83 protein-coding genes, 1 rRNA gene, 3 pseudogenes and 1 riboswitch are annotated in these 89,814 nt (G+C 44.5%); of the genes and pseudogenes, 13 read left to right on the plus strand and 74 right to left on the minus strand.

Translation table 11 applies throughout. The features are described from left to right. From GVJ38_RS06225 to pth, 13 genes are all read right to left on the minus strand, one after another. A 16S ribosomal RNA gene (locus tag GVJ38_RS06225) occupies positions 1-227 on the minus strand; the annotation flags it as partial. A 566-nt stretch (positions 228-793) separates the two neighbouring features. Next, positions 794-2,287, minus strand: coding sequence for a lysine--tRNA ligase (lysS, locus tag GVJ38_RS06230; protein ID WP_159722317.1), 1,494 nt, complete (start codon positions 2,285-2,287; stop codon positions 794-796). Positions 2,288-2,376: 89 nt separating this feature from the next. After that, positions 2,377-3,372, minus strand: a complete 996-nt coding sequence (gene dusB / locus GVJ38_RS06235; RefSeq protein ID WP_159722396.1) for a tRNA dihydrouridine synthase DusB — start codon at positions 3,370-3,372, stop codon at positions 2,377-2,379. Positions 3,373-3,384: 12 nt separating this feature from the next. Next, the gene (hslO, locus tag GVJ38_RS06240) at positions 3,385-4,272 is read right to left on the minus strand and encodes an Hsp33 family molecular chaperone HslO (protein ID WP_159722318.1); all 888 of its coding nucleotides are present in this window, start codon (positions 4,270-4,272) and stop codon (positions 3,385-3,387) included. A gap of 255 nt (positions 4,273-4,527) precedes the next feature. Then, positions 4,528-6,660 carry an ATP-dependent zinc metalloprotease FtsH gene (ftsH, locus tag GVJ38_RS06245; RefSeq protein ID WP_235032836.1) on the minus strand — a complete coding sequence of 711 codons (2,133 nt, stop codon included), beginning with the start codon at positions 6,658-6,660 and terminating at the stop codon, positions 4,528-4,530. Between the two features lie 72 nt (positions 6,661-6,732). Beyond that, entirely contained in the window at positions 6,733-7,278 is a 546-nt protein-coding gene (hpt, locus tag GVJ38_RS06250) for a hypoxanthine phosphoribosyltransferase (RefSeq protein ID WP_159722319.1), read from the minus strand. Between the two features lie 14 nt (positions 7,279-7,292). Continuing rightward, the gene (gene tilS / locus GVJ38_RS06255; protein ID WP_159722320.1) at positions 7,293-8,615 is read right to left on the minus strand and encodes a tRNA lysidine(34) synthetase TilS; all 1,323 of its coding nucleotides are present in this window, start codon (positions 8,613-8,615) and stop codon (positions 7,293-7,295) included. A 198-nt stretch (positions 8,616-8,813) separates the two neighbouring features. Further along, entirely contained in the window at positions 8,814-9,317 is a 504-nt protein-coding gene (locus GVJ38_RS06260) for a S1 domain-containing RNA-binding protein (protein ID WP_159722321.1), read from the minus strand. Between the two features lie 43 nt (positions 9,318-9,360). Further along, positions 9,361-9,792, minus strand: coding sequence for an FtsB family cell division protein (locus tag GVJ38_RS06265; protein WP_159722322.1), 432 nt, complete (start codon positions 9,790-9,792; stop codon positions 9,361-9,363). Between the two features lie 79 nt (positions 9,793-9,871). Next, positions 9,872-10,138 (minus strand): RNA-binding S4 domain-containing protein, encoded by a 267-nt coding sequence (locus GVJ38_RS06270; protein WP_159722323.1) that lies wholly within the window; start codon positions 10,136-10,138, stop codon positions 9,872-9,874. A gap of 1 nt (position 10,139) precedes the next feature. Then, complete coding sequence (locus GVJ38_RS06275; protein WP_200849463.1) at positions 10,140-11,720, minus strand: putative polysaccharide biosynthesis protein; 1,581 nt, start codon at positions 11,718-11,720, stop codon at positions 10,140-10,142. An 11-nt stretch (positions 11,721-11,731) separates the two neighbouring features. Then, positions 11,732-15,244 (minus strand): transcription-repair coupling factor, encoded by a 3,513-nt coding sequence (mfd, locus tag GVJ38_RS06280; protein WP_159722324.1) that lies wholly within the window; start codon positions 15,242-15,244, stop codon positions 11,732-11,734. 18 nt (positions 15,245-15,262) lie between these two features. Then, positions 15,263-15,820 (minus strand): aminoacyl-tRNA hydrolase, encoded by a 558-nt coding sequence (pth, locus tag GVJ38_RS06285; protein ID WP_159722325.1) that lies wholly within the window; start codon positions 15,818-15,820, stop codon positions 15,263-15,265. Positions 15,821-16,129: 309 nt separating this feature from the next. On the opposite strand from pth, the gene GVJ38_RS06290 reads away from it, so the two are divergent. Both GVJ38_RS06290 and GVJ38_RS06295 read left to right on the plus strand, forming a co-directional pair. Beyond that, positions 16,130-17,101, plus strand: coding sequence for an L-lactate dehydrogenase (locus tag GVJ38_RS06290; RefSeq protein ID WP_159722326.1), 972 nt, complete (start codon positions 16,130-16,132; stop codon positions 17,099-17,101). 168 nt (positions 17,102-17,269) lie between these two features. Continuing rightward, positions 17,270-18,676: a L,D-transpeptidase family protein gene (locus GVJ38_RS06295; protein WP_159722327.1), complete on the plus strand. Its 1,407-nt coding sequence runs from the start codon at positions 17,270-17,272 to the stop codon at positions 18,674-18,676. A 151-nt stretch (positions 18,677-18,827) separates the two neighbouring features. Here GVJ38_RS06295 and GVJ38_RS06300 read toward each other — a convergent pair whose 3' ends face one another. From GVJ38_RS06300 to rsgA, 8 genes and pseudogenes are all read right to left on the minus strand, one after another. Beyond that, positions 18,828-19,556, minus strand: coding sequence for a YebC/PmpR family DNA-binding transcriptional regulator (locus tag GVJ38_RS06300; protein ID WP_159722328.1), 729 nt, complete (start codon positions 19,554-19,556; stop codon positions 18,828-18,830). A 77-nt stretch (positions 19,557-19,633) separates the two neighbouring features. Continuing rightward, complete coding sequence (locus GVJ38_RS06305) at positions 19,634-20,140, minus strand: VanZ family protein (protein WP_159722329.1); 507 nt, start codon at positions 20,138-20,140, stop codon at positions 19,634-19,636. Positions 20,141-20,257: 117 nt separating this feature from the next. Beyond that, positions 20,258-20,629: pseudogene (locus GVJ38_RS14285) on the minus strand (C40 family peptidase); the annotation flags it as partial. Between the two features lie 787 nt (positions 20,630-21,416). After that, positions 21,417-21,941, minus strand: a complete 525-nt coding sequence (gene mreD / locus GVJ38_RS06315; RefSeq protein ID WP_159722330.1) for a rod shape-determining protein MreD — start codon at positions 21,939-21,941, stop codon at positions 21,417-21,419. Further along, on the minus strand, positions 21,938-22,798 hold the full coding sequence (gene mreC, locus GVJ38_RS06320; protein ID WP_159722331.1) for a rod shape-determining protein MreC: 861 nt from the start codon (positions 22,796-22,798) through the stop codon (positions 21,938-21,940). Before mreC ends, mreD begins: the two co-directional genes overlap by 4 nt. 192 nt (positions 22,799-22,990) lie before the next feature. Beyond that, positions 22,991-23,635: a thiamine diphosphokinase gene (locus GVJ38_RS06325; protein ID WP_159722332.1), complete on the minus strand. Its 645-nt coding sequence runs from the start codon at positions 23,633-23,635 to the stop codon at positions 22,991-22,993. Next, entirely contained in the window at positions 23,635-24,285 is a 651-nt protein-coding gene (gene rpe / locus GVJ38_RS06330) for a ribulose-phosphate 3-epimerase (protein WP_159722333.1), read from the minus strand. The genes GVJ38_RS06325 and rpe overlap by 1 nt, the downstream gene beginning before the upstream one ends. 7 nt (positions 24,286-24,292) lie before the next feature. Then, entirely contained in the window at positions 24,293-25,171 is an 879-nt protein-coding gene (rsgA, locus tag GVJ38_RS06335; RefSeq protein ID WP_159722334.1) for a ribosome small subunit-dependent GTPase A, read from the minus strand. 552 nt (positions 25,172-25,723) lie between these two features. Here rsgA and GVJ38_RS06340 point away from each other — a divergent pair. Continuing rightward, on the plus strand, positions 25,724-25,930 hold the full coding sequence (locus GVJ38_RS06340) for a hypothetical protein (protein ID WP_159722335.1): 207 nt from the start codon (positions 25,724-25,726) through the stop codon (positions 25,928-25,930). Positions 25,931-25,943: 13 nt separating this feature from the next. After that, a complete protein-coding gene (locus GVJ38_RS06345; RefSeq protein ID WP_159722336.1) occupies positions 25,944-26,156 on the plus strand; it encodes a DUF2922 domain-containing protein in 213 nt (70 codons plus the stop codon). 87 nt (positions 26,157-26,243) lie between these two features. Here the strand turns inward: GVJ38_RS06345 and pknB are convergent, their stop codons facing one another. The 12 genes from pknB to GVJ38_RS06405 form a co-directional block, all read right to left on the minus strand. After that, on the minus strand, positions 26,244-28,454 hold the full coding sequence (gene pknB, locus GVJ38_RS06350) for a Stk1 family PASTA domain-containing Ser/Thr kinase (protein WP_159722337.1): 2,211 nt from the start codon (positions 28,452-28,454) through the stop codon (positions 26,244-26,246). Further along, positions 28,451-29,194, minus strand: coding sequence for a Stp1/IreP family PP2C-type Ser/Thr phosphatase (locus GVJ38_RS06355; protein ID WP_159722338.1), 744 nt, complete (start codon positions 29,192-29,194; stop codon positions 28,451-28,453). Before GVJ38_RS06355 ends, pknB begins: the two co-directional genes overlap by 4 nt. Then, entirely contained in the window at positions 29,195-30,547 is a 1,353-nt protein-coding gene (rsmB, locus tag GVJ38_RS06360; protein ID WP_159722339.1) for a 16S rRNA (cytosine(967)-C(5))-methyltransferase RsmB, read from the minus strand. Next, complete coding sequence (fmt, locus tag GVJ38_RS06365; protein WP_159722340.1) at positions 30,547-31,488, minus strand: methionyl-tRNA formyltransferase; 942 nt, start codon at positions 31,486-31,488, stop codon at positions 30,547-30,549. Before fmt ends, rsmB begins: the two co-directional genes overlap by 1 nt. After that, complete coding sequence (gene def, locus GVJ38_RS06370) at positions 31,481-31,972, minus strand: peptide deformylase (protein WP_159722341.1); 492 nt, start codon at positions 31,970-31,972, stop codon at positions 31,481-31,483. The genes fmt and def overlap by 8 nt, the downstream gene beginning before the upstream one ends. Positions 31,973-32,077: 105 nt before the next feature. After that, entirely contained in the window at positions 32,078-34,474 is a 2,397-nt protein-coding gene (gene priA, locus GVJ38_RS06375) for a primosomal protein N' (RefSeq protein ID WP_159722342.1), read from the minus strand. Positions 34,475-34,923: 449 nt separating this feature from the next. Beyond that, on the minus strand, positions 34,924-35,229 hold the full coding sequence (gene rpoZ, locus GVJ38_RS06380) for a DNA-directed RNA polymerase subunit omega (protein WP_159722343.1): 306 nt from the start codon (positions 35,227-35,229) through the stop codon (positions 34,924-34,926). Positions 35,230-35,233: 4 nt separating this feature from the next. Beyond that, complete coding sequence (gene gmk / locus GVJ38_RS06385) at positions 35,234-35,848, minus strand: guanylate kinase (protein WP_159722344.1); 615 nt, start codon at positions 35,846-35,848, stop codon at positions 35,234-35,236. Between the two features lie 128 nt (positions 35,849-35,976). Beyond that, positions 35,977-36,855 carry a YicC/YloC family endoribonuclease gene (locus GVJ38_RS06390; protein ID WP_159722345.1) on the minus strand — a complete coding sequence of 293 codons (879 nt, stop codon included), beginning with the start codon at positions 36,853-36,855 and terminating at the stop codon, positions 35,977-35,979. Between the two features lie 12 nt (positions 36,856-36,867). Beyond that, positions 36,868-37,089, minus strand: a complete 222-nt coding sequence (locus GVJ38_RS06395) for a YdbC family protein (protein ID WP_159722346.1) — start codon at positions 37,087-37,089, stop codon at positions 36,868-36,870. Positions 37,090-37,091: 2 nt separating this feature from the next. After that, positions 37,092-38,684: a patatin-like phospholipase family protein gene (locus tag GVJ38_RS06400; protein WP_159722347.1), complete on the minus strand. Its 1,593-nt coding sequence runs from the start codon at positions 38,682-38,684 to the stop codon at positions 37,092-37,094. Between the two features lie 109 nt (positions 38,685-38,793). Next, complete coding sequence (locus GVJ38_RS06405) at positions 38,794-39,513, minus strand: class A sortase (RefSeq protein WP_159722348.1); 720 nt, start codon at positions 39,511-39,513, stop codon at positions 38,794-38,796. Between the two features lie 293 nt (positions 39,514-39,806). Here GVJ38_RS06405 and GVJ38_RS06410 point away from each other — a divergent pair, with 293 nt between their 5' ends. Further along, complete coding sequence (locus GVJ38_RS06410) at positions 39,807-40,571, plus strand: hypothetical protein (RefSeq protein WP_159722349.1); 765 nt, start codon at positions 39,807-39,809, stop codon at positions 40,569-40,571. 41 nt (positions 40,572-40,612) lie between these two features. Here GVJ38_RS06410 and thiT read toward each other — a convergent pair whose 3' ends face one another. The 3 genes from thiT to GVJ38_RS06425 form a co-directional block, all read right to left on the minus strand. Beyond that, complete coding sequence (gene thiT, locus GVJ38_RS06415) at positions 40,613-41,203, minus strand: energy-coupled thiamine transporter ThiT (RefSeq protein ID WP_159722350.1); 591 nt, start codon at positions 41,201-41,203, stop codon at positions 40,613-40,615. 57 nt (positions 41,204-41,260) lie between these two features. Continuing rightward, a riboswitch (TPP riboswitch) is annotated at positions 41,261-41,360 on the minus strand. Positions 41,361-41,497: 137 nt separating this feature from the next. Then, the gene (locus GVJ38_RS06420; RefSeq protein WP_159722351.1) at positions 41,498-41,872 is read right to left on the minus strand and encodes a hypothetical protein; all 375 of its coding nucleotides are present in this window, start codon (positions 41,870-41,872) and stop codon (positions 41,498-41,500) included. Between the two features lie 283 nt (positions 41,873-42,155). Then, the gene (locus GVJ38_RS06425; RefSeq protein WP_159722352.1) at positions 42,156-42,614 is read right to left on the minus strand and encodes a low molecular weight protein-tyrosine-phosphatase; all 459 of its coding nucleotides are present in this window, start codon (positions 42,612-42,614) and stop codon (positions 42,156-42,158) included. A 78-nt stretch (positions 42,615-42,692) separates the two neighbouring features. Here GVJ38_RS06425 and GVJ38_RS06430 point away from each other — a divergent pair, with 78 nt between their 5' ends. Next, positions 42,693-43,652 carry a 2-hydroxyacid dehydrogenase family protein gene (locus tag GVJ38_RS06430; protein ID WP_159722399.1) on the plus strand — a complete coding sequence of 320 codons (960 nt, stop codon included), beginning with the start codon at positions 42,693-42,695 and terminating at the stop codon, positions 43,650-43,652. Here the strand turns inward: GVJ38_RS06430 and GVJ38_RS06435 are convergent. From GVJ38_RS06435 to GVJ38_RS06475, 9 genes are all read right to left on the minus strand, one after another. Continuing rightward, positions 43,649-44,215: a TetR/AcrR family transcriptional regulator gene (locus tag GVJ38_RS06435; protein ID WP_159722353.1), complete on the minus strand. Its 567-nt coding sequence runs from the start codon at positions 44,213-44,215 to the stop codon at positions 43,649-43,651. The genes GVJ38_RS06430 and GVJ38_RS06435 overlap by 4 nt on opposite strands. Before the next feature lie 3 nt (positions 44,216-44,218). Next, the gene (gene ruvB, locus GVJ38_RS06440) at positions 44,219-45,223 is read right to left on the minus strand and encodes a Holliday junction branch migration DNA helicase RuvB (protein WP_159722354.1); all 1,005 of its coding nucleotides are present in this window, start codon (positions 45,221-45,223) and stop codon (positions 44,219-44,221) included. 9 nt (positions 45,224-45,232) lie between these two features. Then, positions 45,233-45,832, minus strand: coding sequence for a Holliday junction branch migration protein RuvA (gene ruvA, locus GVJ38_RS06445; RefSeq protein ID WP_159722355.1), 600 nt, complete (start codon positions 45,830-45,832; stop codon positions 45,233-45,235). 243 nt (positions 45,833-46,075) lie between these two features. Continuing rightward, entirely contained in the window at positions 46,076-46,504 is a 429-nt protein-coding gene (gene msrB / locus GVJ38_RS06450; protein ID WP_159722356.1) for a peptide-methionine (R)-S-oxide reductase MsrB, read from the minus strand. Between the two features lie 57 nt (positions 46,505-46,561). Continuing rightward, complete coding sequence (locus GVJ38_RS06455; protein WP_159722357.1) at positions 46,562-47,113, minus strand: Maf family protein; 552 nt, start codon at positions 47,111-47,113, stop codon at positions 46,562-46,564. Between the two features lie 19 nt (positions 47,114-47,132). Next, positions 47,133-49,169: a DNA mismatch repair endonuclease MutL gene (gene mutL, locus GVJ38_RS06460; protein WP_159722358.1), complete on the minus strand. Its 2,037-nt coding sequence runs from the start codon at positions 49,167-49,169 to the stop codon at positions 47,133-47,135. A gap of 88 nt (positions 49,170-49,257) precedes the next feature. Continuing rightward, positions 49,258-51,822 (minus strand): DNA mismatch repair protein MutS, encoded by a 2,565-nt coding sequence (mutS, locus tag GVJ38_RS06465; RefSeq protein WP_159722359.1) that lies wholly within the window; start codon positions 51,820-51,822, stop codon positions 49,258-49,260. Then, positions 51,806-52,174: a YlbF family regulator gene (locus GVJ38_RS06470; RefSeq protein ID WP_235032837.1), complete on the minus strand. Its 369-nt coding sequence runs from the start codon at positions 52,172-52,174 to the stop codon at positions 51,806-51,808. Before GVJ38_RS06470 ends, mutS begins: the two co-directional genes overlap by 17 nt. Before the next feature lie 9 nt (positions 52,175-52,183). Next, complete coding sequence (locus GVJ38_RS06475; RefSeq protein ID WP_159722361.1) at positions 52,184-52,978, minus strand: TIGR00282 family metallophosphoesterase; 795 nt, start codon at positions 52,976-52,978, stop codon at positions 52,184-52,186. 494 nt (positions 52,979-53,472) lie between these two features. Between GVJ38_RS06475 and brnQ the strand changes: the two genes are divergently transcribed. Next, positions 53,473-54,843 (plus strand): branched-chain amino acid transport system II carrier protein, encoded by a 1,371-nt coding sequence (gene brnQ, locus GVJ38_RS06480; protein ID WP_159722362.1) that lies wholly within the window; start codon positions 53,473-53,475, stop codon positions 54,841-54,843. A 77-nt stretch (positions 54,844-54,920) separates the two neighbouring features. On the opposite strand, the gene GVJ38_RS06485 is transcribed toward brnQ, so the two are convergent. Beyond that, positions 54,921-55,700: an HAD family hydrolase gene (locus tag GVJ38_RS06485; RefSeq protein WP_159722363.1), complete on the minus strand. Its 780-nt coding sequence runs from the start codon at positions 55,698-55,700 to the stop codon at positions 54,921-54,923. A gap of 17 nt (positions 55,701-55,717) precedes the next feature. Then, positions 55,718-56,333 (minus strand): annotated as a pseudogene (locus GVJ38_RS06490) (DNA alkylation repair protein). 309 nt (positions 56,334-56,642) lie between these two features. On the opposite strand from GVJ38_RS06490, the gene rpsD reads away from it, so the two are divergent. The 3 genes from rpsD to GVJ38_RS06505 all read left to right on the plus strand — a co-directional run bounded on the left by rpsD (position 56,643) and on the right by GVJ38_RS06505 (position 58,628). Then, on the plus strand, positions 56,643-57,254 hold the full coding sequence (gene rpsD / locus GVJ38_RS06495; RefSeq protein ID WP_159722364.1) for a 30S ribosomal protein S4: 612 nt from the start codon (positions 56,643-56,645) through the stop codon (positions 57,252-57,254). Between the two features lie 106 nt (positions 57,255-57,360). Then, positions 57,361-57,984, plus strand: a complete 624-nt coding sequence (locus GVJ38_RS06500; protein ID WP_159722365.1) for a CPBP family intramembrane glutamic endopeptidase — start codon at positions 57,361-57,363, stop codon at positions 57,982-57,984. A 134-nt stretch (positions 57,985-58,118) separates the two neighbouring features. Further along, the gene (locus tag GVJ38_RS06505) at positions 58,119-58,628 is read left to right on the plus strand and encodes a biotin transporter BioY (protein ID WP_200849464.1); all 510 of its coding nucleotides are present in this window, start codon (positions 58,119-58,121) and stop codon (positions 58,626-58,628) included. A 122-nt stretch (positions 58,629-58,750) separates the two neighbouring features. On the opposite strand, the gene xylB is transcribed toward GVJ38_RS06505, so the two are convergent. From xylB to GVJ38_RS06565, 12 genes are all read right to left on the minus strand, one after another. Next, a complete protein-coding gene (gene xylB, locus GVJ38_RS06510) occupies positions 58,751-60,226 on the minus strand; it encodes a xylulokinase (protein WP_159722367.1) in 1,476 nt (491 codons plus the stop codon). Between the two features lie 10 nt (positions 60,227-60,236). Then, positions 60,237-61,199, minus strand: coding sequence for an aldose epimerase family protein (locus tag GVJ38_RS06515; RefSeq protein WP_159722368.1), 963 nt, complete (start codon positions 61,197-61,199; stop codon positions 60,237-60,239). Between the two features lie 70 nt (positions 61,200-61,269). Further along, a complete protein-coding gene (locus GVJ38_RS06520; RefSeq protein ID WP_159722369.1) occupies positions 61,270-61,785 on the minus strand; it encodes a D-lyxose/D-mannose family sugar isomerase in 516 nt (171 codons plus the stop codon). An 18-nt stretch (positions 61,786-61,803) separates the two neighbouring features. Next, positions 61,804-62,901 carry a PTS fructose transporter subunit IIC gene (locus tag GVJ38_RS06525; RefSeq protein ID WP_159722370.1) on the minus strand — a complete coding sequence of 366 codons (1,098 nt, stop codon included), beginning with the start codon at positions 62,899-62,901 and terminating at the stop codon, positions 61,804-61,806. 18 nt (positions 62,902-62,919) lie between these two features. Then, a complete protein-coding gene (locus GVJ38_RS06530) occupies positions 62,920-63,228 on the minus strand; it encodes a PTS fructose transporter subunit IIB (protein WP_159722371.1) in 309 nt (102 codons plus the stop codon). 73 nt (positions 63,229-63,301) lie between these two features. Then, positions 63,302-64,204, minus strand: coding sequence for a ketose-bisphosphate aldolase (locus tag GVJ38_RS06535; RefSeq protein ID WP_159722372.1), 903 nt, complete (start codon positions 64,202-64,204; stop codon positions 63,302-63,304). 22 nt (positions 64,205-64,226) lie between these two features. Continuing rightward, positions 64,227-64,694: a PTS sugar transporter subunit IIA gene (locus tag GVJ38_RS06540; protein ID WP_159722373.1), complete on the minus strand. Its 468-nt coding sequence runs from the start codon at positions 64,692-64,694 to the stop codon at positions 64,227-64,229. Between the two features lie 3 nt (positions 64,695-64,697). Beyond that, positions 64,698-66,167 carry a BglG family transcription antiterminator gene (locus GVJ38_RS06545; protein ID WP_159722374.1) on the minus strand — a complete coding sequence of 490 codons (1,470 nt, stop codon included), beginning with the start codon at positions 66,165-66,167 and terminating at the stop codon, positions 64,698-64,700. A 310-nt stretch (positions 66,168-66,477) separates the two neighbouring features. Continuing rightward, complete coding sequence (locus GVJ38_RS06550; protein ID WP_159722375.1) at positions 66,478-67,467, minus strand: aldo/keto reductase; 990 nt, start codon at positions 67,465-67,467, stop codon at positions 66,478-66,480. A gap of 335 nt (positions 67,468-67,802) precedes the next feature. After that, positions 67,803-68,414, minus strand: coding sequence for a DUF1054 domain-containing protein (locus GVJ38_RS06555; RefSeq protein WP_159722376.1), 612 nt, complete (start codon positions 68,412-68,414; stop codon positions 67,803-67,805). Between the two features lie 237 nt (positions 68,415-68,651). Beyond that, a complete protein-coding gene (locus tag GVJ38_RS06560) occupies positions 68,652-69,287 on the minus strand; it encodes a TVP38/TMEM64 family protein (RefSeq protein ID WP_235032838.1) in 636 nt (211 codons plus the stop codon). 66 nt (positions 69,288-69,353) lie between these two features. Next, complete coding sequence (locus GVJ38_RS06565; RefSeq protein ID WP_159722377.1) at positions 69,354-70,226, minus strand: alpha/beta hydrolase fold domain-containing protein; 873 nt, start codon at positions 70,224-70,226, stop codon at positions 69,354-69,356. Positions 70,227-70,329: 103 nt separating this feature from the next. On the opposite strand from GVJ38_RS06565, the gene GVJ38_RS06570 reads away from it, so the two are divergent. After that, a complete protein-coding gene (locus GVJ38_RS06570; RefSeq protein WP_159722378.1) occupies positions 70,330-71,322 on the plus strand; it encodes an acyltransferase family protein in 993 nt (330 codons plus the stop codon). A gap of 52 nt (positions 71,323-71,374) precedes the next feature. Here GVJ38_RS06570 and GVJ38_RS06575 read toward each other — a convergent pair whose 3' ends face one another. The 14 genes and pseudogenes from GVJ38_RS06575 to GVJ38_RS06640 form a co-directional block, all read right to left on the minus strand. Further along, complete coding sequence (locus GVJ38_RS06575; RefSeq protein ID WP_159722379.1) at positions 71,375-72,565, minus strand: iron-containing alcohol dehydrogenase; 1,191 nt, start codon at positions 72,563-72,565, stop codon at positions 71,375-71,377. Between the two features lie 185 nt (positions 72,566-72,750). Then, positions 72,751-73,455, minus strand: a complete 705-nt coding sequence (gene deoD / locus GVJ38_RS06580) for a purine-nucleoside phosphorylase (protein ID WP_159722380.1) — start codon at positions 73,453-73,455, stop codon at positions 72,751-72,753. A 34-nt stretch (positions 73,456-73,489) separates the two neighbouring features. Continuing rightward, positions 73,490-74,308, minus strand: coding sequence for a purine-nucleoside phosphorylase (locus GVJ38_RS06585; protein ID WP_159722381.1), 819 nt, complete (start codon positions 74,306-74,308; stop codon positions 73,490-73,492). A 9-nt stretch (positions 74,309-74,317) separates the two neighbouring features. Further along, complete coding sequence (gene deoB / locus GVJ38_RS06590; RefSeq protein WP_159722382.1) at positions 74,318-75,484, minus strand: phosphopentomutase; 1,167 nt, start codon at positions 75,482-75,484, stop codon at positions 74,318-74,320. A 98-nt stretch (positions 75,485-75,582) separates the two neighbouring features. After that, positions 75,583-76,536, minus strand: coding sequence for an ABC transporter permease (locus GVJ38_RS06595; RefSeq protein ID WP_159722383.1), 954 nt, complete (start codon positions 76,534-76,536; stop codon positions 75,583-75,585). Next, positions 76,536-77,666 carry an ABC transporter permease gene (locus GVJ38_RS06600; RefSeq protein ID WP_159722384.1) on the minus strand — a complete coding sequence of 377 codons (1,131 nt, stop codon included), beginning with the start codon at positions 77,664-77,666 and terminating at the stop codon, positions 76,536-76,538. The genes GVJ38_RS06595 and GVJ38_RS06600 overlap by 1 nt, the downstream gene beginning before the upstream one ends. Continuing rightward, on the minus strand, positions 77,659-79,221 hold the full coding sequence (locus GVJ38_RS06605; RefSeq protein ID WP_159722385.1) for an ABC transporter ATP-binding protein: 1,563 nt from the start codon (positions 79,219-79,221) through the stop codon (positions 77,659-77,661). Before GVJ38_RS06605 ends, GVJ38_RS06600 begins: the two co-directional genes overlap by 8 nt. Before the next feature lie 213 nt (positions 79,222-79,434). Next, positions 79,435-80,529, minus strand: a complete 1,095-nt coding sequence (locus tag GVJ38_RS06610) for a BMP family lipoprotein (RefSeq protein ID WP_159722386.1) — start codon at positions 80,527-80,529, stop codon at positions 79,435-79,437. A gap of 65 nt (positions 80,530-80,594) precedes the next feature. After that, a complete protein-coding gene (locus tag GVJ38_RS06615) occupies positions 80,595-80,990 on the minus strand; it encodes a cytidine deaminase (RefSeq protein ID WP_159722387.1) in 396 nt (131 codons plus the stop codon). Beyond that, positions 80,990-81,652: a deoxyribose-phosphate aldolase gene (deoC, locus tag GVJ38_RS06620; RefSeq protein WP_159722388.1), complete on the minus strand. Its 663-nt coding sequence runs from the start codon at positions 81,650-81,652 to the stop codon at positions 80,990-80,992. Before deoC ends, GVJ38_RS06615 begins: the two co-directional genes overlap by 1 nt. A 21-nt stretch (positions 81,653-81,673) precedes the next feature. Further along, a complete protein-coding gene (locus GVJ38_RS06625; RefSeq protein ID WP_159722389.1) occupies positions 81,674-82,975 on the minus strand; it encodes a pyrimidine-nucleoside phosphorylase in 1,302 nt (433 codons plus the stop codon). Positions 82,976-83,113: 138 nt separating this feature from the next. Beyond that, positions 83,114-84,136, minus strand: a pseudogene (locus GVJ38_RS06630) (LacI family DNA-binding transcriptional regulator); the annotation flags it as partial. 263 nt (positions 84,137-84,399) lie between these two features. Then, positions 84,400-84,999, minus strand: a complete 600-nt coding sequence (locus tag GVJ38_RS06635) for a class I SAM-dependent methyltransferase (RefSeq protein WP_159722391.1) — start codon at positions 84,997-84,999, stop codon at positions 84,400-84,402. Position 85,000: 1 nt separating this feature from the next. Beyond that, entirely contained in the window at positions 85,001-85,576 is a 576-nt protein-coding gene (locus GVJ38_RS06640; RefSeq protein WP_159722392.1) for an SGNH/GDSL hydrolase family protein, read from the minus strand. A 209-nt stretch (positions 85,577-85,785) separates the two neighbouring features. Here GVJ38_RS06640 and coaA point away from each other — a divergent pair, with 209 nt between their 5' ends. Both coaA and guaA read left to right on the plus strand, forming a co-directional pair. Continuing rightward, positions 85,786-86,709 carry a type I pantothenate kinase gene (coaA, locus tag GVJ38_RS06645; protein ID WP_159722393.1) on the plus strand — a complete coding sequence of 308 codons (924 nt, stop codon included), beginning with the start codon at positions 85,786-85,788 and terminating at the stop codon, positions 86,707-86,709. A 56-nt stretch (positions 86,710-86,765) separates the two neighbouring features. Next, the gene (gene guaA, locus GVJ38_RS06650; protein WP_159722394.1) at positions 86,766-88,334 is read left to right on the plus strand and encodes a glutamine-hydrolyzing GMP synthase; all 1,569 of its coding nucleotides are present in this window, start codon (positions 86,766-86,768) and stop codon (positions 88,332-88,334) included. Between the two features lie 203 nt (positions 88,335-88,537). Here the strand turns inward: guaA and GVJ38_RS06655 are convergent, their stop codons facing one another. Next, positions 88,538-89,683, minus strand: coding sequence for a SpaA isopeptide-forming pilin-related protein (locus GVJ38_RS06655; protein ID WP_159722395.1), 1,146 nt, complete (start codon positions 89,681-89,683; stop codon positions 88,538-88,540). Between the last annotated feature and the right edge of the window lie 131 nt (positions 89,684-89,814).

Raw genomic sequence — 89,814 nt, forward strand, 5'->3', positions numbered from 1 at the left:
AGCGCCTTTCAAATTCTTATCATGCGATAAAAATTGTTATACGGTATTAGCACCTGTTTCCAAGTGTTATCCCCTTCTTAAGGGCAGGTTACCCACGTGTTACTCACCCGTTCGCCACTCCTTTTCTCTCGGTGAACCGAAGTTCGATGAAAGAAAAAGCGTTCGACTTGCATGTATTAGGCACGCCGCCAGCGTTCGTCCTGAGCCAGGATCAAACTCTCATATATAAGTTCAACACGATACGTTTGTATCGATGTTGAACTATAGTCAAATTTTCTAAAAGAACAATTTGACGTCATTTGAATTTGTTAAGCTCAAATAAAATTGATTCGCTAGCATAAATTGCTTGCTTGTATGTTGTTTCTATAAATATAGAAACGCCCTACACATTTGGTTCGTCTTATTTCGTTCAGTTTTCAAAGGTCTACATGGTGTTTCGTGTTGCATCAGCAACTTTTACATCTTATCAGCTTTCCAGCTGAAAGTCAACAACTTTTTTAAATTATTTTTTTGAAGTTGTTTGAAGTGCTTGATGCGACTTTGTTAGAATACCTAATCTCAAGCTATTTGTCAATAACTTTTTTTAAGTTTTTCGAGCGAGATATTTGACTTCCTCGTTTCGAACAATAATTAATATACCAACTTAATTCGGATTGGTCAACGATTAATTGTACTTTTTTGCCACCTTTTTTTATACCCGATTGTTATCGCGTAACAGTTTTGAAACATTCGTTAAAATCACAAAAAAGACGGATAATTTTGCAAGATACACAAAATCATCCGTCTTTATTTTTTAGCGCATCGTTGGAAAAAGCAAAACATCACGAATCGATTGGACGTCTGTCAGTAACATGACGAGACGATCGATCCCAATTCCTAATCCACCAGTTGGCGGCATTCCATATTCTAACGCTTCTAAGAAATCTTCATCTACGCCATGGGCCTCATCGTTTCCTTGTTCGCGTTCTTTTTCTTGCGCTTCAAACCGTTCCCGCTGATCGATCGGGTCATTTAATTCGGTAAAGGCATTGGCAAACTCACGCCCCACGATAAATAACTCAAAGCGATCCGTAAAGCGATCATCTTGCGCATTTTTCTTAGCCAGTGGTGAAACTTCCACAGGATGACCATAAATGAAGGTCGGTTGTTGCAATGTTTCTTCAACAAAGGTTTCGAAAAATTCGTTGATGATGTGGCCGACTTCCATATTATCGTTGATTTCTACGTGGTGTTCAGCTGCTAATGCGCGCGCTTGTTCCAGCGTCATAGCTGGCCAAAAATCAACACCGGTTTTTTCTTTGATCGCATCGACCATATGCACGCGTTTAAAATCAGATTTCAAATCAATCGTTTGACCATCATAGGTGATCGTATTTTCGCCTAAAACTTTAGCTGCCACGTCGCGGATGATGCCTTCTGTCAAATTCATCACGTCTTCATAATCGAAGTAAGCGGTATAGACTTCCATCATCGTAAATTCTGGATTGTGGGTCGTATCGATCCCTTCGTTTCGGAAGACACGGCCGATCTCGTAAACTTTTTCCATCCCGCCAACAATCAAACGTTTCAAATGCAATTCCAACGCGATCCGTAAATACAGATCCATATCCAACGCATTGTGGTGCGTGATGAACGGACGAGCCGCAGCTCCACCTGCTTCGTTGTGTAACACAGGTGTCTCGACTTCGATGTACCCTAAGCCATCCAAATAACGACGGATCTCACTGATAATCTCACTGCGTTTCACAAAACGGTCGAAGCTATCACGATTTGAGATCAGATCTAAATACCGTTGACGATAGCGTTGTTCTACGTTCGTCAAACCATGATACTTTTCTGGTAATGGTCGCAATGATTTTGTCAATAGCGTGATCTTTTGAGCTTTGATGGACACTTCACCGGTATCAGTCTTCATGATTTCACCAGTCACGCCAAAGAAATCGCCTAGGTCAGCATGTTTAAAAATCGCGTAAGGCTCTTCACCGACTTCATCTTTTCTGACATAGATCTGGATCTGACCTTCGCGATCTTGTAAATGGGCAAAGCCAACTTTTCCTTTGCCGCGCTTGGTCATCATCCGACCAGCAACACTAGCCGTCAAGCCTTTTTCTTTTAAGTCTTCTTTTGTGTCTGCATCAAATTTTTCATGGAGCTCTTTTGAATTTGCTGTCCGTTCAAACCGCTCGCCAAATGGATCTTGGCCTTGCTCGCGGATATTTTCCATTTTTTCACGACGGACACGCATTTGATCGTTCATTTCCGTCTGATAATTTTGTTCTTCTGTCACGAAGATTCCTCCTTCATTCTTGCTATTCTTTCTTATAATGCCAATGAATACATAAAAAAGCAAGCCGAATTCAGGATTCGGCTTGAAATCTAGCGAACTTTTTGGCGTTCCGTTTTTTCGACGAAAGCATCCAATAAGTCATTGATGACGTGTTGTTCTTCGGTCTCATTGATAGCGACTTTGACTTTGGCCGCCCGCGGAATGCCTTTTAAATAATAGCTGGCATGTTGCCGGAACTCACGGCACGCGATTTTTTCACCTTTTAGATCAACGAGCCGTTGCAAATGCACTTTGGCCGTGGCGATTTTTTCCCGTGGGGTTGGTTCAGCGATCAATTCACCGGTCTCCAAGTAATGTTGCGTACGATGGATCATCCACGGATTACCAAGCGCAGCGCGACCGATCATCACCCCATCAGCGCCGACTTCTTCGATCATACGCTTCGCATCTTCTGGTGTTCTGACATCGCCATTACCCATGAACGGGATTGTCAAGTGATCAGCGACTTGTTTCAACACACCCCAGTCGGCTTCCCCTTCATACATTTGCACTCGTGTCCGACCGTGCATCGCTAGAGCAGCTGCGCCCGCACTTTGAGCTGCCAGTGCATTTTCCACAGCAAAGATATGCTCACTGTCCCAACCGATCCGCATTTTGACGGTGACAGGAATGTCGACGCTAGACGCCACTGCGTACACCATCTCATAGACTTTATCGGGATCTAACAACCACTTAGCTCCCGCATCGGTTTTAACGACTTTATTTACCGGACAGCCCATGTTGATGTCCACGATGTCCGCTTCCGTATTTTCTTGAACGAAGCGCGCTGCTTCTACTAAAGAATCTTTATTACCACCAAAGATCTGCACGCTTAACGGATGTTCCCGTTCATCGATGTAGAGCATCTCTAACGTCTTTTTATTTCGAAAATGAATCCCTTGGTCACTAATCATCTCACAGACGACCAGCCCGGCACCAAATTCTTTGACCGTTACGCGAAACGCGGCATTTGTGATCCCAGCCATCGGCGCCACCACGACCCGATTGGGGATCTCGACATCGCCGATCTTCCACGTCCCATTCAATGGTTTTGTCATTTAACTCTCTCCTAACGCTTCTTGTTTCAATGCAGCGAGGTCTGCTTCACTGTATTCGTATTTATTGTTGCAAAACGTACAAACTGCTTCAGCACCGTGATTTTCATCGATCAATGTCTGGATCTCTTCCGCACCTAGCGCGATGATCGCTTCGGCAAATTTTTCTTTCGAGCAATCACATTTAAATTGCACCGGCATTTTCTCGAGCCAGTCGATCTCGGTCGTTCCTAACAAGCCCGTCAAAATTTCTTCGGGGGTCTTGCCTTCATCTAACAGACTGGAAATGCGTGCGGTTTGCGTTACTTGCTGCTCGATTTTGTCGATCACTTCGTCACTTGCACCAGGCATGATTTGGATCATGAAACCACCCGCTGTTTTGATCGTGTCATCGGTGTTCACTAAAACGGAAACCCCGACTGCAGAAGGCACTTGCTCAGAGACTGCCAAATAATAAGTGAAATCTTCGCCGATCTCACCAGAAACGATCGGTGTTTGACCAGAAAAAGGTTCTTTTAAACCTAAGTCTTTGATCACAGTGAAATTACCTTGCGTCCCAACTGCACCCCGGACATCCAATTTACCTTGAGAATTTAACGGCAAGCTCAAATGTGGATTTTGGATATAGCCTTTGACATCACCGCGTCCATTACTGTCGACGACGATCGCGCCAGCTGGTCCATCCCCTAATACTTTCACCGTTAATTTGTCATCACCTTTTAACGTCGCGCCTAACATCAACCCGCCAATCATCGTACGACCTAACGCTGCTGAAGACGTGTTCCAAAGCTCATGACGACGTTGCGCTTCGGCGATCGTTGCAGTGGCATCCACCGCATAAGCCCGCACAAAACCGTCATAAGCCAATGATTTTACTAAATAATCGCTCATGCTTGTACTCCTCGTCATTAAAATCAAGTTGATCATTCAGCCATTGACTGCTTTTGATCAACTGTTACTCGTGATTGCATCATACTAGGAGTTTTGAAAATTTTCAACTGCTCCGTTCCGGTTTAAGAAAAGTTCAAGGTGCCCGTAGCTTTGTACGCAGTTGTAACGCAGCCTTCAAGTGACCGAGCACCATCTTAAAACGAAAAGAGGGCAAGATCAATCCGCGTTGATCTTACCCTCTTACTTCAATCGATTTTATGCTTGATGATCCGAATCCGAATCATGTGGTTCCGCATCTTTCGGTTTGACATCCGTTGAATCCGCAGCGTTTGGCGCTGGAGCTTTTTCAGCTGAGTCTTGGCCTTTCGTTGCTGAATCGCTAGTTGATTTATCATCTTCTGCTTGTTTTTCAGCATCTTTGACTTCCAAGGCGCGTTTGGCTTCTTCAAATGTCTGTGCTTGTGATTTTTCACTTGGATACAAGCTGTCGTTTTCCGGCATCTTGCCATCTTCAAACAATGACTTGATCGCTTTGGCATCCAATGTTTCGTATTCCAATAATTTTTCAGCGATCAATTTATGCTGGTCACGATGAGATTCGATGATCTCGCGAGCTTTTTCGTGGGCTTGCATCAAGATCTTGCGCACTTCTTGGTCGATCTCAAAGGCAACTTGTTCAGAATAAGCTTTTGTTTGGCCGTAGTCACGACCGACAAAAACTTGATGGTTGCCTTCATATTGAACCGGACCAAGTTTTTCACTCATCCCATATTCCGTGACCATGCTACGAGCTAATTGTGTCGCTTGTTCAAAGTCATTGGAAGCCCCAGTTGATTGAACATTGAAGATGATCTCTTCAGCTGTCCGCCCCCCTAAGAGCCCAACGATTTGTTCGAACATATCGTCTTTGGTCATCAACATCTGATCTTCTTTTGGTAAGGCAATCATGTAACCACCGGCGCGTCCTCGCGGAATGATCGTTACTTTGTGAACGACCCGTGCACGGTTCAAGACCATTCCAATGATCGTATGGCCGGCTTCGTGGTAGGCGACCATTTTACGTTCGCGTTCGGAGATGACCCGATCTTTTTTCGCTGGTCCGGCGATCACGCGATCTTCGGCTTCATCCACATCAGAAGCGTCGATTTTTTTCTTGTTCCGACGCGCAGCTACTAAAGCGGCTTCGTTCAAGACGTTTTCTAAGTCAGCACCGGCAAAACCTGGTGTTTGTTGCGCTACGACTTTCAAATCAACATCATCTGCTAACGGTTTGTTCCGTGCGTGGACGCGTAAGATCGCTTCCCGACCTTTGACATCTGGCCGACCGACTAAGATCTGACGGTCAAAACGTCCCGGACGCAAGAGAGCTGGATCTAAAACATCTGAACGGTTGGTTGCGGCAATGACGATGACGCCTTCATTCCCATCAAATCCATCCATTTCAACAAGCAACTGGTTCAAGGTTTGTTCACGTTCATCGTGACCGCCGCCCATCCCAGCGCCCCGTTGCCGACCGACTGCATCGATTTCATCGATGAAGATGATCGCAGGTGCATTTTTCTTCGCTGTTTCAAATAAATCCCGAACTCGGCTGGCACCGACCCCGACGAACATTTCGACAAAGTCTGAACCTGAGATCGAGTAAAACGGTACGCCAGCTTCACCAGCAACTGCTTTAGCCAGCAATGTTTTACCAGTTCCGGGAGGTCCTTCTAGTAAGACCCCAGCTGGGATTCGAGCGCCCAGCTCCACAAAACGCCGTGGATCTTTCAGAAATTCCACGACTTCCACTAATTCTTGTTTTTCTTCTTCGGCTCCCGCGACATCAGAGAAACGGACGCGGTTGGCTTTTTTGTCGGCTTCTTTGGCTTTGGATTTCCCAAAGTTCATGACCCGACCGTTGCCGCCACCGCCGCCACCTTGTTGGCCCATGATCATGTAAAAGAAGAAGACCATGATCAAGATCGGCAAGAAGCTGACTAGTAAAGTGATCCACATGCCGCTGCTAGATTCTTCTTGGACATCTGCTTTGACTTTGTGGTCTTTGGCTAGATCGCTGACTTCTTTTAACGAAGAGTCATTCGGCAAGACGATCGTTGAAAAGTGTGTCGTCGTCGTGTCGGTCGATCCGATGATGCTCAAGCCGCCAGCGTTTGAAACTTCTTGTTTTTCTTTGTACTGCCCGGTGATCTTGTAGACCCCGTTGGATGGCTGGATCTTGAAGTTTTTGATTTTTCCGTCCTTCATCTGTTGGGTGAAGGTACTATACTCGATGTCCGGCGATTGCGATTTGTTATCTCCAAATAGGAAATAAACGACCATCACCAACGCCAAGATCACGAGGATATAATAGAGGGCATTTTTGACCCCCTTATTATTTTTGTTCATAGGCGTCCTCCTTGGATCGTTTTTGTTTTATTCTGACCAATTAATTATAACACAATGTTTTTCCAACCAGCATTAATTTGATTGATAAACTTCTGGTTTTAACACGCCGACATACGGCAAATTGCGATAAGCTTCCGCATAATCCAATCCGTAGCCGACGACAAATTCATTCGGCACATTGAATCCGACATAATCGGCAGTGATATCGACCACGCGGCCTTCTGGTTTGTCTAGAAGCGTCACGATCTTCACCGAATTAGCTTTACGGTATTTGAATAGATCAACTAAATAGCCTAATGTCCGACCACTGTCGATGATATCTTCGACGATCAATAAATCGCGGCCTTCCACGTTGGTGTCAAGATCTTTTAAAATCTTGACCTCACCAGATGAGACCATTTGATTGCCATAGCTTGAGACATCCATGAAATCTAATTCGAGATACGTATCGATCTCGCGGACAATGTCAGCCATAAAGGGGATGGCTCCTTTTAAGATCCCGACTACTAATGGATTTTTATCAGCGTATTCTTTCGTCAATTCGGCACCTAGTTCAGCGGAACGTTTTTGAATCTCTTCTCGCGTAATCAAAACTTTTTCAATATCTTTTTCTAGCATAAAAGGGGCTCCTTTCAATTCTTTCCCTGAGCGTTATATTCAAGTATGTAGTGTATTCTATCAGTTTCATTCCTAATACTCAAATAAGAATTCACTAAAGGTAATAGCGCTAAAACGCGATCGTTCGCATCGGTCACTACCCAGAGCTGCTCGCGTTTTTTTTGCGGGATTTTTTGGTCGATCAAATAGCGGCGGACCTTTTTAAAAAGTGTCGGACTCAACTGGATGCGATCCCCGGGTCTACGCCGCCGAACAACTAGCGGCAAGGCTGTCGTCAAAGGTAATTCCAGCTGATACTGAGCTGACGTTTTCCCCGTGCTTTGGCGCAAACAAACCGTTTCCGTCTCACTCAAAGCAACTGCTTCTTCTGCTGTAAGAGTAATTTGCGACACATTTTTTACCGGTTTTGTTTTCATCAATCCTAATTGTTCATAGCTTCGGAAAAATTGCCAACCACCTTCAAGATCGATCGTCCACTGGGATTTGGTTTTAGTCATCAAGGTCAACACTTGTTGCAATTGTTTTTGACTGATCGCCACTTCGCACTGCTGACAAAAAAATTGCAAGAAGTAATAGCGCGTACTGGCATTTTCCGGCAAAAGTGTGCGGGCAAATTGCCAACCGGTCGAAGTTTCCGTCACTTGGTCCAAGCGATTGGCTAATAATTCTTTCAGCGCATCATCTGCTGAAAACAACTGCTGACTGAATTGCGCAAAATGTTGTAGCACTTGGGGATTTTCTTGTTTTAATTTCGGCAGAACATGATGCCGCAGCCGGTTGCGCAAATACGCGTCAGAAAAATTGCTCGCGTCTTCTAAATACTGAAGCTGGTGCTGCTGGGCGTACCGATACAACGCGGCTTTTTCAAACGTCACTAACGGCCGCACTAGCTGACCTGTAGCAAACGGCTGAACTTTTTTGATTCCGGCATGAGTCGCTAAACTGCCACCTCGCACTAGTCGCATCAGCATCGTCTCCGCTTGATCATCCCCATGATGGGCCGTGAACAATAGCTCATAGCCCGCTTCTTCCATCACCTGTTCAAAAAAGTGGTAGCGAAACGCGCGGGCTTGTTCTTCGACACCGCTTGAAGGGATCGTTTGCCAACGCGTTTCGTAAAATGGTACGTGTAACGTGTGGCAAAGGGTCCGCAAAAAATCCGCTTCCGCTTTAGACTCAGCACGCAACCCGTGATCCACATGTGCCACGCCGAACGTCACCGGTAATTTCGTCAACAAATGCAGTAACACTTGCGAGTCAACCCCCGCAGAAGCCGCCAATAAAATCTTCTGACCTTGAAAGAAAGCCTGATTTTGTTGCCAAAAAGCTGCTTCCATCCTACCACCTCCTTATGAACTCAATGTGAAATGAAAAGCGAAGAGAAGGTCGTTCTCGTAGCTAGATCTAATGAAAAGCGCAGCAGGCTCGTTCAACTTTCCAGCAATAAGCGGTCAATTGATTTTTGGCGCTTTTTGCCAACAGCTGACTTTTCCCGACAAAAAAAGCTGAAACCCATCGGATCTCAGCTTCCCGTGTTAGCTGCGACGTCCGCCGCGGCCGCCACGTTTTCCCTCTGTATTACGTTTTAGTGATGATAAACGATCATCACTATCCTTTAAAAAGGAACTCATCAATGTATCGAAGTCTTGTTTGCCGCCGCCGTGATTGTTGCTTGGTCGACCTTTCCGGCCTTGTGAACGGTTGTCGCGATGTCCGCCGCCACGATTATCGCGGTTATCACGATTGTCATGCTGGTCGCGGCTTTCACGGTGTTCACGATATGGTTTCTTTTCAGCTTGTGGTTGATCTTGCGCTTTTCGAATTGAAAGACCGATCTTGCCGTCATCACCAACCGAGGTCACTTTGACGGTCACTTCATCTCCTACGCTTAAAACATCATGGATATCTTTGACAAAACCATTGGATATTTCACTGATATGGACTAAGCCGGTCTTCCCTTCTCCAAGATCAATGAATGCACCAAAATTTGTGATCCCAGACACTTTTCCTTGTAGCTTAGCTCCTACTTCGATTGACATAAAAAGATTGTTCCTCCTATTTTTAATTACCTATTTATTAAAACTACTTGTTGGTAGTTTCAGACTTAATGATTTCTTGTGGATCATTGGTGGCTGGCGTCGCTTTTTGCTCTGGTAAAACGAAGATCAATTCATCGTCTTTAGAATAATAATAACGGCTGCGGGCTAGCTTTTCCACGTAGTCATTATTTTCTAACAATGCGACATCATGCTTTAAAGTCGTTACACGCGTGTCAACTTTTTTAGCTTCGACTTGCGTTTTTTCTTTGATCGACACTAAATTATTCAAACGCTGGTGTTCGTGAAAGATCTGAATACTCATAACGGTAAAGATCACTCCGACCACTGCGATCACCGCAGCTAAACGTCGGCGGCGAAAGATCAATTGTCGTTGTTGCTTTTGAAATTTCACATATTGTTCTTTCGCATAAGGAGTGCCGATGGAGGCTACTTTCGGTTGCTGTTTTTCACTCATTTTCTCCGCTCCCATCCTTATGATATTCCTACCCATTATAACAAGTCCCCTAGAGGATGTCTATTTGATTTCGCTTTATTTAAAGGTTATTTTCCACGCGCTCTTCCCGAATGATCTCATACATTTGCGCCGCGTCATCTTTTTTAGTCGATTCATGTAGCTCAGCGACTTTGACTTCCAACACTTTATTCCCAAAACGGATCTTCACGTCATCGCCGACTTTGACATCAGTCGAAGATTTCGCTAGTTTGCCGTTGACTTGGATCCGCCCTTTGTCCGCCACTTCTTTAGCCACTGAGCGGCGTTTGATGATCCGTGAGATTTTCAAAAATTTATCTAAACGCATATTATTTTCCTTCTTTCTTCCAATTGATTCGTAAGATTTTTGCGCCAAATGGCAATAACAGCCACTCCCGCAACGTTAATAACTTCAAGCGGATCGCAAGTAAAATAAATCCGCTACCGCCTAAGCCGACCCCGATGATCGCTAAAAGCAGTGCTTGACTGCGGTGCTTGATGTCGCCGATCGTAAAATGTAAAACGCCGTAATAACTAAAGATCACGACACTCATCCCCATTAAACATGCCAATAGTTTGAACGTGAAATGTCCTTTGCGATATTGCTGGATGCTTTTTTCACTTGCACGCTGTAAGACGACTAGCGTCACGAATAAACTGAAAATCGTCGCCAGACTTGCCCCCAGCGTTCCCCATTGTCGAGTAAACAACGTCGTGGTGGCGGCCTTGACTGCCAAACCGCTGCCAGCTGCCACAAGTGGCGCGTGATTACGGTTTTGACTTTGGGCGATACTTTGGTGAGCTTGGATCAATGCCATCAAAAAAATCGCCAAGACAAAAACTGTCAGTGTCCCATTGCCGGCTTGATCTTTGAACAACCCATAATTCACTAACGGCAACAACAAGGCTAGCCCGACTGAAGCTGCAGCTGCCACGCCACTGGTCAAGCGTAAAAAGATCTGGCTGTTTTTGACAAACAGTTCCCGATCATTTAAATAGCGCGTCAAGATCGGTAAAAAACTAGCGCTCAACGCCAACGCGATCACTAATCCTAGTTGGACTAGCGGTTGGCCGCGATCATAGACTCCTTTTGCGATCTTAGCTCCTTGTTCAGTCAAGCCATGTGCCACCAACGCTTTTTTGATGGTGAAAGAATCCACCAGTTGGAATAAGATCAAAAAACCACTGTAGATCGTCATTAAGCCGCCTTCCACTACTAGCCGGCGAAAAAGTTGCGGTTGCTGGATTTTTTTCAACGGCCGACTGAAGCCGGTCCCTAAGATTTTTTTCTGATAATACACTAAAACGATAATTGCCGCCAGTCCGCCAAAGACTGCACCAGACATCGCCACCGTCCCGGCTTGATAGACCGACCAGCCAAATCGCTGCAAAGCCCAAGCTGAAAATAAAATCACCGTCACTCGGATCACTTGCTCGATCACTTGTGAGATCGCAGTCGGGGTCATCAGCAACTTGCCTTGAAACTCGCCCCGGCTAGTCGCCAACACCGGCATCAACAAAAAGGTGAAGGCGACTACGCGAACTAATGGACTTAACTGACTGTCCCCCATCCAGCGGGCGATCTCGTTGCTGAAAAAAAAAGTCCCCGCCCACAAAACGAGCCCGATACTGGAAATCAGCGGGAACAACTCAGCTAACACTTTTTTTTGCTGCGAAAGTGTCGGCTTTTCCGCGACATATTTCGAGATGAATTGCGGCAAGCCCGACAGCGCCAACGTCATGGCAAGACCATAGATCGGATAGACTTGCTGGTAGACGTAAAAACCTTCATCGCCAGCTAAGTTTTGATAAGGCACGCGATAGATCGCGCTTAGGATCTTCGCGACAAACGACGCGGCCGTCAAGACGAACGCGCCTTGCATCATGACTTTCATTTCTTTATTAGCCAGGTGAAGCCCTCCTAACTTTGATACTTCTGCGCTTTTAATGCACTGACGAATTTTGCGATCTCTCGCAGCCAAATCGCGGTGTCCATCTTTTGACCGATCGTTAATTTGATGGTCATTTTTTCTTTTTCTACGCCTAAAGTTGCCTTCATCTTCGTAGCCGTCAACGCGGCAAACAATTGCTCGGCGGTGTATTGCTTCGTACCCGCTTTACTCAACGTGAAGACTAATTGCCGTTCATTGCGCTGGATGCTTTCCACTAACGCGCGATCGCCGTCCATTTTGATCTGGCCGACTGTCAACAAATGCGCCACTTCATCAGGATAATCACCAAAGCGGTCGATCAAATCATCTTCCACTTCATTCAACATCTCTTCTGATTCCAACTCGCGGATCCGTTTGTAGATCTCGATTTTTTGCCGTTCATCTTCAATGTACGTTCCTGGAATATACGCATCGATCCCCAGGTTGATCTCCACTGACGTCCGCTCCACTTGTGCATTTTTTCCTTGCTTGCGAGCGACCGCTTCTTGTAGCATTTGAGAATACATGTCAAAACCGACTGCATCGATGAAGCCGTGTTGCTGGGCACCTAACAGATTGCCCGCCCCACGGATCGATAAATCCCGCATCGCAATCTTAAAGCCAGAACCGAGTTCAGTAAAGTCTTTGATCGCTTGCAGACGTTTTTCGCTGACTTCATTCAAGATTTTTTGCGGTTCATACATGAAATACGCATACGCTACTCGATTGCTCCGACCGACGCGTCCCCGTAATTGGTACAACGTCGACAGTCCCATATAATCGGCGTTTTCGACAAACAATGTGTTGACGTTTGGAATATCTACCCCAGTCTCGATGATGGTGGTCGTCACTAAAATATCATATTGACCATCAATAAAATCTAACAACGTATTTTCTAATTGGACCTCGGTCATCTGTCCATGAGCAAAACCGATCCGCGCATCCGGCACCAATTCTTGCAGCTCACTGACTTTGCGTTCGATCGTCTCGACGCGATTGTACAAATAAAAAACTTGCCCGCCTCGCGCTAGTTCCCGTTCGATTGCTTCTCTAATAGCGCCGGGATTTAATTCCATCACGTACGTTTGAATCGGGTAACGATTTTCCGGCGGTGTTTCAATCACGGAAAGATCCCGCACGCCAAGCATCGACATGTGCAATGTTCGAGGGATTGGAGTCGCCGTCAAGGTCAACACATCCACCTCAGAACGTAATTGTTTCAGCCGCTCTTTGTGTTTGACCCCAAAGCGTTGTTCTTCATCGATGACCAATAAACCTAGATCAGCAAATTTGATATCTTGTGACAACAAACGATGGGTACCCACGACGATATCGACTTGCCCGGTCCGCAATTCTTCGATCGTCGCTTCTTGTTGCTTTTTCGTTCGAAAGCGACTCAGCATCGCCACTTTGACGGGAAAATTCTCAAAACGTTCCGTCATCGTATCAAAATGTTGCTGCGCTAAAATCGTCGTCGGCACTAAAAAGGCGACTTGTTTATTTTCTTTGATCGCTTTAAAGGCCGCCCGTAACGCGACTTCCGTTTTCCCAAAGCCAACATCGCCTACCAAAAGCCGATCCATCGGCCGTGGTTTTTCCATATCGTGCTTGATCTCAGCCGCACTACGCAACTGATCATCAGTCTCCGTATAAGGAAATGCATCTTCAAATTCTTTTTGGTATTCATCATCAGGCCCAAATGCATACCCTCGTTCCGCTTCACGTTTCGCATACAACTCGATCAAGTCATCGGCAATGTCTTCGATTTTTTGGGAGACTTTGCGCTTAGTTTTGCTCCACTCGCTGCCGCCAAGCTTGTTGATCTTCGGCGGTTTAGCCTCAGATGCGACGTATTTTTGGATCAAGTTCAACTGGGTGACCGGAATGAATAATTTATCATCTTTTTGGTACAAGATCGTCATGTAATCTTGATGGGCACCGTCGATCTCGATGGTTTCCATTCCAATATATTTCCCGATCCCGTGATTAGCATGAACGACAAAATCTCCCGGCTTCAGTTCATTGTAACTTTTCAACCGCTCGGCATTCGAGATCGTTTGGCGCCGCGCGCGTTTTTTCGTGACTTTTTGGAAGATCTCGCGCTCCGTGACCACGATCAGTCGCGCTTGCGGCAATTCAAAACCCGTCGTCAAGTTGCCAGTTATGATTTGTGTTTTACCTGCTAACAGTTGATCGGGTCTTGTGGCTACCGCAGAAATATCGACTTCGCGAAACTCTTGCAATAATTTTTTTTGCCGTTCGTCATCCCCAACGACAAACACGATCGTTTGCTCTTGTTTTTTCCAACGATCGACTTCGGTTTTCAACAGCGGCATCTGACCGAAAAATTGTTGCATCGAACGATATTGAAAATTATGGATCGCTTCAAAACGCAAATTGCCCATCCCTTTTTGGAACAGCGAAAAATACGTCGCGGGATGTGTATTTTTTTTCAGCAGCTCCGGCAATTCAAAGCCTAACTTTTGTTCTGAAAAAAGGCGTAGCTCTTCGATTTTTTGCGTGTGCCACTGGGCTTCTTCTTGTTCCGTCTCGCGATTCGTCTCTAAGATCCGCGCATAGTCATCCACAAATAAAAAGGCGTCCTCACGTAAATAGGCCAGCAGCGATGTTTTTTCTTGATAGACTAAATCAGCGTAATAACGCGCGCTTTCTCCAGGAATTCCCGCTTCAAAATCCGCGATCAACTGCCCGAAATAATCACTCAAAAATTCTTGATCGGTTTTTTCTTTGGTGACTGCCAAGCGGCCTTTTAACAAACGATCAATCTGTTTAGCCCCAGCCTTTAGATCTTCGGCTGAAAAAACCAGTTCAGTCGTCGGGTTGATGGTTACATCTTTTAAATTCTCCACGGAACGTTGCGTGGCTGGATCAAAGTAACGCAATGAATCGATCTCCACATCAAACAATTCCACTCGGACTGGGTATTCAGTCGTCAGCGGATAAATATCGATGATGCTGCCCCGCAAACTGAATTCACCGGGTTTGCCCACCATACTTTGGCGTTCGTAGCCCATCAAAACTAGTTGCTGCGCTAATTGGTCTAACTCGACCTCACTGCCTAGCTGCCAATTCAATTGATTTTTTCCCCAGACTGCTGGTGTGGGTAAAAATTTGCGTAACGCGACTGCTGGCACGACATAAAGTCCTGGCAAGCCTTGCGCTAACGCGGCTAATGTCGCAACCCGCTCGGCACGCGCTTCAGGGGAAGAAAAGGCCATCTCCGCTGACAACACTTCATCCACTGGAAATAAATACACTGCTTCAGTCAACTGCCGCAATTCATCGGCTAGCTGATTACTATAGTAGAGATTCGGAACGACGACCATGATCTGCCGGTCAAAATTTTGACAAGCTCCAGCCATCACGAGTGCCTTGGCCGAACCAGACAAACCGATCAACAGTTGCCGCCGTGCTTTTTGCTTCAATTGTTGGTGCCACTCTGAAACGACTGGCGTTTGATTCAACAATTCGATTACATTCATTGATCTGCTCCTTGTCTTTTAATTAAACTTGTTCATCGTTTGCACAAAGTCATCGGTCGTCAAATAAAATTCGCACGCCGCGACTGCTTGATCGATCGCGTGTAAGATCTCCGGCTGTTCTTCTTTACTAAAAGGACTCAAGACGTGATTTACAACTGTTTTTCCTTGCGGCCGGCCGATCCCGATCTTGATCCGATCAAAGTGTTGACTGTCAATGTGAGCAATGATACTTTTGATCCCATTGTGACCGCCTGCGCTACCTTTTTGCCGTAACCGTAATTTGCCTAATGTCAGATCCAGATCATCGTGGATCACCACGAGCTCTTCTGGCAACACGCCAAAATACGTCATGAGCGGTCCTACAGCGCGCCCTGAATCATTCATAAATGTTTGGGGTTTGACGAGCAAAACTTTCTCGCTATTCACAAAATAATCTGCGACTTCTGCTTCAAATGGATTTTTTTTAAACGTCACACCTGCCGCCTTGGCCAATTGATCCACGGCCATAAACCCGACATTGTGTTTTGTCTGTTCATATTTTTTACCTGGGTTGCCCAGGCCAACGATCATCTTCATTTTATTCCCTCATTTTCTTAAGCATGCCAAAATGCTGGATCATCAAATTGATGACCCAGTCACTTTCTGAATCAGTATAACACAATTTTAGCTGTAGTGACTATTTAGCGCCTTGCGACCTCGGCAAAAAATATCGTTATTTATAAAAAAAGTTTAAGCAGCAAGGCATGGCGGAAATAAATGATGAAACGCTTACGAATAATACAACTAAAAAAACTGTATTATTTTTGTGCATATCATGTGACATAGAGAGCAAATTAGTGTTATCATCTGTAAGATAAAACAATTACGTGAAAGGATTGGTACACAATGACTGCAACAGCAGCTAAGAAGACCCATCAAAAAGTTATGTTAATCGGTGACGGTGCCGTTGGTTCTAGTTACGCATTCGCTCTAGTAAACCAAAACATCGCCCAAGAAATCGGAATTATCGATATCGACAGCAAACGCACAGAAGGCGACGCGATCGACTTGTCTCACGCACTAGCGTTCACTTCACCTAAAAAAATCTATTCAGCCGCTTATGAAGACTGTCACGATGCTGACCTAGTTGTCATCACAGCCGGTGCACCCCAAAAACCGGGCGAAACTCGGTTGGACCTAGTCAACAAAAATCTAAAAATCAACAAGAGCATCGTGGAACAAGTCGTTGCATCTGGTTTCAATGGTATCTTCCTAGTTGCCGCTAACCCAGTGGACATCTTGACTTATGCGACTTGGAAATTCTCAGGCTTCCCGAAAGAACGCGTCATCGGATCAGGTACGTCTTTAGATACTGCTCGCTTCCGTCAAGCCATCGCTGAATTAGTCAACGTTGATGCTCGGAACGTCCATGCTTACATCTTAGGCGAACACGGCGATTCAGAATTCCCTGTTTGGTCACATGCCAATGTTGCTGGTCTTCAAATTTACGAATGGGTCAAAGACAATCCAGAAGTCGACGAAGAAGCTTTAGTCAACTTATTCTTTGGTGTCCGTGATGCTGCTTATGAGATCATCGACAAAAAAGGTGCGACTTTCTATGGGATCGCCGTTGCTTTAGCTCGGATCACGCGTGCGATCTTAAACGACGAAAATTCAGTCTTCCCATTATCGGTTTACTTAGAAGGTCAATATGGTCAAAAAGATATTTATATCGGTGCCCCTGCCGTGATCAATGCTAGCGGAATCCAAAATATCATTGAAATCCCATTATCTGACTCTGAAAAAGATCGGATGGACGCTTCTGCTAAACAACTAAAAGAAGTTATGGACAAAGCGTTCGCTGATTTAGAAAAATAATTTTCTCCCGCACATTATTTCAAATAGCTTTCTAATCACAGGTCGTTATGATCTGTGATTTTTTTTCAATTATTTACTAAGATTTGGAGCATCCCTAGTCCCTTTTAGTTCCTAATGTGCTAAAATTGTTGATAGCAATACTATCATATTTCTTAAGGGAGTTATTTTATGACACGTTCGGAAAAACAAAACCGAGCTAACAAAACGCGTGTAGTGATCATTGCGGTGTTAGCAGTCTTAGTCGTATTAGTGGGCGGCTATACAGTAAAGAGTACATATTACAGCGATCGTTTTTTACCTAAAACACAAGTCAATGGGATCGACGTGGGTGGTCTGACCGTTGCCGAAGCTAATCAAAAGATGAAGACCGACCTTTCAAACGCACCGTTTGTAATCAAAGATAAAGGCAAAGCTTGGAAAGAGATTCAACGCAAAGATCTAGGTTGGACAGCCAACTATCAAACACAATTGAAAGCGATCAAGTCAGATCAAAATCCATTTAGTTGGGGCATGTCATTTGCTTCAGCGGCGGATAAAGATATCGAAGACGGCAGCACCATCAACGCTGAAAAATTAGCAGCGGTGAAGACGGCAGTCAAAGCGGAGATCGAGCAACTGAATACGACGCGGACCCCAACAAAAAATGCGACGGTCAAACAAACGGCAACTGGTTTTGAAGTCGTACCGGAAAAACAAGGCGATACGATCGACGTTGAAAAAGCCGCGGACGCATTCCAAAAAGCCGCGGAATCCGGCAAACAATCAGTTGATATCGAAAAATATTTAGCGCAACCGGTCACGAAAAAAGATGATCCGAAATTGCAAAAAGAAATCGAACGCATGAATAAGATCGCGAAGATCAAAGCCAATTACAGTATCAACGGCGAAACGTTCCAGATCCCATTAGAACAGATCAATAGCTGGTTGATTGATGACAATGGCGAATTATCCCTTGATCAAGTGCAAGTCCAAAATTATGTTGAAAGCTTAGCGCAACAATATGATACGAGTAAAGTCGCAACTAAATTCAACAGTACGAAGCGCGGTACCGTCGAGGTCAACCCCGGAACGTATAGCTGGACGATCCAAACGGTCTCTGAAGCAAAAGCGTTGACGGATGAGATCTTAAAAGGTAAAGATTTTACCCGCTCCCCGATCACAAAAGGTAGTACCGGTGCTGATCATAAGCTCGTGGATAAAACGTATATCGAAGTCGATCTAGAAAATCAACATATGTGGTATTACAAAGACGGCCATGTCGTTTTAGATACGGATATCGTCAGTGGCGCGCCGAAAAGCCCAACTCCAACTGGTGTCGATTATGTTTGGTCAAAAGAAACCAACAAGACATTGCGTGGAAAAAACGATGATGGTACCGATTATGCAAGTCCTGTCAAATATTGGATGCCCGTTGATTGGACGGGTGTTGGGATCCATGATTCCGATTGGCAACCAGCTTATGGCGGTAGCTTGTGGCAAACCCGCGGCTCCCATGGTTGCGTCAATACGCCACCCGATGTGATGGCAAAACTTTACGATCAAGTCGAAGTCGGAACACCGGTGATCATCTTCTAAACTAACAAAACAAAAACCTTCAGAGATCAGCTTACCCGCTGACTTCTGAAGTTTTTTTGTGGGCTGGTCGGCTAACTAAAAAACCCAGCTGCTACGAAAAAAATTCGTAGCAGCTGGGTTTTTGATTTTTAAAAAGAAATCCATTTCTTTTTTATTCTGGTTCCACTGACGTGAAGACTTCTGAGACATCATCGTCGTCTTCCAATTTTTCGACTAAGCGGTCTAATTGTTCTTTTTGTTCGCCTTCGACTTTGACGGTCGTTTGTGGGAACATCGTAAGTTCGGCTTGCGCTAACGTGAAGCCGTCTTTTTCTAATTGATCGCGCACGGTAGTGAAATCTTCAGGCGCGGTGAAAATCTCAAACACTTCTGGTGAACTTTCCATATCTTCAGCACCGGCTTCGATCACATCTTCTAACATCGTGTCTTCATCCACGTCTAGCCCTTCCCGCTCAATGGCGATATAGCCTTTACGGTCAAACATATAATTGACGGAACCGGTCTCGCCTAGATTCCCTCCGTTGCGGGTAAATGCTACCCGGACATTTGTCGCCGTTCGATTGCGATTGTCAGTCAAGGCGTGCACTAAGATCGCCACACCACCAGGACCATAGCCTTCATACGTGATCTCATCATAATTTTCACCTTCGCCGGCACTTGTTGCTTTTTTGATCGCACGGTTGACATTATCATTGGGCATGTTCGCGGCTTTAGCTTTATCCACGACAAGCCGTAGAGCCGGATTGTCACTCGGGTCAGGACCTCCAGCTTTGGCTGCCATATAGATCTCACGAGAAATTTTTTGGAAGATCTTGCCTCGCTTCGCATCTTGCGCATTTTTGCGGCCTTGAATGTTGTTCCATTTACTGTGTCCTGACATCTCGAATACACTCCTTTAAATTTTACAAAAGTCTAATCCAATTGTAGGACTTTCCCCGCTTTTTTGCAAAGATAAGCCTAGCTTCTCCGCTTGTGCTTCAACGTCCGCCATAAAAAAACGAGGACGCAAGCGGTCAACGCGCCACAACTATCTAACATGACATCTTGGAACAACGGTGTGCGATCACCTGTCAACATTTGATGGAACTCATCAGTCGCCGCATAGCCAGTCGCGGCTAGCCAAGCAAAACCTAACCCGAGTAGCTGACTATTTTTCAAGCGTGGCAACAAGCCGAGATACAGACTGCCCCCCAATAAAAAATAGGTCGTGAAGTGGGCGCCTTTGCGTAAATAAAATTCGATAAATTTTCCGTAACCAAGTGCTGCGATGCTGACGTCTTTGCCCGCATACTGAAATGAGATCGCATTGAGCTGCTCTTTGAACGGTTGGTTTTTCAAAAAATGATCGATCGTTGAGACTTGGCTTTGCGCTTCATACGTCATAGACGAGCTGTAAAATAAAACTGCCATCACAACTAGCGCAAAAACGAAATAGAGATTGCCGTTTTTCATTTGTTTGTTCATCACTGTCTCCTTTATTTGCGCTTTTATCTTAGCATAGCTGCTCATATTTTTCAGCAAAAAAACGAACGATCCAGCGTTGGTTTAACAACTGGATCGTTCGCACTTCATTTAGTAAAATTAGTTCACCCGGACAGCAAAACTTGGTGCAAAGTCCGCAACTGAACTGATGCTGACACTTTGACCTGGTGCCGGTGCTTGGATGAATTGACCGTTACCAAGGGAGATCGCAACGTGATACGTAGCCCCAGGTGCGCCCCAGAACAATAAGTCGCCGGCTTGGGCTTGGTCGACTGAGATCTGTGTCCCAGCTGACTCTTGCGGTACCGTCCAGCCGCCGATCTCTTTCCCCGTCGCTACTTGGTACACGTAATGGGTGAAACCAGAACAATCAAATGAATCTGGCCCTTTTGCTCCCCACACATATGGTGCACCCAAATGTTTCATCGCTTCAGCCACAACTGCTGAACCGGTACTTGAAGCCGGTGCCGCAACTTGTTGGTTCGTCGCAACCGGTGTCGTAGCTGTTTGGGCAGGTTGGCTATAGTTATAATCTATGATCGGTTGGCTGTAATCAGCAGATGCGCCAGTATTTGGCAATGCTGTTTGCGTAGCGACATTTCCAGTGTTTTCAGCACCAGCCATTACATTTGCTGAAGCGAAATTTGGTAACGCACTAGCCGTTACCGCAACCGAACCGATCATCATCAATGTCATCATACTTTTTTTCAAACTAATTTTTTTCAAGCTAAATTCCTCCGACTACTCTTTGATTTAAATTTCTTTTTTCTTACTAACACAAGATGCAGTCTAGCATAGCCGTTTTGCAGTGCAATTTAAATGCTGTTACAAAACACTTTCATTGTTTTGCGATTCAATGACATTACAATTGCGTAAGAAATATTGAAACACTTGTAAAATAAGGCTTTTTTACGATTTTTTCGTGAAAGAAATGTGTATCAATTTTTGAGTGAGCTGTATTACTAAAAAATAGTTCCAACGCGTCAGCGCACAAAAAAATAGCCCGCACGCGGCGAACTATTTTTTTGATTAGTTTTTCGTTGGTCACAGTTTTAAAAATCACCGCGCTTTTTCGTGCTGACTAGAACGGTTCACGCGGAAATTTTTTCGTGCCGGACCAGACGCTGGGACTAATGACCCTTGACTACTCACTAACACACACAACCGCAGTTTAGCATAGCTTCATGTCGGGTAAATAATAAAGTTGTTACAAAATAATGTCATTTCACTTCATAAAAAAACAGGAGCTCGCCTCCTGTTAATAAAGTCGTTCTTCGGTTTGCGTAAATAAATGATGGAGCGGATAGATGAAAATGACAAAGATGATCATATTCAGCAATAACGTCGGCCCTAAGAAATTCGTGATGAAAAAGTTGCTGTCTACCACGGCTAGTTTGAATAAAATCTGGAGCAAGACGGCGCTCAATTCAAAAAATGTCACGAAGATGATCATGGAAAAAAACAATGTCAGTAAGCTTTGGTGGATCGCGTTATTGAAAAAATAAATCAATGCCACCATCGCCGGCAACACACTGGCGTAAATCCCAATCACACCCACGTAATACAGATCAAACAGCAGGCCGATCACGACTGCGGTCAAAATCATAAAGCGTTCGTTCAAGACTTCGGATAAGACGAGGATCAGTAAGATGATCAAATGCGCGTTGGCAATGTAATAATTATCGCTCCACTGGCTGACCCACGTTGAAAAATGTGTATCTAACAGTAAAATGACAAAGAGTAAAAACGGCGCGAACCGTTTCGTGTAGCGTTCAGGAATCATTCGGACGCCTCCACCATTCGTTTTACGATCGTGACCACAGAAAGATCATACATCTGCGCATACGGCTTGATGTAGACTTCGCGATCTAAGCCATAGCTAGCTGGTTCGATCTTCGAAATGGTTCCGATCGGTAAGTTCGCAGGCGAATTGCCCCCTAGTCCCGATGTTTGGACCACATCGCCGGCTTTGATATCTTTGTTTTCAGTGATCTTTGAAGCCACTAAGAGTTGTGATTTACCATCATACTTCGACAACAACCCAAACGATTCGCCATCTTTTGACGTGATCCGAATCGGAAATTGATCCGTGTCTTTGTTGTTGGTCGTCAAAAGTTCGATCTTCGCTGAATGGGCGTTGACCTCGATGACCCGACCGATCAAGCCTTTTTGCGCCATCACCGCCATGTTGGATTTGATACCGTCGCTGCTACCTTTATCAACGATCAAGATATTTTGCCAAGTATCTGGCGAACGCGTAATGACATTGGCGGTGACTTCTTCATAGCTCGTCAATGTCTGTTTCAATTGAAGTTCTTCTTTTAGCTGCTCGATCTCTTTTTGCTGGTTCTTATTTTGCAACGTCAGCGCTTCGTATTTATCGAGCTTACGCTTTAATGCCTCGTTCTCATCATACGTGTTGAATAACGCTGTCAGCGATTGCGAGCTGTGTTTCAAAAGACGGCTCGGAGCTGAAACGACTCGATCGACGACACTGACCGTATCATTGATAGCTGACTGGACGAGGTTCGTGTTTTTTTCTTTGGCACGGCTCGCTGCGGTGATCGAGATCAACGCGACCGCGATAATAGCTAAAATCAATAAAATAAAAATATTCTTGTTTGGATTAAACTTCTTCACGTAGGCACCTCGACTAATAATATAATATAAATTCTACCACTAACCCAATGTTTAAAAAAGTGTGAGCCTGCGTTTTTAGATATTTTTAGGTTCTTGTCAGTCAAACGCGACAAAAAAGAGCGAGACCGCATTCGTCTCACTCCTTACATTTCCAGCAACCGCCTGCCAAACGTCATGGCGGGCACTATTTATTTATGCTCGATCTTTACTTTGCACGACTGCGATGATGCCCGCACTAAACGAAATCTCAGCGGTCGGTCCAACAAATTCATTGCTGGCCCAACTAGTCGGCTGCGCCACGTGCACATGATCCAATGTATATTTGCTTTTTGAAAGTGTCAGATCCGTCACGGGTGTCAAGCAACAATAGCCGAGGTATTTCATCGTTGGGACTTTTTCGATCGTGTAGCTTCCCGGCGCTAAATACGTCACGACATTTTGCCGATCTTGTAACGTCAATTGTGCTAGATGTGGTACAAAACGCGGTTCCACCCCTAGCCAAAGATTTGCCAACAGATGATCCAACCGCCCGCCAGTCGCGCCAATCAAACACACGTCGGCTGTCGGATAACGTTTAAACGTTTCAGCCAACGCCAGTTGTGTATCAGTATCATCTTTTTCGGGGATCGAAGACAAAACATCCGGGATCGTCGCAAAGACTTTTTCGCGTTCTGAGGCTGACAACGAATCAAAATCTCCCACCGCAAAATTCGGTGTGATCCCCCGTGCTAACAAATGCCACGTGCCGCGATCGATCCCGACAAACAAATCGTAATCAGTTGACTCAAACTGCGGCCACAATTCTGGACTGCCACCGGCGACAAGTAAGATCTTCATTAGCCGATGATCTCACGCAACGCATTGATCCGCTGACCAGGATCTTCTGCGCCATAGATGTATGAACCAGCTACGAAGACGTCAGCACCGGCTGCTAAACATTTACCAGCCGTTTGATCGGTCACGCCGCCGTCCACTTCGATCTCATAGTGATAGCCATTTTCTTTGCGCAATTGATCCAACTCCGCGATTTTTTTGACTGTCTCTTCGATGAACGATTGGCCGCCAAAACCAGGATTGACCGTCATCACTAAAACTTGATCGACTTCAGATAAAACGTATTTGACTGCTTCGACTGGTGTTCCAGGATTCAAGACGACGCCGGCTTTGACCCCAGCAGCTTTAGTCATTTGCACTGCGCGATGGATATGGGGTGTTGCTTCCACATGGGACATGATGATGTCGGCCCCTGCTTTAGCGAAGTCTTCGATATATTTTTCCGGTTCTGCGATCATCAAATGAACATCCAACGTCAATTTAGTTACGGGACGCAACGCTGCGACGACACTCGGACCAAACGTAATATTTGGGACGAAATTTCCATCCATCACATCGATGTGGATATAATCAGCACCGAGCTCCTCTACTAATTTGACTTCTTCACCTAACCGAGCAAAATCGGCACTTAAAATCGATGGGGCAATTTTCATAATTTCCTTACTCCTTTTTCTTTTTATAGATCGGACGACGCTGTTCGATCTCTTGTAAAAACTGCAAATAATTATCATAACGCGATTGCGCGATCTCGCCGGCTTCAACTTCGGCTTTCACTGCACAGCCGGGTTCTTTAACGTGACGGCACTCACGAAAACGACAGTTGACCGACGCACGCTGAAATTCCGGAAATTCTTTTGGCAACTCCGCGGCACTGATGTCTAAAAAATCGATCGAACTAAAGCCTGGTGTATCCGCAACTAAGCCGTCAAACAGCGGCAGCAACTCCACGTGTCGCGTCGTATGACGTCCCCGCCCGAGAGAAGTTGAAATCTCGCCGGTCGCTAAGTTCAACTCCGGCACCAATTCATTTAGTAACGTCGACTTGCCAGCTCCTGATTGACCCATGAAGACGGTCAACTTGTTGGGAAACAGCGCCGTTAACTTATCTTTTTCTTGACTGCTGACGACGGGATAATCCGCGACGTAAATCGCTCGGATCTGCTTTAAAACGTTCTCATCTTTGACCAGATCCGTCTTTGATACATAGATGATCGGATCGATCCCTTTAGCTTCCAAGGTCACTAAAAAACGATCCAGTAAGTTGAAAGAAAACTGCGGCTCCACTAAACTCGCCACGATCACCCCTTGATCCACATTGGCAACTGGCGGCCGGACTAATTCATTTTTCCGCGGCAATAACTCCAGCACATAGCCATCAGTTGGATTGTCACTGGAAAATACTACGTGATCTCCTACGAGCGGCGTCAATTTCTTCTTGCGAAAATTTCCACGACCTCGCGTCTGATACGTTTTTCCATTTGCATAGACATAATAAAAACCACTCAACGCTTTTCGAATCTGTCCTTCGATACGCTTCAACTCCTTTGACAAATCTTTTTTTCATTGTACCACAAATAATGGTCGGTAGAACCTAAAAGGTGAAGCCGCTACACTAAGGAACCACCCGCACTTCCTTGTTTTGATTTTTTCTGTAAAAACCCCCCTCGTCCGGCTTGCCGGACAAAGATTTTGCTTTTGTTCGTTTTGGCTTTTCAAAAACGAACGGGTATTATTCTGCCAAGTTGTCTGAGCGATACTTTCGCTCGTGCGCTTTACCACTTAAACTATCTTTTGCTCAAACAGCTGACTCTCGATTGCGCTCGACTCTATATTAAAAGAGACGAAAAATTTCGGAAAAATCCAACCCCTGCTAAAAAATAAAAAGCCGATTCACAAATGTATTCAGCCTGTTTTTACCAGCTTGATTCCTTGCGATTTCCAAAACTTCTTTATTTTCGCTTTCGAAAGAGCAGAAAAAAATGGAAACTTTTTTTGCCTGTTTGGTTCAGTTTTAGCTAAAAGTTTCGTTAATACTAGTGTAGGGCGTCGCGGCACCTCAAAAAAACTTTTACTAACAAGGAGGAATTTATCATGATCCAACCAATGGGAACCAAATTGCAAGTCCAGCTCGACTTAGTGGACAGCGACAAGAAAAAAGCGGTGAGTTTTCAAAATGTCGTCCCTGAAGTGACCGAAGAGCAAGCGTTAGTCTTAGCGGAAGTCGTGCAAAACGTGACGGCAAATGTTGCTGATTTGAATTGTGTTGTGAAGACCGATCAAGTCCGGATCACCAAATAAGGAGGAATAAATTATGTTAAAACTAGTCGTAGATTTTAAAAACCAAGCCGGTGACAAAACCCGCATCAGCTTTTCCGATGCGAAAGCCGGGATGACTGGCTCAGAAGTCAAAGCGGAAATGGAAAAAGTCGTGACGGCTCAAATGTTTGTCAAAGATGAGTTGAACATGTATGAAGCTGTCCACAGCGGCAAATACGTGGAAACGATCGAAACGAGTTTGTTTTAAGCATGAATCATTGAAAAAAAGCAATCACTAAAATGAGCACGATTCAAAGTTGAATTGTCAACTGAATCGTGCTCGCTTTTGCTTTCATTACTGTACATCCACCGTCGTCTTTTCAGAAATATTTCGGGTCATGACGACTTCGCCATTACGCTGGACCTCGATGACACCAGGCTGGTCACTTCTGACAGTGACCGGGATGACCTCGCTGCTGCTAGGATTTTGCAGATCGAGTTGGAAACTGCTGACTGGTGTGAAGTTCGGATGCTTCACATCTTTGACTAACACGACGATCGTGTCTGGTTTTTGGCCGTCACCAGTGTAATGAGCCGCCACGGTGACTTCCATCGTTTTTTCCGTTGGCGTTGTGGTCGAGGGTGTCGTTGTGCCCGACGTACTTGAGCTAGAAGAACTAGAGCTGCTAGAACTTGGCTCTGGCCCGTTGGAGATGACGAGTGTGACCTCACCATCTTTTTTCACGGCTGAACCGGCACCGGGACTCGTCCGAATAACTTGACCAGCAGGCACTTCATCGGAATATTCTTTGTCCGTCGAGACTTTCAGCCCGAGAGCTTTTAGTTGAGCCGTGGCGTCCGCTTCAGTCTTGCCGCGGAAATCTTCCAGGGTGACGTAGTTTGAACCGGTGCTGGCATATAATGTGATCGTGTCATTTGAAGTCAGTTCTGCTCCAGCACTTGGTGTTTGCCGAATGACAGAACCCGCTGGCACGGTCTCACTGGATTCATCGACGCGTTTGATCTGTTGTTGCGTGACGCCTGCTTGGATCAAACTCGCCAACGCGTCTTGGTAGCTCATCCCACTGTAATCCCCGACTTCGATCGCCTCGGGACCATCTGAAACGATAAAGGTCAGCTTGTCCATTTTCGGATCGACTTTTTGATCTTTTTTCGGCTCTTGACTGATGATCTGATCTTCTGGCACCGTATCACTCGTTTGCCGTTTGATCGTGATGTGCTTCAAGACAAAACCGAGTTTTTGCAGATCAGCTTGGGCGTCTTCGATTTTTTCACCGGTGTAGTCTTTGAGCTTCATCTTTTCATTTCCAGTGCTGAGGTACAACGTGATCGTGCGATCTTTTTTGACGAGGCTACCGGCGACTGGTTTAGTTTTGACGACATTGCCTTTTTTGACTAGCTCACTTGCCATCGATTCGGTTTGGTCGGCAACTTTCAAACCGGCATTTTCCAACGTTTGGCGGGCAGCGACTTCCGTCATATTGTTGACAGGCGGCACGCTGACTTTAACGGCTTGGCGGGTACGCATAAAAGCAGTCGCACCACCCGCTAATAATAAAAGTGCCAATGCCGCCAGTGCGATGAATAATTTTTTACGTTTTCCCGTCAAACGACTGGGCGGCTTGACCGGTTCAGTTTTAAAATCCGCTTCTTTTAACGGTGTGATCGCCTTTGTTTCGTCGGTCATCGCACTAGGATGCCACGCTTTTTCGTTCAACCGATCCGCATCTAATGCCGTAGCAAGATCCGCCGACATTTCTTCAGCAGTCTTGTAACGATCAGCAGGTTCTTTAGCCGTCGCGCACAACACGATATTTTCTAACGACTGGGGGACTTTCGGGTCGAACATTTTGACTGAGGGGATCGGCTCTTGAAAATGTTTCAACGCGATTGTGACAGCTGACTCGCCATCAAACGGAACTTTCCCCGTCAGCATCTCATATAAAATGATCCCCAGCGCGTACAGATCCGACTGTTTCGTAGCCATGCCACCACGAGCTTGTTCCGGTGACATGTAATGGACCGAGCCTAACATCGAATTCGTCTGGGTCAGTGACGTTTCCGACAACGCGATCGCGATCCCAAAATCAGCGATTTTCACTACCCCGGCTTCATTGATCAAAATATTTTGCGGCTTTAAATCACGGTGGATGATCCCGTGTTCATGGGCCAAACTCACCGCAGATAAGATCTGCTGCATGATATCGACAACTTTTTGATATGGCAGTGGGTGATGGGTCTGGATGTAACGCTTCAGATCCATTCCTTTTACGTATTCCATCACTAAGTATTGCATCCCATCTTCTTCATCGACATCATACACACTGACGATATTAGGATGGACGAGTTCGGTTGCCGCGAGTGCTTCCCGTTGAAAACGCCGGATCGCTGTTTGATCATTTTGAAAATCAAACCGCAAGATCTTGATGGCGACATCTCGATCTAAAATCAAGTCATGGGCTAAAAATACATTTGCCATTCCGCCACTGCCGATACTGGCAATGACTTTATACCGACCGTTGACCAATTTGCCGATCTCGATCATGGAGTGGCCTCCTTTTCAAAGTGGATCAAAAGGACGGTGATATTATCGGCACCCCCGGCTTCATTCGCGGCGGTGATCAGACGCTTCGTTTTTTCTTCAATGGAGGCATCACTGGTGACTAAAGCTAAGATCAGCTCCTCACTCACCATATTGGTCAGGCCATCAGAACACAATAATAGGTAGTCATTTGCTTGGCAGATGTGCCGGGAAACATCGACTGCGATCGGATTTTGGACACCCACCGAGCGAGTCAAAATATTTTTTTGCGGGTGGACCGCGGCCATTTCTTCGGTGATCTCACCTGATTTGACCAGCTCATTGACTAATGAATGATCATCTGTCAGTTGCTGGATCTTACGGTCACGAATCAAATACGCGCGGCTGTCGCCCACATGCGCTAAGACAAAACACTCGTCAAACAAGGCGGCGGTGACGATCGTCGTTCCCATTCCTTGCATGGCGGGATGCTCTAAGCCTTCGCGATAAATTTTTTCGTTTTCCACTTGGATCTGCTGGCGAAACCACGGTGGGGCATCTTCACAATCATTGACCTCAGAGACTTGCCACGCCTCGCCAACACCTTCCACGACCATTTTACTAGCGACATCACCAGCTAAATGTCCGCCCATCCCGTCTGCTAAGATCGCTAGCCGAGTGCCGGATTGATTAGTAAAGACATTGGCATAGTCTTGGTTCGTATGTCGGCGTTTGCCGATATCAGATTGAAATTGGATCTCCATTTAATTCACCTCGATTTTTTCCATGCCGCAAATAAAGAAGCCATCGGTCATAAAGTCTTGCGGATAGATTTTTAACTGATCATCTGTGATCGCTTGAGTAACTTTGCCTTTTAGCTGCAGCGCTGTTTTTTTGAATTCTGGGTGCCGCGCTAAAAATTCCGCGATGACTTGTTCGTTTTCTTCTGGTGCGACTGTACAAGTACTATATACGAGGCGGCCCTTAGGTTTCAAGGTTTGGGCGCAACTTTCTAAGATCGCCAGCTGGATCTTTGGTAAATTTACAAAATCCCGCGGCTGTTTTTGATATTTCAGATCTGGTTTTCGCCGCATCAGTCCCAGACCAGAACAAGGCGCATCCACTAAGATTTTATCAAATGCGTTAGCTGGAAAATGCTCATTGACAGTTCGTGCATCCATTTTTTCCGTCGTGATCTTATCTGCTACCCGTAAACGCTCCGCATTTTCCGTGATCAGCTTCAACTTGTGCTGATGGATGTCTAAGGCGGTGATTTTACCAGCATCGCCTAAAAGGGTCGCCATATGAGTGGTCTTGCCACCCGGTGCCGCACACGCATCTAACACTTGATCATCCGGCGCAAGTTCCATCGCTTGCGCCACTAGCATCGAGCTTTCATCTTGGATCGTCAAAAGTCCGATCTGATACAGATCACTGCCAGCTAAAAAGCCTTTGTCCGCAACGATCCCATATGGTGAGATCTCGCTTGCTCGCGCTTCGATCCCTTCTGTTTTTAATTGTTCGATCGCTTCTTTGCGGGTGATGAACCGCAGATCAACCCGCGCGCTGACGTGGCTCGGTTGCAACAGTGACAAGCCGAGTTCCCGCGTTTTTTCCAGCCCTAATTCGTGGATGAATTTTTCCGTCAAAAAGCGCGGCAAACTAATCTCAGTGGCAAGTCGTTCGATCGGGTCTTCGATCAAATCCAAGCTGGGAACGCCTTTACGTTGGACGTTCCGCAAGACACCGTTGACAAATTTGGCCGTACCGGGATTGCCACGGAATTTGGCGATCTCAACAGCTTCATTGATGATGGCATGATCTGGCACACGATCTAAAAACTGCATTTGAAACAGTGAGAGCTCCAGTAATGTCTCCACCCAGTCCTCGACTTTTTTTGCATTTTTGATGAAAGGTTCCAGTTCATAGCGCAACAATAATTTGCGGCTGATCGTGCCGTAAACCAGTTCTGTTAGTAGCCCCGCATCTTTTTTGGCGACTTGATTTTTCGTCAGCAGTTCATTTAATAATAAATTTGAATAAGCGCCGCCACGTTTGATTCGTTCGATCGCTTCTAGTGCAGCAAAGCGCACCGAATGTAATAGTTTTTTCGCCATTAATCCACCTGTTGTCCTTCCGTAACGTGTTGTCCGCTACCATTTAAAAATGCGCTGATCGCTTGTTTGCCTTTACCGGCCGGCTGCAATTCTTGGATCGCAAGTAACGTACCACCACCACAAGCGATCCACAATTCGTGTTTCGTTTTTTTGGCGATCACACCCGGCGCTGCAGTCGTGTGTTCTGGAACGACGGCGACTTTTGCGATCTTCCAACGCGTCTTGTCATAGGTCGTATAGGCGACAGGCCACGGATGCATGCCCCGCACTTTACAGTCGATTGCCTCAGCCGTTTGTGTCCAGTCGATTTTTTCTTCTTCTCGCGTGATATTCGGTGAAAATGTCGCTTGCGTTTCATCTTGCGGTGTTGGGGTCAACTGCCCTGCGATGATTTTCGGCAGTGTTTCCAATAATAAATCACGACCCGCTAAACTCAATTTGTCAAACATCGTGCCGACATCGTCTTGTTTTGTGATCGGGACAGTGACTTGACTGAAGATCCCGCCCGCATCCATTTTTTTCACCATTTCCATGATCGTGACACCCGTTTGGTCTTCGCCATTGATGATCGCGTAATGCACTGGTGCACCGCCGCGGTATTTTGGTAACAGCGAGGCGTGAACATTTAACGCGAACAAGCGGGGCACTGCTAATAATTTCGTCGGTAAAAATTGACCGAACGCCGCAGTGACGATTAGATCCGGTTGTAGTTCTGCGATTTTTTCCATTTCGGGTGAACCGCTGATTTTTTCTGGCTGCAAGACTAGTAAGTCATGGGCTAGCGCGGCTTGTTTCACTGGGGTCGGCGTGATGATTTTTTTGCGGCCCACGGGGCGATCCGGTTGGGTGACCACCGCTTGGATCTCATAGCCTGCTTTTAAGAGTCCTTCTAAGATCGGTACCGAAAATGCGGGTGTTCCCATAAATACGATTTTAGTCATCAGCATGTGCCTCCATATATTCTTCTAATTTATCAGCCGGGATCTCTTCGATCAGCTGATCGATAAATAATTTTCCATCTAAATGATCGATCTCATGTTGGAAAGCTCGCGCCAAATAACCATAAGCGGTCACTTCCACTTCATCGCCTTCCCGATCAAAATAGCGAACCGTCACTTCATCGGCGCGCTTGACTGTTCCAAAACGTCCCGGGATCGACAGACAACCTTCCACATCGATGTCTTCGCCTTTTTGCTCGATGATGATCGGATCGATCAAATCAAAGCGATCCCCTTCATCGATCTCAACGACGGCTACACGCAAATTTTTCCCGATCTGAGGAGCGGCTAGTCCGATCCCGTCATGAGCTTGCATCGTTTCATACAAATCATCTAATAATTCCACTAGCGCATCGGTCATGAACTCGACTGGCTGCGCTTTTTTTCTTAACCCATCTGCGGGATAAAGTACGATTGGATAACGCATAAACTCTCCTTTTCTAGTCGTGGCTGTTTGCCGGACTTACCTTTGCTTCCATAGTACACTACTTTGACCAAATTTATTTTGTTCGTGTGACTTTTTTTACGCGACTTAAATAAAATACAGCGGCTCGTTATCGATCGAAACGAGTAAACCTTGGCGTTGATCTTTTTGGCTTTCGTGTAAGATCTCTTCTAACGTAGCGTGCAACTGCGGCTCGCGTTTGTATTTGATGATCAGCTGGTAGTAGTAACGGTTTTTGATTCGCAAGATCGCACTGGGAGCAGGTCCGAGTAAAATACTTTGGGCGCTCAAGCTGCGTTTGAGTTTTTCAGCTAGTTGAAACGCTTTTTGCGCGGCTTTTTGTTCTTCTTGATGGGAGATCGTCAGTTTCACCGTGAAAAAATACGGCGGATAATCCGTTTGGTGCCGCATCTTCATTTCGATTGGGTAAAAGGCTTCGTAATTTTGCTGCTTAGCAAGTTGGATCGCGTAATGGTCAGGGTTAAACGTTTGAATGATGACTTCCCCTTTTTTGGCGCCGCGACCAGCTCGACCACTAACTTGCGTCAACAATTGGAACGTCCGCTCACTGGAACGAAAATCCGGTAAATTGAGCGCCGTGTCGGCATTTAAGACTCCGACGAGCGTCACATTCGGAAAATCCAATCCTTTGGCGATCATTTGTGTTCCTAATAAAATGTCGGCTCGCCCTTCCCCAAACGTCTGCAAGATTTTTTCATGGGCGCCTTTACGACGGGTCGTATCCACGTCCATCCGCAATACGCGCGCAGTGGGTAATAATTTTTCCAGCTCTTCTTGGACTTTTTCCGTGCCGGTCCCGTAATAGCGGATCTTGCCGTGACCGCAATTAGGACAGATGTGGGGGATCTTTTCTTCATGACCGCAATAATGACAGCGCATCGTTTTGCTGGTCATGTGCAACGTCAGCGAAATATCACAGTTCGGACAAGGCAAGACATAGCCGCAATCGCGACACATAACAAATGACGAATAGCCCCGCCGGTTCAGCAGCAATACACTTTGTTCGCCTTTTGCCAACCGATCAGATAATTTTTCTAACAGCTCCATTGAAAATGAGTTGGCGTCTTTTTTTTGCATCTCGCCTTTCAGATCAACGACTTTAACGGTGGGCAGTTGCGCGTCTTGACTGGCACGCTTTTTCAGTGGCAACAGCTGGTACACGCCTTTTTGCGCTCGCGCTCGGGATTCTAATGACGGGGTCGCACTTCCTAAGACGACTGGACACTGATGATATTTTCCTCGCCAGATCGCTAAGTCTCGTGCGTGATAACGCGGCGATTCGTCTTGCTTGTAACTCGTCTCGTGTTCTTCGTCAATGATGATCACCCCAAGATTAGCTAACGGCGCAAAGATCGCCGAACGCGCACCGACCACTACATGAGCCTCGCCGCGTTCTAACTTGCGCCACTCGTCATATTTTTCCCCTTGTGACAAGCCGCTATGTAACACGGCGACTTCCGAACCAAAGCGCGCTTTGAAACGCGTCACCATCTGAGGCGTCAACGCGATCTCAGGCACTAACATCATCGCGGTCTGTTGGCGAGCTAACACATCGGCAATCACTTGAAGATACACTTCCGTCTTCCCGCTTCCGGTCACACCTTCTAACAAAAATACTTGCGCTTGCTGCTTTTTGACTGCGCTTGTGATCGCTTGTTGGGCCGCTTGTTGTTCAGTGTTCAACGTCAACGCGCTCGTTTGAGTAAATTCTCTTTCCGCAAATGGATCACGGTAGCGTTCAAAGTCTTTCAGCTCGAGCCAACCTTTTTGGGCTCCTTGTTTTAACACGGCGGCACTGAACTGTTTAAGTTCACTGACTTTTATGTACTGCTCAGCCGGCATTGTCTGTAAAAAATCCACCAAGGCGAGTTGCTTAGTCGCACCTTTACGGATCGCGGCGCGTTCTTTGGCTAAAGCTTCCACTGACAATGTCCGTTTGAGATAGCGTTCGGTTTTGACTTTGTTTTTCGTGTGAACTTCGTATTTGACCTCGACTTGATCGGCTGCTCGCCACTTGGCTAATTGATTCAGCCAGCCGCGTTCTTCGGCTAACGTCCACGCGATCTCTTTTTCGCCCCCAAATAATTCTAAAATCGCCGGGTCCGCTTGTTTTACGACGATCTTTTTTTCGTAGCTCGCTTTCATGACACTGGGCAACATCGTCTGTAAACACGTGATCTTAAAGGCAAACGTCACTTCTTTCATGTAATCAGCCAACGCCAATAGTTCTGAATTTAAGACCGGCGCCAAATCCAGCACGCGCGTGATCGGTTTTAAATTTTCCGGGGCTTCAGTTGCCGCTAGCTCCTTGATGGCTACGACAAATCCTTGCACTTGCCGCGGACCAAAACTGACCTCGACCCGCATGCCGCATAACACTGCAAGCTCCGGCGGGATCAAATAACTAAACGGCTGATCCGTTTGCATCGCCGGGACATCGACGATCACTTCCGCGATTTTCATTTTGTAGGTTCTCCTTCTTCATATTAAGGTAATCAGTTTTTTGACAAAAACTTAGTTTGATCTTCAGGCCGCATACCATTCCACTAATACACTTCAAAGTGGAACTGGCTTCCTTCTTCATATTAAGGTAATCAGTTTTTTGACAAAAACTTAGTTTGATTTTCAGGCTGACATACCATTCCACTAATACACTTCAAAGTGGAACTGGCACCCTTCTTCAATTTATGGTAATCAGTTTTTTGCATCAGAATAAAAAAAGGAAACAGGTGTAAACACCTGAATTCTTTTTACCACTTCACTTAGATTGATTAAATAAAAGCGAGAACGATTCAGTTGTAAAACAACGTCAAATCGTTCTCGCTTTGTCTCTGAAATCTTAGCTAGTTACTTTTTTCTAGCAAATTGAAAAGCAACTCACTTTAAGTTGAGAAAAGTGTCAACACCTGCTCCTAGCTATTTTTTTCATCATGGACACGCGCTTCGAGTTCACGTCGTTCGCGGTCTTGTTGCATTTTACGGTCTTCTGCTTCTAATTTCAAACGTTCCCGTTTCACTTCTGGATGTGGATCACTGATCACCGTTCCTGAATCGATTTCTTCTAAAGCTTGGCCAACACTTTTGACTGATTCAAAATTATCTAAGGTTGGTTGGGCTCCTAGATCTAGTTCGTGCGCACGTTTACTGGATAAGATCACCAGTGAGTATTTTGAGTTGACATGGTCTAACAACGTATCGATTGAAGGTCTTAACATCATAAGCTTATATCTCCTTTAACATTTTAATGTATTTTCCGATGACACGATCGACGCGATAATGTTCGCTGACGATGATGTCTTTGATTCGTTCCACTGCTTGGGGCACTTCATCATTGACCACCGCGTAATCATATAGCGCCATCATCTCGATTTCTTCTCGCGCTTTTTGCATCCGCTGGTCGATTACTTCCGGGCTATCGGTCCCGCGGCCGACGATCCGAGCTTTTAACTCGGCTAAATCAGGCGGCGTCAAAAAAATAAAAACGCCATCCGGCACTTTTTCTTTCACTTGTTGGGCACCTTGGACTTCGATCTCTAAAAACACATCTTTTCCTTGGTCTAACGTCTGATTCACATAAGAAAGCGGCGTGCCATAATAATTGCCGACATATTCAGCATATTCCAACATCTCACCTGACGCGATCAACGCTTCGAATTCTTCACGGGTGCGGAAAAAATAATCCACGCCTTCCACTTCGCCAGCGCGCTTTTGCCGCGTCGTCATGGAAACAGAATATTGGAAGTCATTGTCATCTCGTTCAAATATCGCTTTGCGCACCGTTCCTTTCCCTACTCCTGAAGGTCCAGATAATACGATCAACAGTCCTCGTTCCGACATAATAACGCCCTTTCATGGTCTTTTTTTAGCTAACGACTATTGTGCACTTTTTTAGCATAAATTTCAAGTACCACTTTCTTGTGAAGCCCATAAAAGCGCGGTGCGAACCGCTTTAGCTGAGAAAAGTTTTATTCGACATTTTGGATCTGCTCGCGGATCTTTTCCAAATTCGTTTTAGCAGCCACCACACTGTTTTTGATCTCGATCGCACTAGATTTCGAACCGATCGTGTTGACCTCGCGATTCATCTCTTGCAATAAAAAGTCCAACTCACGCCCCACCGGACCCGTTTGTTCCAACAGCTGCGCCAATTTTTTCAAATGGATCGCCAGCCGGTCCAGCTCTTCATGGATATCCCCGCGTTCAAGTAAAATCGCAAGTTCCGTCAACAAGCGCTCTTGGTCGACTGTTGCACTCAAATACGTTTGCAGTTTCGCTTCGTAACGCGTTTTGAATTCTGCTTCGTAGACCGCGACAAAACGGTTTAGCTCTGTCAAGATCTGCGTCAATTCCGCTTGTTGGGCCAGTAAAACTTTTTTAATCCCGGCACCTTCTTGCTCACGGCTTTTGATCAATTGGTTCAAGGCGATCTCAGCAGCTTCTAACGCTAATTCATTCAAACTAGCCGTTTCATTTTCTTCTTCGATCGTGACATAAGCCGGATCAGCAATGACTTTTAGCAACACTTCTTGCGGATCGATCCGCGCGCCATAATGTTTTTGTGCGCCGGCCGTCAGTTGTGCCACTAATTGATCGGCCAGCTGCCAATCGATCACGACTTTTTTCCCTGTTTGCCCCAGCGGCTGAACGGTCACGAAAAATTCGATCCGACCACGTCCCAGTTTAGCTTTTGCTAATTGGCGCAACTCCACTTCACTGGCATTGAGTTCTTTAGGCAAACGAAATTGGAGATCTAAAAAGCGATTGTTGACACTTTTGATTTCGATTCGGACTTCAGATCGTTCATTGGCGACTTGCGCTTGGCTGTACCCTGTCATACTTTTCATCTACCGCTCGCCTCATTTCATTTCGGTCAAGGCTTTTTGTAACGCTTCGAACTCTTCATTAGACAACGTTACACCTTTGCCCATTTTTTCATGGTTCGGCGCCCAATCTCGCAAATCAAATTTCGGTGGTCGCCCGTTCCAGCTGACTAAGTTCAATTCTTTCCGCCAGCCTTTGGGATTTTCTGATAAAACAGCGATCTCTTCTACGATCTCATAACTAAATTCTTGTGCCATCTTTATTCCTCCTGTAAAAAAATCAAACACCACGCCAGCAGCTGCAGCTTCGGCAAACGTCGGCTCGTTGGTCGATCTGTCTGTTGCTTCAGCGCCGCCACTAATCGCGTCACTTGCTGATAATCTGAAAAAAAGTTGTGGGACTGCCAATACGTTTGCCACTGCTCTTGGACCGTCCATGGACCTGGCTGCGGCTGAGTGCTTTTTAGTTGCGCGAATAATTCTGCGGTAAATTCTGCGACCGAATACGGCTGAAGGGGAGAGACTTTCAGCCAGCGCCCCCACTGTTCTAAGAGCGGCAAACAAATTAATTCTAATGGTGCTGAGCTACTCGCTTGCAGCGTTTCTAAAGTAATCGGCAGTCGGGCTTGCAAATAACGAATTAAACGGGCCGAAAGTTGGCGCAGCTCCGTTTCACTAGTAAAAGTATACCACGTGCCCGGCAAGTCTTCTAATTGCCGCTTTGTTTCCAAGTAGCCTAATGTCAAGTTCCCTTGGCAGCGAGAAGTTTGAAACAACAGCAGATCCCCCAAATTCCAATTCGTTTTCCATAAATTTTGCGCGATCTCATCTGGGACAGTCACTTTGCGATCGATTCCTGGACCGTGAATGTCTAGTGTGATCAACTCGGTAGCGCCAGCTTTTAGCGCAACGTCTTGAGGCAAATTATTACGATACCCGCCATCGACATAGTACGCATCTGCGATTTTTTCGACTGCCATCAACGGGAAAAATGCCGAAGAAGCTAACAACCAGTCGATCATTTTAGCGGGCGGCTCGTGATTTAACTGCACGATGACTTCGGTGAAACTCGGTACGCGCGTTGTCACGATAGCTAACGGGATGCCGCTTTGCAACGCAGTGAAATCGATTTGACTAGCTAACAATTCCCGCAGCGGTTCCGTTGACAAGCCCCCAGTCCGCAAAGCCGTCGTAATAAAATTGCGCAACAAATCCAATTGCGCTGAAAAGTCTGCATCATCTAACTGCTGATACGTAAAAGCTAAGACTTGACTCGTCTCGATTTTTTCCCATAACGCTCGCGCCGCTGCCACATCATTTTGCGCGATCAATGCACCGTTTAACGCACCAACGGAAGTTCCTGCGATCAAGTCAAAGGGGATAGCTTTTTCTTGCAACGCTTGCCAAGCCCCGATCTGATAAGCCCCATGCGCCCCACCACCGCCTAATACTAGGCCCGTGTGATACGCTAACTTTTTGCTAAAGCCATCAGTGGTCTGCTGGTAGCCGTGACGTTTGAACCACGCCGCTAGCTCATGGGGAGCAGTTAGTTCAATTGTCAGCTGGGTGACAAATTTTTGCCGAGCGGCGGTCTCTACTAGCTGCAAGATCTTCCGCCAACTGAGTGTCGCCGTTTGAGGAGCTAATACATTCGTCACTCGCCAAACTCGTTTCTGCGTTTGAACGGCCACAAAAAGCTGTGCACTTTGACCGGTCACTAAAAAGACGGTCGGTGCATTGCGCATCGCGGTGCGGGCTTTTTTTTGCGTCGGATAAAACGGCCAAAGCAAGCGACTCGTCAAAAATTTAGGATTTGTCAGCCGCTGACTCGGGTAAATTTTTTCGACTTTCATAACAACCTCCTGTCATTATTAGCAGCCCTTTATAGCAAGGCCTCCTACATTACGGTCATAAAAAACAGGTGCGCCGCAAACGGTCCACCTGTTTTTATTTTTGCTTTCTTTAGTATGTGCGTTGCGCCATTTGGAAAGCGTTCAACATTTCAGTCGAGGCCTTTTTGATCGGCGTGACTTTTTTCAACTCACCTTGCACGACGATCCGAGTCACCCCTTCAATCTCACCACACGTTACCAGCGTGATCTGTTTTTTATCCGGCAACGTATCCAAATACTGGACTTCCGTTGGCTGCACCCGAACTTTCAACGTCGTATCATACGTGTAAATATTTGTGAGGTCCGTAATGAAGATCTGATCCCCGACATTCATGCGTTCTAGCGGCGTAAACAACAACTCCGGCTCAGCAGCTCGATGACTGGCTAAGGCGTAGTTGCCTTCACCCATTTTTTGATCAGGCTCCAAAGTCCCCGCACCATAGAGCAACGCTTCATTGGATAAGCCTTTAAAAATTGGCAAATTGATCTTGACAGAAGGGATCGCCACCCCGCCGATCACCGGCAGTCGTTTGTTACTCAGCTGCGCTTGGATCACCGCTTCGGTACTGGCAGGCTGGACTGCATCAAAATCAAATGAAGCTGCCTGCTGCGCGTTTTTTGCGATTTGATCTTTCGTCACGTTGGCAACAGCATACTTCTCACCATTATGTTGGATCAAGAAATTTTTGATTTGATTGTTGAAGATCAGCGCCAAGCCGACTAATAATAAAAGCAGCAACAAGCCGTTGATCAACCAATTGCGTTTTCTGCGCTTTTTTTTGGGTGCCATCCAGCTACCTCCTTTTTATTTATCATACCATAAACAGTTTAAGTTTCTCTTAGTTGCTTACTCATCTGAACCCGATTTGAAAGGTCGACTTCACTGCCATGATACTCACATTCGCAAGCTTTGTCTATTTTTTCGTTACGCGTTCATTTTGGTTTTTTTTGCTCATTTTTAACTAGCTGCTGTGTTGCAGAAAAAATGAAGGCTTGTAATCTAATTTTAAAATAAAAGAAACGAGCTTTTTTTTTGGCGTTGCGTTAAAATAAGTGTGACTAAAAGTGGGGAGGGGAAACAGCGTGCCAGATATGTTATTTGTATACATCGATACTACCAGCAATGCCGTTTTTTCAAAAGGCATCTCGCATCTGGATTTCGTCGAAGGGATCGTGCATCAGCCCAATCACCTGTTGCTGTTAGACCCGGCGGCCGATGTCGGTGAATACGAGCCCCACAGTGGTTTGAAAGTGATCAATGGCTCGCAAGCAGTGAACCAATTTTTTACCAATAAACATTACGCCAACTCCAATGCTAATAAGTGGATGGACTTCAATGATCCGACCCTTTTAAAAGAACTTTCGCCGTTAGAAATTTCTGAGTTATTGTATTTTGGTCACATGAAGACCCAATTGCATTCGCCTTTCTTTTATAAATTACAAAATAACTTTGTCTACTTCAATCTCGGCAACGATACGTTACGTGTGTACTATCGCTACTTAGATGAATTTTATCGGATCTTAGCCAACAAACTCATGCGGATCGTCCAAGAGCGTTGCACGGAACGCCGCTCGCTTTTTCGCCGGACACCTGCTGTTGCGCGTTTAGAGACCGAAACATTAAAAGAACTTTATCCGCTGTTTCAAGAAGGACTCGTATTTTGTTTAGAGCAAGCGACGTTTGAAAACCAAATCTATCAAGTCCCGATCTACTTATCTGATGAAAAAGGTTGGCGCAAAAATACTAATCAGTTTGACCAGCAAATGGCTACATTGACTTACGATAGCCAACAAAAACGTTGGACATTAGCGCTCGACTTTGATGAAATGGGACTGGCTTTACGTTAAAAGGACGAAAAATCAAGTTGATTTTTCGTCCTTTTTGTCTGCTATTGATTAACTTTTTTGACCGAGAACTTTTCATCTTTTGGTAAGAACAAGCTCGGCATTTTTTCTGCGATGATCACCGTGATGACGATCGTCACAAGGGCAGTCGCCAAACCGCTTAACCCGTTCATCACAAACGAGAAAATCCAAGGATTCAAGCCCCACAACGCATAACTACCCCAAAAGGCCACCCCGGCAACGAAATGCCAAAAGTAACGCGCGACCGTTCCGACTAACGTTCCTTCAACGATCGCCACCCGCGCAGTCTTCTGATCTTGCACTAGCAAAGCCTGCTGAACTTTGTCGGCATATAGCCCCGCAAAACCGGCAAAGGTGAAAGCGATCGGATATTCGATCAAGACTTGCACAACACTCAAGTAATAGACTTGCCCGGTGGGAAAATGCAACAAGCCCCAAATAAACGCAGCTAAGATCGCCGGTTTGAATCCACGACGGAACGCATAAATGACTAGCGGGATCATCCCCAACGAAATACTGAAACTGCTGCCGATGGAAACGGGGATCAGCGACAATGCCAATGCCAATGCCGCAACGACCGTTCCTTCGATCATGATACGTGTTTTGTTGCCCATAATAAAAACTCCTCCTTTTTTAAGAACTAACTCGTTCACAAAGGAGAAGTAATAGCAAAATTACTTCATCACAATTCCTACGCTCGGATTACCGAAACAGGTACTAGGGTTTAGAGGTTTTCTCAATCTCAGCCAAAAAGCTCCCCTTTGTGACAGTCATATTCTTTTCGCGTTAAGTGTACCACAAATTTTTTGAAAATAAAGACCTCGCGCTCAAAAAATCGTTTTCACACACCAGTTAAATGTAAACTTGCTCATTTAACCGCCAAAAATTTGAACTAGCAACCTCAGTCACTAACGAGAAATACTTTTTCGTTTTCCATCAGGAGCTAAGCTAGTCATTTTTTTGATCGTTTCGACTTTGATCATCAACAATCGGTCTTCTGGTGTTCGGACCATCACCGAATTTTCCGTGATCGTTTTGATACTCAACCAGCCAGAGATCGTTTCAAATTTCAACACATCGCGTTGCGGTTGGATCTGTAAAACGACTAAACTATCTTTTAAAGCCGCTAATTTTAATTGGTCGATCATCGTTTGATTTTTGCGCTTTTGCTCTTCGATTTTACGATTAGGAGAATCGGTCAAAAATTCCGAAAGCAAGCGATAGGAAGAGTCAGAAAACAAACGAATCAAATTCTTTTTACGTTTTTCGGGTTTGGGTTTCATCGGGTTTCTCCTTCTTCATAATAAGGGATTAAGTTTTTTTACAAAAACTTAGTTTGGTCTTCAGGCCGTATACCATTCCACTAGTACAACCCACAGTGGAACTGGCATCCTTCTTCGGATTAAGGTAATCAATTTTTTAAATTCTTAAGTAGGCTGACGGACTTAGCTTGAAATTGAAGGCTCGATGCAGGAAGCCCTCACTATTTTTACCAGCAGGTCGCCACCTTCTGTTAAAGAACTGGCTTTATTTTACTGGATGACTTTCTAAAAGACAAGAAATCCGCTAGTTCTGCGCATTAAAAAACGCTAACCAGTAAGGAAGACCTTTTTCAATCAAACGATACGTTTCGTCAAAGTCTCCCGTATACCAAGGATCGGGAATCGTCGTATTTTTAATATTCGGCACGATCGACAAATATAAATAAATTTTATTTTGAGTATCCTTGGGCGCGAGTTGTCTCAAATCATGAATATTTTGTTCATCCATGCCAATAATATAATCCGCATCGTAAAAATCTTGCCGCATGATCTTCCGCGAGATCAGTCCGGTGGTAGCCACACCGTGTTCTCGTAAAATTTTTTGTGTACCATGATGAGCGGGATTGCCGGCTTCCCAGCCACTCGTTCCAGCTGAATCTGCTACTAGCGGCAAATGTTCCGCTTGAAATTTTTCATTGAACAACGCTTCTGCCATCGGTGACCGACAAATGTTACCCAGACAGACGAATAAAACTTTTTTCATCGCAAGTCCTCCTGATTTTCTCTTCGTTTTGATTCGTGCTATAGTCAACTAAGAGACGAAAAACGAAAGAGGGATTTTATCATGAAAGTGTTTATTTCAGCTAAATTACCGGCGCTTGGAACTGAATTATTAGACCAAGCCAAGATCACCTACGCCGTTTATGACGGACCAGGTCTCATCTCAAAAACAGAATTATTGAAGCAGACCGCAGATTGTGAAGTGCTGATCTGTCCTTTATCGACGACCGTTGATCAAGCCGTGATCGATCACGCGCCGAATTTGAAATTGATCGCAAACTTTGGAGCTGGCTTCAACAATATCGCCAGTGACTACGCAAAACAAAAAAATATTTTGGTGACCAACACGCCACTTGTTTCCACCAATGCGACCGCCGAACTGACGGCCGGTCTCATCATCGCATTATCGCGGCGCATCGTAGAAGGCGATCGGGTGATGCACGCGCAAGGTTTTGACGGCTGGGCACCACTCTTTTTCTTAGGTCATGAGCTAAAGGGCAAGACTCTCGGCATCTTTGGCATGGGTCAGATCGGACAGTCTTTAGCGGAAAAATTGAGCGCTTTTGGGATGCAGATCCTTTATACGCAACGTCACCGCCTACCAGCTGAAAAAGAAGCGGCTTTACAGGCGACGTTCGTTTCCAAAGCTGAATTGTTAGCTCAAGCGGATATTTTGACGTTACATGCACCTCTCACTCCTGAAACGACCCATACACTGACAGCTGATGAATTTGCTCAAATGAAGTCGACTGCCTTTTTGATCAATGCTGCGCGGGGTCCGTTGATCGATGAACAAGCATTAGCGACCGCTTTGAAAAACAACGAACTAGCCGGCGCCGCACTAGATGTCTACGAGTTCGAACCGAACGTCACAGCGGAATTAAAAACATTTTCAAACGTCATTTTGACCCCGCATATCGGGAACGCTAGCGTTGAAGCCCGGGATCAAATGGCTGAGATCGTCGCGAAAAACGCCATCGCTCAACTGACTGGCGGTCATGTCGAATACGTCGTCAATTAATGTTCGCGATTGCGTTGGTACAAACGATACGCAAAAAATTCGATATCTTTTGCAAATTGGAACAATTGAGCCGCGATCGTGATGGGCGGCTCGATCGTTCCATTTTTTAACCAATCAATCAAGATCCCGGCACAACCATGCGCTAAAAAACGCGCGTAAAATTCTTTATCTGCCGTCGTCAATGTAATCTCTTGCGCTACATCGTCAAGCAAGCGAACGAACAAACCTTTTGCTAGTTTCGTGAATTCTTGTGACAATACTTCTGGATCAGCAGTCACCGTCTGCAAATAAAACGCGTGATTGTCTTTCATCGTTTTTAACATCAACAATGCCGCTTCTTCCCAGTTGTCTAAACTGAGCTTGTCAGATGTCAAATAAGCCATGCCGCATTCATAATACGCAAAACGCAGCAGATCGGTTTTATCTTTGAAATGATAATAAAATGTCTGGCGATTCAGTTGAGCTTGTTTGGTGATATCTTGGACCGTGATCTTATCGAAAGGTTTGGCTTGTGACAATTGAATCAAGGCCTGAACTAAACTTTTTTTCGTCGGATTGACCATCAGCTAAACTCCTTCATACGGTAGACCAAAGTGATCATAAGCTAGTGGTGTGGCAATTCGGCCCCGCGGCGTGCGCTTGATGAACCCTTTTTGGATCAAATACGGTTCGTACATATCCTCAACCGTCTCCCGTTCTTCACCAATATTGACTGAAAGCGTGCTGAGTCCCACCGGTCCGCCACCGTATAATGTGATCATCGTTTTCAATAATTTTTGATCGACGTAATCGAGTCCGGCTTGGTCGACTTGCAATAACCGCAACGCGCTGTCAGCGATCGTTTGGTCGATCACCCCGTCTGATTGCACTTGGGCAAAATCGCGGATTCGTTTTAACAGCCGATTGGCGATTCGCGGCGTCCCCCTTGAACGGCGGGCGATCTCTACGGCACCAGTCTCCACGATCTCCGTTTGAAAAATATCAGCTGACCGCAAGACGATCTCTTTTAAATCCACTTCAGCGTAATATTCCATGTGGGACACGATACCAAACCGATCACGCAACGGGGCCGATAACATGCCTGCTCGCGTCGTAGCTCCGATCAACGTAAATGGCGGCAGCGGAAAATGAACTGGATGTGCCGTCGAGCCTTGTCCCACCATGATATCGACATAAAAATCTTCCATCGCTGAATACAACGTCTCTTCAGCAACTTTTGGTAAACGATGGATCTCATCGATGAACAACACATCGCCTGGTTCTAATTCATTCAGCAGTGCCACCAAATCACCAGGCCGTTCGATCGCAGGCCCACTCGTCGTACGGATCTTGACATCCATCTCGTTTGCGATCACCATCGCCATCGTCGTTTTCCCTAATCCAGGCGGCCCATATAACAAAACATGATCTAATGCTTCTTCACGACTTTTAGCCGCTTTGATATAAATGTTTAATTCTTGTTTGACTTTGTCTTGGCCGATGTATTGATTTAAAAAACTAGGTCGCAGTGAACGTTCAAAGCCTTTATCTTCATCATCGGCATCCGGTGCTAATAAATGTTCTTCTACCATTACACCCTCCTATTTTTTCATCATCAGTTTCAAGGCCGCTCGCAAATACTCATCCGTCGTTGCATAACTTTCACTTGCCAACGTTTTTTCGGCTTTCTTGACTTCTTTGGCACTATAACCTAGCGCACTCAACGCTTCCAACGCTTCCGTCAAGGCTTGTTCACCGGCTAGATCGCCTTCATAAAACAGCGACATCTTATCTTCTAACAGTTCCGTCAATTTTCCTTTAAGATCTAAGACCATCTGTTGCGCCGTTTTTTTGCCGACTCCAGGAAATTTCGTCAAATACGTCACGTCACCGGCTTCGATTGCTTGGATCAAGCCTTGATGGTCATCGTTAGCCATGATCGCTAGCCCACTTTTCGGCCCGATGCCTGAGACGGAGACCAGTCGTAAGAATAATTGTTTTTCCGCTAATGAGTCAAAGCCGTAAAGTAATTGCGCGTCTTCACGAACGATCTGTTGGACGAAAATCTTGACTGCTTGATCCAGCTGACTACTGTAACGATAGGGATTTCCTAAATAGATCTGATAGCCGATCCCGCTGACCTCCACCACGACATAAGTGGGGCAAATGTATGTAAGTGTTCCTGAAATATATTCGTACATGACTTCTCCTTGTCAAAAATTTTTCTAGCGTTTACGAGTCGGGCCGCGAATGAACAAGCTCCCTCGGCTCACAAATCGGGACATATGTTCTCGTTGGTCTATTCTAGCATATTTGTGGCTGACAAAAAAGACTCGGTTAAAAAAGTCAGCGACAACAAGTGTACCCCTCACAAAATAAAACGAGATCCGAAAAAAATTTCGCATCTCGTGCTAGTTAGTTTGAAAAAAATTTTGCGTAACGCATCACTCGACTTGATCTAAATAATCACCGTAGCCTGCTTGTTCCATTTCTGTCACCGGGATAAACTTTAAGGCCGCTGAATTGATACAATACCGCAGGCCGCCCGCGTCTTTTGGACCATCATTGAAGACATGACCCAAATGAGAATCAGCGTCTTTGCTCCGGACTTCGGTCCGATGCATCCCGTGCGAAAAATCAGCTTTTTCTTTCACGCTTCTTTTTTTGATCGGTTGGGAAAAAGCCGGCCAGCCACAGCCCGCATCAAATTTTGCTCGTGAAGAAAACAGCGGCTCGCCACTGACGACATCCACGTAGATCCCTTTTTGATAAAAATCATCATACTGACCAGTAAAGGGTTGTTCCGTCGCGTTTTCTTGTGTGACCGCATACGCCAATGGATCTAATTTTTGTTGCAAGTCTTTTTTATCCATGCTACTCACCTCTGCTTTAGCATAAAGCCTGCCCATTTTTAAAAGCGAATTTTTTGCTTAGAATTTTTTCAACAGTTGATTGACCACACCTACTGGAAAACCGACGATGCTGTAGTAATCGCCTTTGATTTCTTTGACGAACACGCCAGCTTCGTGTTGGATTCCGTAAGCGCCCGCTTTATCTTGGTAATCACCTGTGTCAAGGTAGCGATCGATCTCGCCTTTAGTCAACGAGAAAAAGGTGACGGTCGCCTGCGTCAATTCTTTGACTAATTGTTCGCCCCGCCGCAACACGACAGCTGTATACACCTCGTGTTGTGTCCCGCTCAACTGTTGCAACATGGTAAAAGCGTCTGCGCGGTCTTTGGGTTTCCCCAAGACTTTGCCGTTTAACGCGACGATCGTATCACAAGCGATCACTAAATCTTGCGGATGTTTTTTTGCGCTCAACGCGGCTTTTTCTTTAGCCATCAATTGGACGTATTCTTCAGGCGGATACAACGTTTTGACTTCTTCGTCAATGTCTGCTGGCTCGATCACAAAATCTGGTACTAACCACCGCAATAATTCTTGGCGCCGTGGCGATTGGGAAGCTAAAATAATTTTCATCGAATTTCCTTTCTGACGTTTAATGTGGGTCTTGAATACGTTTGAACATGTGCTCTAAGTCCGTATTCGTAAAATGGATTAAAACCGGACGCCCATGAGGACAGTTGAACGGATTTTCACATTCCGCTAGATCTTGGAGCAACACTCGAGCTTGAGCTTCATTCAAATGATGATTGGCTTTGATCGAACGTTTACAACTCATCATGATCGCGGTTGCTTCGCGAAATTTTTTCACACTGACACTACCGGTATTCAACAACATCTCGATCATCTCGCGAATGATCGTTTCTTCTTGTCCAGCCGGATACCATGTCGGGTGCGCACGCACGATAAAACTATTCGCGCCAAAACTTTCCAAATAGATTCCGACTTCTTGCAACGTCTCCGTTTTTTCTTGCAGCTTCAACGCGTCATCAGCAGGATAATCCAAAACAAAGGGCACTAATAATTCTTGTAGATCAGCGGTCACATCGCCAATTTTTTCACGGAAATATTCATACTTGATCCGCTCTTGTGCTGCGTGTTGATCCACGATATAAAGACCGTCTGAGCTTTGCGCAAATAAATACGTTCCGTGCATCTGACCGAAATAATCCAACTGAGGAAACCGTTGTGTTACTTGCTCGGCGGCTAATTTTTCCGCAGCTTGTTCGATCGCTTTTTCACCGGCGACACTAGTCGGATCAAATTCCGGATGCTCTGCCAGTTCCCACGCTTCAGCTGACGGTTCCTTCGCTAATTGTTCAGCAGCTAACGGCGTAGAAGGCTCCGTTGCAGTGGGCGTTTGCGTTAAATCAGCAACAGGTGCTGGCAGATCCACATCCGTTTCATCTGTTGAAGCGTCGGTGCTCGCGTCACTCTTTTCGACGCTTTCAGACTCTGGCGTTTCTGCTACAACGCTCGGTTCAGCTTTTGGTTCTACGTAAAAGATTCCCGTTTGCGGATCAAAACTCAAATCGCTTTTTTTACGTTTAGGCTGTTCTAACGTCAGGTCTAATTGTTCGGCGGTCGTTTGTTCTTTGACTCGGCGTTTAAAGGTTTCATTTTCACCGACTTCTGGGATCAAGTTTAGTTTCGCTAAACTGTCAGCGATCGAACGAGCGATCAGATCCATCAATTCTTTTTCTTTTGATAAGCGAACTTCTTGTTTTGTCGGATGGACATTGACATCGACTAAAAGCGGGTCCATCGTGATCTCTAAAACAGCGATTGGAAAACGGCCCACCATGAGTTTGGATTGGTAGCCGTTGACGATGGCTTTATTTAGCGCGTAATTTTTGATATAACGCCCATTGATAATGACCGACAAATAATTCCGGCTGGCCCGCGTCACTTCCGGCAATGAGACATACCCATGCACTTTAAAATCAAGATCCGCGGCATCGACGACCACCATTTTTTTAGCAGTCGCAAGCCCATAGATCCCCGCGATTGTCTGCCGCAAATCGCCGTTGCCGCTAGTAGCTAGCATTTTATGCCCATCATGTACGAGGCGAAACGCGATCGTCGGATGACTCAACGCCATGCGATTGACGATGTCGCTGATGTTTGCAAGTTCCGTCTGCAAAGTCTTCACATATTTCAAACGTGCCGGTGTGTTGAAAAATAAATTTTCCACCGTGATCTTCGTTCCTGTCCGCAAACTAGTGGGCTCTTCTTGTTCGATCTTCCCGCCTTTTAAAAATAAAAATGTCCCTTGGCTTTCGTCGGCCGTTGCGGTTTCAATCGAAAGTTCCGAGACTGAGGCGATAGAAGGCAACGCTTCACCGCGAAATCCTAATGTTCGGATGCGGAACAAGTCATCCCGGTTGTGGATCTTACTAGTAGCATGGCGTTTGAACGCATTTTTGACATCTGCTTGACTGATCCCTTCACCGTTATCTGTGACTTGGATTTTTTTCAAACCGGCTTCTTCGATCAAAATATCGATCTGATCCGAACCGGCATCGATCGCGTTTTCGACTAACTCTTTTACCACCGAAGCGGGGCGCTCAACCACTTCACCGGCTGCGATCTGATTGGCTAGGCGCTCCGATAATTCTTGGATCTTTCCCATGCGCTCACTCCTTTACTTATTTGGTCGAACGTGTGTCACATACTATGTAGACCTCAGCCAGCACAGCTAGCTGAGGCTTGGATCACTATTAGATTCGTTTTTGTAATTCATATAAAAGATTTAACGCGTCAAGCGGCGTCATCTCCAGTAGATTCATTTTTTTCAATTGGTCGATCACCCCAAGTTCGGCCGTCGAGACCTCACTGAATAAAGAAAGTTGTTCGTTCTCGTCAGCAGTCGGTGCTTCTTCAGCTAGCATTTGGTTCGGAGCTTCAGCTTCTAATGCCGCTAAGATCGTTTGGGCTCGCGACAATAAATCAGTCGGCAGTCCGGCGATTTTGGCCACGTGGATCCCGTAACTTTTGTCAGCTGGTCCATCCATCATCTTGTGCAAGAACACAACTTCGCCAGCTTTTTCCACGGCACCGACATGAACATTTTTTAAGTGAGGTAAACTTTCTTCCAGCACCGTCAACTCATGGTAGTGAGTCGAAAAAAGTGTTTTGGCTTTGACTGTTTGGTGGATGTACTCGATGATCGCTTGTGCTAGTGCCATCCCATCATAAGTCGCTGTCCCGCGGCCTAATTCGTCAAACAAAATCAAACTGTTAGGCGTCGCATGCCGCAGTGCTTGATTGGCTTCCATCATCTCCACCATAAACGTACTTTGACCAGCGATCAGATCATCACTAGCCCCGATGCGAGTAAAAATTTGGTCAAAGATCGGCAATTGCGCACTTTCCGCCGGCACAAAGCAACCCATCTGCGCCATGATCACCGTCAAGGCTAACTGCCGCATGTACGTACTCTTCCCTGACATATTCGGTCCGGTGATCAGTAAAATCATTTCGTCTTGATTCATGTGGACACTGTTAGGAATATATTCTTGATGTCCTAAGACTTTTTCCACAACGGGATGGCGGCCTTCTTTAATCTGCAAATTATGTCCTGCGGCTTCCATTTCTGGCCGAACGTATTGGTAACGTTCGCTCACTGCGGCAAAACTTTGCAAAACATCGACTGCACTGATACTTTTCGCTAATTTTTGGAGCCGGTCGATCGCGCGTTTGACTTCTTCACGGACACTTAAAAACAAATCGTATTCCAGTGCGACCGATTTTTCTTCGGCTTCTAAGATCAAGGTCTCTAATTTTTTCAATTCAGGCGTGACGAAGCGTTCTGCGTTCGTCAAAGTCTGCTTGCGTTCATATTTCCCTTCTGCTAAATTTGCTAAATTGGCTTTGGTGATCTCGATATAATAGCCAAAGACGCGATTGTAGCCAACTTTTAAGTTTTTGATGCCCGTGGCTTTTCGTTCCCGAGCTTCTAGTTCAGCTAACCACGTCTTGCCGTTTTTCATCGCTTCGCGGTACTGGTCCAATGTCTCGTTGAAACCATCTTTGATCACGTTACCTTCTGTGATCTGCAGCGGTGCTTCTTCATTGATCGCTTGATCGATCAACGCCACCAAATCTTCCAACGGTTCCAAATCAACTAGCAGCTCGTTCCACTCGCCTTGATTGATCCCGGTAAGCAAGCGGCGGATCTGCGGAACTTGTTCCAGTGACGTTTTTAATTGGATCAAATCACGACCATTGACATTGCCAAATGCCACGCGACCGGCTAAACGTTCCAGATCGTAGACTTTCGTCAGTGCTTCGTTCAAGTCCATCCGTTCAAAATACGCGTTGAGCAAAGATGCTGTCATCGCTTGCCGTGCGGTGATTGCACGTTTTTGGATCAATGGCCGATCGATCCACTGTTTCAATAATCGGCCCCCCATCGCGGTTTTTGTTTCATCCAACAGCCACAGCAATGTCCCTTGTTTTTTCCCGGTGCGGATCGAGCGCGTCAATTCCAAATTCGTTTTTGAAAAATAATCCAACTTTAAAAAGTGTTCCGGCTGATATTCTTCGGCTTTTTGAAGGTGACCCAAACTACGCTTTTGCGTCTCAGCTAAATACGTCAACAATTTACCCGTCGCAGCTTTTTCTAACGGATCAGACAACTCACTCGTTAAAAAATTAAATTCTGCATTGTCCGTTAGTTCCGTCTGCGTTGAAAAAACTAGACCTAGCCGCTCTTGTAATTTTTTATGTAAATCAGTTGGGAGCTCACTACCTAAGACCATTTCTTTCGTTTGGAGTGCGGTGGCTTCATTCATGACCGCATCCGCGTCTTTCAAATGCGCCGTCTTCAGCTCACCAGTCGATAGATCGACATAGGCAAAGCCAAATTCGCTAGCTTCAGTCGTCACGGCCGTTAAAAAGTTATTGGCTTTCGCTTCGATTCCTTTGCCATCCATCAATGTTCCTGGTGTGACCAGTTGGATGACTTCGCGTTTGACCATGCCTTTTGCTTGTTTTGGATCTTCCATCTGCTCGCAGATCGCGACTTTATAGCCTTGTTCGACTAAAGTATCGATGTAGCCTTGTGCTGAATGGTGCGGCACCCCACACATCGGGATCGGATCATCGGCGTTTCGATTCCGACTGGTCAATGTCAACTCCAATAATTGCGCGACTTTGATCGCATCATCATAAAACAATTCATAAAAGTCGCCGAGCCGATAAAATAAAAATGCGTCTTTGTATTGGGCTTTGATCGCTAAATATTGTTCCATCATCGGTGTATTTTTAGTTTTTTGAGGCATTCGTATCTTCCTTTATTGCGTCATTAATTTCTTGTTGGATCAAATTGGTTACGTATTGCAGCAGATCATCTGCTTCCAGCAATTGGGCGCGGTAATTTCCCACGAGCGGATGCGTGTCAAAAGCTTCTTTCAACGCATCGGCTTGCTGCAACGCTTGTTTTTTAGCAGCTGGTTTTTCATAATGTTCCGCTTGGACAGCTTCTTGTTGCGCGTTTTTGATTGCGGTTTGCAACTGGGCTAATTTTTCACTTTGGTCGACTTGACGTTTGACTTGCTGGTAATTTTTGATTAATTCATTGTTGGCTAAAGCCGCCGTAAGTTTTGTCAAAGCGGCTTGGATCTCTTTATCCATCATGTTCTCCTACTCACGAAACGGGCGATCATCATTGATCAAAAATGGCTTGATCGCTTGTGCGTGTCCTTCTTTTGACAAGTCGATCACACAGCCCGATAGTAAAAAGCGGCCTTCTTCCACCACTTCAAAGCGCTGTGGTAACGCCGTCAAAAATTTTTCCAGCACCGGACCTTTTCGCATCCCTAAAATCCCATCGTAAGGCCCAGTCATCCCGACATCGGTCAAATACGCTGTTCCTTTTGGTAAAATGCGCGCATCGTTAGTTTGCACATGCGTGTGAGTGCCCACGACCGCTGAGACCCGACCGTCTAAATACCAGCCCATCGCTTGCTTTTCACTCGTCGTTTCAGCATGAAAATCAACAAAAATGAAGGGCGTTTGTTGCTGCGCTTCGGCTACTAATTCATCAGCTTTTTTAAACGGATCATCTAAGTCCGTCATCAGCGCGCGACCTTGAAGATTGATCACTGCTAAGACCAAATCATTGACCTTGACATAGACGATCCCTTTGCCTGGTGTCCCAGCTGGGAAATTGGCCGGCCGAATCATTTTTTTCGCGTCATTGACAAATTCAAAAATTCCTTTGTTGTCCCACGTGTGGTTACCCATCGTTAACACATCGACGCCATCATGTAAAAATTTTTTGTAGATCTTTTCCGTGATCCCTCGACCAGCCGCAGCGTTTTCACCGTTGACGATCGTCAGTTGTGGGTGGTATTTCTTTTTCAATCTTGGTAAATAATCTGTAATGGTTTGGCGTCCTAATGAACCAACGACATCCCCAATAAATAATAACCGCACATTTTTTCCCCTTCTCTTAAAGCATTTCGTTTTATCATTATAGTGGTTTTTGCTTTCAATTGAAAGATTTCCTCCGCTGTCGAGTACGAGAAAAATTTTTCAGCAATTGACTTGCAATTCAGAATATTTTGTTTTATGATAGTCCCAACTTAAACAAACGAAAAGCGTCGAGGAAAAACAGTAACGATTCTAAGCTTGATTTAAAGAGAGCCGCAGCAGGTGAGAAGCGGCAGTCAGCAGATCGCGAACATCATTTCTGAGTCAATGTCGATATGTAGAACATTGTGGCTGCCACCATTATCCGGCTAGCAGATAGTTACCAGCGTCTGTGAAATAAGTTGTTTAAAAGGTGGTACCGTTCGAACTCGAGCCCTTTTCCCGATATGGGAGAAGGGCTTTTTTGCTTTTCAAATGAAAGGGGAGATGATTTTTGGAAGTTGATATTAGTCCCATTTACTTGCATCATGCAACCAAACTTTTAGGAGGAATTTATTATGGCATCAACTACAAAAAAAGTCTCAAAAAAAGAGCTCGTCGTGTTAAGCTCCATGATTTTCGGAATGTTTTTTGGTTCAGGCAATTTGATCTTTCCCGTCCATCTCGGACAATTAGCTGGCAGCCACTGGTTATCTGCTAGCTTAGGCTTCGCGGTTTCCGGTGCGTTGTTCCCGCTGCTTGCGATTTTAGCAGTCGTGGTCACCAATAGTGATGGCCTTTACGATCTAGCTCGCCCCGTGGGCCGAAAATATGCGGCGCTGTTTCTAGTTTTAGTCCACTTGACGATCGGACCTTTTTTCGGAACGCCTCGGACCGCTGCGACTGCTTTTGAGATCGGTTTAAAACCATTCTTACCCACTCAGTATTTAACAGTTGGCTTATTATTGTTCACCGCCGTTTTCTTTGGCTTAGCGTATTTCTTGACGTTGCATCAAAATAAACTCATCACGTACGTCGGCAAATATTTGAATAGTATTTTCTTAGTCTTACTAGCCGTCGTTTTTTTGATCGCCTTTTTCAAACCGATGGGCGCGTTACACCAACAACCGACTACTGCTTATGTCAGTCACGCGCTGACTAATGGTGTCTTGCAAGGTTACAACACAGTCGATGCCGTTGCGTTACTCGCGTTAAGTGTCACTTTTGTTCACGCCGTCAAAGCGCTTGGCTTTAAAAAAGATGCGGCTCGGGTCACGGCTAAAGCTGGCACATTGAGCGTCTTATTAGAAGTCGTCATCTACTTCGGACTCGTCTTAGTCGGTGCCATGAGTTTGAATCACTTTGAACTATCTGATAACGGCGGTGTTGCATTAGCACAAATCGTTCGCTACTACTTGTCAGATTTTGGCGGTGTGTTCTTAGGCGTCTTAGTCACATTAGGCGTCTTCACTACCGCGATGGGGCTGTTAGTCTCATTTGCCCAAGACTTCCATAAACTGTTTCCGAAAGTCAGTTATAAAAATTGGCTCCGCGTCACGACCGTCGTTTCATTTGTCGTCGCCAATGCCGGACTTGATAACATCATCCAATGGTCGCTACCCGTTTTGATGCTCCTTTACCCATTGTCCCTTGCTTTGATCTTATTGTCATTGACTCATAAATATTTTGAAAAAAATCAACGCGTCTACCAATTGACGATCGCTTTGACTGCCGTACCAGCGGTCTTAGATATGTTAGCCAATGCACCAAAAGTCGTCGCAACGCAACCAGTCGTCGCAAACGTACTGGCAGCTTATCATCATTACGTTCCTTTTGCAGCGCTAGGGCTTGGCTGGGTCTTACCAACATTAGTAGGCTTTGGTTTAGGTTTGGTACTTTATAAATTCAACCCTGCACCCGTTCACGAACTGCAAGTTGAAAAACATTGAGCAATTGAAGCAAAATTGAATCAAACAGGAAGAAAATGCAGGTGGGAAAATTTCCCACCTGCATTTTTCTACTATTATTAATCAACTAATTGTAATTGACGCAATGCTTTAAAAATTCCATCGTGATCATTGGTATCTGTCACCAGATTTGCTGCTTGTTGCACATGCATCGAAGCATTTCCCATCGCAACGCCTGTCCCAGCTAATTGCAACATTTCCACATCGTTATTGCCGTCACCAAATGTGATCACATTTTCCGGCTTGATCCCAACTCGTTCGGCCAAAGCTAAAATCGTCTGAGCCTTCGAGCCATGATTTGGAATCACATCGACACTGTTTTGGTGCCAGCGAACGAAGCGGAATTCTGGAAAAGCCTGCTCAAACTCAGCGTCCATTGCGCGATCGTAAAACACACAGCCTTGATAGATCTCGTGATGCGCCATGTAGTCTGGTTCAAACGGTGGGATCGGACCATTGAAAGAATCCATCGCATCTTTGACCCGCGGAAAATCAAAATCTGATACGCGGCCGAGTGCATCTAAACTAAACAATGAAACATCGACTTGACGCGCTTTGGCAAATTCCAGCAAACGAGCCAATGCTTCACGATCCAACAAATGTTTATAAATCTGTTCATGATCTAAAAATGCGGCAGAACCGTTACATAAAATATAATTCGTACAGCCTAACTCGTGGATCACCGGACCTGCTAATAAGCGCGAACGGCCACTGGCAATGATCACTAAGTGTCCGGCGCGCCGCAAGACTTGCAACGCCCGCATCGTGCTTTCCAAAGGTTCCTTTTGCGAATTCAATAATGTGCCGTCGATGTCTAGTGCAATCAATTTTCTTTCCATGTCTGTCGTCTACACTCCTATATGTATTTGCTGCCCTCTCTTTGAGCCAGCTTGCTTAGTGCCTGTGTTTGTAAAAAATGTGCGACCCACGCTGGATCAGTCCGACTAAAATCGCGTAAAGCCCAGCCAATCGCTTTTTGAATAAAAAATTCTGGCGTGTCCCGGTCTGCTACGATCGGTAGCCGCTTGATAACGTAATTGCAATGTGATGGCGATCCGGCGATACCAAAAATCTTCGTGCCCGTAAAACCAAGCAAAAATTTCTGCTCGCTGCTTCAAATGGGCGGTGACAAACGTACTGAACACTTTACGCCACGCATCCGTTGTATCCCACCAACTTTTTTCACCGATCAACGGCAAAAATAATGCCAGTTCAGCTGAACTTAGCCGCGAACTATTTTTTTGAACTAAATCGATCGCATAGTACTGATACTCTCGCTCGAGCTTGCGGTAATTGTACGTGACGACTTGAACCAATTCCGTAATCGGCAACGTCACGCTCGCCTGTAAAAAATCAGCTTCCAATCGTCTACGTTCACAGGCTTTGACTCCGCAAAATAAAAATTGGTCTTTCAAATAGCGCTGCATCGCCACCCGCTGTTCCGGCTGGATCGGAAAAATCAATTCCTTCATCTCAGCATCCTTTCTGCTCGCCAAGTGATCATCCTGCTTTATTGTAGTGAAAATCCCCAGCTTTTGCAAAGGCATTTACGTTACAAGTTTATTAAGTCGACTTGACGATTGCAGTAAAAATTTGGTACACTAGGCTTTGTGTAAAATAATGCAGCAGAGAAATAATAGCCCGCCTCTAGTTCGTTGCCGAAAAGGTTCAATTGCGTAACCGCGGCTGCAAAGGTGAAGATTGAAGAACGAACTACACGGATATGAATTTTTCAACGGATTATTTTACTCCAACTACTATTTTAATTGGAGGAATTTTAAATGTCTCGTTATACAGGACCAGCATGGAAAAAATCTCGTCGTTTAGGCGTATCTTTATCAGGAACGGGTAAAGAATTAGCTCGTCGTCCTTACGCTCCAGGTCAACATGGACCAAACAGCCGTGGGAAAAAATCAGAATACGGCTTGCAATTAGCTGAAAAACAAAAATTACGTTTCTCTTACGGCTTGAATGAACGTCAATTCCGTAACTTATTCGTACGCGCTAGCAAAATCAAAGAAGGTAAACACGGTGTTAACTTCATGATCTTACTAGAACGTCGTTTAGACAACGTTGTTTACCGTTTAGGCTTAGCTTCAACTCGTCGGCAAGCACGTCAATTAGTAAACCACGGTCACGTAACAGTTGATGGCAAACGTGTTGATATCCCTTCATATGAAGTGGAAGTTGGCCAAGTTGTCGGCATCCGTGAAAAATCAAAAGACATGGTGACGGTTAAAGATGCAGTTGAATCAGCAGTTGGCCGCCCAGCCTTCATCAGCTTTGACGATGAAAAATTAGAAGGTTCATTAACTCGTTTACCTGAACGTGAAGAAATGAATCCAGAGATCGACGAATCACTAGTCGTTGAATTCTACAACCAAGTAATGTAATTTCTGTCATTACTTCGAGCTGCGAGCTTAGGCTGGCAGCTTTTTTTGTGCCTTGAATCGACATTTTGAATGCAACACTAAAAATAGTTTTCTTAGGAGAATCTTCGTGCCTGTTTTCTTCAAAAAAATCGCCTTGTTCACGACTACTTTGCTGTTGTGCTTGACGTATAACCTACAATTTTGGCTCCAATTCAGCTTTACATTTATCCGAACCCATGAAAAAGAATTACTTGCCCTAGCGACATCTGGTTGGGTGCTGTTAGTTGCCGGACTGCTTTTTTTATATCGGAAGCAGCTGAAAAAATTCAATCCGCAACATTTTGGCTTTAAAAAAATCACGAAGCAAAATCGCAAACTGATCATCGCCGCTTTTTGTCTCGCTAGTGGATTGAGCTTACTGAACACCTATGCGTTTAAACAACCCCAACTTGCTAAGGCCCTAACTTTTTATCCGACTTTAGCAGGCCTGTCGACATTTTTATTTGCACCGGTTTTAGATGAACTCGTCAATCGCGGCTTGTTTTTCAATCTCTTTTTCAAACAAACCACGAAGCAAAATCAAATCGCGGGCACGCTTGTCTCCGGGATCATTTTTGCAGTGACGCACGGCTTGACTGGGGTCAAACTTTTACTCTCTGCTCTATTTGGCTGGTTGTTGAGTGCCCTCTATTTAAAAACTAAAAATCTCGCGGTTCCGATTGCGCTCCATCTAGTGATCAATTTAATTTAAATAGCATTTCGTTAACTAACGCTTTACTTTCTGTCAACTTGTAGTATACTTTCGTTAACTTTTATTTTTAAATTTAGTTTACGAAAAGAGGAATTTAGTTGAAATCGAATTTATCTGAACTAATTCTAGCGGCGATGTTTGCTGCTGTCATCGCGATCCTTTCTCAATTCACGATCCCACTAGGCGCGATCCCATTAACGTTACAAACTTTTGCCGTTGGTTTGACTGTTACCTTGCTAGGAAAAAAAGTCGGCACCTTGGCAGTGGGCATTTATTTATTGTTGGGCTTGATCGGCTTACCTGTTTTTGCGGGTGGTTCGGCTGGCTTTGCTGTTCTTTTTGGCCCCACTGGTGGTTTTTTAGTCGGCTTTGTCTTCAACGCGCTTGTTACCGGTTGGCTGCTCGAACGCAAATTGCTGCAATTTGCTTGGGCCATGATTGCAAATATCATCGGCGCGGCGATCACGTTACTTTTCGGGACGGTCTGGTTAAAATTAAGCGGCAACTTAGCTTGGCAAAATGCCTTGTTAGCCGGTTGTCTTCCTTTCATTATTCCTGGCATCATCAAAGCCTGTGCAGCGGGCTACTTAGGCACTTTGATCAGTAAACGCCTGCCAAAAAAATTGCGGGTGGGGCAGGGATAAAGTTAAACTGGACGAACTCGTTTAGCCAGCAAGAAATAAGGCGAGACTGAAACAGGGCATTTTTTGCCGTGATTCAGTCCCGCTTTATTTTCGAAAAATACTCGTGCAGCTAGCCATTTTATTTATTGCGTATTTTGCTGATTCCATTGCTGACTTTGTTCTACAAAACGTTCAAAATTCAGTTGATAGTTTTGATGGTTGTCTAGTGAAGGAACATATACTTTTTTCACTCGATTATATCGTTGCCAAATTTTAGCGGGGTCCTCGCCCGTTACTCCAGTGATGCCACAGATCAATGCACCAAACGCCGGGCCTTCATCTAACGCTAAAACTTCGATTTCTTTATTGAAGACGTCCGCAAATAGTTGCAGCCAGAATTCATTTTTCACGACACCACCTGTGATACGGAATCGTTCCAAAGATCGCGTTTCTTCTGCCCCAAGATGGTCATAAACATTTCGCAACGAAAAAGCAATCCCTTCTAAAACCGCACGGACCAGATCAGCGCGGTTGTGATATGCTTTGAAACCACTGAAACCACCTGTCAATTCCGCATTGAAATACGGACTCCGTTCCCCGAACAAATAAGGGAAAAATAAGATCCCATTGCTTCCGATCGGACTGCTAACTGCTAATTGAGTCAATTCCGCAAAGCTCTCAGTTGGCGCAAATACTTTTTTGAACCACTCCAATGAATATCCTGCCGCCAAGGTGACCCCCATTTTGTAATCGAGATCGGTTAAGGCTGAGTTAAAGTAATGATAGGTTCCGTTGGGCTGTGTTTTTTTAGCAGCATAGGTCAACACGACCCCAGAAGTCCCAATGGAGATCAACCCTTGCGTTTTTCGATCCGTAATATTTCCCAGTGCACCGCAGGCATTATCCGCACCGCCCATAATCACTTCAACCGGACTTTGAATCCCAAATCTTGCTTTGATCTCAGCTGTCAACTCACCAGCTGAATCAGTTGAACGTAAAACTGCTGGACATTTTTCCGGTTCAATCGCCAACTCCTTCAGCAACTCCATATCCCATTCATGCTGCTCAAGATCATACAGAATCGTGCCTGAAGCATCTGAACGATCCGTAAAGACATTTCCAGTCAAATAGTAAACCAAATAATCTTTTGGCAGCATAAACTTCCAAGTCTGCTGCCAGATTTGTGGCTCATGCGCTTTGATCCATAAAATTTTAGGTAATGTGAACCCTTCCAGCGCACGGTTTTTTTCCACTTTTAAGAGGTGGTTCCGATAATTTTCCATCAACTGTTTAACTTCTTGGGTCGTTCGCGTATCATTCCATAAAATCGCATTGCGAAGCGGCGTTCCCGTTTGATTTAATAAAACTAAACTGTGCATTTGCCCCGCAAACGAAATACTTTTCAAATTCGTTTTGAGCACTGGGAAGCGGCGCAATAATTCTTGGAACGCTGTCTCAAATGCTGACAACCAATCTCGCGGATCTTCCTCACTATAATTAGCCTGTTCTGAAATAATTGAAAAGGAGCCGCTCGTGCTGCCGACGATCGCGCCTTCACTATTAGCAGCGATTATTTTGACTGAACTAGTTCCTAGATCTACACCTAAATAATACTCCATCGTCTTCCTCCTAAAAAATATGGTAATTAGTAACTGCCTGATAGTCTTTGACTAAGTAATCATCTGCTTCATGGATATAGTTAGGTTTACGTTGCATCTCAAAAGTGATTCCTTGGTATTTTTGAATCGGCTGATAATCATTGATGGAGACGCTTTGGTCGATTTTATTTAACGTATAGATGACACACGCTTCTTGATCAGAAGTAATCGCTAAGTGATTTTGTTCATCCTCACTCGTCAATAAAATTTGTGGTGTTTCCCCGCCAGTGAAACAATAAGCTAAATCGATTCCTCCAGCACAAATCTCAGCCAGCTCGTTAGTTTGGTTCAAAGCCGTTGCGATTTGTCTCGGCTGTTCAAAACTAAAAGCAGCGCCTAGTGAAACTTCAGGCCCTAAATATTCTCCAGTCGGTACAAATTGCGAATCGATGACTTGGATCTTAGCTGGCGCAACTTTTAAAGTATGATTTTCAATGGTCTGTGTCTTCTGTCGATTCAAATTAAAATACGAATGATTAGTCAAATTACAGATCGTCGGCTGGGTTCCGTGTCCGATCATTTCGATCGTAAAATCCGCTCCACTCAACTGATAATCCAGTTGAAGTTGAAATGCTTCATAGTTAGAATTCCTATCTTCAAACCGCAGACGAAAAGCCATATCCGTAAGTTTTTCAACTGTCCAAACTTGATACTGAAGTCCTGCTTTGCCGCCATGCAGATGCACATGCCCTTCATTTTGATCTAATAAAATCTGCTCACCGGAACTATTTTGATAGGCTGGTGGATACGTCCGTCCGGCATTCCGGCCGATCGTCGCACCAAAAAAATAAGGATTTTCATGATACAATTCTTCCTCGGCATACTGCAAGACGTAATTTGTCTGCGTCTTTTTATTGATCATTTTCGTGATACAACCACCTAGATCTAAAAATTCAATCAAGACGACGTCATTTTCTAATTGATATTTTTGCACGTTCATTCCTCATTTCTTAAAATGACAATTAAAAACAGGCCAGGCTCTACTAGCCTTAGCCTGTTTGATTTTAATTCACTCGTTTAATGTTTGGATCGGTAAAAATATCACTTGCATCGTCACTCGGTGAAGAAAATTCAGAAATGATCGCGCCGTCTTCACCGGCTTGGAACCAGTGTTTGGTATCCGGATCGATCGTATATTGTTCCCCTGGGTGTAACTCGATTTCGTGAAAGACCGTGTAATAATCTTCTTTGCCAGCTGGGATCTGACTTTTGATCGTTTCAGCTGTCCCTGTACCTTCTACGTATAAATAAACTTTGCCTTTACGACAACGGAAAGTTTCTTGCTTACCAGCTAAGTCACCACGCGCTGGATGACGGTGCTCTGGACAGGTTTGTTGAGGTAACAACACCATCTCTTTGGCACAATAGCGTTCATTATTGATATAGACGATCAAATTTAAGCCTTCTACTTCTAAATTATTCAAATCAAAATCAGCATAATCAATACTAGCTAGTTCAGCTTCGGTAAACACGATTCCTGATGCTAGAAAAGCTGCTTTGACTCGGTCTTGATAATCCATTTGACATTCTCCTTGCTATTAACTGATTTTAAGCTCGTCCCAAGAAATCTCTTCCTCTTCTTTTTCTTCAACGATGACTTCTGCTTCGGGATCGACTTGTTTTTTTAGCACTAAAATCGTGACTGCTGTAGCAAGCGAACCGATGAGCAAGGCCGCTACAAACGCCCAAGGATTCGTCATGGTCGGAATCGCAAACATTCCAGAAGCGGGGATATGACTATCCGCTCCCCACAACATACTCAGCCCACCACCGATCGCGCCACCAACACCTGTTGCGATCACACAACGCAGTAGATCATTTAATACGATAGGGAAACAGCCTTCTGTGATCTGACAAATCCCCATCGGAAAAGCAGTCTTCAACGTTTCAATTTCTTGCTTGTTAAAAATATTTTTCCGGATGACTTTTCCTATGAAATACGCCATCGTCAAACCAAACGGCGTTACCATCGAAGCTAAGATCAAAACGGTAATCGGTTCGTAGATGCCTTCTGAAAATAAAGCGAACACAAAGGCGAACACGACTTTGTTGATTGCACCGCCGTAATCGATCGAGGCTAAGATTCCAATGATGGCACCATAAACAAATAATGACGAGGTATTCAGATTTCCTAGGTAATTAGTGATCAGACTAGTGAACCAATTGATCGGCGTTCCTACGATATAATACATGACCATCCCAGCTAAAAATGAACTGACAAAAGGAATCACTAATGTCGGCATCAAACCTTGCATCCAACTTGGGACTTTGATATAAAGCGTCAATAAAACAACGATGATCCCAGCGACATAGCCACCAATCAAACCACCTAAAAAGCCTGCGCCGATCCCACTAGCGACCATTCCAATGATCAGTCCAGGTGCGATCCCCGGCTTATCTGCGATCGAATACGCAATCGCCGTCGAAACGATCATCGGTAATAAACCTAAACCATAACCGCCCATCGTCGTCATCGTATCCGCAAAAGAGAAGCCTTTCGAAAAGTTTGCGATGTTCTCACCGCCCAACATATTTCCAATTGCCAGTAAAAAGCCTGAAGCTACTACGATCGGCAAGAAAAATGAAATCGCTGTCATTAAATGCTTCTTGAAACCTAAGTTTTTAATCGCCTCCATAATTTTACCTCCTTATGCTTAGACTTTGATTTCTTCTAACTTCTCAACTAACTTATTTGGTGATTTCACCACTAGCCCAGTTGGTACTTCCACGATTTTTTTACCTGCAAAACGTTCGCGACCATTGACTTTGATATCAGCGGCGATCACTACGACATCAGCGTCCTTGATCTCAGCAGGCTTCAAAGCATCTTGCGTTCCGGCTAACCCTTGTGTTTCGATTTGGATCTGATGACCATGGGCGATCGCTGCATTCATTAATTTTTCTTTGGCGATATACGTGTGGGCGATCCCCGCTGTACAAGCTGCAATTCCTACGATTTTCATCTTAATCATCCTTTCGCTACTTTACTTTGAGTAAGATTCTGCTGATCAAGTTGATGACCAGCAGAACATTTAATTAAACGGTTACCGTTTCCCGTGTTTCAGTTGTGGCATGATAAAATTTTGCTTTATCAGCTGATTTGAATAAATTGATTTTTTCTAGTGCGACCCGTTTTGTTTCAGCCATGCATGGTGGGAATAGTACATTTGGTTCCCGGATTTCCGTGTTCCCTGCATTTAGAACTTCCCGCAATTTTTCCGCAAAGACGATCTTGATATCACTAGAGATATTGATCTTATTGACGCCCATCGTAACAGCTTTACTGATTTCATCATCTGGATTACTTGAACCGCCGTGCAACACTAATGGCAGATCCGTTAAACTTTCGATCTCTTCCAAAATATCAAGTCGTAATTTTGGCTCCACATCTTTTGGATAGATCCCGTGAGCCGTTCCGATAGCGACTGCTAAACTATCGACACCTGTTTTTTCAATAAAATCTTGCGCGACAGCAGGATCGGTATAAATTACTTCACTTACACCACCTTCAACCGTGTTCCCAGTATCACCAATCGTGCCTAACTCTGCTTCAACAGAAACGCCAACTGCATGTGCTGCTTCCACTACTTTTTGTGAGATCGCAACGTTTTCTTCATAGGGTAAGTGAGAGGCGTCGATCATGACTGAAGTAAAACCTAGTTGAATCGCATGGATCACCTGCTCAAAACTTGCACCATGATCTAAATGGATACAAACCGGTAATGTTGAATGGTTCGCTAAATCTTTGACTTGGCTGACAAAACTATCTGTTAAAAAACTCAGCTCATCGGGATGGATCGCGATCATGACTGGTGATTGTGCTTCTTCACAAGCTTCCATCACTGCGTTTAATAATTGACCTGAACCTGCATTGAAAGCCGGTACGGCAAAGCCCTGTTCTTTTGCTACTGCTAAGATTTCTTTTCCAGTTACTAACATAATTTTTCGCTCCTATATCATTTTATTTTTGGTTTACAATTAGTTCGAATAATTCATCAACCGATGTCACAGCCTTTAAATGTTCAATGAAAATGTCGTTTGCTAGTAAAATCGCGATCTGCTGCAAGAGTAAGATATGCGTCGTGTTGGCATCAGAATCTTTTACCGCAAATAAGATAACTGCCTTAACCCCCTTACCATCGAGTGTCTCCCATTCGATTTCATTTTCTAACGTTGCAATAGCAACTGTTGTTTCCTGAACGGCTGGTGATTTTCCATGAGGGATCGCGATTCCTTGCCCGATCCCCGTTTCGCCTTCTGCTTCTCGTAAATACACATCCGCTAAAAAGGCAGCTGGGTCAGTGACTGCTTTTTGCATCGCTAGTCGTTCGACTAACTCAGCTAAAATTTCGGCTTTAGTCGCCGCTTTAGAGTCAATGATCATCAATTCTTTTTTGATTACTTTATCTAGTTCGATCGTTGTTTGCATTGGTTACAACTCCTTTAAAGTGAAATTTATCTTTTGAATGTCTTGACCATTTAAGAGTGGACTGATCGTCAAAACCGGGATCGAGTCTACTTTCAACGGCAATTTCAAAGTTGAAAAAATTAAGTCGATATTTTCTTTAACAAAGGTCTGATTATGCTTTAGTTGCCTTTGACTCATGGTGGCGATGATATTTAAATTAGGAAAATTTTGCTGCACTCGCATCTTCAATAATTCTGAAGTCCCCACACCGGTTGAACAAACTAATAATAAGTTCTTTTTGTTTTTCCGATTGATCTGATATTTTTCAAAGTACAATGTGAGATAGCCAATCTCGGCTGCATTGATCTTCGTATCAAAAACAAGCTCTTGATTTAACGTTTCAACGATCGTTTTGACTTTAAAAAAAGTCTCTCGATACTCAAACATCACTTCATTCAATAAATTATTTTCCACTTGAATACCTAAACGTAAGCGGCTCAACATCGGTAAAATATGTTGGTAAAGGTCTTCATAAAGCGAGCGACTGGCCGGCAATAAGGTGGTATTGGATAAATTGAAAAACTTTGTAATCAATTCAGTTGCGATCGTTTCTGCCAAATGCTTATCGACATTGCTACTTTCGCGTTTTTGGATATTGATCGAATAAAGATTTTGGAAGACAAAATAGATTTCAAGTGGATCAAGTAACAGATTGAGATAATTCCCAATATTCTCAACGATTTTTTGCGCGATCTTGGTAATGGCTGGATTATTCGCCATCAGTTGTTTTTCATCAGCTTCCAGCGGCTCTTGTTGTTCAAGATATTTCACTTCGCCTTCGCGATAGCGCTTGATCAGCAGATAGATATGCGTATAAAGCGTGATGTCATAAGGATAATTGATGTACTCACCGACAACCTCTTCAATCAGCGCGATCTGTCGATCAATAAAATGCCGATCAATCGCATTGATTTCAAGTCCGATCTCACCTAGACTGTTTAACTTATTCAAATCAGAAAAAATATGGTTCACGGCTTTTCGCAAATCGATCTCACTGCCCACCAACCAAATAAAATCTTTGTTGGTTTTTAACTGGATCTCAAATTCCTGTAACTTATCGTGGATCTTTTTGATTTGTCGTTCCGCTGTACTCTCGCTGACATATTGCGTTTCGAAATACTTACGGCTGATTTTTTTAGGGTGTTTGAACAACAAATTCAGTAACACTTCATTCAATTCATTTTCTTCTTTGAAATCGACGATCGAATGAATATCTCGATGAATAAAATACGTATTGAGTTTATAACCTTTTCCTGGTTCAGAGATGATCAAGGCTTCATTGAAATCGCTTTGTGAGATTTCATTGATTCTTTTGGCTATCCGGTAGATCGTTTTAGTGGAAACAAAAAGAGTTTCAGCTAATTTTTTGGCGGATAGATAATCCTCATAATTCAGCATATTGATCAATAGATTTTCGTTCGAACTAAAAATCATTTCCCTCACCTCTTGACTTTAGTATAGTGTTTTTGAATGCGGTTACACTTCAATCGGTGTCCGTAGTTATGGACAGCTTATTAAAGACTTTTATTTTTGACTCACCTTAACTTAACCGCGAACTACTTTAAGTATTCGGGAATTCAAAACGTAATGCCAACCAGTTTCTTATTAAATAAACAAATTCTTTCTTAGCTTTTATTTTTTTAACATTTAACTAGCGATTCTAAACACTTCGTAGCACCGATTTGTTTTCCCCCACTAAAAAAAGACCCGCTCACAAATAACATTCATGAACAAGTCTATTCGTTTAGTTTGCTAAAATCGTTTCGATCTCTGCTAATTCTGCTGCTGAAAATTCCAAGTGTTCCAGTACTTTTAAATTGTCTTCTAGTTGGCTGACACGGGAAGCACCGATCAAGACACTCGCGACAACTTCTTGGCGTAAATTCCAAGCTAAGGCCATTTCAGCTAATGTTTGCTGGCGCTTTTTCGCAACAGTATTCAATCGTTTGACCATTGCCAATGTCGCTTCTACTTTTTCTGGCGTCAAAAACGGACTGGACGTTCGAGCCGCCCGCGAATCTTGCGGAATCCCGTGCAAATAGCGATCTGACAGCACACCTTGTGCTAGTGGACTAAAAACGATCGCCCCTAATTTTTCAGCGTGCAAGACTTCCGTCAAGCCGTCTTCGATCCACCGATCCAGCATATTGTACCGCGGCTGATGAATAATGAAGGGAGTTTTCAACTCACGGAAAATTTTCGCGATCGCCGCTGTTTGTTCAGCCGAATAATTGGAAACGCCAATATAAAGTGCTTTGCCTTGCCGCACCAATAAATCTAACGCTTGAGCGGTTTCTTCCAACGGCGTATCCGGATCAGGTCGGTGATGATAAAAAAGATCGACATAATCTAACTGGAGTCGCTTCAAACTTTGATCACAACTCGCGATGATATTTTTCTTTGAGCCCCACTCGCCATAAGGTCCTGGCCACATATAGTAACCCGCTTTAGATGAAATGATCAGCTCATCTCGGTAAGATTTCAAATCAGCGTGTAAGATCCGGCCAAAATTTTCTTCAGCTGAACCTGCAGGCGGTCCGTAATTATTCGCCAAATCAAAATGCGTGATCCCACGATCAAATGCTCGGAACAAAACTTCTTTTTGGCGAGCCAAGTTATCGACATCACCAAAATTATGCCAGAGTCCTAATGAGATAGCAGGCAATTTCAGTCCTGAGTTGCCGACGCGCCGGTATTGCATGTTTTCATAACGATCTTCTTGTGCGTGGTACATTTTTCTCACCTCATTTTTAGTTTATAACTTCTAGTATACTTGAAGAAAAGTAAAAATAAACCGCTCAAGAAAATAAAGTCTAACGTTGATAGAAATTGGAATTGCCAATTTCAAATTTCTATCATTAAGTAAAGCAACTTACCTTCCCATGTGGAAAACTCAACGGAAGCTATTAAAAAAAGTTATCAACAATTCCCCGTTGATAACTTGATTGACTCTTCTAATTTATCTTGTGGATAAAATAATAAAAAGCAGTAAAAAATAGCCTATTGAACCTTTAATAACAGCATTTTTTACTTTTCCACAGCTTATCCACAATCCAGTGGATACTTTTTTTATTTGCCCGTCTTAATCATTGTTTGATACAGCGGCAGTAGTTGTTGATAAGTTTCCCACATGTAGCATTGCGCGGCGGCTGGCTGTTGCCACAATGTACTTGCTTTAGGGATGATCCGACCGATTTGAAATTCGCCTTTTTTGACATCGCGAAAACGAAGCAGCATTTTTTCGACCGCTGGCTGAGTAAGGGGTGTGATCAAATTTTTCGTATGATCACCAGAAAGATAAAAATCAGCTGGCAACATTTGAAAAAGTGTTAGCTGATCCAACAGCGCTTGAGCAATTTCTTGTTTTTGCGGCGGCTGATCGATACAAGCCAACCACATGAAGACAAAATCCGGCGCAATCCCTAATTGAAAATGTGGTTCCATCTTATAACCGCGTTTGTTTCGACTCAAGGCAACTAACGTACTGTCTGGCGGATGAATCGTGCGGCGCCGGTGTTGCGCGATATGACTGAAATATTCCGTCCCCAACTCAGTGGATAAACGGGTTTTGAAATCTTGTGCCAACGTTTGAAAAACCGGCTGGATCTCGTGGCGGATCGCTGCCATTCGTTCGTCTAGTCCAGCAAGTGTAAAAACAGCAAAGCTTTCTTCATTGAACATCTCTTCACCTCAAAACAGTCTGTAAACGATAAAAAAGACCAGCTGAGAAATTCTCAGCTGGTCAGCCAGTACCGATTGCTCGATAGAAAAAGTTTTCTCCACAAAAGCCTTTTTCCGACACCCTGTAAAATCCGACAGGTGGCAAAGCCGTGTGCCTCTGGTTTCGAAGGATCTGATGGTGCTAGATCCACTCGGCTCATCGCATGGACAAACTATAGCACACTTTTTTAGCTTTGACTAGTGGAAAAGTAGCGGGGCTTGATGGATCACAAACAACACGAGGTAGCCATAAGCCGCCACCGACCATAATTTAAAAATCAAAATGATCTTCGCGTATTCTTTAAAGGACAAATCCGTCATGCCCGCCACGAGACACACGAGATCATCTGGTAAAAAAGGAAAAATAAAACAGACGATCAAGAGCCGTTTGATATCACGGGTGTGGGCTTGTAAAGTCGTTTCAAATTTTTGATAATTTTTAGGTGATAGAACGAACCGAGCAAAACGAGGTCCAAAACGGCGAATCAAAAAAAATAATGCAAACTCACCGACTACCAGTCCCAGATAACTGTATAAAATGCCTGCGAGATTACCAAACATCAGCATGCCAACGATCGTTGCGATCCCCCCAGGTAAAAAAGGGATCACTGGCTGGATCGCTTGCACGATGAGAAATACTACGACGGCAAAACTGCCAAATTGTTTGATAAAAGCTTGTAGATCAGCTGGCGTTTTAAATAGGCCATAATGCTGGATATAAAATAAGACAGTGACAAACGCGATCAGTCCAGCTACTGGTAATGCTTGGATGATTTTTTGCTGGATCGTCCACTTACTCTTACTAGGACGTTTCATTTTTACTTTTGGCTCCATGCCTGCTCCTTTTTCGTATTAATGTGAAAATTTTCCTTAAATCCGTTCATTTCAACGGTGAGGCGATCATTGGAAAAATTCACCGATCTGATCGATATAAGGGGTCGATTCCCGTAATGGATAGATGACAAAATTATGCATCATTCCGGGAACGACTTCAAGTTTTAAGGTCGTGCCAGAACTGTGGGCGACTTTTTCTTTCAAACGCAAAACATCCGGATATAAGATCTCATCGGTTCCGGCGATCACCAGCATTTCACCCAAGCCGTCAAAATTCCCATAGATCGGTGAGACGCGGGGATCATCAAGGGCTAACCGGCCAGCATAATTTTCACCAGCTTCAGACAATAAATCTTTTTCTAATAAGACATCTTTTGCTTGTAGCGCTGCTGAACGCGGGTCGCTGATAGTGACATCAAGCCACGGCGAGACGAGCGCTAATTTTTTAGGCCGCTGAGCTAAATCAATCCGCTTCAAACGCTGAGCCAAACTCGTCGCTAAGCCGCCGCCAGCTGAATCCCCGAAAAAACGAAATTCATCATCTGGATATAAGTAACACAAATGTTCAAACGCTTTTTCAGTCAGTGCCAACGTTTTATCCGCCGTATTTTCCGGTGCTAGGGGATAGTTGAAGTAGCTGACTTTTAAGTTATAGCGTTTAACAAACCGTTCTTGGAGATTTTTATGAAACGGCGAAGCTTCTAACGCATAGCCGCCACCGTGCAAATAAAAGACGTGATGCCGACTAGGGGCAGCAGGCAAGAGCGTGATCAGCTCAAACCCATCGATTTGATAGATTTTTTGAGGGATATCCGTGCGACTGAGCTGCTTTAACGTCAAGTTGCGACGTTTTGGCGGAGCGATCATACTGATCCCGACGATTTTTTTCATGTTGAGCAGCTTAAATAGATTTTTAACTAATTTTGCAGAATAACGCAAGCGGTCCCCTCCTCATTTCATAAAATTATTATTCTCACTTAGCAAACAATGCTACAATAAGATTGCAAAGTTTGTTTCATTTTACCATAGAACCTAGCTGGAGGTGGAGCGTATCGGTGAAAAGAAACGGGAATTCCTCTTCGATAATATTCGGGGGATATTGATCTTACTAGTCGTCTTAGGCCATGCCTTAGAATATTTCCGGCTTGAAAATGATGTCGGAAAATTTGTTTATGTCTTTATTTATTTGTTCCATATGCCCGTCTTCATTTTTATCTCTGGCTACTTCTCAAAAAATTTAGAAAAAGCGCGCTCAAATGCCGTTCGGACTTTTTTGATTCCGTACCTCTTATTGAATCTGATCTTGAGTGTCATTTTGCTGGCACTGGGTAAGATCCAAGAGATCATGATCTTAAATCCCGGCTGGACGCTGTGGTATTTATATTGTATGTTCATTTGGCGCTTGTTGTTACCTGACTTAGTCAAAGTGCGTCATATTTTATTGCTGAGTTTTATCGTAGGGATATTTTCTGGCTTACTGACCGAGTTTGGCACTTACATGGCGATGGCCCGCACATTAGGCTTTTTGCCGTATTTTTTAGCTGGCTATTTTACGACCCCGCAACGGATCAAAAAAATCCGCCGACTACCACTACGAAAGACGGTGAGCGGTATGATCATCGCTATCGGTCTTGGCGCGGCTGCTTTCTGGCTAAAATATGATCTGTCCCCAGAATTGTTGTGGAAAGATCGCTCCTATGCCGCAAATCCTTTACTTTGGTATGAAAACATCGGCAGTAATATCTTTTTATACGCGCTCGGTTTCGCTTTTGTTTTTGCGTTTATCGTGTTGGCCGAACCGCGACCGCACTTTTTTTCACTGTGGGGGCAAAAAACATTGTCGATCTACTTGCTCCACATTTATTTGATTGCGCCGCTCGTCCAATTCACCCAAGCCATCCACAATCCGGTGCTGCATTTCAGCTTGCTCGTTGCTGGATCGCTTTTAGTCGTCTACCTCTTGTCGCGTAAAAAGGTGACAGAAACATTAGATCGCTTATTACAAAAATTGATCCACTTTATCATGCCAAATTAAAAAAGTTCTACCAGAGTGAATTTCTCCGGCAGAACTTTTTTAATTTAATTTTTTAGACAAAACTACTTTCAGTCAAACAGTTATTCAAAATTTCCACCACCGCTTGTTCATCTAATGAAACATAAGCTTGGTCTTTGATCGCGTTGAATTTCACTGCTTGTTCAGCCATCACCGCAAATTTATGATCATCTTTGATCCCGACTTCTGGTAAGGTCATCGGGATGTCACACGCTTTGAAATAGTCATATAATTTTTGGATACCCATCCGCGCAGCCATCATCGGTACTTTTTCATCTACTTGCCAAACGTTCCAAGCATATTGCGCAAATTTATCGACCGTGTCTTCACTCAAACAATATTCCATCCAACGAGGCGTCAAGATCGCCAGTCCCACCCCGTGTGTAATATCGTAAAACGCACTCAACTCATGTTCGATCGGGTGACAAGACCAAGAACCCAGTTTGCCATTACCAGTCAAGCCGTTTAATGCTAAGCTGCTGGCCCACATCAAATTCGCCCGCGCGTCATAATCAGTTGGTGTCTTCAATGCGATCGGACAATTTTTAATCACGGTCCGCATCAATCCTTCCGCCACAAAATCTTGGACATCACTGCCAACGGTTTGTTTGAAATAATTTTCCATCAAATGACTGAAAATATCCGCTGAACCAGCTGCTGTTTGATACTTTCCAACTGAAAATGTATTTTGCGGATCTAAAAATGAAGCTTTAGGTAACATCGAAGGTCCGCCAAATCCTAATTTTTGATTAGTAGTCAAATTGGAGATCACGGCTCCACTGTTCATCTCGCTGCCCGTTGCTGCTAAGGTCAAGATCGTCACTAGTGGCAAAGCAGGTCCATTGAAATTTTTGCGTTCTAAGACCATGTCCCACGCTTGACCAGCATATAAAGTCCCGGCTGCGATCGCTTTGGCACAATCAATCGTAGAACCACCGCCGACTGCTAAGACGACATCGATTTTTTCTTTCCGACAGATAGCAATTCCTTTTTCTACTGTTTCGATTCGCGGATTGGGTTCTACACCTGCTAATTCAAAGACGTCATTCCCATTGGCCTTCAACTGTGCCATGACCTGATCGTACAAGCCGATTTTTTTGATACTCCCGCCGCCATAGGTCACCAAGACTTTTTTACCAAATTGATTCAAAACTTCTGGTAATTCATTCAAGCGATCTTTACCAAAGCGGATATCGGTCGTCACATGAAAATTAAAATTATCCATTTCGTATTCCTCCTAATTCTTGTCACTGCTTCTTCTCTATCATACACGATTTTAGTTAAAATGCTAAATGAAGCCCGCTGAACTAACTGTGTTTTGCTAGCCGAAACAAAACGAGCACGCGATGAAGTTTTTTCTAACTCCTGCGTGCTCGCTAGTTTGGATGAAAAAAATTTTAGTTCGATGGTTTAGTCCAAAGCAGTCTCTAAACCGACTTTCATCATATCTTTGAAACTCGTTTGCCGTTCGGCTGACGTCGTCTCTTCACCGGTGATCATATGGTCGCTCACGGTCATGACGGCTAAGGTCTGCACCTTGAATTTCGCACCTAAATAGTATAAGATCGCCGCTTCCATCTCAACTCCTAAGACACCGTAATCAGCTAGATGGAACGTTGATTTCAGCTCATCTTTGTAAAACGTATCTTCAGATAAAACATTTCCTACATGCGTTGGTAAGTTCAGTTCACTTGCGACCTGATAAGCTTTAGCTAACAATCCAAAGTCAGCGATCGGCGCAAAATGGAAACCAGGAAAATGTTTTTCTACCATAGAGGAACTAGTCACTGCACCTTGAGCGATGATCAGATCTCGGACATGGACATCTTTTGATAAAGCGCCGCATGTACCTACACGGATCAGCTTTTTCACCCCGTAAGATTGGATCAACTCTTGGGCATAGATCCCAGCAGAAGGCATCCCCATCCCCGTACCTTGAACAGAGATCTTTTGGCCTTTGTAAGTTCCGGTAAAGCCGAGCATCCCTCGGACATTGTTATAACAAACCGCATCTTCTAAAAAATTTTCCGCAATAAATTGAGCCCGTAATGGATCACCAGGTAATAAAATCTTATCGGCGATCTCACCTGGTTTTGCTTCGATGTGTACACTCATTTGTAAAAGCCTCCCTTTTTGATTGACGACTCGGTTATAAAAGTGCCAATGTTTCTTTGACTAATAATTTGAAATCTTCTTTGACGCGTTCTGTCGTCTCCACGACTTCCGCATGGTTCAAGTTGGCTTGCATCCCTGCTGCTAAGTTCGTAATGCAAGAAATTCCTAAAACATTCAAGCCACTATGGACTGCTACGATCACTTCAGGAACAGTTGACATCCCAACAGCATCTGCCCCAAGCGTCCGGGCCATGCGGATCTCAGCCGGGGTTTCATAGGTTGGTCCGGTAAAGCCCATGTAGACACCTTCTTTTAATTCTAAGCCTAAACGTTTCGCAGCTGCGCGCGCTTTTTCTTGATAGTTTTTCGTATAAGCGGCACTCATATCTGGAAAACGCGGGCCGATCTGTTCATCATTTGGTCCGATCAAAGGATTAGTTCCCATAAAATTGATGTGGTCTGTGATGAGCATCAAATTCCCAGGCGTAAATGTTTCATTCACACCACCGGCTGCATTCGTCACAATTAATGACGTGACGCCTAGCGCTGCCATCACCCGAACTGGATACGTGACAGTCTCCATGGCATTGCCCTCGTAATAATGGAAACGACCTTGCATCGCTAACACATATTTACCAGCTAAACGACCGTAGACTAATTGTCCAGCATGCCCAACGACTGTTGAGATGGGAAAATGCGGGATATCATTGTAAGCTACGATCACTGCGTCTTCGATCTCTTCAGCTAATTCGCCTAACCCTGAGCCTAAGATCAAACCGACCTCGACTTTGCCTACACCTTTGTCTTCGATGTAACTAGCGGTTTGTTGGATTTTCGTTTGTAAATCTGTCATAGTACCCTCCTATTTTAAAAGTGTTAAGAAACTCGTTCCGTTTTCTGTTTTTGGTACTGCAAAATTTTCTGCGATCGTCGCCGCAATATCTGCATAAAAACCTTGTGGTAGTTTCCCTTGGGCCGTCATTTTTTTACTGTAGGCTAAAAGCGGCACATATTCTCGCGTGTGATCGGTGCCAGGGAAAGTCGGATCATTCCCGTGATCAGCGGTGATCAACAACAGGTCATCTTCATCAAGTTCAGTCAAAATTTCAGGAATTCGTAGATCAAAGTCTTCGATGGCATGGGCATACCCGACTACATCACGGCGATGGCCATATAACGCATCAAAGTCGACGAGATTGGTGAAGCTCAACCCTTCAAAATCTTGTTTCATGACCGTCAGCAATTGATCGACCCCATCCATATTACTCTTCGTGCGAATCGCTTTGGTGATCCCTTGCCCATTGAAAATATCGTTGATCTTACCGACTGCGATCACGTCTTTCCCGTTATCTTTCAACGCATCAAGCACCGTTTTGCCAAATGGATCTAGCGCGTAATCATGGCGATTAGCCGTTCGAGTAAAATCACCTGGTTCGCCTAAATACGGACGAGCAATGATGCGGCCGATCATATAAGGTTCATCTTTTGTGATCTCACGGACATATTCACAGATCTTATACAATTCAGCCAGCGGGATGATTTCTTCGTGAGCTGCGATCTGCAGGACGGGATCAGCGGAAGTATACACGATCAAGTCGCCGGTCTTCATTTGATGTTCGCCGTAATCATTGATGACTTGCGTCCCGCTATACGGTTTGTTACAAACGACTTTCCGGCCTGAAAATTCTTCGATCTTACGGAGCAGGTCATCTGGAAAACCTGCTGGAAAGACTCGGAATGGTTTTTTGATATTCAAGCTAGCGATTTCCCAGTGCCCGGTCATCGTATCTTTTCCCACCGAGACTTCTTCTAATTTAGTCGCATAGCCAAGGTGTTTTTCTTTATCGACTACTCCAGCTAATGGGCGGATCGACCCTAACCCTAAATATTCTAAATTTGGGATATGAAGGCCCGCTTCTTGTGCGATATGGCCTAAAGTATCCGCTCCGACATCATTGAATTTTTCAGCGTCTGGCGCTTCGCCGATCCCGACTGAATCCATGACGATCAAGTGTACCCGTTTAAACATATGATTCCCTCTTTTCTTTTTCTGCTGATCTCAGTATAACGAATTTAAAAAAAGGACGCGACTTAGAACTGTTGTTCCAAAAGCCCGTCCTCGTTAAATTATTTCGATTTGATGTAGTTGACCCCATCAGCTTTTGGTGCCGCTGATTTGCCTAGGAACAACACTAAAACGACGATCGTTAACACGTACGGTGCGGATTGTAAATACACAGCAGGAATGTTTGAGATGACTGGTAAATTGGCGCCCATGATACTGATATTTTGCGCAAAACCGAAGAAAACCGCCGCGCCCATCGCACCAAGTGGATTCCATTTCCCAAAGATCATCGCTGCCATCGAGATAAACCCTTGACCGGCGATGGTCGTAGCCGCAAAGCGTCCCGCGATCGATTGCGCGAAGACTGCGCCGCCCATCCCACCTAAAAAGCCTGAGATCAAAACGCCTGAATAGCGCATTGCATAAACATTGATCCCTAACGTATCTGCTGCTTGCGGATTTTCACCCACGGAACGCAGCCGCAGACCGAATTTCGTTTTAAAGATAACAAATGATGAGATCACTGCCACTAAGATCGCAAAGTAGGCTGGCAAACTCGTTTGTTTGAAGAACAAGTCCCCGATGATCGGGATTTTGCTCAATCCAGGGAAGTTGAAATAGCCAAATTGTTGTTGGATCGTATCGGTTTGACCTTTACCATAAATAACTTTGATCAAAAAGACGGTCAGTGCCGGTGCTAATAAATTCATCACCGTTCCGCTGATGATATGATCTGCTCGAAAATTGACTGTTGCCACCGCATGCAGTAAGGAGAAGATCATCCCGACAACACCACCGCATAACACTCCGAGCCAAGGCGTCCAACCGCCAAATTGACCGGCAAACGTCAAGTTGAAGATAACTGAGCTAAAAGCCCCCATGACCATGATGCCCTCAAGACCAACGTTGACGATCCCACTACGTTCAGAAAAGACACCGCCCAGAGCCGTTAAGATCAAAGGCGCAGAATAAACGAGTGTCTGAGCAATCAATGAACCTAATAAATTGATATTCATCAGATGTCGCCTCCTTTTTGGTCTTGTTTATTTTCTGGACTTTCCATTTGTTCAACGATTGCTGTTTGTTTTTTATTCCCTGAAGCTTTAGCCAATAAGTAACGTACGACATAGTTGATGGCAACAAAGAAAATGATTAACGGAATGACGCTGTTCGCTAGTTCGCTCGGCACACCGGCAAACTGCATTCCTTGGCCGCCTAATTTCAAGATAGAGAACAATAAGGCCGATAGTAAGATTCCGATCGAGCCACCATTTCCTAGTAAGGAGACAGCCATCCCGTCAAATCCGATACTGATAGAAGAACCTTGGACAAAGTAGTTCATGAAAGTTCCCAAACCTTGGACGACACCACCTAATCCAGCTAGAAAACCGGAGATGATCATCGAAATAATGATCGTCCGTTTACTACTCATCCCTGCGTATTCAGACGCAAAAGGATTCAAGCCAACGGAACGAATCTCAAAACCTAGCGTCGTTTTCTTCATCAAGAACCAAACTAAGGCTAAGAAGACTAATGCTAAAATAAAACCGGTATTCACCCGCGAACCACCAAAGATGTTAGTCAACCAAGGTTCTCGCAATGAACCGTTCATGCCGACGATCTTTGTGACTCCTTTATTGGAGATGATGCTTGGGTCCATCACATTGTTGACGATATGATTGGCCACATACAAGATCACATAGTTCATCATGATCGTGACAATTACTTCACTAGTGCCAAAGTACGCTCGTAAAACACCAGGAATGGCAGCGGCGATCGCGCCACAAACAGCTCCTGCTAAAACAGCTAATGGTACAACGACTAACTTCGGTGCGTCTGGCATGCTAAGTGCCACCCAAATACTAGCGACCCAGCCACAGAGTGCCTGACCAGAAAGCCCGATATTAAAGAAACCAGCTGAGTTAGCTACCGAAAATCCCAGTGCGGTAAAAATCAATGGGGCAGCTCCAACTAAAATCTCACCTACTGACATCGAACTTTGAAACGCGGAACTAAACATTGCTTGATACCCTTGGATCGGATTATAACCGGTTACCAGCATCAGCAAGCCGCCTAAAATGAAACCTAAAATAACTGAGATCACTGGAACTAGGACATTACGTATTTTTTCTGCGCGATCATTCATTTGTCTCACCCGCCTTTTGTAATTCTGCTCGTGCATCGTCTAAACTATAGCCGGCCATAAGTAACCCGAGCTCGTTTTCTGACGTTTCTTTCGGATCAACAATCCCAACGATCTCCCCGGCATGGATGACGGCAATACGGTCAGAGACATCTAAAATTTCATCTAATTCAAAACTGATCAACAGCACGCCTTTAGCTTTATCCCGTTGTTCCACGAGACGTTTATGGATATACTCGATTGCACCGACATCTAATCCCCGCGTTGGTTGTGCAACGATCAATAGATCAGGATCTCGATCAACTTCGCGAGCAATAATCGCTTTTTGCTGGTTCCCACCAGACAACGAGCCTGCGGGAGCTTTTTCACTTGTCGTCCGCACATCGTATTCTTCGATCAACTTGCGCGCGTAGCTATCGATTTTGTTGTAATTCAAGATCCCCGATTTACTTAGTGGTGGCTTATAGTACGTCTGTAGCGCAATGTTTTCTGCTAGTGACAACTGTAAGACCAATCCATATTTATGACGATCTTCTGGGACGTGGCCCACGCCTGCTTCTGTGACTTGCCGCGGTTTATGGCCCGTAATATCTTTCCCATTTAAGGTCACAGTCCCACTTTCGACTTTCCGCAGACCGGTCAGTGCTTGGATCAATTCAGTTTGACCGTTGCCATCGATCCCGGCGATCCCAACGACTTCACCGCGATGAACATCTAAGCTCAGTTTTTTGACCGCTTCAAGTCCGCGACTTTCTTTCACGACCAGATCTTTGATGGAAAGAACCGTCTCACCTGGTGTAGCAGGTTTTTTCGCAGTCTTAAATGAAACAGAGCGCCCGACCATCATGTCAGCTAATTGCTGAGAGGAAACATCTTTCACATCAACAGTTCCGATGTATTTCCCGCGGCGGATAACGGAACAACGATCCGCGACTTTTTTGATCTCATCTAATTTATGGGTGATCAAAATGATCGATTTGCCTTCTTTGACCAGTCCTTCCATGATCTCGATCAATTCATCGATCTCTTGAGGCGTCAACACAGCAGTTGGTTCATCAAAAATCAAAACGTTGGCGCCGCGATACAATGTTTTTAAAATCTCGACCCGCTGTTGCATCCCGACTGAAATATCACGGATATATGCTGACGGATCGACTTTCAAACCGTAATCTTCCGATAATTTTTTGATATCTTGTTCCGCTTTTTTCTTGTCTAATGTTCCATGATGACTTGGCTCACTACCTAAAATAATATTTTCTGTTACCGTAAAAGCATCCACGAGCATAAAATGCTGATGGACCATCCCGATCCCTAATTGATTGGCTTTGGTGGGACTGGTGATCGCAACTTTTTGGCCGTTCATCAAAATATCGCCTGAAGTTGGTTCTAACAAACCGGATAAGACATTCATCAATGTCGATTTCCCGGCACCATTCTCACCTAAAAGCGCATGGATCTCACCTTTACGGATCTGCAGATTGATATTGTCATTGGCTTTGAAGTTCCCAAATTGTTTGGTGATATTTCGCATCTCAATGACGTAATTTTCTTCTGCCACTTTTTTCACATCCTATCGTTAGTCCAATAAATAAGTGCAACAAAACTAGTTCATAAGGAGTTCTTTCCTTAATCAAACAGTGAGACTTCACCATTTGAGTAAAAAAAGAAAACATTTAAAATGATGGGACTGGGACAGCTGATGTGTTCCAATCCCTTCTTTCACATAAACGGCGTGACAGAAAAAATTCTGTCACCGCCGCAATGACTGTATTTATTTTGTTGGTTTTTCTGGCACTTTGATATCGCCAGCAATGATTTTTTCTTTCGCTGATTTGACTGACGCTTTTGCTTCATCAGATAAGTAACCATCTGTCAATGAAACCCCGCCATCTTTCAAACCGTAAACTAAGTGTTTGCCGCCTGGAAATTTATCGTTCAACGCTTTCGTTGAGATATCTTGCACCGCAGCGCCGACACCTTTAAGCGATGAAGTTAGACAGAAGTTGTCTTCTTTACCATCTTTATTCGTGTATTTACCTTCAGCTTGTTGGTCAGAATCTACCCCGATGACCCAAACTTTGCTGTTTTCGTCAGCATCTTTGTTCCGAGCTTTTGCTTCTTGGAAGACCCCAGCACCTGTACCACCTGAAGCATGATAAATGATATCCACGCCACTTTGATACATGTTAGCAGCTAAGGCTTTCCCTTTAGCTGGATCACCAAATGAAGCGGCATATTGCACATCGACTGAGATGTCTTTGTTCATTTCTTTAGCTGTATCTTGCACACCTTTGACAAAACCAGCTTCGAAACGGTCAATAACTGCGCCTTCTTCACCACCGATAAAGCCAAGTTTGTCAGATTTTGTCGTATGCGCGGCTGCCACACCTGCTAAGTAAGCAGCTTCGTTGTCTTTAAACGTAGCGGAAGCGACATTTTTCTTACCTTCGATCACTGAGTCAATGATAACAAAGTTTGTGTCTGCGTGTTGATCTGCTGCACTTGAGATCGGATCAGCTAATAAGTACCCAATCCCGAAGACTGTTTTGAAACCATTTGAAACAGCTGAATCGATATTTTGTGTATATTGTGAAGCATCGTTTGACTGGATGTAATTGTAACCGCCAGTTCCACGTTTGATATCGTGTTTTTTACCCCAAGCTTGTAAACCTTCCCAAGCAGATTGGTTAAATGAACGGTCATCAACACCGCCGATATCGGTCACGATTGCTACACTGTGTTTTGCGTCTTGTTTGCCAGAAGAACCGCCAGACGAATCTGTCTTTCCTCCGCCGCCACATGCGCCTAGTGCTAATAATGCAGCCATCGCTACCGCACCTAGACCAAATACTTTTGCTTTTTTCATTTCTGTAAAGCCCCCTAATAATGGTTTTTTATTTTTCAACAGTCAATCGACTGAATGAACGTGAGTTATAGATCTTTATCGGTAAACATATACGGCAGTAATTTCTCAACTGTCGTTTCAAACTGAACACCATCATCTCCTAAAAGAGTCACCGGCATCGTCGGTTCACAAAACTCTGCGATCACTTGCCGACAAGCGCCACATGGTGCAATGGGTTCTGGTGTATGGCCTGCTACTACTAAATGCTGAAATTCTCGTTCACCTTCTGAGACTGCTTTGAAGATCGCGGTCCGTTCCGCACAATTACTCAAGCCATACGAAGCATTTTCAATGTTCAAGCCTTGGTAGAGTTTTCCGCTTTTGGTCACAAGACACGCCCCGACTGGAAAATGAGAATACGGCACATACGCTTTATCAAGTGCTGCAACTGCCACGTCTTGCCATTCTTTTTTGGCTGTCATTAATAACCACTTCCTGACAAACCGTTCATGATCGCAACACCTGAACTTGCTCCTAGGCGAGTCGCACCTGCTTCGATCATCGCTAAAGCTTCTTTCGCATTGTGGATTCCACCAGAAGCTTTGACACCCATTTCTGGCCCGACTGTTTCTCGCATCAATTTGATATCATCGATCGTTGCGCCACCCGTTGAAAAGCCCGTTGACGTTTTAACAAAATCAGCCCCGGCAGCTTTAGCCAGTTCACACGCTTTGATTTTTTCTTCGCGGTTCAATAAAGACGTTTCGATGATGACTTTCACTAAAGCTTTATCTTTCGCTTCCGCTACGACAGCTGCGATATCTTGTTGAACATACTCAAAATTGCCGCCTTTTAATTCGCCGATGTTGATGACCATATCGACTTCATCTGCACCGCTTTCGATCGCATTTTTCGCTTCTAGCGCTTTGATCGTGGTCGTATTGGCCCCTAGCGGAAAACCGATGACGGTACAAACTGCGACTGGTTCTCCGTTTAATTTTTCAGCGGCTAAGCTGACCCAAGTCGGGTTGATGCAAACTGAATAAAAATGATATTTTTTTGCTTCCTCAATGATCTGTTCCACATCTTTTTGGGTCGCATCTGCTTTTAAGATCGTATGATCGATCATTCGATTCAATTCCATGTTTATTTGCTCCTTTGTAAGTTATTCCGTAATGATCGCGTGGATCAATTTTGGTTCCACTGGTGTCTCGCCGATTTCGATATTGTCATATAATAATGCTTCCACGGCTGACACGTCTTCACTGTTAGCGTAGATCGTAAGCAATGATTCGCCAGCAGTGATTTTTTCACCGACTTTTTTATGCAATTTAAGACCGACTGCATGATCGATGGCATCTTCTTTTGTCTTCCGACCGGCGCCTAATAACATCGCAGCGATCCCGATCTCGTTTGCAACTAGCTTCGTGACAAAACCAGTTGCTTTAGCTGGCAATTCAAATTGGTAACGCGCCGTCAAGATTTTTTCAGGCTGATCGACCACACTTACATCGCCGCCTTGATTTGCGATCAATTCACGGAATTTTTCTAACGCTTTACCAGAATGCAAGGCTTCTTCTAACATCGCCCGGGCCTCAGTTAAAGAATCAGCTTTTTTCGCTAAAACGACCATTTGACTCCCTAAGACATAACACATCTCCGTCAAATCAGCCGGACCGCGCCCGTTTAACGTATCGATCGCTTCTACGACTTCTAAACTATTACCGATCGCTTCTCCTAATGGTTCAGACATATCTGAGATGACTGCCATCGTTTGACGTCCAGCAAGTTTTCCAATTCTGACCATCGTTTCAGCTAACCGTTTAGCATCCGCGATTTTTTTCATGAAGGCACCTTCACCCGTCGTGACATCTAAAACGATCGCATCGGCACCGGCCGCGATTTTTTTACTCATGATAGAACTTGCGATCAACGGAATCGAGTCCACAGTCGCGGTCACATCCCGCAGTGCATATAATTTTTTATCCGCAGGAGCTAAATTCCCTGATTGACCGATCACCGCCACTTGACTTTTATTCACGGCATCGATGAATTCTTGATCAGATAACTCGATCTTAAAACCGGGGATCGATTCAAATTTATCCAGTGTCCCCCCAGTGAAACCTAAGCCGCGACCGGACATTTTAGCAACTGGCACACCCACACTTGCAACTAGTGGCGCTAAAACTAATGTCGTCGTATCGCCCACGCCACCGGTGGAATGTTTGTCAACTTTGATACCAGCAATCGTGGAAAGGTCGATGATCTCACCAGAGTTTGCCATCGCTAAAGTTAAATTGGAGATCTCCTCATCGGTCATATCTTTATAAAAGATCGCCATCAACAAAGCACTCATTTGATAATCAGGGATCTCCCCATTGGTATAGCCGTTTATAATAAAATCAATCTCCGCTTTGGTCAGGATCTGGCCATCGCGTTTCTTTTCGATCAAGTCTACCATTCTCATCTATTCTGCCTCCAATTTCACATTCATTATACACTAAAACGCAAAAAGGTAAATCACTTTAGTAAACCGTTTTACCTATCTGAAAACAATTTATAGTAAGCCTTTTCATTCCTACTATAAACAGGGTTCGCTCCACTGTCAATCCTCAATTTGTTTTTTTACACTCTCACGAATAATTAATTTTGTTTGGAATATTTTATTCGGAATTCGCTGCGCCGGGAAATTAATCGCATCCACTAAAAACTTCGCCGCAGAAAAGCCGATCTCAAAACTTGGTTGAAAAACAGTCGTCAAAGGCGGTACCATGTATTGGCTTACTTCCAATCCATCAAAGCCAACCACTGAAATATCGTCAGGCACTTTTTTACCACTTTCGTAAATCGCTTGGTAACAACCAATCGCCATTTCATCATTCCCACAAAAAATCGCAGTGATCTCAGGATTTTTCAAAACTTTTTTTGCGGCTTGGTACCCACCTGCGATCGTTAATGCTCCCGAGCCGACATAACTTTCTTTAAACGGTAACTGCTGCTCTTTGACTACTTGGCGATAAGCATTGACTCGCTCTGTCAATTGATAATAGCCAGCATTTTCTTTGAGCATCCCAATATAGCGGTGACCAGCAGCCGCTAACATCCGAACGACTTGTTGGGCTCCTTCGTATTCTTCCACGAGCAATTGGCCCCAATCTCGCTCATTTAATCCCCGATCGATCAAAACGATCGGGTGCTGCCGGTAAAAATCACTGTCCAATGCATGCTCTTGATCCAATTGATGAGGCGTTGCCAGCAAGATCCCATCGACTGAACGATGAGAAAGTTCATTTAAATAACGTTTTTCTTGTTCTTTATCATGCCGTGAATTACATAAAATAATCATATAGCCCAGTGGATTCAAATAACTTTCGACCCCTTCGATCACTTTTGAAAAAAAAGAATCCGTCACATCTGGTATGATCATGCCAATCGTTTTAGAATGCCGATTGATCAAATTGGCCGCAAAAAAATCCGGCTTGTAATGGTATTCTTCCACGATCGCCAACACTTTGCGCCGCGTTTTTTCACTAAAACGGCTGCCTTTGTTGTTTAAAATTTGCGAGACGGTCGTCACTGACACCCCCGCTTTTTCCGCAATTTCTTTGATCGTGATTTTCATGGTGCCCCTCCTCCATTTTTTTCTAGTGTAGCAAAGGCTAGATTAATCTAAAAGTAACTTTAAGTGAGTAAAGGATTAAAAAATAGCTTACCTCACAGCTGCTTGATAAAAATTTAAAAAAAATAAGTAGTTAAACATAAGGCATTCAACTACTTAGGTTCGCCACCAACTAAAAGCTAAGTGACTTTAGTTTGATCAACATTCACCTAAAACAAAAATAAGCCAGCACGTTTCAGCCGTTAATCGACTGAAAAGTACTGGCTTATTTTTTATTCTTTCACACTTTTTAAAATGTAATAGCCTTTGTCTTTTGAAACGATTGCTACATTGCCAAATGTCTCGGCCATTTTCTTTTTCGCACTGGGAGCACCTTGTTTTTTCTGAATCACCACAGTCAATGTGCCGCCGGTTTTCAGTCGTGACTCAGCCCCAGTCAAAATCTCGTGAACGACTTGTTTGCCCGCCCGAATCGGTGGATTGCTGATAATCGCCGCATATTCTGTTTGATGCAGTGTCTCATAAAGATTGGACTGGTGGATATCAGCTGTAATCTGATTGCGTCTCGCATTGCCTTGTGCTAGATCCACCGCGCGCTGATTGATATCGATCAACTCGACTGGATGATTTCCAGCTGCTGCCAGCGCTAGCCCGATCGGACCGTAGCCGCAACCGACATCTAGTAAAGTTCCCGCTGGTAGCTCTTCAAAACTGAAGTGCTCGATCAACACACGTGAGCCATAGTCCACTGTGTTACGAGAAAAAACGCCGCTGTCAGTCACAAACTGAAAATTTTTTCCGCGTAAGGCAAATGACCACGCTTCAAAGTCGTGGGGTGTCTCAGGATTTTCGGTGTAGTAGTGATTTGTCATATTATTCTCCAATTAATTTGTTTTGAATATCGCGCGCGATCAAGCTGCCGATAAATTGGTAGCCTTCATCAGAAGGGTGAAGTCCGTCATTTTGCAAAAATTCATTAGGTGCTGGGTATTGTGTCATATGGTGATACAAATCGATGCTCCAGACGCCTTTTTCTTTGGCGACCTTCTTCGCTTCTTGAGCATAGGCTTGCTGCCGCGCATTATCCGCAATTGTTTTGATCGCCGTATTGACATAGGTTGGTGTTAAGACGATCGTTTTTTCTGGATCTAGCTGGTCGAGCATGGTAGCTAAATTTTGCCCAAACTCTTCTTTGGTCGCTTTTTGTTTGACGGCATCATTGTCACCAAATAAGATCACGACAAAATCCCCATGTTCACTGACCACATCTTTGATCCGTTTCACGCCATCTGCTGAGCCTTCACCACGTCGGCCAAGGTTTACCACCGTGTAATCTGGATAGCCCATGCTCTTTAGCGTATCTGTGACGACGTTGTCCAAGTAATCACTCGTGTCACCATTGCGTAAACCGGCCATCAAACTGTCACCAAATAAAACAATTTTTTTCATACGAACTCTCTCCTTCATGTTTTCTCATTTTCTATCATACCACGCTGACATTTTTTTACGAACATTTGCGGTTGACAGACTTTTGTTTTCTAAGAAATGCATAAAACTCACGCAATTTTAATAGCCATCATGAGTACTTTTCAGCTAAAATGACCTATATTGAAGCATTTTATGCTAAAATAAGCGCAGTTACGTGAAGGAGGCGCCTTATGAACGAGCGCATGAACTACTATAAGATCTCGCGAGAACAATGGCAAGACTTTTATACCGAGGGCAACACCCCGCTGACTCAAGCCGAATTAGATAGTATCAAAAGTTTGAATGATCGGATCTCCATGAAAGATGTGGCCGATGTCTACATTCCATTGTGTCACTTGATCCATCTTTATATGAAAGAATTCGAATCGCTGACTTTGAGTAAAGGTTTGTTCTTACATAAATATGTTAAGATGCCACCTTTTATCATCGGGATCGCCGGCAGTGTCGCGGTAGGAAAAAGTACCACAGCGCGCCTCTTGCAAACTTTGCTAGATCGTCTGTTCAAGCATCGCACCGTTCAACTCATCACGACTGATGGCTTTTTATACCCGAATAAAGTCTTAGAAGCCCGCGGGATCATGGACCGGAAAGGGTTTCCTGAAAGTTATGATATGGAAAAGCTGATCGACTTTTTAAATGAAGTCAAATCCGGTAAAGAAACGACGCAACTTCCCATTTACTCGCACAATGTTTACGATATCATTGAAGATCAATATCAAACGATTGAATCCCCTGACATTTTGATCGTTGAAGGCATCAATACATTACAGTTGCCAGCTAATCAACAAATCTATGTCAGTGACTTTTTTGATTTTTCCATCTTCGTTGATGCGAAGCCGGCTCTGATCGAAAAATGGTACTTGGAACGCTTCGAAGCTTTACTGGATACTGCTTTTTTAGATCCTGATAATTATTATTACCAATATGCGATCGGGGACCGCCAAAAAGCCATTGCAATGGCTGAAAGTGTCTGGCAAAACGTCAATCTAAAAAATTTAGAAGAGTATATCTTGCCAACCCGCGGCCGAGCTGATATCATCTTGCACAAAGCAAAACATCACATCATTGATGAAATTTATTTACGCAAATACTAGCCTACAAAGAAAGGTCACTTTCTTTTAGAAATAAAAAAGGAATAGAGGTAATCATTTTGACAAACGTTGCCAACGAGCTGACAAACGTTGAAAAAATCATCGTACTTGATTATGGTAGCCAATACAACCAATTGATCACACGCCGCATTCGAGAATTTGGCGTCTTCTCTGAACTACTGAGTCACCGGATCACCGCCGAAGAAGTCAAAGCCATGAACCCGAAAGGCATCATCTTATCCGGCGGACCTAACAGTGTCTATGACAAAGACGCTTTTTCCATCGATCCTGAGATCTTAAAACTAGGGATCCCGGTTTTAGGCATTTGTTACGGCATGCAGTTGATCACGTTCAATCTCGGCGGCAAAGTTGAACCCGCGAAAAATCGGGAATACGGTAAAGCAACTTTAGAAGTCATGACAGACGATGCAGTTTTATTCAAAGGTACGCCGAAAGAACAAACCGTTTGGATGAGCCACGGCGATTTAGTTACGGAAGTCCCAACTGGCTTTGAAACAGTCGGCACTAGCCAAGACTGCCCAATCGCTGCGATTCAAAACACCGACAGCAATATTTTCGGAATCCAATTCCACGCTGAAGTCCGCAACTCTGAATACGGAAATGAACTTTTACGTCACTTTGCTTTTGATGTTTGTCATTGCACGGGTGACTGGAGCATGGATAACTTCATTGACATGCAAATCGAAAAAATTCGTGAAGAAGTCGGCGATAAAAAAGTCTTGCTTGGCCTATCTGGGGGTGTTGATTCATCCGTCGTAGGGGTCTTATTGCAAAAAGCAATTGGGGACCAACTGACTTCGATCTTCGTTGACCACGGGTTGTTACGTAAATACGAAGCCGAACAAGTGATGGATACACTAGGCGGTAAATTTGGCTTGAACATCATCAAAGTCGATGCTAAAGATCGTTTCTTAGGTAAATTAGCTGGAGTTTCTGATCCTGAACAAAAACGTAAGATCATCGGAAACGAATTTGTTTACTTATTTGACGATGAAGCTACCAAGCTTGCTGGTAAAGAAGGCATCAGCTTCTTAGCTCAAGGTACGCTATATACCGATGTCATCGAATCTGGTACTGAAACAGCTCAAACGATTAAATCCCACCACAACGTTGGCGGATTGCCAGAAGACATGCAATTCAAATTGATCGAACCATTAAATACTTTGTTCAAAGATGAAGTTCGCGCACTTGGAACGCAACTAGGCATGCCAGATGAAATCGTTTGGCGTCAACCATTCCCAGGCCCAGGCCTTGGCATTCGTGTCCTTGGTGAAATCACCGAAGAAAAACTGCAAGTCGTGCGGGATTCTGATTACATCTTACGAGAAGAAATCGCGGCAGCTGGTCTTGACCGTGACATTTGGCAGTACTTCACTGTCTTACCAGGCATCCGTTCTGTTGGTGTGATGGGTGATGGCCGGACTTACGACTACACAGTTGGTATCCGGGCGGTGACTTCAATCGATGGAATGACTGCCGATTTTGCCCGCATTCCGTGGGACGTCTTGCAAAAAATCTCTGTTCGGATCGTAAACGAAGTCGATCACGTCAACCGGATCGTGTATGATATTACAAGCAAGCCACCAGCAACGGTGGAGTGGGAATAATTAACAACCCCAAAAAGGCTTGGTTATGCAGATTTGACTGTTTCTAAATTGTTATAAAAGCTATGAAATAGTACTAAAAATAAATAGTTCCCCGCCAAAAACCCCGCCAAGCCAAACTGGAAAACTCATTGTTATAGCAGTGATTTGAGATAATCATTTGCTTATAGCAATGAGTTTTTTTGTTTGCTGACGGTAGAATGTTCTCATTCTATCTTGCTCCCCGCTAACACATATGGCTCAGGTACGTTAATTTCAGTTGCTTTAACTTTAACCCCTGCTTCAACGTCTTTGATATTAATTTCACCTTTATCGTCCGTCTTTGCTTTACGGTCAGTAGGTGAACCTTTTCCTGTGAACTGAATATCAAATTCTGTTCCGGGTACCGCTTTGTTTGTCTCAGCGTCAACCTTCTTGATTTTGATATCCCCTGTATCCGGATCTGGCTCAGGGTCAGGTGGTGGCGTTTCTCCTTTAATGTGTACATTAAAACCCCACATAGCCGGGTCTTTAATACTAGGAACCCAAACACGTTGTGAATTAGGTTTTTCTAACGCAATAGGGGAACCGTTAGCATATCCACGTTTAAATGTTAAAGTTCCTTGACCTGGTGAGTCTGATTTAGGTTTAATTGTTAATGTATACCCATCCGGACTAATCAAATAATCTAAATTTGCTGAATTTTGATGTAATGTTTCAAAAGCATGTAAATCCATGTCCGATTTTAACTCAGTATTTTGGTCTTTAGGGATTTCAATAGTTTGTTTATCAAGATTAGGAGTTTTATCATACTCAGCTAAACCACGATTAATTTGGTCACGTAAAGGTGCGAAAGGTTGTCCTTCTAAAGTGTCTACAGTAATACCAAAAGGTAACCCTTCCCAAATATACGCCTGTGTTGCCATACGTTGAAACTCTGTAGGTGTTGCTCCGAAAATAAAGTGAGTACGCCATAGACAAGAAGCTAACTGAACGTTCCGTGGAATATCATTAGCATCTACTGCTTGGTATCCTGGGTTAGTTGCCCCGGGTGCAGATACTGTAGGGTCAGCACAAAATGTAATCATATCCGCTTCTCCGTTTGTTCCATCAGGACGGAATGCCATTTGAGCACTATACGCTTGCCATGGTGCGCCGCTCTTAGTACCCACAAAATGGTGTTTACCCGCTTCATTAAAATAGATCGTTCCTGTTTCTCCCGGCTTCATTTTTAAAGTTGCTTTAGATTTAAAATCGTCATCCTTTGCCGCATTAGCGTCAGAACTCCCTAAACTTAACGCACCAAAGCCTAGAGCCGATAACGCCGCTACACTAAGGATTGTCTTCTTCATTTGTTTTGAAGTCTTAATCATGTGTTACTCCTTGTATATTGTATTTAGGGTTTTAATCTTCACGATTTGTAAGGACAACCCTATGAACCTGTGTTATTAAATTTGGTATTACCTCAGTAGCTCTGAGATAATATAGATAAGGATTGAGAGGT

Source organism: Enterococcus sp. CSURQ0835 (assembly GCF_902706605.1).
GTDB lineage: Bacteria > Bacillota > Bacilli > Lactobacillales > Enterococcaceae > Enterococcus_A.

Coding starts and splice junctions, on each gene's coding strand:
- GVJ38_RS06485 (WP_159722363.1), bottom strand. CDS start 55,700: ATGGAAAGAAAATTGATTGCACTAGACATCGACGGCACATTATTGAAT.
- GVJ38_RS06405 (WP_159722348.1), bottom strand. CDS start 39,513: ATGGCACCCAAAAAAAAGCGCAGAAAACGCAATTGGTTGATCAACGGC.
- GVJ38_RS06435 (WP_159722353.1), bottom strand. CDS start 44,215: ATGGTCAATCCGACGAAAAAAAGTTTAGTTCAGGCCTTGATTCAATTG.
- hpt (WP_159722319.1), bottom strand. CDS start 7,278: ATGCTAGAAAAAGATATTGAAAAAGTTTTGATTACGCGAGAAGAGATT.
- def (WP_159722341.1), bottom strand. CDS start 31,972: ATGCGTTATCCAATCGTACTTTATCCCGCAGATGGGTTAAGAAAAAAA.
- GVJ38_RS06520 (WP_159722369.1), bottom strand. CDS start 61,785: ATGGATTATCAAGACCGAGTCAAAGCAGCTTTTCTAGCATCAGGAATC.
- GVJ38_RS06545 (WP_159722374.1), bottom strand. CDS start 66,167: ATGATTTTTAGTTCGAACGAAAATCTATTGATCAATATGCTGAATTAT.
- priA (WP_159722342.1), bottom strand. CDS start 34,474: ATGAAAATCGCGGAAGTGATCGTCGATGTCCCGGCGATGCAAACGGAT.
- GVJ38_RS06530 (WP_159722371.1), bottom strand. CDS start 63,228: ATGAAAATCGTAGGAATTGCAGCTTGTACAGCGGGGATCGCCCACACG.
- tilS (WP_159722320.1), bottom strand. CDS start 8,615: ATGGAAGCAGCTTTTTGGCAACAAAATCAGGCTTTCTTTCAAGGTCAG.
- ruvA (WP_159722355.1), bottom strand. CDS start 45,832: ATGTACGAATATATTTCAGGAACACTTACATACATTTGCCCCACTTAT.
- GVJ38_RS06265 (WP_159722322.1), bottom strand. CDS start 9,792: ATGAGTGAAAAACAGCAACCGAAAGTAGCCTCCATCGGCACTCCTTAT.
- GVJ38_RS06555 (WP_159722376.1), bottom strand. CDS start 68,414: ATGTTCAATGAAGAAAGCTTTGCTGTTTTTACACTTGCTGGACTAGAC.
- GVJ38_RS06345 (WP_159722336.1), top strand. CDS start 25,944: ATGTTAAAACTAGTCGTAGATTTTAAAAACCAAGCCGGTGACAAAACC.
- GVJ38_RS06325 (WP_159722332.1), bottom strand. CDS start 23,635: ATGAAGATCTTACTTGTCGCCGGTGGCAGTCCAGAATTGTGGCCGCAG.
- GVJ38_RS06270 (WP_159722323.1), bottom strand. CDS start 10,138: ATGCGTTTAGATAAATTTTTGAAAATCTCACGGATCATCAAACGCCGC.
- GVJ38_RS06540 (WP_159722373.1), bottom strand. CDS start 64,694: ATGCAAACAACGATCGAACTAGATAAAGTAATCAAAAAAGAATTGATG.
- xylB (WP_159722367.1), bottom strand. CDS start 60,226: ATGGAGTATTATTTAGGTGTAGATCTAGGAACTAGTTCAGTCAAAATA.
- GVJ38_RS06535 (WP_159722372.1), bottom strand. CDS start 64,204: ATGTTAGTAACTGGAAAAGAAATCTTAGCAGTAGCAAAAGAACAGGGC.
- brnQ (WP_159722362.1), top strand. CDS start 53,473: ATGGCATCAACTACAAAAAAAGTCTCAAAAAAAGAGCTCGTCGTGTTA.
- rpoZ (WP_159722343.1), bottom strand. CDS start 35,229: ATGATGTTAAGACCTTCAATCGATACGTTGTTAGACCATGTCAACTCA.
- rpsD (WP_159722364.1), top strand. CDS start 56,643: ATGTCTCGTTATACAGGACCAGCATGGAAAAAATCTCGTCGTTTAGGC.
- GVJ38_RS06560 (WP_235032838.1), bottom strand. CDS start 69,287: ATGGAGCCAAAAGTAAAAATGAAACGTCCTAGTAAGAGTAAGTGGACG.
- fmt (WP_159722340.1), bottom strand. CDS start 31,488: ATGACTAAAATCGTATTTATGGGAACACCCGCATTTTCGGTACCGATC.
- GVJ38_RS06595 (WP_159722383.1), bottom strand. CDS start 76,536: ATGAATATCAATTTATTAGGTTCATTGATTGCTCAGACACTCGTTTAT.
- ftsH (WP_235032836.1), bottom strand. CDS start 6,660: ATGAACAAAAATAATAAGGGGGTCAAAAATGCCCTCTATTATATCCTC.
- deoB (WP_159722382.1), bottom strand. CDS start 75,484: ATGTTTAAACGGGTACACTTGATCGTCATGGATTCAGTCGGGATCGGC.
- mutL (WP_159722358.1), bottom strand. CDS start 49,169: ATGGGAAAGATCCAAGAATTATCGGAGCGCCTAGCCAATCAGATCGCA.
- GVJ38_RS06420 (WP_159722351.1), bottom strand. CDS start 41,872: ATGAAACCCAAACCCGAAAAACGTAAAAAGAATTTGATTCGTTTGTTT.
- GVJ38_RS06625 (WP_159722389.1), bottom strand. CDS start 82,975: ATGAGAATGGTAGACTTGATCGAAAAGAAACGCGATGGCCAGATCCTG.
- GVJ38_RS06300 (WP_159722328.1), bottom strand. CDS start 19,556: ATGTCAGGACACAGTAAATGGAACAACATTCAAGGCCGCAAAAATGCG.
- pknB (WP_159722337.1), bottom strand. CDS start 28,454: ATGATCGAGATCGGCAAATTGGTCAACGGTCGGTATAAAGTCATTGCC.
- GVJ38_RS06305 (WP_159722329.1), bottom strand. CDS start 20,140: ATGAACAAACAAATGAAAAACGGCAATCTCTATTTCGTTTTTGCGCTA.
- GVJ38_RS06550 (WP_159722375.1), bottom strand. CDS start 67,467: ATGTACCACGCACAAGAAGATCGTTATGAAAACATGCAATACCGGCGC.
- coaA (WP_159722393.1), top strand. CDS start 85,786: ATGAACGAGCGCATGAACTACTATAAGATCTCGCGAGAACAATGGCAA.
- rsmB (WP_159722339.1), bottom strand. CDS start 30,547: ATGGCGAAAAAACTATTACATTCGGTGCGCTTTGCTGCACTAGAAGCG.
- GVJ38_RS06260 (WP_159722321.1), bottom strand. CDS start 9,317: ATGTCAATCGAAGTAGGAGCTAAGCTACAAGGAAAAGTGTCTGGGATC.
- GVJ38_RS06505 (WP_200849464.1), top strand. CDS start 58,119: ATGTTTGCTGCTGTCATCGCGATCCTTTCTCAATTCACGATCCCACTA.
- GVJ38_RS06290 (WP_159722326.1), top strand. CDS start 16,130: ATGACTGCAACAGCAGCTAAGAAGACCCATCAAAAAGTTATGTTAATC.
- GVJ38_RS06610 (WP_159722386.1), bottom strand. CDS start 80,529: ATGAAAAAAGCAAAAGTATTTGGTCTAGGTGCGGTAGCGATGGCTGCA.
- GVJ38_RS06425 (WP_159722352.1), bottom strand. CDS start 42,614: ATGAAAAAAGTTTTATTCGTCTGTCTGGGTAACATTTGTCGGTCACCG.
- thiT (WP_159722350.1), bottom strand. CDS start 41,203: ATGGGCAACAAAACACGTATCATGATCGAAGGAACGGTCGTTGCGGCA.
- GVJ38_RS06340 (WP_159722335.1), top strand. CDS start 25,724: ATGATCCAACCAATGGGAACCAAATTGCAAGTCCAGCTCGACTTAGTG.
- ruvB (WP_159722354.1), bottom strand. CDS start 45,223: ATGGTAGAAGAACATTTATTAGCACCGGATGCCGATGATGAAGATAAA.
- GVJ38_RS06525 (WP_159722370.1), bottom strand. CDS start 62,901: ATGGAGGCGATTAAAAACTTAGGTTTCAAGAAGCATTTAATGACAGCG.
- mreD (WP_159722330.1), bottom strand. CDS start 21,941: ATGATTCCTGAACGCTACACGAAACGGTTCGCGCCGTTTTTACTCTTT.
- GVJ38_RS06585 (WP_159722381.1), bottom strand. CDS start 74,308: ATGACAGATTTACAAACGAAAATCCAACAAACCGCTAGTTACATCGAA.
- GVJ38_RS06295 (WP_159722327.1), top strand. CDS start 17,270: ATGACACGTTCGGAAAAACAAAACCGAGCTAACAAAACGCGTGTAGTG.
- GVJ38_RS06470 (WP_235032837.1), bottom strand. CDS start 52,174: ATGGATAAAGAGATCCAAGCCGCTTTGACAAAACTTACGGCGGCTTTA.
- deoC (WP_159722388.1), bottom strand. CDS start 81,652: ATGGAATTGAATCGAATGATCGATCATACGATCTTAAAAGCAGATGCG.
- mfd (WP_159722324.1), bottom strand. CDS start 15,244: ATGAATGTAATCGAATTGTTGAATCAAACGCCAGTCGTTTCAGAGTGG.
- gmk (WP_159722344.1), bottom strand. CDS start 35,848: ATGTCGGAACGAGGACTGTTGATCGTATTATCTGGACCTTCAGGAGTA.
- GVJ38_RS06455 (WP_159722357.1), bottom strand. CDS start 47,113: ATGAAAATTATTTTAGCTTCCCAATCGCCACGGCGCCAAGAATTATTG.
- GVJ38_RS06600 (WP_159722384.1), bottom strand. CDS start 77,666: ATGAATGATCGCGCAGAAAAAATACGTAATGTCCTAGTTCCAGTGATC.
- deoD (WP_159722380.1), bottom strand. CDS start 73,455: ATGAGTGTACACATCGAAGCAAAACCAGGTGAGATCGCCGATAAGATT.
- GVJ38_RS06400 (WP_159722347.1), bottom strand. CDS start 38,684: ATGAAAGTCGAAAAAATTTACCCGAGTCAGCGGCTGACAAATCCTAAA.
- GVJ38_RS06355 (WP_159722338.1), bottom strand. CDS start 29,194: ATGGAGATCCAATTTCAATCTGATATCGGCAAACGCCGACATACGAAC.
- GVJ38_RS06640 (WP_159722392.1), bottom strand. CDS start 85,576: ATGAAAAAAATTGTTTTATTTGGTGACAGTTTGATGGCCGGTTTACGC.
- GVJ38_RS06635 (WP_159722391.1), bottom strand. CDS start 84,999: ATGACAAATCACTACTACACCGAAAATCCTGAGACACCCCACGACTTT.
- GVJ38_RS06395 (WP_159722346.1), bottom strand. CDS start 37,089: ATGGCACAAGAATTTAGTTATGAGATCGTAGAAGAGATCGCTGTTTTA.
- GVJ38_RS06575 (WP_159722379.1), bottom strand. CDS start 72,565: ATGGATAATTTTAATTTTCATGTGACGACCGATATCCGCTTTGGTAAA.
- GVJ38_RS06615 (WP_159722387.1), bottom strand. CDS start 80,990: ATGACAGCCAAAAAAGAATGGCAAGACGTGGCAGTTGCAGCACTTGAT.
- GVJ38_RS06655 (WP_159722395.1), bottom strand. CDS start 89,683: ATGATTAAGACTTCAAAACAAATGAAGAAGACAATCCTTAGTGTAGCG.
- pth (WP_159722325.1), bottom strand. CDS start 15,820: ATGAAGATGATCGTTGGCCTGGGCAACCCAGGTAAAAAATATGAACAG.
- mutS (WP_159722359.1), bottom strand. CDS start 51,822: ATGCCTCAAAAAACTAAAAATACACCGATGATGGAACAATATTTAGCG.
- rpe (WP_159722333.1), bottom strand. CDS start 24,285: ATGAAAATTGCCCCATCGATTTTAAGTGCCGATTTTGCTCGGTTAGGT.
- hslO (WP_159722318.1), bottom strand. CDS start 4,272: ATGAGCGATTATTTAGTAAAATCATTGGCTTATGACGGTTTTGTGCGG.
- msrB (WP_159722356.1), bottom strand. CDS start 46,504: ATGGATAAAAAAGACTTGCAACAAAAATTAGATCCATTGGCGTATGCG.
- GVJ38_RS06390 (WP_159722345.1), bottom strand. CDS start 36,855: ATGAAAAGTATGACAGGGTACAGCCAAGCGCAAGTCGCCAATGAACGA.